The 113,615-nt window shown below is 59.2% G+C and carries 110 protein-coding genes, 4 pseudogenes and 1 riboswitch (2 of these 115 only partly in view); of the genes and pseudogenes, 42 read left to right on the top strand and 72 right to left on the bottom strand.

From position 1 onward, the window contains the following. On the bottom strand, positions 1 to 172 hold the 5' end (the start) of the coding sequence (locus tag FHT85_RS14130) for a cytochrome P450 (protein ID WP_112410896.1). Its footprint begins 1,061 nt before the window's first position; the window shows 172 of its 1,233 coding nt (coding positions 1-172); the start codon lies at positions 170 to 172; the stop codon falls past the left edge of the window. A gap of 123 nt (positions 173 to 295) precedes the next feature. Between FHT85_RS14130 and FHT85_RS14125 the strand changes: the two genes are divergently transcribed. Continuing rightward, positions 296 to 1,168 carry a helix-turn-helix domain-containing protein gene (locus tag FHT85_RS14125; protein ID WP_246779987.1) on the top strand — a complete coding sequence of 291 codons (873 nt, stop codon included), beginning with the start codon at positions 296 to 298 and terminating at the stop codon, positions 1,166 to 1,168. A 155-nt stretch (positions 1,169 to 1,323) separates the two neighbouring features. Continuing rightward, positions 1,324 to 2,250, top strand: a complete 927-nt coding sequence (locus tag FHT85_RS14120) for a cation diffusion facilitator family transporter (RefSeq protein WP_112410814.1) — start codon at positions 1,324 to 1,326, stop codon at positions 2,248 to 2,250. Positions 2,251 to 2,354: 104 nt separating this feature from the next. Here FHT85_RS14120 and FHT85_RS14115 read toward each other — a convergent pair whose 3' ends face one another. The 3 genes from FHT85_RS14115 to greA all read right to left on the bottom strand — a co-directional run bounded on the left by FHT85_RS14115 (position 2,355) and on the right by greA (position 5,038). Continuing rightward, a complete protein-coding gene (locus tag FHT85_RS14115) occupies positions 2,355 to 3,521 on the bottom strand; it encodes an acyltransferase (protein WP_312861343.1) in 1,167 nt (388 codons plus the stop codon). Between the two features lie 116 nt (positions 3,522 to 3,637). Further along, the gene (locus FHT85_RS14110) at positions 3,638 to 4,459 is read right to left on the bottom strand and encodes a class I SAM-dependent methyltransferase (protein WP_112410894.1); all 822 of its coding nucleotides are present in this window, start codon (positions 4,457 to 4,459) and stop codon (positions 3,638 to 3,640) included. Between the two features lie 96 nt (positions 4,460 to 4,555). After that, a complete protein-coding gene (gene greA, locus FHT85_RS14105) occupies positions 4,556 to 5,038 on the bottom strand; it encodes a transcription elongation factor GreA (RefSeq protein WP_112410812.1) in 483 nt (160 codons plus the stop codon). Positions 5,039 to 5,273: 235 nt separating this feature from the next. Here greA and FHT85_RS14100 point away from each other — a divergent pair, with 235 nt between their 5' ends. Continuing rightward, the gene (locus FHT85_RS14100; protein WP_112336959.1) at positions 5,274 to 5,900 is read left to right on the top strand and encodes a LysE family translocator; all 627 of its coding nucleotides are present in this window, start codon (positions 5,274 to 5,276) and stop codon (positions 5,898 to 5,900) included. A gap of 27 nt (positions 5,901 to 5,927) precedes the next feature. Here the strand turns inward: FHT85_RS14100 and FHT85_RS30545 are convergent. Continuing rightward, a pseudogene (locus FHT85_RS30545) lies at positions 5,928 to 6,175 on the bottom strand (GNAT family N-acetyltransferase); the annotation flags it as partial. 545 nt (positions 6,176 to 6,720) lie between these two features. Here FHT85_RS30545 and FHT85_RS14095 point away from each other — a divergent pair. From FHT85_RS14095 to FHT85_RS14085, 3 genes are all read left to right on the top strand, one after another. Beyond that, positions 6,721 to 7,527, top strand: coding sequence for a WecB/TagA/CpsF family glycosyltransferase (locus tag FHT85_RS14095; protein WP_112336960.1), 807 nt, complete (start codon positions 6,721 to 6,723; stop codon positions 7,525 to 7,527). Next, positions 7,524 to 8,777 (top strand): FAD-dependent oxidoreductase, encoded by a 1,254-nt coding sequence (locus FHT85_RS14090; RefSeq protein ID WP_112336961.1) that lies wholly within the window; start codon positions 7,524 to 7,526, stop codon positions 8,775 to 8,777. The genes FHT85_RS14095 and FHT85_RS14090 overlap by 4 nt, the downstream gene beginning before the upstream one ends. A 251-nt stretch (positions 8,778 to 9,028) precedes the next feature. Next, a complete protein-coding gene (locus FHT85_RS14085) occupies positions 9,029 to 9,775 on the top strand; it encodes a hypothetical protein (RefSeq protein WP_112410811.1) in 747 nt (248 codons plus the stop codon). 123 nt (positions 9,776 to 9,898) lie between these two features. Here the strand turns inward: FHT85_RS14085 and FHT85_RS14080 are convergent, their stop codons facing one another. The 3 genes from FHT85_RS14080 to FHT85_RS14070 are packed head-to-tail and all read right to left on the bottom strand — an operon-like array spanning position 9,899 to position 14,807. Then, complete coding sequence (locus tag FHT85_RS14080; protein WP_112410810.1) at positions 9,899 to 11,452, bottom strand: hypothetical protein; 1,554 nt, start codon at positions 11,450 to 11,452, stop codon at positions 9,899 to 9,901. A 59-nt stretch (positions 11,453 to 11,511) separates the two neighbouring features. Further along, a complete protein-coding gene (locus FHT85_RS14075; RefSeq protein WP_112410809.1) occupies positions 11,512 to 12,639 on the bottom strand; it encodes a glycoside hydrolase family 5 protein in 1,128 nt (375 codons plus the stop codon). 2 nt (positions 12,640 to 12,641) lie between these two features. Next, entirely contained in the window at positions 12,642 to 14,807 is a 2,166-nt protein-coding gene (locus tag FHT85_RS14070) for a GumC family protein (protein WP_112410808.1), read from the bottom strand. A 243-nt stretch (positions 14,808 to 15,050) separates the two neighbouring features. Between FHT85_RS14070 and FHT85_RS14065 the strand changes: the two genes are divergently transcribed. Further along, positions 15,051 to 16,463 carry a lipopolysaccharide biosynthesis protein gene (locus tag FHT85_RS14065; protein ID WP_246779986.1) on the top strand — a complete coding sequence of 471 codons (1,413 nt, stop codon included), beginning with the start codon at positions 15,051 to 15,053 and terminating at the stop codon, positions 16,461 to 16,463. Then, a complete protein-coding gene (locus FHT85_RS14060; protein ID WP_183774152.1) occupies positions 16,460 to 17,602 on the top strand; it encodes a glycosyltransferase family 4 protein in 1,143 nt (380 codons plus the stop codon). The genes FHT85_RS14065 and FHT85_RS14060 overlap by 4 nt, the downstream gene beginning before the upstream one ends. Here the strand turns inward: FHT85_RS14060 and FHT85_RS14055 are convergent. Together FHT85_RS14055 and FHT85_RS14050 are read right to left on the bottom strand one after the other, a co-directional pair. Further along, positions 17,555 to 19,021, bottom strand: a complete 1,467-nt coding sequence (locus FHT85_RS14055; RefSeq protein ID WP_112410805.1) for a hypothetical protein — start codon at positions 19,019 to 19,021, stop codon at positions 17,555 to 17,557. The genes FHT85_RS14060 and FHT85_RS14055 overlap by 48 nt on opposite strands. 183 nt (positions 19,022 to 19,204) lie before the next feature. After that, positions 19,205 to 20,224, bottom strand: coding sequence for a hypothetical protein (locus FHT85_RS14050; RefSeq protein WP_246779985.1), 1,020 nt, complete (start codon positions 20,222 to 20,224; stop codon positions 19,205 to 19,207). A gap of 369 nt (positions 20,225 to 20,593) precedes the next feature. Here FHT85_RS14050 and FHT85_RS30930 point away from each other — a divergent pair. Together FHT85_RS30930 and FHT85_RS14045 are read left to right on the top strand one after the other, a co-directional pair. After that, a pseudogene (locus FHT85_RS30930) lies at positions 20,594 to 20,815 on the top strand (transcriptional regulator); the annotation flags it as partial. A 225-nt stretch (positions 20,816 to 21,040) separates the two neighbouring features. Next, positions 21,041 to 22,324: a tetratricopeptide repeat protein gene (locus FHT85_RS14045; RefSeq protein ID WP_246779993.1), complete on the top strand. Its 1,284-nt coding sequence runs from the start codon at positions 21,041 to 21,043 to the stop codon at positions 22,322 to 22,324. Between the two features lie 82 nt (positions 22,325 to 22,406). Here the strand turns inward: FHT85_RS14045 and FHT85_RS14040 are convergent, their stop codons facing one another. From FHT85_RS14040 to FHT85_RS13975, 15 genes are all read right to left on the bottom strand, one after another. Next, positions 22,407 to 23,243 carry a bifunctional allantoicase/(S)-ureidoglycine aminohydrolase gene (locus tag FHT85_RS14040; RefSeq protein ID WP_112410802.1) on the bottom strand — a complete coding sequence of 279 codons (837 nt, stop codon included), beginning with the start codon at positions 23,241 to 23,243 and terminating at the stop codon, positions 22,407 to 22,409. 88 nt (positions 23,244 to 23,331) lie between these two features. Beyond that, positions 23,332 to 23,511 (bottom strand): ankyrin repeat domain-containing protein, encoded by a 180-nt coding sequence (locus FHT85_RS14035; protein ID WP_246779984.1) that lies wholly within the window; start codon positions 23,509 to 23,511, stop codon positions 23,332 to 23,334. Positions 23,512 to 23,722: 211 nt separating this feature from the next. Further along, positions 23,723 to 25,192 (bottom strand): sensor histidine kinase, encoded by a 1,470-nt coding sequence (locus FHT85_RS14030; protein ID WP_112410801.1) that lies wholly within the window; start codon positions 25,190 to 25,192, stop codon positions 23,723 to 23,725. Continuing rightward, positions 25,189 to 25,863, bottom strand: a complete 675-nt coding sequence (locus FHT85_RS14025; RefSeq protein WP_112336974.1) for a response regulator transcription factor — start codon at positions 25,861 to 25,863, stop codon at positions 25,189 to 25,191. The genes FHT85_RS14030 and FHT85_RS14025 overlap by 4 nt, the downstream gene beginning before the upstream one ends. A gap of 177 nt (positions 25,864 to 26,040) precedes the next feature. Continuing rightward, complete coding sequence (locus FHT85_RS14020) at positions 26,041 to 26,385, bottom strand: type II toxin-antitoxin system RelE/ParE family toxin (RefSeq protein WP_112336975.1); 345 nt, start codon at positions 26,383 to 26,385, stop codon at positions 26,041 to 26,043. Continuing rightward, a complete protein-coding gene (locus FHT85_RS14015) occupies positions 26,372 to 26,647 on the bottom strand; it encodes a type II toxin-antitoxin system ParD family antitoxin (protein WP_112336976.1) in 276 nt (91 codons plus the stop codon). Before FHT85_RS14015 ends, FHT85_RS14020 begins: the two co-directional genes overlap by 14 nt. A gap of 112 nt (positions 26,648 to 26,759) precedes the next feature. Beyond that, positions 26,760 to 27,482, bottom strand: coding sequence for a L,D-transpeptidase (locus tag FHT85_RS14010; RefSeq protein WP_409527331.1), 723 nt, complete (start codon positions 27,480 to 27,482; stop codon positions 26,760 to 26,762). 403 nt (positions 27,483 to 27,885) lie between these two features. Beyond that, positions 27,886 to 29,226: an SAM-dependent methyltransferase gene (locus FHT85_RS14005; protein ID WP_112336978.1), complete on the bottom strand. Its 1,341-nt coding sequence runs from the start codon at positions 29,224 to 29,226 to the stop codon at positions 27,886 to 27,888. Between the two features lie 254 nt (positions 29,227 to 29,480). Beyond that, a complete protein-coding gene (locus FHT85_RS14000) occupies positions 29,481 to 30,206 on the bottom strand; it encodes an SDR family oxidoreductase (protein ID WP_112336979.1) in 726 nt (241 codons plus the stop codon). 23 nt (positions 30,207 to 30,229) lie between these two features. Beyond that, a complete protein-coding gene (locus FHT85_RS13995) occupies positions 30,230 to 31,507 on the bottom strand; it encodes a D-tagatose-bisphosphate aldolase, class II, non-catalytic subunit (protein WP_112410799.1) in 1,278 nt (425 codons plus the stop codon). Then, entirely contained in the window at positions 31,507 to 32,484 is a 978-nt protein-coding gene (locus tag FHT85_RS13990; protein WP_112336981.1) for a sugar kinase, read from the bottom strand. Before FHT85_RS13990 ends, FHT85_RS13995 begins: the two co-directional genes overlap by 1 nt. A 315-nt stretch (positions 32,485 to 32,799) precedes the next feature. Next, the gene (locus FHT85_RS13985; protein WP_210290344.1) at positions 32,800 to 33,042 is read right to left on the bottom strand and encodes a hypothetical protein; all 243 of its coding nucleotides are present in this window, start codon (positions 33,040 to 33,042) and stop codon (positions 32,800 to 32,802) included. A gap of 74 nt (positions 33,043 to 33,116) precedes the next feature. Next, positions 33,117 to 33,689 carry a cysteine hydrolase gene (locus FHT85_RS13980; protein WP_112410798.1) on the bottom strand — a complete coding sequence of 191 codons (573 nt, stop codon included), beginning with the start codon at positions 33,687 to 33,689 and terminating at the stop codon, positions 33,117 to 33,119. 12 nt (positions 33,690 to 33,701) lie between these two features. Continuing rightward, positions 33,702 to 33,896, bottom strand: a complete 195-nt coding sequence (locus tag FHT85_RS30535; protein ID WP_246779992.1) for a hypothetical protein — start codon at positions 33,894 to 33,896, stop codon at positions 33,702 to 33,704. Between the two features lie 517 nt (positions 33,897 to 34,413). Next, positions 34,414 to 34,827: a hypothetical protein gene (locus FHT85_RS13975; RefSeq protein ID WP_246779998.1), complete on the bottom strand. Its 414-nt coding sequence runs from the start codon at positions 34,825 to 34,827 to the stop codon at positions 34,414 to 34,416. A 109-nt stretch (positions 34,828 to 34,936) separates the two neighbouring features. On the opposite strand from FHT85_RS13975, the gene FHT85_RS13970 reads away from it, so the two are divergent. Next, entirely contained in the window at positions 34,937 to 35,215 is a 279-nt protein-coding gene (locus FHT85_RS13970; protein WP_112336985.1) for a hypothetical protein, read from the top strand. 92 nt (positions 35,216 to 35,307) lie between these two features. Here the strand turns inward: FHT85_RS13970 and FHT85_RS13965 are convergent, their stop codons facing one another. Continuing rightward, positions 35,308 to 35,763 (bottom strand): hypothetical protein, encoded by a 456-nt coding sequence (locus FHT85_RS13965; RefSeq protein WP_112336986.1) that lies wholly within the window; start codon positions 35,761 to 35,763, stop codon positions 35,308 to 35,310. 219 nt (positions 35,764 to 35,982) lie between these two features. On the opposite strand from FHT85_RS13965, the pseudogene FHT85_RS13960 reads away from it, so the two are divergent. From FHT85_RS13960 to FHT85_RS13925, 8 genes and pseudogenes are all read left to right on the top strand, one after another. Continuing rightward, a pseudogene (locus FHT85_RS13960) lies at positions 35,983 to 36,120 on the top strand (bacterioferritin-associated ferredoxin); the annotation flags it as partial. 126 nt (positions 36,121 to 36,246) lie between these two features. Next, complete coding sequence (locus FHT85_RS13955; protein ID WP_112336987.1) at positions 36,247 to 37,266, top strand: helix-turn-helix domain-containing protein; 1,020 nt, start codon at positions 36,247 to 36,249, stop codon at positions 37,264 to 37,266. A 97-nt stretch (positions 37,267 to 37,363) separates the two neighbouring features. Beyond that, entirely contained in the window at positions 37,364 to 38,485 is a 1,122-nt protein-coding gene (locus FHT85_RS13950) for an efflux RND transporter periplasmic adaptor subunit (protein WP_246779982.1), read from the top strand. Next, positions 38,482 to 39,177 carry an ABC transporter ATP-binding protein gene (locus FHT85_RS13945; protein ID WP_112410797.1) on the top strand — a complete coding sequence of 232 codons (696 nt, stop codon included), beginning with the start codon at positions 38,482 to 38,484 and terminating at the stop codon, positions 39,175 to 39,177. The genes FHT85_RS13950 and FHT85_RS13945 overlap by 4 nt, the downstream gene beginning before the upstream one ends. Further along, positions 39,177 to 40,324, top strand: a pseudogene (locus FHT85_RS13940) (ABC transporter permease). Before FHT85_RS13945 ends, FHT85_RS13940 begins: the two are co-directional and overlap by 1 nt. 5 nt (positions 40,325 to 40,329) lie before the next feature. Then, positions 40,330 to 41,532: an ABC transporter permease gene (locus tag FHT85_RS13935; RefSeq protein WP_112410796.1), complete on the top strand. Its 1,203-nt coding sequence runs from the start codon at positions 40,330 to 40,332 to the stop codon at positions 41,530 to 41,532. Positions 41,533 to 41,683: 151 nt separating this feature from the next. Then, a complete protein-coding gene (locus FHT85_RS13930; protein WP_112337136.1) occupies positions 41,684 to 42,505 on the top strand; it encodes a sterol desaturase family protein in 822 nt (273 codons plus the stop codon). Positions 42,506 to 42,797: 292 nt separating this feature from the next. Beyond that, positions 42,798 to 43,106: a chemotaxis protein CheW gene (locus FHT85_RS13925; protein ID WP_312861342.1), complete on the top strand. Its 309-nt coding sequence runs from the start codon at positions 42,798 to 42,800 to the stop codon at positions 43,104 to 43,106. 75 nt (positions 43,107 to 43,181) lie between these two features. On the opposite strand, the gene FHT85_RS13920 is transcribed toward FHT85_RS13925, so the two are convergent. The 4 genes from FHT85_RS13920 to FHT85_RS13905 all read right to left on the bottom strand — a co-directional run bounded on the left by FHT85_RS13920 (position 43,182) and on the right by FHT85_RS13905 (position 44,939). Continuing rightward, a complete protein-coding gene (locus tag FHT85_RS13920) occupies positions 43,182 to 43,391 on the bottom strand; it encodes a hypothetical protein (RefSeq protein ID WP_112336992.1) in 210 nt (69 codons plus the stop codon). A 202-nt stretch (positions 43,392 to 43,593) separates the two neighbouring features. Continuing rightward, the gene (locus FHT85_RS13915; RefSeq protein ID WP_112336993.1) at positions 43,594 to 43,881 is read right to left on the bottom strand and encodes a cold-shock protein; all 288 of its coding nucleotides are present in this window, start codon (positions 43,879 to 43,881) and stop codon (positions 43,594 to 43,596) included. Positions 43,882 to 43,988: 107 nt separating this feature from the next. Continuing rightward, the gene (locus FHT85_RS13910; RefSeq protein ID WP_112336994.1) at positions 43,989 to 44,198 is read right to left on the bottom strand and encodes a cold-shock protein; all 210 of its coding nucleotides are present in this window, start codon (positions 44,196 to 44,198) and stop codon (positions 43,989 to 43,991) included. Positions 44,199 to 44,480: 282 nt separating this feature from the next. After that, complete coding sequence (locus tag FHT85_RS13905; protein ID WP_112410795.1) at positions 44,481 to 44,939, bottom strand: DUF3237 domain-containing protein; 459 nt, start codon at positions 44,937 to 44,939, stop codon at positions 44,481 to 44,483. A 117-nt stretch (positions 44,940 to 45,056) separates the two neighbouring features. Between FHT85_RS13905 and FHT85_RS13900 the strand changes: the two genes are divergently transcribed. Together FHT85_RS13900 and FHT85_RS13895 are read left to right on the top strand one after the other, a co-directional pair. Next, entirely contained in the window at positions 45,057 to 45,941 is an 885-nt protein-coding gene (locus tag FHT85_RS13900) for a LysR substrate-binding domain-containing protein (protein WP_112399805.1), read from the top strand. An 819-nt stretch (positions 45,942 to 46,760) separates the two neighbouring features. After that, on the top strand, positions 46,761 to 47,159 hold the full coding sequence (locus FHT85_RS13895; RefSeq protein ID WP_112336997.1) for a DUF1236 domain-containing protein: 399 nt from the start codon (positions 46,761 to 46,763) through the stop codon (positions 47,157 to 47,159). Positions 47,160 to 47,559: 400 nt separating this feature from the next. Here the strand turns inward: FHT85_RS13895 and FHT85_RS13890 are convergent, their stop codons facing one another. After that, positions 47,560 to 48,219, bottom strand: coding sequence for a hypothetical protein (locus tag FHT85_RS13890; protein ID WP_246779981.1), 660 nt, complete (start codon positions 48,217 to 48,219; stop codon positions 47,560 to 47,562). A gap of 281 nt (positions 48,220 to 48,500) precedes the next feature. On the opposite strand from FHT85_RS13890, the gene FHT85_RS13885 reads away from it, so the two are divergent. Both FHT85_RS13885 and FHT85_RS13880 read left to right on the top strand, forming a co-directional pair. Further along, positions 48,501 to 49,934 (top strand): sensor histidine kinase, encoded by a 1,434-nt coding sequence (locus tag FHT85_RS13885; RefSeq protein ID WP_112336999.1) that lies wholly within the window; start codon positions 48,501 to 48,503, stop codon positions 49,932 to 49,934. After that, complete coding sequence (locus tag FHT85_RS13880) at positions 49,931 to 50,575, top strand: response regulator (RefSeq protein WP_112337000.1); 645 nt, start codon at positions 49,931 to 49,933, stop codon at positions 50,573 to 50,575. The genes FHT85_RS13885 and FHT85_RS13880 overlap by 4 nt, the downstream gene beginning before the upstream one ends. Here FHT85_RS13880 and FHT85_RS13875 read toward each other — a convergent pair. From FHT85_RS13875 to FHT85_RS13865, 3 genes are all read right to left on the bottom strand, one after another. Next, on the bottom strand, positions 50,569 to 51,081 hold the full coding sequence (locus FHT85_RS13875) for a hypothetical protein (RefSeq protein ID WP_405048022.1): 513 nt from the start codon (positions 51,079 to 51,081) through the stop codon (positions 50,569 to 50,571). The two genes, FHT85_RS13880 and FHT85_RS13875, sit on opposite strands and share 7 nt — an antisense overlap. Positions 51,082 to 51,992: 911 nt before the next feature. After that, positions 51,993 to 52,139 (bottom strand): DUF1127 domain-containing protein, encoded by a 147-nt coding sequence (locus tag FHT85_RS13870; RefSeq protein ID WP_112337003.1) that lies wholly within the window; start codon positions 52,137 to 52,139, stop codon positions 51,993 to 51,995. 251 nt (positions 52,140 to 52,390) lie between these two features. Then, on the bottom strand, positions 52,391 to 52,861 hold the full coding sequence (locus FHT85_RS13865; protein ID WP_112337004.1) for an MEKHLA domain-containing protein: 471 nt from the start codon (positions 52,859 to 52,861) through the stop codon (positions 52,391 to 52,393). 324 nt (positions 52,862 to 53,185) lie between these two features. On the opposite strand from FHT85_RS13865, the gene paaG reads away from it, so the two are divergent. From paaG to FHT85_RS13845, 4 genes are all read left to right on the top strand, one after another. Continuing rightward, the gene (paaG, locus tag FHT85_RS13860; protein WP_112337005.1) at positions 53,186 to 53,974 is read left to right on the top strand and encodes a 2-(1,2-epoxy-1,2-dihydrophenyl)acetyl-CoA isomerase PaaG; all 789 of its coding nucleotides are present in this window, start codon (positions 53,186 to 53,188) and stop codon (positions 53,972 to 53,974) included. Continuing rightward, positions 53,971 to 54,414 (top strand): hydroxyphenylacetyl-CoA thioesterase PaaI, encoded by a 444-nt coding sequence (paaI, locus tag FHT85_RS13855; protein ID WP_112337006.1) that lies wholly within the window; start codon positions 53,971 to 53,973, stop codon positions 54,412 to 54,414. Before paaG ends, paaI begins: the two co-directional genes overlap by 4 nt. 43 nt (positions 54,415 to 54,457) lie before the next feature. Further along, on the top strand, positions 54,458 to 55,768 hold the full coding sequence (gene paaK, locus FHT85_RS13850; protein WP_112337007.1) for a phenylacetate--CoA ligase PaaK: 1,311 nt from the start codon (positions 54,458 to 54,460) through the stop codon (positions 55,766 to 55,768). 102 nt (positions 55,769 to 55,870) lie between these two features. Next, positions 55,871 to 56,467, top strand: coding sequence for a TetR/AcrR family transcriptional regulator (locus FHT85_RS13845; protein WP_112337008.1), 597 nt, complete (start codon positions 55,871 to 55,873; stop codon positions 56,465 to 56,467). A 20-nt stretch (positions 56,468 to 56,487) separates the two neighbouring features. Here the strand turns inward: FHT85_RS13845 and FHT85_RS13840 are convergent, their stop codons facing one another. The 11 genes from FHT85_RS13840 to FHT85_RS13790 form a co-directional block, all read right to left on the bottom strand. After that, positions 56,488 to 57,102: a transferase hexapeptide repeat family protein gene (locus FHT85_RS13840; protein WP_112337009.1), complete on the bottom strand. Its 615-nt coding sequence runs from the start codon at positions 57,100 to 57,102 to the stop codon at positions 56,488 to 56,490. Next, positions 57,103 to 57,621 carry an acyl-CoA thioesterase gene (locus tag FHT85_RS13835; protein ID WP_162709644.1) on the bottom strand — a complete coding sequence of 173 codons (519 nt, stop codon included), beginning with the start codon at positions 57,619 to 57,621 and terminating at the stop codon, positions 57,103 to 57,105. Between the two features lie 4 nt (positions 57,622 to 57,625). Then, a complete protein-coding gene (paaZ, locus tag FHT85_RS13830) occupies positions 57,626 to 59,683 on the bottom strand; it encodes a phenylacetic acid degradation bifunctional protein PaaZ (RefSeq protein ID WP_112410793.1) in 2,058 nt (685 codons plus the stop codon). Positions 59,684 to 59,749: 66 nt separating this feature from the next. Next, entirely contained in the window at positions 59,750 to 60,505 is a 756-nt protein-coding gene (locus FHT85_RS13825; protein ID WP_112337011.1) for a Phenylacetic acid catabolic protein, read from the bottom strand. Between the two features lie 26 nt (positions 60,506 to 60,531). Beyond that, on the bottom strand, positions 60,532 to 61,608 hold the full coding sequence (gene paaE, locus FHT85_RS13820) for a 1,2-phenylacetyl-CoA epoxidase subunit PaaE (protein ID WP_112337012.1): 1,077 nt from the start codon (positions 61,606 to 61,608) through the stop codon (positions 60,532 to 60,534). Positions 61,609 to 61,632: 24 nt separating this feature from the next. After that, a complete protein-coding gene (gene paaD, locus FHT85_RS13815; protein ID WP_112337013.1) occupies positions 61,633 to 62,157 on the bottom strand; it encodes a 1,2-phenylacetyl-CoA epoxidase subunit PaaD in 525 nt (174 codons plus the stop codon). Between the two features lie 9 nt (positions 62,158 to 62,166). Next, the gene (gene paaC, locus FHT85_RS13810) at positions 62,167 to 62,949 is read right to left on the bottom strand and encodes a 1,2-phenylacetyl-CoA epoxidase subunit PaaC (RefSeq protein ID WP_112337014.1); all 783 of its coding nucleotides are present in this window, start codon (positions 62,947 to 62,949) and stop codon (positions 62,167 to 62,169) included. Next, entirely contained in the window at positions 62,949 to 63,233 is a 285-nt protein-coding gene (gene paaB, locus FHT85_RS13805; protein WP_112337015.1) for a 1,2-phenylacetyl-CoA epoxidase subunit PaaB, read from the bottom strand. The genes paaC and paaB overlap by 1 nt, the downstream gene beginning before the upstream one ends. A 30-nt stretch (positions 63,234 to 63,263) precedes the next feature. Next, complete coding sequence (gene paaA / locus FHT85_RS13800; RefSeq protein ID WP_112337016.1) at positions 63,264 to 64,268, bottom strand: 1,2-phenylacetyl-CoA epoxidase subunit PaaA; 1,005 nt, start codon at positions 64,266 to 64,268, stop codon at positions 63,264 to 63,266. 298 nt (positions 64,269 to 64,566) lie between these two features. Next, a complete protein-coding gene (gene paaX / locus FHT85_RS13795; protein WP_112337017.1) occupies positions 64,567 to 65,457 on the bottom strand; it encodes a phenylacetic acid degradation operon negative regulatory protein PaaX in 891 nt (296 codons plus the stop codon). A gap of 84 nt (positions 65,458 to 65,541) precedes the next feature. Continuing rightward, positions 65,542 to 66,021, bottom strand: coding sequence for an Lrp/AsnC family transcriptional regulator (locus tag FHT85_RS13790; protein WP_112337018.1), 480 nt, complete (start codon positions 66,019 to 66,021; stop codon positions 65,542 to 65,544). A 118-nt stretch (positions 66,022 to 66,139) separates the two neighbouring features. Between FHT85_RS13790 and FHT85_RS13785 the strand changes: the two genes are divergently transcribed. Genes FHT85_RS13785 through FHT85_RS13775 form a run of 3 tightly spaced genes read left to right on the top strand, consistent with a single transcriptional unit; the run spans position 66,140 to position 70,644 of the window. Beyond that, positions 66,140 to 68,218 carry a transketolase C-terminal domain-containing protein gene (locus FHT85_RS13785; protein ID WP_112337019.1) on the top strand — a complete coding sequence of 693 codons (2,079 nt, stop codon included), beginning with the start codon at positions 66,140 to 66,142 and terminating at the stop codon, positions 68,216 to 68,218. A gap of 1 nt (position 68,219) precedes the next feature. Beyond that, positions 68,220 to 69,437, top strand: coding sequence for a dihydrolipoamide acetyltransferase family protein (locus FHT85_RS13780; RefSeq protein WP_112399808.1), 1,218 nt, complete (start codon positions 68,220 to 68,222; stop codon positions 69,435 to 69,437). Between the two features lie 16 nt (positions 69,438 to 69,453). Then, complete coding sequence (locus FHT85_RS13775; RefSeq protein ID WP_112337021.1) at positions 69,454 to 70,644, top strand: aromatic amino acid transaminase; 1,191 nt, start codon at positions 69,454 to 69,456, stop codon at positions 70,642 to 70,644. Between the two features lie 109 nt (positions 70,645 to 70,753). On the opposite strand, the gene FHT85_RS13770 is transcribed toward FHT85_RS13775, so the two are convergent. The 10 genes from FHT85_RS13770 to FHT85_RS13725 all read right to left on the bottom strand — a co-directional run bounded on the left by FHT85_RS13770 (position 70,754) and on the right by FHT85_RS13725 (position 84,005). Beyond that, positions 70,754 to 72,490, bottom strand: a complete 1,737-nt coding sequence (locus FHT85_RS13770) for a pilus assembly protein TadG-related protein (protein WP_112399809.1) — start codon at positions 72,488 to 72,490, stop codon at positions 70,754 to 70,756. Continuing rightward, entirely contained in the window at positions 72,490 to 72,912 is a 423-nt protein-coding gene (locus FHT85_RS13765) for a TadE/TadG family type IV pilus assembly protein (RefSeq protein ID WP_112337023.1), read from the bottom strand. The genes FHT85_RS13770 and FHT85_RS13765 overlap by 1 nt, the downstream gene beginning before the upstream one ends. A 321-nt stretch (positions 72,913 to 73,233) precedes the next feature. Continuing rightward, positions 73,234 to 73,443, bottom strand: coding sequence for a hypothetical protein (locus FHT85_RS13760; RefSeq protein WP_112337024.1), 210 nt, complete (start codon positions 73,441 to 73,443; stop codon positions 73,234 to 73,236). 73 nt (positions 73,444 to 73,516) lie between these two features. Continuing rightward, positions 73,517 to 74,317, bottom strand: coding sequence for an ABC transporter permease (locus FHT85_RS13755; protein ID WP_112337025.1), 801 nt, complete (start codon positions 74,315 to 74,317; stop codon positions 73,517 to 73,519). Continuing rightward, entirely contained in the window at positions 74,314 to 75,168 is an 855-nt protein-coding gene (locus FHT85_RS13750) for an ABC transporter permease (RefSeq protein ID WP_181476258.1), read from the bottom strand. Before FHT85_RS13750 ends, FHT85_RS13755 begins: the two co-directional genes overlap by 4 nt. A gap of 93 nt (positions 75,169 to 75,261) precedes the next feature. Continuing rightward, entirely contained in the window at positions 75,262 to 76,434 is a 1,173-nt protein-coding gene (locus FHT85_RS13745) for a PotD/PotF family extracellular solute-binding protein (protein WP_112337027.1), read from the bottom strand. 48 nt (positions 76,435 to 76,482) lie between these two features. Then, on the bottom strand, positions 76,483 to 77,580 hold the full coding sequence (locus FHT85_RS13740; protein WP_112337028.1) for an ABC transporter ATP-binding protein: 1,098 nt from the start codon (positions 77,578 to 77,580) through the stop codon (positions 76,483 to 76,485). A gap of 1 nt (position 77,581) precedes the next feature. Then, positions 77,582 to 79,645 (bottom strand): hydantoinase/oxoprolinase family protein, encoded by a 2,064-nt coding sequence (locus FHT85_RS13735; RefSeq protein WP_112410792.1) that lies wholly within the window; start codon positions 79,643 to 79,645, stop codon positions 77,582 to 77,584. Then, positions 79,642 to 81,336, bottom strand: a complete 1,695-nt coding sequence (locus FHT85_RS13730; RefSeq protein WP_112337030.1) for a hydantoinase B/oxoprolinase family protein — start codon at positions 81,334 to 81,336, stop codon at positions 79,642 to 79,644. Before FHT85_RS13730 ends, FHT85_RS13735 begins: the two co-directional genes overlap by 4 nt. 98 nt (positions 81,337 to 81,434) lie before the next feature. After that, positions 81,435 to 84,005, bottom strand: coding sequence for a LuxR C-terminal-related transcriptional regulator (locus FHT85_RS13725; RefSeq protein WP_246779980.1), 2,571 nt, complete (start codon positions 84,003 to 84,005; stop codon positions 81,435 to 81,437). A gap of 436 nt (positions 84,006 to 84,441) precedes the next feature. Here FHT85_RS13725 and FHT85_RS13720 point away from each other — a divergent pair, with 436 nt between their 5' ends. Continuing rightward, positions 84,442 to 85,776, top strand: a complete 1,335-nt coding sequence (locus tag FHT85_RS13720; RefSeq protein WP_181476252.1) for a DUF882 domain-containing protein — start codon at positions 84,442 to 84,444, stop codon at positions 85,774 to 85,776. A gap of 91 nt (positions 85,777 to 85,867) precedes the next feature. Here FHT85_RS13720 and FHT85_RS13715 read toward each other — a convergent pair whose 3' ends face one another. The 4 genes from FHT85_RS13715 to FHT85_RS13700 form a co-directional block, all read right to left on the bottom strand. Then, positions 85,868 to 86,632, bottom strand: a complete 765-nt coding sequence (locus FHT85_RS13715; protein ID WP_112337032.1) for an ABC transporter ATP-binding protein — start codon at positions 86,630 to 86,632, stop codon at positions 85,868 to 85,870. Further along, positions 86,629 to 87,666, bottom strand: a complete 1,038-nt coding sequence (locus FHT85_RS13710) for a FecCD family ABC transporter permease (protein WP_112337033.1) — start codon at positions 87,664 to 87,666, stop codon at positions 86,629 to 86,631. The genes FHT85_RS13715 and FHT85_RS13710 overlap by 4 nt, the downstream gene beginning before the upstream one ends. A 3-nt stretch (positions 87,667 to 87,669) precedes the next feature. Continuing rightward, positions 87,670 to 88,686, bottom strand: a complete 1,017-nt coding sequence (locus tag FHT85_RS13705; protein ID WP_183774148.1) for an ABC transporter substrate-binding protein — start codon at positions 88,684 to 88,686, stop codon at positions 87,670 to 87,672. Positions 88,687 to 88,850: 164 nt separating this feature from the next. Next, a riboswitch (cobalamin riboswitch) is annotated at positions 88,851 to 89,107 on the bottom strand. A gap of 81 nt (positions 89,108 to 89,188) precedes the next feature. After that, on the bottom strand, positions 89,189 to 90,334 hold the full coding sequence (locus FHT85_RS13700; protein ID WP_246779979.1) for a GGDEF domain-containing protein: 1,146 nt from the start codon (positions 90,332 to 90,334) through the stop codon (positions 89,189 to 89,191). Positions 90,335 to 90,498: 164 nt separating this feature from the next. Here FHT85_RS13700 and FHT85_RS13695 point away from each other — a divergent pair, with 164 nt between their 5' ends. From FHT85_RS13695 to copC, 5 genes are all read left to right on the top strand, one after another. Continuing rightward, entirely contained in the window at positions 90,499 to 90,903 is a 405-nt protein-coding gene (locus tag FHT85_RS13695) for a hypothetical protein (protein ID WP_112337035.1), read from the top strand. A 226-nt stretch (positions 90,904 to 91,129) separates the two neighbouring features. Further along, on the top strand, positions 91,130 to 92,500 hold the full coding sequence (locus FHT85_RS13690) for a PepSY-associated TM helix domain-containing protein (protein ID WP_112337036.1): 1,371 nt from the start codon (positions 91,130 to 91,132) through the stop codon (positions 92,498 to 92,500). 61 nt (positions 92,501 to 92,561) lie between these two features. Continuing rightward, positions 92,562 to 93,041: a copper chaperone PCu(A)C gene (locus FHT85_RS13685; protein ID WP_112337037.1), complete on the top strand. Its 480-nt coding sequence runs from the start codon at positions 92,562 to 92,564 to the stop codon at positions 93,039 to 93,041. Next, positions 93,031 to 93,627, top strand: a complete 597-nt coding sequence (locus tag FHT85_RS13680; RefSeq protein ID WP_112337038.1) for an SCO family protein — start codon at positions 93,031 to 93,033, stop codon at positions 93,625 to 93,627. The genes FHT85_RS13685 and FHT85_RS13680 overlap by 11 nt, the downstream gene beginning before the upstream one ends. 133 nt (positions 93,628 to 93,760) lie before the next feature. Further along, positions 93,761 to 94,129, top strand: a complete 369-nt coding sequence (gene copC / locus FHT85_RS13675) for a copper homeostasis periplasmic binding protein CopC (protein ID WP_112337039.1) — start codon at positions 93,761 to 93,763, stop codon at positions 94,127 to 94,129. Positions 94,130 to 94,171: 42 nt separating this feature from the next. On the opposite strand, the gene FHT85_RS13670 is transcribed toward copC, so the two are convergent. Then, complete coding sequence (locus tag FHT85_RS13670; RefSeq protein WP_112337040.1) at positions 94,172 to 95,476, bottom strand: sigma-54-dependent transcriptional regulator; 1,305 nt, start codon at positions 95,474 to 95,476, stop codon at positions 94,172 to 94,174. After that, the gene (locus tag FHT85_RS13665) at positions 95,473 to 97,263 is read right to left on the bottom strand and encodes an ATP-binding protein (protein ID WP_112410789.1); all 1,791 of its coding nucleotides are present in this window, start codon (positions 97,261 to 97,263) and stop codon (positions 95,473 to 95,475) included. The genes FHT85_RS13670 and FHT85_RS13665 overlap by 4 nt, the downstream gene beginning before the upstream one ends. Before the next feature lie 312 nt (positions 97,264 to 97,575). Here FHT85_RS13665 and FHT85_RS13660 point away from each other — a divergent pair, with 312 nt between their 5' ends. Continuing rightward, positions 97,576 to 98,898: an MFS transporter gene (locus FHT85_RS13660; protein WP_146746687.1), complete on the top strand. Its 1,323-nt coding sequence runs from the start codon at positions 97,576 to 97,578 to the stop codon at positions 98,896 to 98,898. Positions 98,899 to 99,018: 120 nt separating this feature from the next. Here FHT85_RS13660 and FHT85_RS13655 read toward each other — a convergent pair whose 3' ends face one another. From FHT85_RS13655 to FHT85_RS13645, 3 genes are all read right to left on the bottom strand, one after another. Beyond that, a complete protein-coding gene (locus tag FHT85_RS13655) occupies positions 99,019 to 99,300 on the bottom strand; it encodes a hypothetical protein (RefSeq protein WP_112337042.1) in 282 nt (93 codons plus the stop codon). A gap of 370 nt (positions 99,301 to 99,670) precedes the next feature. Then, a complete protein-coding gene (locus FHT85_RS13650) occupies positions 99,671 to 100,303 on the bottom strand; it encodes a PQQ-binding-like beta-propeller repeat protein (protein ID WP_112337043.1) in 633 nt (210 codons plus the stop codon). 47 nt (positions 100,304 to 100,350) lie between these two features. Next, positions 100,351 to 101,571 carry a helix-turn-helix domain-containing protein gene (locus FHT85_RS13645; RefSeq protein ID WP_112410788.1) on the bottom strand — a complete coding sequence of 407 codons (1,221 nt, stop codon included), beginning with the start codon at positions 101,569 to 101,571 and terminating at the stop codon, positions 100,351 to 100,353. A 119-nt stretch (positions 101,572 to 101,690) separates the two neighbouring features. Between FHT85_RS13645 and FHT85_RS13640 the strand changes: the two genes are divergently transcribed. Together FHT85_RS13640 and FHT85_RS13635 are read left to right on the top strand one after the other, a co-directional pair. Further along, positions 101,691 to 102,488: a DUF899 domain-containing protein gene (locus tag FHT85_RS13640; RefSeq protein ID WP_112337045.1), complete on the top strand. Its 798-nt coding sequence runs from the start codon at positions 101,691 to 101,693 to the stop codon at positions 102,486 to 102,488. Then, complete coding sequence (locus FHT85_RS13635) at positions 102,488 to 102,778, top strand: hypothetical protein (protein ID WP_112410787.1); 291 nt, start codon at positions 102,488 to 102,490, stop codon at positions 102,776 to 102,778. Before FHT85_RS13640 ends, FHT85_RS13635 begins: the two co-directional genes overlap by 1 nt. 97 nt (positions 102,779 to 102,875) lie before the next feature. Here FHT85_RS13635 and FHT85_RS13630 read toward each other — a convergent pair whose 3' ends face one another. Next, positions 102,876 to 104,117 carry an NAD(P)/FAD-dependent oxidoreductase gene (locus tag FHT85_RS13630; RefSeq protein ID WP_112337047.1) on the bottom strand — a complete coding sequence of 414 codons (1,242 nt, stop codon included), beginning with the start codon at positions 104,115 to 104,117 and terminating at the stop codon, positions 102,876 to 102,878. A 252-nt stretch (positions 104,118 to 104,369) separates the two neighbouring features. On the opposite strand from FHT85_RS13630, the gene FHT85_RS13625 reads away from it, so the two are divergent. Next, positions 104,370 to 105,407 carry an Ldh family oxidoreductase gene (locus FHT85_RS13625; RefSeq protein ID WP_112337141.1) on the top strand — a complete coding sequence of 346 codons (1,038 nt, stop codon included), beginning with the start codon at positions 104,370 to 104,372 and terminating at the stop codon, positions 105,405 to 105,407. Positions 105,408 to 105,494: 87 nt separating this feature from the next. Here the strand turns inward: FHT85_RS13625 and FHT85_RS13620 are convergent, their stop codons facing one another. The 3 genes from FHT85_RS13620 to FHT85_RS13610 all read right to left on the bottom strand — a co-directional run bounded on the left by FHT85_RS13620 (position 105,495) and on the right by FHT85_RS13610 (position 107,930). After that, positions 105,495 to 106,457, bottom strand: coding sequence for a dihydrodipicolinate synthase family protein (locus FHT85_RS13620; protein WP_112337048.1), 963 nt, complete (start codon positions 106,455 to 106,457; stop codon positions 105,495 to 105,497). A gap of 125 nt (positions 106,458 to 106,582) precedes the next feature. Next, positions 106,583 to 107,284 carry a GntR family transcriptional regulator gene (locus tag FHT85_RS13615; protein ID WP_112337049.1) on the bottom strand — a complete coding sequence of 234 codons (702 nt, stop codon included), beginning with the start codon at positions 107,282 to 107,284 and terminating at the stop codon, positions 106,583 to 106,585. 205 nt (positions 107,285 to 107,489) lie between these two features. After that, the gene (locus FHT85_RS13610) at positions 107,490 to 107,930 is read right to left on the bottom strand and encodes a DoxX family protein (RefSeq protein ID WP_183774145.1); all 441 of its coding nucleotides are present in this window, start codon (positions 107,928 to 107,930) and stop codon (positions 107,490 to 107,492) included. Positions 107,931 to 108,438: 508 nt separating this feature from the next. Between FHT85_RS13610 and FHT85_RS13605 the strand changes: the two genes are divergently transcribed. Further along, positions 108,439 to 108,915 carry a ProQ/FINO family protein gene (locus tag FHT85_RS13605; RefSeq protein WP_112337051.1) on the top strand — a complete coding sequence of 159 codons (477 nt, stop codon included), beginning with the start codon at positions 108,439 to 108,441 and terminating at the stop codon, positions 108,913 to 108,915. A gap of 453 nt (positions 108,916 to 109,368) precedes the next feature. Next, a complete protein-coding gene (locus FHT85_RS13600) occupies positions 109,369 to 110,202 on the top strand; it encodes an FkbM family methyltransferase (RefSeq protein ID WP_112410786.1) in 834 nt (277 codons plus the stop codon). Between the two features lie 57 nt (positions 110,203 to 110,259). Here FHT85_RS13600 and FHT85_RS13595 read toward each other — a convergent pair whose 3' ends face one another. From FHT85_RS13595 to FHT85_RS13580, 4 genes are all read right to left on the bottom strand, one after another. Continuing rightward, positions 110,260 to 110,640 carry a hypothetical protein gene (locus FHT85_RS13595; protein WP_112410785.1) on the bottom strand — a complete coding sequence of 127 codons (381 nt, stop codon included), beginning with the start codon at positions 110,638 to 110,640 and terminating at the stop codon, positions 110,260 to 110,262. Positions 110,641 to 110,911: 271 nt separating this feature from the next. Continuing rightward, positions 110,912 to 112,246 carry a polysaccharide biosynthesis/export family protein gene (locus tag FHT85_RS13590; protein ID WP_246779978.1) on the bottom strand — a complete coding sequence of 445 codons (1,335 nt, stop codon included), beginning with the start codon at positions 112,244 to 112,246 and terminating at the stop codon, positions 110,912 to 110,914. Between the two features lie 58 nt (positions 112,247 to 112,304). Further along, entirely contained in the window at positions 112,305 to 113,414 is a 1,110-nt protein-coding gene (locus FHT85_RS13585) for a glycosyltransferase (RefSeq protein ID WP_246779977.1), read from the bottom strand. Positions 113,415 to 113,466: 52 nt separating this feature from the next. Continuing rightward, positions 113,467 to 113,615, bottom strand: partial view of an IS630 family transposase gene (locus FHT85_RS13580; protein ID WP_112410784.1) — the final stretch only. It continues 985 nt past the right edge of the window; 149 of the gene's 1,134 nt are visible here — the last part of the coding sequence; its start codon lies off the right edge, out of view; its stop codon occupies positions 113,467 to 113,469.

Raw genomic sequence — 113,615 nt, 5'->3', positions numbered from 1 at the left:
GCGTCTTGTCGGCGGCAGCGGCAGCCACATCCTGATAGCGCGACAGCAGCCATATGTCGAACTGCTCATAGTAGACCGGACCCGGGCTGGCGCGCAGCACGCGGTAAGACGCATAGGGATCGTCCGTAAACGCCTGCGAGAGCGGATCGAATGCTGGAGTTGCCATCGGCATGATGAGGACCTCATCCAATCTGGTTCATCGGCCATAGAATACAGCGTCAAACGACGAAAGGACATGGATGCGAGCCGCAGCCATATGGATAAAACTCTCATTCCGAAATAGAATTAAGTCGCCATGACCCATGAAGCGATTTTACCAGAGACCCTCCCTCTCGACGACGTCTTCTTTCAGACTCCGGGCAAGTTGTCCCGGGTGTTTCCTTACACGCTTCTCGCCGCCGGGCGCCGGGTTTGCACACCTGCTGAAATGCCGATCGCCCATCGCTTCAACCATCACACCCTGGTCCTTACTCTCAGCGGAAAAGGCCTGCTGCAGGTCAATGGGGTTTCGAGCTTGCTGCATGAAGGGACGATCGCCTGGCTCGATTCCTCGATGCTTTATTCGCATCGCTGCGAGCCGCGCCATTCTCACTGGTCCTACCTATGGCTAGGTTTCGTCGGATATGGGCTCGATACCCTGTTCGACAGCCTTGATGTGATCGGCAATCCGATCTTCGACACGGCCAACACCCGCGATCCAAAGGCGCTGTTCGAAGGCATCCTGCAGGAAGTAGAGACGGGTAGCTTTCTTGCTGACAACAGATGCTTTGCCCTGCTGGCACAGTTGATTTCATTCCTTGTATCCGAGCGCGCCGAAAGCAGCGAACTCAGCGCCTCCGTACAACGATTGCAACGGGTTATGGAATTGGTCCGCGCCGACTTGACACGCCCCTGGGCGATAGAAGATCTCGCGACCGCCGCCAATCTAAGCCAAGCGCAATTGTTCCGCCGCTTTCGCCAGAGAATGGGAACGACGCCTCTGGATTGGCTGCGCCATGAGCGTGTGAATGCCGCAAAGCCGTTGCTGGTCGTAACGGACGAGCAGATCAGCCGGATAGCCGCCCGATGCGGCTACCCCGACCCCTTTCACTTTGCCCGCGACTTCAAGAAGCTGGTCGGCGTTACTCCCAGCGAGTTCAGACGGCAGGGCCGGAGCGCGAGGCCATGAGGCATGAGAGATCAAATACCGCTCGGTTTCTGAGCCAAGGGCTCCTCGACATAGCTAACCCGATTGGCGCGGCGCATATGACGGGCTAAGAGTTGCGACAGCTCACACCCGCGTCTTTCCGAAACGAACGCCGCGCCCTAACCAGGGATTGAAAAATGACGACCGAACAAAGCGTTCTGCGCATTTCCATTATCGTGACGTTCGTTCTCGCCGTCGCCGGTATTGTCTTCGGCCTTCTCTCCGGCTCCTACGCAATCGTCTTCGATGGCATCTACGCACTGACGGATGCGAGCATGACGATCGTTGCGCTGGTCGTTTCCAATCTGATCGTATCTTCGGCGACAAACACAACCGCCGCCGGCAAATTCGCCAAGCATTTCACCATGGGTTTCTGGCATCTCGAGCCCATGGTGCTCGGCCTCAATGGCGTGCTGCTGACGGGAGCAGCAGTCTATGCCTTGATCAACGCCGTCGGCAGCATCATGAGCGGCGGACGGCATCTTTCTTTCGATCAGGCCATCATCTATGCCGTCCTGACCATGATCATCGCCTTCCTGATGGCCGCCTATGCCACGCGAGCGAACAAGACCATCGGATCCAACTTCATTGCACTGGATGCCAAGGCCTGGGTGATGACCGGCAGCCTCAGCGCCGCATTGCTCCTCGCCTTCATCTTCGGCTTCTTCATCCAAGGAACGAAGCTGCAGTGGATGTCGCCCTATGTCGATCCGGTCGCCCTAGCTCTCGTCTGCCTCATCGTCATTCCCATGCCGGTCGGAACGATCAAGCAGGCATTTGCCGATATCCTGCTCGTGACGCCCGCGGATCTGCGGGACCATGTCGACCGCGTAGCGGCTGAAATCGTTCAATGCTACAATTTCCTGTCCTACCGCTCCTATGTCGCGCGCGTCGGCCGCGGCAGGCAGATCGAGCTTTACTTCATCGTGCCGCCGGATGGACCAGCGAAGAAGCTGGAGGAATGGGACCATATCCGTGACGAGATCGGCGAAGCGATCGGTGGCGAAGGCCCGGACCGCTGGCTGACGATTGCATTTACGACCGATCCGGAATGGGCCGATTAAGCGCCGCCGCACCCGCCAGTCTACCGATACTACAGAGCGAAGATCGACCAAGCCGCGATGCACAAAATGCCGAGGCAATTTGGCAAGAGCACCCGCTAAAAAGATCAGGCGCTCTCAGTATCACCTCGCGAAAGAGGAGCGGCCGCTGTCTGCTTGTTCCGTAGAGAGCGAAGCGCGAGGCCCTGAACGCGGCTCGTAAGCGGCCTCTCGACATATCTGAAAAGCGCCTTGGCAAACATGGCGGCGACAAGCGTCGCAAAAACGACGAACAGTCCGAGAGGAAGCCCTGCCCCGATCACTTTCTCCCATATCGCGCGCAGCGGCCGCAGGATGAAGGGATGGACAAGGTAGAGGCTATAGGAGGCGTCCCCGAGCGCGACACCCCAAAGGACGGGCCGCCTTTGAGGCAGGACGGGGCCGATCGCGGCCGCCAGAACGAACAGAGCCGCAGGCACACCGCTTCGCAGGAATTGCGGCAGGGCCGCATCGTTCCAAAGAGTCGAGATATGCACGAAGCCAAGGAGCCCGATGGCGGCCAGCCCAAGTGCCCAGCCGCCGCCGATCCTTACTCCACTGCGGAAAATCAGCGCGACATAGACGCCGAAGAGGAACTCCAGAATGATCGGGTTCGTCCAGAACGCTATCTGCACATGCTGGGGATCGATGAGCCTTCCGACAAGCGCCATTCCGACCATGAGAACCGACAGCCATAAGACGCCCAATCGTATCGGCAGCAGAAGTGCCGCGGCGAAAAAGACGTAAAACAGCATCTCGTAGTTCAGCGTCCAGCCGAGGGCGAGCACCGGCCTAATCTCATCGACGCCGCGCCCGGATGGAATGAAGAAATAGGATGCCAGGACATGGGATAGGGAACCGATAGGAACGGCAAGAAGCGAGGGGGCCGCAAGCGCGCCAAGCAACAAGACGCTCGTCAGCAGCCAATAAAGCGGGACCACACGTGCGCAGCGCCGCAGGAAGAAGCGGAGCGAAGCGCCGCTCTTGCCGAATTCCGACGCGGTCGTATGGGTCATGATGAAGCCGGAGAGGACGAAGAATATATCGACGCCGAAACCGAGATTCCATGCGGAGCCATCGACCACTGCACGTCCTGTTGCTGCCGCCAGCATGCCCGTCTCGTGCAAGCCATGGGCAACAACCACGGAAGAGGCGGCGAGCGCACGCAATACCTGGAGATTCACGAGCGTGTGGGTGGATTTGCTGGCAGCTTGGCCCGCATCCTCACTCTCAAGTATTTTTCTATAAAACCTCACCGGAAATCTCGGCAAATATCGTCTTGGATCCCGCATTTTCTATCCAAAACGATATAACAACTCGTCGCTGCCTGCATAATTGCGCAGCGCTGCTTTAAATTATAGTTATTCTTCAGTTAAGCTTCACCCGCGGTCGCCAATATGACATGCGCCTGAATTTTGGCCGCAACTTCGCCACTACCATGTCTTGCTTCGATCGCGGCGGCTGCATAGTCGGTCGCAGCCTGCAGCTTCCCCGCTTCCCTGGCCTCGATTTCGTTGCGAAGCAGGGTTCCCTGACAATAGGCGATGGCCGGAATGCGCGGTGAGGACGCGCGGCTCTGCTCTGCCCTCGTTTCGATCACGATTTCAGAGAAACCGGCATCCTCGAGATCGCTGCGGATCCGGTCCACATCGTGATAGCCATGCGGCGTGCGCGCCAGAAAACGTGGCGGATCGTTCGGGAAAATCCGTGCCAGCGCCTTCGTCACGTCGTCGGCGAAAACATTATCCTCGATGCGATCCCATACGTTGAACAGGAAATGTCCGCTTGATTTCAGAACGCGCTTTGCCTCGCGATACGCCGAGATGCGATCGGGGAAGAACATAGCGCCGAACTGGCAGACGACGAGATCGAAGGCCGCATTTTCGAACGGCAGCGCCATGGCATCCGCTTGCCGCCAAGTGATGCGCCCGTCCGGCTGATGTCGCGAAGCGGCATAATCTAGCATCGGCTGGTTGAGGTCGGTGACGACGTAGCTTGCATCGGAGGATAGTTTCGGCGCCAAGGCGCGGGTGACAACTCCGGTGCCTGCGGCAATTTCCAACACTGTGCGCGGCTTGAGAGATCCGGCGCGTTGTGCAATGTCTGCCGCATAAGGCTCGAAAATCAACGGCACCATATAGCGGTCGTAATTTTCCGGAATCGAGCCGGCGAATATCTTGTCTGCCTCCAACATCGCCATCACCCGCTGTGCACCTGATAGACCGCAATATTAGCACATCGCGACAGACGCGTCATTCAGGCTCTGAAGAGGCCCCAAATACCGGAGAGGCTATTCGATCGCGGTGATTTCCAGCTCGTCATTGCCAAGGCTCATGACGTCTCCCACCCTCTTCCCCATCAACAACCGTGCAACGGGCGACACATAGGAAATCGATCCTGCCTTAGGATCGGCTTCATCTTCGCCGACGATGCGGTACGTCTGCACGCGGCCATCTTCACGGCTGAAGGTTACCTTGCTTCCAAAGGCAACGATCTCGGTTGAGGTGGGCGTCGCAATGACTTCAGCGGTTCGCAGTCTTTCCGCGAAATAACGGGCATCGCGCAAGGGAATGGCCGTCTGCCGGCGGCGCTCGTTGATATCCTCGATGGCGCTTGCCGTTTCATAGGCTTTGCGTGCCTCCTGAAGCTGAAATTCCAGAGCCTTCAACCCCGCTTCCGTGACGAGGTTCGGATGTGGAGAAATGGGCCGGTCGGGCAGCACGGTTTCCGCCGCCGTCTCAGCGCTTTCTTCCTTCATGAACGCAGTGCTCAACTTCAAACTCCATTGCGAGCTACAACCAAATCAGCCTCGTACTATAGACCAGATGGCTATGCCGGAGGAATAGAACGACCGCTGGAAAGCCAGCGCGCCGAAAGAGGCCCGAACCCGACATGGCTGTTGCAAGGATCTCCAGATCGATTAATCTTCAAGCCAGCTAAGAATGGCGGATGCCAAGTTTCTATGTTGCCTAAGGGATTTGCCGCGGCACGCAATTTCAGAGAGATCGATGGTCAGCCTCGGTGTTTTGACGACTTATATGGTGGTGGTGCTGGGCCTGATGGTCATTCCCGGGCCTGCTACATTGCTCACGCTCGCCAGAGCGGTCAGCGGCGGCAAGCGCGTGGGATTGGCAACCGGCATCGGCATCGCTGCCGGCGATCTTTTCCATACGATGATGGCGACCTTCGGGTTGTCGGCCTTGCTCGCCACGTCCGCACTGGCCTTCGAGATCGTCAAATATGCCGGCGTCATCTATCTGATCTATCTGGGGTTCAAGGCTTTTGTCGAGAAAAGCGGCAGCATCGATCTGCCGACTGCGCAGGCCATTACCCCTATGCGTGCGTTTCGCCAGGGTTTCTTCACCGAGATCCTCAACCCGAAAACAGCGCTTTTCTTCCTGGCCTTCCTGCCGCAGTTCATTCATCCGGAAAGTGGGTCCGTCATCGGGCAATTCGCGCTGCTGGGAGCGATTTTCGTCATCCTCAGTATCGGCGTCACCTCGCTTCTGGCGGTCGGCGCCGGCTCGATCGGTGGCTGGCTGCGCCGCAACCGCACGATCGGTCGATGGCAGGGAAAGGTCATCGGCACGATCTATGTGGCTTTGGGTCTGAGGCTCGCGCTGCAGCAGCAGTAACCCGCCTTTGCGGCGACTACCGGAAAATCAAACCGGCTGCCGCTTGACGACTGACAAGTTCATCTCCGAGCGGATGCGAAAATCCATCGCCTCATAGAGAGATGGCCGGTACATTCATAGTATAAGCATGCAGATAGGCGGTCTCGCCGCAGGCCGCGATCTCACCAGCTGCGAAATGGAAGAGCAAGGCCCCGAAGGCCGCGCCGCTGAAAATCGGGATGGGTGCAGAGGCCGCTAAGCTCGGCAAATCCCGTCTGCCGCATGTTGGAAGATGCACCCTGCAATCTCAATGATTGCACTCACCGGACAGCTCCAGCAGCTGCGTCGCATCGCTGCCCAAAAATGCGCTAACGCCATGGTCGTATTCCGTTTGGATCCGGCACGCGGCGACAGCATCACTTTGACAGGAAGCTCTGCCGACCCGCTCCTTCGCAGCCGCGAAACGCTATCATCACTCCTATTACCCCGCGCGAACGGAATTACTTGCGAGCGATCAAGCCTCTGAAATTATTTCAGAAATATCCGTGCCTTCCTAGGCAATCCGGCCTGGAAAAGAATTTCAGTTTATACGAATATTATTTATTTAGAAATTTACATATTAACTGAATACTAATAAACGCCTTAACTTTCCAACCAATATTAGCTAACCATTACGCAATCGGAGGTAATGGATGTGCAAGATATTAGTACAGACTCTCAAAATTATTCAGAAAGAGCTTACTCAATCAACAATAGCGCCGAGAAATCAGACCTCGGCGAGGCAGAGGCCACCCGTGCACATCTTGTTTCCGAAAAGCAGATTTCAAATCAGGAGAGCCAAATGCAGCCGGCCGACGCGCCCGAACACGCAGCCGCCATTCCCGCTCAAGATTATCCGCTTGTGCTTCCAAGCGTGCTGATCGGCGGATTGCCCATCACCGTCGTCAATCGGCGCAATGCCGCCTCCTTCATGATCGATGTGGCGCGCCGCCGCCGCGACAGCCGGCCCTATTACTTTACATCAGCCAATGGCGAGGTCGTCGCGCGCGTTCATGCCGATGCCAATATCGCCAAACTCTTCAAGGAAGCCGATCAGATCCTGGCTGACGGCCAACCCCTCGTCATGGCCTCTCGCCTGCTCTGCCGAGTACAGCTCCCCGAGCGCGTGGCAACGACCGACCTGTTCCATGATGTTGCCGAACTGGCCGAAAAGAAGGGCGTGAGCTTCTATCTCCTGGGAGCGAGCGAGACCGCAAACCATCAGGCCGTTGCCGCCGTGCAAACCCGTTATCCCGGCCTGCGCATCGTGGGTCATTGCCACGGCTATCTTGCGGGGGAAGCTCTGGAGCAGAAACTTGATGAAATCAACGCACTTGCTCCCGACATATTATGGATCGGTCTTGGTGTTCCGCGCGAGCAGATATTCGTGCACGATTTTGCCGCACGGCTTGCCAATGTCGGCGTCATCAAGACCTCGGGCGGGCTCTTCGATCATCTGGCGGAGAAAACGAAGAGAGCGCCCATGTGGATCCAACGGGCCGGCTTCGAGTGGTGCTGGCGCATGCTGATGGAGCCCCGCCGCCTGTTCTGGCGCTACCTGACGACCAATCCTTACGCCATCTACGCGATCCTGAGGTATTCGAAATGATGAACAGGCGATATCCCGAACCGTCGGCCACCGAAACGGACACCGACATAGCCATCGTCGGTGGCGGGCTTTCCGGCACGCTTACCGCCTGCCTGCTCGGCCGAGCGGGATATCGGGTGACGCTCATTGACCGTCATCGCGTCTTTCCGCAGGAGTTCCGCGTTGAGAAAATCGGTCGTGGAGAGATCGAAAAACTCGAGCAGCTTCAATTGCTCGCGCCCTTGTTCAAGGTTGCTGCGCCCTTCGACGACATCGTCAATCTGCATAGGGGGCGCATATTGGATCGGACACACGGCCAGCATTATGGCTTTTTCTACAACAGGCTCGTTGGCGCGATGCGCGCGGCATTACCGGAGACGGTGAATTTCGTCGTCGGTCAAGTCACCGGCTTGCGGACGAGCGCCAAGCAGCAGCGGATTTCAATTCTCGGCAAGGATGAACTGACTGCTCGCCTATTGGTGCTCGCAACCGGTATGGGGGATATGCTCCACCGGGATCTTGGCATTTCGCACAAATCGATCGGCGAGAGGCGCCCTCTTGCATTCGGCTTCAACATTCGTCCGCTGCAATCCAATAGATTTCGCCATACAGCCCTGCGCTATCATGGAGACGGTGACGGCATCGATCGTCTCGATCTATTTCCGGTCGCCGATGCAACACGTGCCAATCTTTTCCTGTTTCGCGATCCACGAGATTCCTGGGTCAGGTCACTGCATGACGATCCAAAGCAGGCGCTCATCGCCGCCTTCCCATCGCTCGTCGATCATTTTGGCGACTTCGAGATTGCCAGCAGAATCGACAGCTGGCTCACCGAAATTACGCTGGCCGAGAATTGCCGACAGGACGGTGTCGTGCTCATCGGAGACGCCTATTTGACCTCCTGCCCGGCGACCGGCCTCGGCGTCAGCCGGCTTCTGACCGATGTTGAGCGCCTATGCCGCACATATGTCCCGCAATGGATGACAGAAACCGCTATCGATCATACCAGGATCGCCGCCTATTACGACGACCCGGAAAAGGCTGATATGGATATCGGTTCGGTGCAAATGGCCGATCGCCACTTCAATCTGACCGCGAAAACCGATGTCGGGTGGCGTCTGCGCCGCCAGTTCCATTTCACGCGGCGACGCATCCTATACGGCATCGAAAGCATAAGTCCTGCTCTCGCCGCAAAGCTTCATCAGCTCAAGACGATACGCACCAGATCTACGCTGCGATCCGCCGTGCTGGACTCTAAACCCGCGGCATAGCTGGGGCGACAAGCAAGAAACACTGTTTCGAGAAATATTCACTAATAGAAATAGTGTATGTCTCCAAAATGCGAAAAACGCGACGCTACATTGATAATATTACGGAGTTTATCATGGCAGTTTTAGGCGCATTTCCTCCCGGACTTACTTGCCGACCAATCGAGGAGAGCGATTGGGATGGTATCATCGATTGTCTCCGCAGAAATTTTCCGACGCGCGATCGAAGCTATTGGGAGCGCGCCGTCACACGGATGGAAAAACGGCCTTTCGTGCCCGATCTGCCGAAATACGGCTTCGTTCTGGACATGTCCGGACGCATCGTCGGTGTCCTGTTGGCGCTTTATTTCCGGCATGAAGGATTGGAAGGAGAAGAGCTCCGCTGCAATCTATCAAGCTGGTCTGTCGATCCGGAATACCGCGCTTTCGCCGGCAAGATGGTTATCGCGGCGCTCAGACGAAAGAATGTCACCTACATCAACGTTTCGCCGGCGCCGGGAACGATAAAGGTCAATGAAGCGCTCGGCTTTCGCCGCTATGCGGATGGGCAACTGGCGTTTCTGCCGATGCTGAGTGCTGTGAGGCAGCCTTATCGGGTGCTCGAAGCAAGTCCCGGCCTTGCCGAAATGTCGATGCTCTCGGAGGGCGATAGGGAGATTCTTCTCCAGCATGCGGCACTCGGATGCCTGTCGTTGATTTGTGTCGATGGCGACGAAGCCTTTCCCTTCGTTTTCAAGACACGCCGCATCTTCCATGGCATTGTCCCGAGTGCTCAGGTAATTTACAGCCGCACGCCAGAGGAGCTCAGCCGGTGTGCCGGCGCACTTGGTCGCCATCTCCTGCGAAAAGGCATATTTCTCTGCGTCGTCGACGCGAACGGGCCGGTGTCCGGTCTCGTCGGACGTTACTTTGCCGGAAGCGGAACGAAATATTTCAAAGGTCCGAAACCGCCCTCGCTTGGTGACCTGACATTCACGGAGCTCGTCATCTTCGGCTCCTGATTATTGATAAAGAGCCGAGGTCGGTTTTTTGCAGCTTCCGCAAAGGACTGTGCACAGTCCAATCTGGCTATTCGTTCCACCGAATGAACGGCGCCATGCAAGCAAGACAGAAGATCAACAGGCTCAAAGCGAGGGCGACGGCATATGCTCGCCCGGCTGGCTGGACATGCCTCGCGAAATACCGAGCAAGCGCCATCGCGTTCCAAAGGAAACACCGACAAGCAGAAGACAGAAGCCGAGCGCGAGCGGTGAGAAGAATGCCTCTTCCTGCAATACCGCATTGGATGCAATCGTGATGATCGCGACGAAGGCAAACAGGAAATCCGGCTCACCGGTGGCGAGCAGCTGCCTGCGGGCCGACAGCGCCAATGCGGCAAGAAAGCCGAAGAAGACGAAACTGCCCATGCCCATCTGGTAGAGCATGACGCCAACAGCGCTTTCAACCGGGACGGAGGCGACGCCCTCATCCTGCGCCCGGTCCCAATCGAGATTGAGGCTCGTACTCGAAAGATTGCCGCCGATCCCCAGGCCCTGCCCGAACGGATTGTGCAGGAATTCGCGAACGCCTGCGATCAGGCCGAGAACATGGTAGTCGCCATGGGTGGCGCCGAAGAGGATGGCGGCGACCGTCCAGACGACCGCAAGCGCGACGACGGCAAGCAGCGTCAGTTCCGCGCGCGATGGGCGATAGATCAGCCGGGCGCCGATCGCGACAAGCAGCATGAATGTCGCGCCTTTGGAGCCGATGACGAGCAATAGCGGCAAGGCCGCAATCGGCAGCAGCCAGCGCCCCTTGAAGAGGAGCCAGGCAGACATGATGCTCAAGCCGTAGGCATAGCTGATCGGGTGAAAATTCGGGCCGCCATTGCGGAAGATCGGCGGAAACAGGTCGCTGAACAGCTTGATGTTGAAAAAGGTCGTCATCATCGTGTCTTCGATACCGCGAAGCACGAAACCGGTCTCCCTCAGCTTCTTTTCCCATACACCGGCCTCGATCTGAGCCTTCAGACCACGGTGAATATAGAGATCGCCATGAAACAGGCTAAGGAAATCCATCCGGAAAATCTGTTCCAGATAACCGTAGATGATGGCAACGGCGCAGAGCCAAAAGATGCCCTTGCGCAGATCAACGGGATAGAGGCTGGCTGCGAGAATGGCGATGTGGAAACATGCAAGTGGGGTGATCGTATTGCGGAAATAGATGACGGCATCCTTCGGCCCGCCATGAACAGCGCCGAGCGCAAGATAAAAGCTCACTATACCGCAGAGCACGAAGCTGAATGTCAGCCACGGCCGCAATTCGGTCAGAGCTCTCACCCGATACTGGAAAGAAGCCATCACGAAGGCGCCGAATGCAGTCATGAGAATGACGAAATTGGCACCGCGCAACGCATCGAACGTATTGTGGTCGGGCACGAAAGGCGTGAACCAGGCGACCACGAGATTTTGATAGAGAAAAGAGCAGGCAACGACGATCGGGATGCAGCCGGGCTGAGCAATCGACAAAACCAGCGTCAACGCGAATGTCGCGACAACCCCGAACGGCGTCCAGACAGCGAAGGCAGAGACGGAAGCGACGACCGCGAGGATGGCGATGAAAAGATGGAAAAGGGCGTCCGAACGAAGTCCGCTCAGGCCTCCCGCCCCGAAGCCGGCGCGACCTCCGGTAACGCTCATCGCCAATCTCCATTTATCCGCATCAGTTGCCGTTCCACATGGCCATATTCCGCCGCTTTTCAGCCGCCATTGCTGTCATCCAGAAGTGCCGCGATCATGGCGTCATCGAAGCCCTCAATGCTGCCTCTGCTCCTGATGATGCCAAAACCTTGATCAAGCTCCCAATAGGCCCAGCCGATCTTGTTGCTCTCGGCCGCCTGCCGCACGGCCCGAACCCAGAACCGACGGCTTTCGGCATCGACGCAGAAGTTGAGGACGCCGAACTCGTTCATCATGACAGGGCAGTCATATGTCTCGGACCAGCGCCTCAACTTCATAAATTCGGCGGCGATCGCAGCCTCCGTCCAGGGTGTCGCCAATTGTTCCTCGATAAGGCTTGCCGCCTGCTCGTCCCCGGCCGCTCGCAGCTTTCCGATGCTCTGCTGTACCCGCGGCGTCTCGATGGTCGCAGGAAAGGGCAAATTCGAAATCTGCGCCAGTGGCGACGCATCCCAGGTCTCGCATTGATGAGTGAAGGCCGTGGGTGAATAGAAATGAATGGCAGCAATCTGATTATCGTCGGCAAGGGGCGGCGTCTCGCCTATTTCCCAGATGCCCTGAGAGGGTGATGGCCCCCAGATCAGCGTATGGTTAGGACATTTCGATCGCACGACCTCGGCAAGCAGTTGCCTTAGTTGAAGCCACGCGTCATTTCGCAGAGGCGGCTCGTTCAACAATTCTGCATAGACCATCTCATCCGAAAGGTTCGCAAGGACGCTGCCTAGCGCCATCCATGCCTCGGCCGCCCTTTGCGAACCGGCCTCGAAATCCTGACGGAGAGCCGTATGTAGACTTTCGGAAGGATGCATGTCGGCAAGGACCGAGAAGCCCAGCCGATTGAGATCGGCCACGCCAGCCTCGATGCGACGGAGGGTGGTCGTATCACCTGCCGACAAGAGATCGCCATTGATCGGCAAACGGATCGTTTGAAAGCCCAATTGACGAAGCTTTTCGAGCACAGGCTCGCTTGGCGCCACGCCATCGCCGCGATCGAACCATCCCGGCAGATTGATGCCGCATGAAGGCACGATGGGCTTGGCCGCCACACGGGCCGCGCCGGCAGCCGGAAGAGCAGCCAGAATGGAGCCGCCTGCCAGCTTGAGAGCGCTTCGGCGTGATAGCAACGTCGATCGCAAGCTGCGCCCCACGGTCACCCCCTCGCAGAGATTCGGCTGCCCTGCTCTCCGTCGTCAGCCGATCGGATCGCTCGCACCACCTCGCCACCTTGCGTCTCTGTCTGCTCCGGTGCAATTGTCAACGTGGCGCTGCGCCCGATCTGATCGGCATCGAGGCGCTGACGAAGCAAGCTGGTGATTTCCCCCGCTTCCTCGGCCGGGCTGAGCGCAAAAAGCATGAGATCCGCTTCGGCAAAAAGCGCGGGATCCCAGCTGCCAACGATGGAAGGTCCCATCAGAAGCACGAAATCGAAGGAGCCGGCAGTCGCCAAAATGTCGTCGAGGCCGAGGTCTCCCGGCGGCTTCCCATTCTCGGCAACTTGCCTGTTGTACACGACCGTTCGCAGACCGCTCGCGCCGCTCACGAAGACACCGTTGCCGTTACGCGCCGATGCTCCCGGACCCGGCTGATCGCCAAACTCGACCACAAGCACATTCTGTTCGGCCTGCTGGAGACCGATGCCGACGATTGCCCCCGCAAGTCTCGCCGCAACCGGCGTATGAAGCGATGAGACCAACAGCACGTAAGGCTTCGGATGCTCGGTCAGATGCAGAATGATGCGTCGCATGAGCTGCAACACATTCCGCGAAAAGGCTTCGTTTCCGGCCTGGAAAAAGCGTCTTCGCATCGCGCGGATGCTGAGATAGGCGCCGGAGCCGGCAAGACCAGGCAACCGATACTCTCCAAGATTAACTGGCGCCAGCACCGGCTCCGGTTTTACGGTCTCCTTTACGGCATGCCGAGGAGGCTCGACGCCGAGGAGGCTGCCTCTTATGGGGCTCGTCGGATCTTGCTCCGGCTGATGTTTGGGGCCGCGCACCAGGGCAAGACCACAGCCGATGATAAGGCCAAGCGCTGCACTGACCGGCAAGAGCAGCAGCGGCTTGGGCCAGGTCGGCTGCACCGGCGGAGCGGCAGCGCTGATTACCCGCGCCTCCTGTAGCTGCAGGCCCTGCATCTGCGATGTTTCCTCGGCGCGCTTCAGGAAATCGTCAAGGACAGTGCGCGCCGCCTTCGTCTTCGCCTCCAGCTGCCGCAACTGCACCTGCGCGGCATTTGAGCTTTCCAGCTTCTGGCGGAGATCATCGAGCTTTGCCTGAAGTGCTGTGACGTTTTGCGCGGCGAGATCGGACTTCGCCTTCAATTCCCGCGTGATCCGCTGCGCCTCGATGGTCATGAGACCCTGCATCCTGTCCAGTTCGGATCGCAGCCTTTTGATGATCGGATGGCGCGGCTGATACATGGCCTCGTAATTGGCGAGGTCGGCCGCCCGTTGATTATAGTTTTCGCGGAGTTTGACCGTCGCCTCGGAAGACAGGATTTCCGAAAGCTTGGCAAGACCCGCCGGTGAGGTGCCTGCGGCAACCGCCTGGGCATATTTATCCTTGGCCTGGTCCGCCTCGCTTCGCGCGCTGATCAACTGATCCGTAAGCTTGTCGATCTGGGACTGCAGCGTGCCTCCGGCGGAAGCATCCAGAATCTGATGCGAGACCTTGAAATCTCCGACCTCCTGCTCGGCATCGCTGACGTTCTTCTGGAGATTGCCGATCCGGCTCGCAAGCAGGGAGTTTACGTCGCTGTTTGCAGTTTCTCGCTCCCCCGACAGACCGGCCCTGTAGCGATTGACAATCGCATTGGCGATCCGGGCCGCTTTGTCGGAATAGCGGGATGCGAAACTGACATCGATGACATAGGTAAGCCCGGCACGCTCCACGGTGACGGCACGCTGAAAGCTCCTGAAGATCGAATCCTTCGTGGGATGCGAATCCAGACCGATACGCGACAGCAGACCGCCGCTTGCAAATTCGGGATCGTTTTCGATGTTTTCGCTCTCAAAGACCTTCATCAGCAGGTCGCGCGATTCAATCACGAATACCTGGCTCGCGATGGCCGCGCTGTCACTGCCGATGCCGGGCAGAACATTGTTGAGATTCGTCGCGCGCGGATCGCGTGGATCGATCATGACGGAAGCTGTCGCGGTATAGCTCGGCTTTGCCACCACAAGGTAAGCCAGCGCCAGCAGGAGCACGGCCAAAGTGCTTGCCAGCACGGTCAGCCAGCGTTGCCACAAGATGGTCCACACGGCACCGACATCGAACAGCGGCGGAAGCGAGCGCTCGTCAATGTTAAACGGCTTCATCCAGTTCCTCTCCGCGGGCCGCGGGTCTCCGGCTCATCACACATCACTAAATTCAGTATTAGTGAATAATGTTAATCATCCGTTGAATTTACACCAGAGCGTGTGATCAACTTCAGATATCGCAAGTAACCATGTTGCGACTTCGTTCTGGCGCAAGCATGAGTACTTACGATATTAGAGATACATTCTATTTCAGGTGCTATGGGCCATTCGGTCGACAGCAATCAACACGGGAACAGGTCGTTGAGTGAGAAAGCTGGCAGCAGCGATACTTTATCGGCCGAAACGCCGCCGCCAGCGAGCAACCTGCGCTTGTCGATCGGCGCTCTAGCCAGGAGCGGCGCCGTTGCCGGTGTGATCAAGCTTGCCAGCGCCGGCCTCTCGTTCCTGATGTTCGTCGCCGTCGCCATGACGACCGATGAGCGGCAGTTCGGCCTTTATAGCGCCGCTTATGCCGGAGCGAGCCTGGTCTCCTTCTTCGCCATAGTCGGCCAGCAAAGCGCCGTGCTCAGGTTCTGGCCGCAATATGCCGGCAACAACGACCTGAACTCCGCAAACGGCGTGATGGCCCGCTCCATCCTTGTCGCACTCATGGGGCTTGCAAGCTTCAGCCTGCTCATTCTCATCATCGGCTTCTTGCCATTCGCTGGCGCTCAGATGCCCGAATGGCTCCCGATCTGTGTGGCGACCATGGTGCTGGCTTTCGCGCTCGGCTGGTCGGAATTCGTCGCCTGTGCTCTTCGCGCCAAGAATGCGTTGATCTTCGCACTGCTGCCGCGCGATGTCATTTGGCGAGCAGTGGCAATCCCGGTTTTCGTGCTCGCACATTCCATGCAGCTGAAGATGAGCGCAGTTGCCGCGACCTATCTCACGGCCGGGTTGCTGCTCCTGATGATCGCACCACAGACATTTGTCCTCTTTCGCGATACGATCCGCGCCCAGCGGGGCCTGCTTACGGCAGAACAGAAGACCGAATTCAAGACGGTGACGCTCGGGCTATGGGGCGTTACCGCGCTACCGCCGGCGCTTAGCCAGGCAAGCACCTTGCTGGTCGCGGCCATTCTCGGCCCCGAGGCCGCCGGCGCAATTTTCGTCGCGGATCGAACGATGCGGCTGGTCGTATTGGCACTCAACGGCATCAACCAGGCGCTTGCGCCGCAGATCTCGGCTGCCTTCTACACCGGGGACAAGGCACATGTGCAGCGTATCACCAGTCTTGCCGCTCTGGGCGGCTTCATCATCGCCTTGTGCGTGCTGGTATCGTTCCTGATCTTCGGCGACCTGATCCTGTCGATCTTCAATCATGCCTATGCCACGCCGACGATGCAGGTAACGCTGATTATCTTCGGCATCGGCGCGACAATCGGCACCGCCTGCGGGCCGACCGAAATCCTGATGCAGCTGACGGGCCTTCAGCACGCGCTTTTCAAGCTGCTGGTTATCGTCAACACCTTCGGGCTCTGTGCGACAGCGGTGCTGACCTATTGGCTCGGCCCGATCGGTGCGGCGCTCGCCATCGCCGGCACGATCATGGTTTGGTGCGTGACCGCCGTGTTCATCGCACGCCGCACCATCGGCATCAACCCGTCAATCTTCGGCTTCCTCGCCGGCGAAGACGCACTTGCCGCCCGCTCTTTCCTGAAAGGCCGTTCATGAAAATCATTCAGGTCCAGACCCAGGCGGAAGCGGGCGGAGCACAGCGAATTTCGGATATGGTCGGTGAGGGATTGCGCGCGCGCGGCCATGAGGTTCGCACCGTCTTCATGTATCGGAAGACCGAGGTCTATGACCGCGATCCACACGCCGATTTCATCCTCACCAAGCCGCCGCGCAACTTGCCAGGCCAGATACGGGCTGCCATCGGACTTGCGGGTTACCTGCGCAACGCCCGACCGGATGCGGTCGTCACCTTCCAGCACTATGGCAATATTTTTGGCACCATCGGCGCGCGGCTCGCCAGCGTTGACTTGATCATCGCAAACCAGAGCGGTGCGCCGCAGACCAGAGGCGTCAGGGGGATTCTGACGCAGATAGACAAGCTGATGGGCACTTTCGGCGCCTATCACGCCAACGTCGTCAATTCGAGTTGGACGGAAGCGCAGTTCGACAGCTTTCCGCAAGCCTACCGGCGCCGGATGTCACGCATCGACCACGGCGTTCCTGCGCCCTCGGTCGCCGTCGACAAGGCGGCGGCGCGCGCGGCCTTCGGTCTTCCTCAAGAAGCCTGGCTCGCCGTCTCTTCGGGCCGCATGGCGCCATCGAAAAATCAGATCGCGCTCGTTGGCGCCCTCGTCCATCTGCCCGACATTCATATCGCCATCGCCGGCACCGGCCCCGAGCAGGATGCGATTGTCGCTTTTGCCGAAGCCAATGGCATCACCGACAGGCTGCATCTCGTTGGCGAAGTACCTCCCTCACGCATTTTCGAGTTCCTCGCGGCGGGAGACGCCTATGCTTTTTCCTCGTTGACGGAAACCTTTGGTCTTGCCGCAGTCGAAGCGGCCATTTCCGGGCTGCCGGTGGTTGCAAGCAAGCTCGATGTCCTGCGGGAGGTCCTGACCATAGGTGAGGGCGAAGCAGCCGCACTCTTCGTCGATGCCGATGCGAAGGGAATGGCCGAAGGACTTACCGAACTCATCGCCAGGCCCGAGCTAGCCGCCCGGCTGGCCGCCGCCGGACGGCAACTGAAGGAACAATATTCGCCAGCCCGCATGTGCGCCGGCTATGAGGCACTGCTTCTGTCGCGCTCACTTCCGCACGGCTGCAATCCCGTCGATCACCTCCAGTCGGCCTGAGCGATTGAGCGTATGGATTTTCGGATAGGGCCAGTCGCCACGCGCCGCAATCGGTCGGGGCGGCGACAGGCGAACCGTCTTCTCATCCAGTTCCAGCAACTGCGAGATGCCGAGCCCGCCGCCATAGCCGAGCGTTCCGTCCTGGACCGGTAGATAGATACTACTCCGCTTGCGGACGAAGGCGCCTCCCGGGCGGGCCATGCGACGATCGATGAAAACCGGGTTCAACACATGAGGCGTCCAGGGGCCGGCAAGCCGTGGTGCGTGAAAGACTACGAGCGTATCGGACGTACTGCCGTGACCATCGCGATTGGTCGCAAACAACCAGAGTTGCCCGCCATGTTCGAGCAGTGTCGCATCGGAAATCTCGCCTTCGATGAGCACGGCCTCGGGAGCCCAGCGATCCGGAAACTCTATCGAGCTATAGAGGATGAGTTTTCCGCCTGAACTTGCCTCAGGAAGCATCCAGATCGCGCCGCCGTGCTCGAAGACCTGCGGGTAAGACAGATGGTAAGGCTCTTCCAGCACGCATCGCGGCTCTCCAGGCTTCCCTGTGGCATCGAATGCCACGACCGAGATGACTGCCTTGCCGGTCGCATGCGGATAATCTTCCACGAACAGGAAGAAGCGATCCTGCCATTGAAACGGAAAGGGATCGGCATAGAAGCGATCTCCGGCATCCGGCAGCACGGACCAGCCATCGCCAAGCTCACAGCTGCTCGCAACACCCGGCCCATCTATAAAGCGATAACCGACACGCCAATGCGCGTGGCGAAAGCGCGCGCGTCGCATCGCTTCTCGGCCCAGGCGTGGCAAGGCGCCGGTCAGACAAGCGGATGCAAAGCCCAGCGCTCCACTGACGAGATTCTCAGATACTGTGGACACCGGTTCGTTCATAACGAGCCGGTTTTCGGCAAAGGCACGAACCGTGGAAACAGCAAGCGTGACGGCACGGGCGAGCACATCCTCCGCGCCAAGCGACACGGTTTCCCGCCGATCGATCATCGGCCAGGCTCGACCTACCACCGTTTTTCCGTCCAGGACGGCATCGATAACAGGCAAAGCGCCAGCGGCGAGCGACCTCGCGACCGACAGGTCCGACCGCGCCCCGTCGAACCGCAATGTGATGGTCGGAACGTCCGATGGCGCAGCGTGGCCGGTAAGATCCAGCCGAAGGACTGCAGACCTATCGCGACTGCGGGCGGGGATCTCCGACAGAGGAGCGGCAAGAGCCAGATCGCGCCGGCGGAAGATTTTTCGCTCGATAGCCAAGGCTGTATTTACAGCGGCCGGCCACGCATTCGACCCGGATTCATGTACGACAGCGATATCGTGCCCCTCGGCCTGCAGACGCGCGACCACGATTTCCTGCCATCGGCGCGGCGCAGACTTCGGAACGATGATATCGATCGATGGCATGGCGTTTCCAATCCGCAGCAGCCTCGGCGGGCCTCGGAGACCTGGAAACTATATTTATTCGGGAAAGCTTACTTTCAGGTTATTCTGAAGTTGTATTGCAGAACGGAGCTTTGCTGCTACCGTTCAGCCGCCTTTTGATCAGCCGAGTTCTTCATTTGCAAACTGATCATTGCACAAAGGATCTCAGCTATCGGAGGTAGCCGCCGATTTTATCGGGAACGACGCCAAAATAGAGCAAGCTTCTGTGAAGGCGTCATCCAGAATGCTTAGTTTGCGGGCGTGCGCACGTGCATATTCCTGGTAGAAGCCAGACGAGATCCAGATATGTGAACGCCCTCGCCGGTCGCTCCAGCCGACGGCACCGATCGATTCAGCTGCTGCAAGCTTGCCGCTGATATGGGCGCGCGAAAGGCCGAACGATGAGGCGAGAGAGGAAATCGAGCTGACATTCGTCAGGAGCCGTCCCTGTCCCACCACAGTTTCCGGATCTATTCCGGCGATGAGGCGATCCATCAGAAATCCCCCCGTATCGCCGCTGGCAAAGATGGCATGAAGCGGCCCAGGGCTGCGTACCTCCCGGCTTGTTAACAAGGCATGTGCCGCAAGCGGTTCGATGAGTATCAGCATGCGTTGCGGCTCCATAAGGAACCGAGCCGCCCTGCCTCCTCCGTCTATAAGGTCGAGCGCCTGGAAATGCAGGCTGTACCAACGGATCAGCATCGACAGTGTTGAGTGCGTAGGCCCGACCTCATCCGAAGGACCACCTCTGGAGCCTGCGACCGGACGAATGACATTGTATCGCAGCGCTTCGTCGAAAAATGCGTAGGCGGTATTGCGGCTGGCAATCCCGTACTGCCGGGCGAGACTTCCAAAACCGTTTCTGGTCAATCCCGCCCCGACCCTGCGAACGGCCAGAAAGTAGTCGCTCAATGCGGCGTGACATAAGAGCCGGCGTTGTTGAGTGGCAAAAAGCGCCGCAGTCCAAGGCAAGGATTCGTAAACAGCGGCGAAGCTACGTGCCAGTAAGAAAACGGCGGAAGAAAATTGCTCCATTTCGATCAGTTCACTCGGCTTGCCGGGAGACGGTGCCTCCATTGCCCGGGCAGGATGCGCTGGTCGATGAGGGGGGAAATCAAGCACTCTTCCCATAAACGGTTCTTTCCATTGTGTCGGCTGAGCGAGGTTCAGCACATCGGCGCTCAATCGGGGCCGCCGCGGATATCGGTGGAGAGAAACGGTTAACAATCGAGAGATTGCTTCGTTCCCTTCTTGTCCACATCTTGAGCCTCAGCTTATCAGCGGTTGATGAAATATATAAAAAAATATCGCCCGATGGTAGTTGGAACAAGATTGGATGTCCTGATGGGGCTCGGCGAGCTTCTGATATTTTCTGATATTTTTCTGAATTATCGACTTCACCAGGCACTTGATTGCTCGTGACCGAGATCATCACATGAATGCAAGCGAAAATCTGTTTCCGCCTCGGCGGGTATCGGCACGTTGACTGGGGAGTTAAGCCCTCTTTATACTCATGGTATTTTCGATACTTCAGATGAGGATCGGTGAGAGTAGGTGTTTTGTTTTGCTGGGTTCGTCCTCGATCCAGATCGCGCCGCGCTTCACGGACCTGACGGCTCGATCATCAAGCTGCGCCCAAAAGCTTTTGAATTGCTGAAATTCCTCGTCGCAAACAACAGGCGTGCCGTCGGCAAGCAGGAACTGATGGATACTGTCTGGCCCGGGATTCATGTCGGGGAAGACAGCCTTTTTCAATGTATTCGCGAAATACGCACGGCATTGGGTGATACGGAACGGCACATGATCAAGCTTGTGTCGGGCCGTGGTTATCTGTTTACCGCTGAGGTATCCCCAAGGCAGGAGGGCCCGGACCCGCGATTGGCGTTGAGCAATACGCCGGTTGCCGATGCTCCGGCAATTGATCCTGTCGCACCAGGCCATTGGCTAGGCCTGCCCAAAGCCTTGGTTCTCGGGGGGGCCGTACTTCTTTGCATGCTTGCCATGATTTTCGGTGTCGCTGTCTTTTCTTCGGGATTCGGCGGCATTTCAGGAAACGGCCGACCTGTGATCGAGGTGCTGCCGATCGTCGATACTGTTGGCGATGCCCAAAGCGCGGCTCTAGCACAAAGTGTTGCTGCGGAAATGATCAATGGCCTTGCCAGAATCGATGGTATCCGCCTCGTGCTCCCCAAGGAACGCGAGCCGATGACATCAGGCAAGCCCACCTTCAATCGCTCCGATGGGGCGGATTTCCTTCTACAGGGCGAACTGCAAAGAAGTCCGCAAGCATGGATCTTTCAAACGCGCTTTATCAATGCGAGCAGCCGGGAGGTCGTATCGGTCGCAGAAGTCAAGCTGGATGCCAGCGAGCCCGACCAACAGCGCCTCGCATCTCGGCTTGCTGCCGGGGCTGGCTATGACCTTGCCGTTCGCCTGAACAAATTCGGTCAAACCGACAGCGCCCCTCAGGCTGGCGCGGCCAGTGTCGCGATAAAGCAGGCCTCCACCTCGATCAATCAGACGACACATGAACGGTTTGCGACGGCTCGGTCGATACTGGAAAAATATCTCGCCGAACAACCGGATAATGTCGATCTGCAAATTGCCTTGGCGGCGCTGCACCTGCGCGGAATTCAGCTTGCCTGGTACAATCCCGCCGAAAGCAGGGCGGCGGAAAATGACGCGAGATCGCTGTTGGAACGTGCTTTGAAAGCCGGGCCAAACTTCCTTCCGGTACTTGGAACCTATTGCCGTTTTCTGACGGTAACGAACCAATTTGCAGAAAGCCTTGTGGCTTGTGCAAGGGCGTTGAGCCTCAATCCGTGGGATGGGACGGCGCTGTTTCACCTCGGTTTGACACAAGTTCAGCTGGGCCGGTTCGTGGATGCACTTGCAACATTCGAACAGGCCGATCGCTTCGATACGCCGGATGTCTCGCGCTGGACATGGTTGTTGGGAGCAGGTTTTGCAGATCTGCTTTTGGATCGCAATGAAGACGCCGTTGGATGGCTGCAGCGTTCCATTGCAATTACGCCGGGAACAGGACGCGCTCATATGCTTCTGGCAACCGCCTATCAACGACTGGGTCGGACCGATGATGCAAAACAGGCCCTGGCGACGGCGCTGCAATTGAGGCCTGGTTCGACGGCCGCCAATGTTGGCTTGCCGTCTCGTAACACCGGTTCGGCCTATCTCGAAGCGCGCGAGAAAATCAGCCATACGCTGATCGAGATCGGATTGCCGGCCGGCGACGATGCTCAAAAGCCGAACGGCAAAGGTCAGTGAAAGCATATCTCCGACGTTACAGCGCTCGTTCGCGAAACGCCCAGTACCAAGGGTACTCAGGCGCTCCGGGGAGGCGATCGGCTCAACGGCGCGAACCGAATGGACGCAGCGCCATATGACGATTGACATCCTTGTAGAGCAGATAGCGGAACGGGCCTGGACCTCCCGCGTAACACGCCTGCGGGCAGAAGGCGCGCAGCCACATGAAGTCGCCGGCCTCGACTTCGACCCAATCCTGGTTCAAGCGATAGACGGCCTTCCCTTCCAGCACATAGAGGCCATGTTCCATGACATGGGTTTCCGCGAAAGGAATGACGGCACCCGGCTGCAGGGTGACGATCGTCACGTGCATGTCGTGCCGCAGGTCAGACGGATCGACGAAGCGGGTCGTTGCCCAGCGGCCCTCCGTACCCGACATGGCTGATGGCGTAATGTCCTTCTCGTTCAAGATAAGCGGCTCAGGATGGGCCAGCCCCTCGACGGCCTCATAGGCCTTGCGAACCCAATGGAAGCGGGCATGGGCGCCGGAGCGATTGTGCAGCGACCATTTCAACCCCGGCGGCAGGAAGGCATAGCTGCCCGGCTGAAGAACATGCTTGCCGGATGGCAACGTCAACTCGATCTCGCCATCGACGACGAACAGCACGCCCTCAGCCTCGGCATCCTGCTCCGGACGGTCACTGCCGCCACCTGGCGCCACCTCCATGACATATTGCGAAAAGGTCTCGGCAAAACCCGAAAGCGGCCGGGCGATCACCCAGCAGCGCGTCTCGTTCCAGAAGGGCAGATAGCTGGTGACAATGTCCTGCATCACGCCCTTCGGAATGACCGCATAGGCCTCCGTGAATACGGCGCGCCCCGTCAGCAGATCGCTTTGCGGCGGATGGCCACCCAGAGAGGAGTAGTATTTTCTTTCCATTATCGAAGCCCTTCATTCTCATCGTTTCGGAAGGCTGAGGCATGTGCCTTCCGCCTTATTACATAGCATTGGAAGTTGGAATGCTGCGTTACGTTGCCCCTGCCGTCTCCAACAATTTCACGATCTCAGCGTAACCCCGACTGCGCGCATGCTGCAGCGGCGTTGCGCCCTTGGCATCCCGCGCCTCGATTGCGGCGCCGTTATCCAGCAATTGGTAAATGGCCGCGACGTCGCGTGTTGCGGCGGCCTTATGCAGTCGAAGGTCCATTGTATCGCCGAAGGCAAGAAAAGAGATGCAGAGAGCCGCCAGGAAAAGCAAAGCCGATAAGAGAAGTTTCAATATGCCTTATCCCGTTGGAGTCTCTCCCAAAACCCTATCAGGGAACTCGGTTTCGGAAAATCGAATATCCGAGCCCCGACTGCTTGTGAAAATGAAAACAGTTTCAGGATTTTGCGCGGCATAGCTGGCTCACGCCGTTTCAGCCCGGCACTTGCGGCTTCTGCCGCCAGCCCATGTCTGCGACTAGGACAGTGGGCGGGATAGAACCGATCTGCAGGCGCACGCAAAAACCGCTACCGGTGTCCGGGAACGAAACCCGTCCGCCGTGGAGCTCAGCCGCCTTCTTGACCAGGTTCAACCCCAGGCCAGCACCGGATGAACTGGTGTTGATGCGGCGAAACGGCTCGAAGACGAAGACACGATCGCGCTCCTCCGGCGGAATGCCTGGGCCTTCGTCGCAGACGTCGATCGTACCGCCAGCGCCGACACGAACGATGATCGAGCCCTTACCTCCGGCATGATCGATCGCATTTCGGATCAGGTTGACAACCGCCATTTCGATCGTCGAGGTCTGGATCACGAAGACCGCCTCCTTCGAGCTTGGCTCGAAATCGAAATCATAGCCCGCATCCATGGCAATCGGCGCAAGGTCGGCAGCGATGTTTTCGACCAGCACATTCAGGTCCTTCTTCTCCGCCCGCAGTTCAACCACCCCGATTGCCTGCATTTCCAGGAGTTGATGGGCGACGCGAGAGAGACGGTCGATATCATCGCGTACCTGCTGGCTGACTTCGGCCTCGGGGAGAAGGTCCGCTCGCGTCCGCGCGATCGCAATCGGCGTCCGCAGCTCATGCGCGGCATCGGCAAGAAAGCGATTGTGCCTGTTATACCCCTCGTCCAGCTTCGAGAGGGCATGGTTGAAGGCATCCACGAGGGGGATAATCTCGGTCGGCACCTTGGATCGATCGAGACGGGCCGAGCGTGTGTCGAAATCGATCGCTTGCGCCTGCGTTGCCGTTTCCACAAGCCCGCTCAGCGACCGGCCGACGGCACGTGGCGTGACGAGCAGCGTCGCCACGCCGGTCACCGCCAGTATCGGAAAGACACCGATGAAGATGACGAATGCCAGAGCCGGCAAGACGTTGAGCCAATGGATTTCACCATTAGGACCTTTGGCAACGTCGACCCGCATATTGATCCACACGTTCAAGCCGTCATTGTCAAAGCCGCGTTCGGTGGCCGCGACGATCTGCAGCTTGCCAACCGAGGTCTCCCTGTTCTCGACCGTGGCATGGGCTCCATTGCCAGCCTCCACCCTTGCCCGATCTATCGTCCACGGGAAGTTCTCGTTGAGAGCGGTCGCCGGTATCTCTCCATATTGAAAGAGTATTCCCTTGTGATCCCGGATCATGAACCAGAGTTCAGGATAGCGCCGCTTCAGCTCTGCTACCTCCTGCGTTTCCGCCACCTGCAATTGGTCGTCATCGTCTCTTGTTACCTGCTGAGCGACGACCCGGACGGCCTCTTCATTGGCATCTTCCAGCTCGGGATTGATGATCCATATCCAGCCGACGAGAAGGACGAAGAAGAGAACGAGAAGAAAGGCCTGCAAGGCGATCAGGCGCCTTATAAGCCCCCAGCGCAACGATCGGCTGCGTTCCGCGTTCATGCCTTCGCCCGGATCAGATAGCCGATGTTGCGCACGGCTCTTATTTCAACCGTGGCCTCGGCCAGAAGCAGTTTCTTTCGAATGCGTGAAATATGCGCATCCAGGGCGTTCGAGCCGATCTCGTCTTCAAAGGCGTACACGGCCTCGACAAGGCTCGGCCGCGTGACGATGCGGTTTGGGCGGCGCATCAGTGTCTCCAGCACCAGATATTCACGGCGCGGAAATTCGACCAGCGAGCCGCCGACGAAAATGTCATTGGTTGCCGGATCGACGCTCAGATTACCGAAATTCAGATAACGATCGGATACCGTCGGGCCCCTCCTCTGGAGTGCTCTCAGCCGGGCAAGCAACTCCTCGATCGCGAAAGGCTTGGCAAGATAGTCGTCGGCACCGCTATCGAGCCCGTCGACGCGATGGTCGACGCTGCCGAGCGCAGTCAGCACCAGGATCGGCACGGGATGCTTGCGTTGGCGCAATGCCGCCACGAGGTCCAGCCCCTCGCCGTCAGGCAGCCGGCGGTCGAGCACAAGGACATCATAGCTCCCGACACGCGCCATGACGTCGGCATCCGCAATGGTGCGGACGTGATCGGCGAGCACGTCGCGGCGCCGCAGCGCTTCGAGCAGCGCGCGTGCCATTTCTGGCTCATCTTCAAGAAGCAGAATTCGCAATGACCCTCCCCCAAAGGACGGCCATCGCCATCCCTCGCCCCACTGACAGCCAAAGATTGCGGCTACATTACATGCAGATTGCACAAGTGGCACCAGGAGGATGCCAATGGGTCGCCACCAATAAGACGATGGGTTGGCTCGAAGCCGGAAACCCCATTCGAACAGACAATTGGATCCTTATCGCTGCAGCATGCGCGCCAGCATCCGCCTGATATAATCCTGACCGCCAAAGAAAATCGTTGCAACGATGATCCTTTTGCGTTCCTCGATCGGCAGAAACCAGACGGCCGCCTTATCACGCCGCAGGAAGCGGATGCCAGGATAGATATCCGGCCGCAATGTTCCGATATATGGGGTTTCGACCAACCGATTGATTTCCAGACGGAGTTCGCGAATACGGTTAGCCCCGCGCTCCAGAGCTTCTTCAGCTGAGTCTCCAAGATCGAGATAGGATGCAAACAGATGATCGAAGGTCAGTTCGAAATCGAGATCGGCATCCTTGGAATATTCAAGGCTCCACACGAAGAGCTCGCTGTTTGCGCTCGATCATGCTCTCGATCCGCTCTTCCATCTCCTGAGCAGGGATCTTCGGTCCATCAACGCGACGCTGGATGAGCCTGCGCAGCCCTTCCGTCTCGGCCGCTTCGGCTTCCGTTTTCTGTCGCAGCAGTTCGAGACCTTGCTGGAGAACGGAGCTCAGGCTGGAATAGCGGCCGGTCTCGACAAGCGAACGGGCGAACGCATCCTGCTGATCGGTCAACGATATCGACGACTTGACGCTCACGAGACAATCTCCTTTAGACGCTAAAGTGCTACTCAGTCGCACACATGTCAAGATTTCGTGCGGCGCTACACCGCCCCGAAACATCGCCCCCCCGCGAGGAAGCCGATTTCGCTCAGGCGGAAATCGCCTTGCTTTGAAGTGGCGACTGGTGAACGACAATTCGCGCGTGATAGGGGATGCGCTCATAGAGGTCGATGACATCCTGATTGATCAGGCGAACACAGCCTGACGAGGCTGCCTTGCCGATCGAGCGCCATTCCGGCGAGCCATGCAGACGGTAGAGCGTATCCTTGCCATTTTGGAAGATATAGAGCGCACGGGCACCCAACGGGTTCTTGATGCCCGGGTCCATGCCGCCATTGGCGACGGAATATTTCGCGAGTTCCGGTTTGCGGGCAATCATGTCGCCCGGCGGCTTCCAGCGCGGCCAATGCTGCCGCCAATGAATGATACCTTCGCCCTGCCACGCGAAGCCATCGCGGCCGATGCCAACACCATAGCGCATGGCCGTGCCGCCGCGCTCAACGACATAGAGAAATCTCGATGCCGTATCGACGACGACCGTGCTGGGCGCCTCACCGGTCGGATCGGGAACGCGCTGACGATAAAACTTCGGGTCCAGCTTTCGATAGGGAACGGCCGGAATGACATGGCCGCCATCAACCACGGACGCATAGCGCGCTTCGAGCTCGGGATCCGGTGTAATAATGCTCTGAGGTTCCGACGTCACAGGAACGACCGGCGGCGTGCGAACCGGGGCTGGAATCGGAGTCGGAACAGGGGCTGTGGTGGCACAGCCCGCAAGCGCCGCAGTCGCAGAGATCGACCCCAGCATGAAAGCCCGCCGGGAAAGAGTTTTTTCAGTCTTGGTTGATCGCATTCCTATCCTAACAAGCCCCGCACATTAATATCGCTTCTTCGATTGATGAGGCCGAAGAGGCGACATGTCTCATCATTAAGTGATGATGACCTCATAGCCACTCGGGACCGATGATGACAAGTTTACCAATACCATGACCATACAAACTCAATCGGCGAGTGTGTGCCAGAAGCCACAGGCCTTGCGCTTCCGCGGGCATGTCGAGCGCCCGCAGAGGCATCGACACTTAAACTTTATGATTGCATACGCAGAACACGATCGCCTCCAAGATGCGACATGTACCGCATAGTTACGGAAGAAAAGGCCGGGCAAGATATCGTGCCCAGCCAAGTCCCTCATAACTGCCTGCAAGCAGGCTTTAGAGGTTCCGCGAGGACTCCCCGCCGGATTGATTTTGCTGACGGGATTTGCGCTCGTCGTGCAAGGTCAGATCCCGTTTTGCCCGCGCGCTCGCGGCCTCGATCGGTCCCATCTTTCCCTGCTCGGCAATGGCCGCCCGGGCCCGCTCGATATCGACCATGTAGTCTCGGGCCAGCGGCAGGGCGGAAACATTCTTCGTCAGCTGCAATTGCCAGTTCATGTGCCCCATGCGACGGAAGGCAAGTTCGGACCCGACGAGATAGAACTCGAACATGCGACAGAACCGCTCGTCATAAAGTTTTGCCAGGGCGCTCCTGTTCTTCATGAAGCGGTCACGCCACTGCTCGAGCGTCTTGGCATAATGGAGCCGCAGGATTTCGATGTCGGTCGTCCAGAGACCGGATTTCTCGACCACGGACAGGACTTCGGATACCGCCGGCGAATAGCCGCCGGGGAAGATATATTTCGCGATCCACGGGTTGGTGCTGCCGGGACCATCGGCCCGACCGATTGCATGGATCAGCGCGACGCCGTCTTCCTTGAGCACGGAGCGGATCTTGTCGAAGAAGGTCTTGTAATGGTTGATGCCCACGTGCTCGAACATGCCGACCGAGACGACGCGGTCGACCGGGCGTGTCCAGGAGCGATAATCCAGCAGTTCGAACGTGACCAAATGCTCGAGCCCGGCGTCCTTCGCGCGGGCTTTTGCGGCCAGCAATTGCTCCTCCGAAAGGGTCAGGCCCGTGACGCGCGCGCCGAATTCCCGCGCAAGATAGAGCGCCATGCCGCCCCATCCGCAGCCGATGTCCAGAACCTCCAGGCCCGGACGATCGAGCATGAGTTTCGACGCGATATGCCGCTTCTTCTTGAGCTGCGCTTCCTCGAGCGTCTCGTCACCAATGGGGAAATAGGCACAGGAATATTGCCTGTCTTCGTCCAGCATCAAAGAATAGAGCCGAGCATCGAGATCGTAGTGATGCGCCACATTGCGCTTGGAACGATCCGCAAAATTCAATTGGTCGAGATTTCGCCGCAGCCAACGGATCTTTTCCATCAGTTTCTCGAAAGGATGGGTCCCCCCTTCCATCAAGTTGAGGGCAAGCAGGTCCACCATTTCATAGAGATCGCCGGATCCCGGCTCGATTTCGCCGTCCATGTAGGCCTCACCCAGCGCCAGGGCAGGATTGAGGAGCAGACGCCGCTTGGCGCGGGTGGTATTGATTTTCATCGCTGCACGCGGTTCCGCTCCCGTACCGAACCTGCGCGTGGAACCGTCCGGAAAAGTGACCGTAAGCGTTCCGATTTTGATCAAACGGGAAAGAGCTGCTTCTAGAAACATGACAACTACCTGTTTATCGTTTCCTCGACGGTGAATTCTTGGCCTGAGGTCGCGAAGAATCCCTATCGGTGTCGAAAGCGTACTACTTAATCTGGTAAAATATCCAGATCATTTGCGACATCAAGGTTGAGTGAATTCAATCACGATTACAAAGGTGCCGCCATCCGCGGGATCAAGGCTCAAGCACACATGTTGGGCGGGCTACATGAATATGAGACACCCGCCCTGCCGGGCAGCTTGCAGCTCCACGCTCCTCAGATGTCGAAGGCACTCGGCAGAACCACGACGTCGCGAATCGTCACGTTGCGCGGGCGCGTCAGCATGAACATGATGGCGTCGGCGACCTCCTTGGGCTCGATCAGGGCGCCGGCTTCCTTGGCCTTGCGCAGGTTTTCCTCCGGCCAGTCGGCAAGCAGGGCGCTGATGACCGGGCCTGGAGAAACGGAGCCGACGCGAACACCGCTCTTCAGAAGCTGGCGCCGCATGGCCTGAACGAAGCTGGTCATTGCCCATTTCGAGGGCGAATAGACAGGTTCCCACGGGATCGCCGAATGCCCAGCGACCGAACTCGTGACGATGATATCGCCCGTCCCGCGCCCGATCATATGCGGCGCGACGGTGCGGACATTCTTGATGACGACATTGACGTTCAGGTTGAGCATCCTGTCTATGGCGTCGAGATTGGCCTCCACCAGATCGCCGCCAATATAGGTGCCGGCATTGGCATGAAAAATGTCGAGATGCTCGACCTTGGCAAGGATGCCCTCCAGTAGCGCGGCGCACTGTTCCGAATCAAGCAGATCGACAACAAGCGGAATGGCAAGATCGCCCAGGCGCTCGCACACCGATGCCAATGCTTTCTCATCTCTATCGACGAGGACAACCTTCGCTCCCGCCGCAATCATGGCCTCGGTCGAGGCGAGCCCGATCCCCGATGCCGCGCCGGTTACCGCGGCGATCTTCCCTTTCAATTCCTCCATGATCTCCTCCTTCGATCAGCTAGCTATCGTTTGATGGCTCCGCAGGCTGCGTGATAATCCGCGAGGCTGCGGGTGACACGCCATATCAAAACCTGCTCCGGCTCCAATGGCACATCCGCGAAGTGCCGTGCAGCCGGCATGTGCTGCCAGAACAACGGAAGCGGCACGGTCTTACCACGCAACGCGTCGCATAATCTCTCGACTGCGGATTGCGCGTCGGATGACGACCAGTAATAGCGGATGCGATCGGACAGCGAATAATGCCGCAGCCAGCGCTTCTCCGCCTCCGTTCCGTGATAATGCTGGCTCCAGTTTTTCGGCTGCGCGAGCATCAGCGTTTCCATGGCCGCGTAGAGCGGCCGTTCGCCATAGTCGGGCACGAGATCGGAAGCAATGAGATCCAATCCGTAAAGGGCTTCGCGCAATACGAATGTCAGCTCGGGACCAACCTTCAGAATGGGGAAGCCGTCCTCGACGAGAGCGGTCAAGGGTGTTGTACCTTGATAGTCGGTCGAATGGGCCTCGAAGACGAACTGCGGTTGGTCGGCCAGGACCGACTTCAGTTCGGCGATCTTGCTGCGATCGTAAAAGATGACATTGTGATTGCCGAACTCGACGCCAGGCTGGACGACCAATCCGATTGCGCGCGTAAACGCCTCCCTCAATCCCGCCTGCTCGAACACGCGGCGATGAATGTCTATCGTCTTGCGGGCGGCGGCGGCCGCAGTCGGTTCAATTGTAGTCAGGGCGTGATCTGCGCCGCCTGGTGGCGGAACCTCGGTGCCGATCACATAGACCGGCATAGCCCCGCCGCTTCTCCTAGCCGAAGCCTCCGCCACAGCTGCAAGGCGTGCGGCGCGACAGGCTGTCGTCTCGTCGTCGAGCGCGATCGGTTCGTCCTTGCAGCCCATCGAGGCATCCAGATGTATCTTTCGGAAGCCGGCCTCGACATAGGCGGCTACCATCTTTTCCGCCTCGGCCATGGCTTCTTCGGCGGGGCGATCCCGCCAGGGATTTGGTCCCAGATGGTCGCCGCCCAAAACTACCAGCTCCGACGGGCAATCCTCTTCCTCGGCGATATGTTGCACCAGTGCTGCGAAATCGGCCGGTGTCATGCCGGTATAACCGCCCAGATGATTGACCTGATTGCAGGTTGCCTCGATCAACACTGTGCTTGAATGCAGCCGGCCATGCCGGAGCGCAGCCCTGAGTACGAGCGGATGGGCCGAGCACACGGAAGTGATTCCCGTCGGGCGGCCTTCGGCCCTCAGCCTCGCCAGTTCGCCGAGATGGATCTGCATCAGGAACGCCTTTCAGTGGCTGCGATGAACGCGTCGAGCTGTTCTTTGGTACCGGCACCCTCCATCGGGCCGATGACGGTGACATTGCGCGCGCCGGCAGCGGCGGCATAGGTCAAGGCGTCTTCCACGGGCATGCCCAGACGGCGGCAGGTAAGATAGGCTCCGCCGAAGCAATCGCCGGCGCCGGTCGGATCGACCTCCGTGACGACAAAGGCCGGTGCATCGATGCGCTCGCCGTCGCAGCCATAATAGGTCGCGCCATTCGCTCCCCGCTTCAGCACGATCTCCTTGACGCCGATCTCGAACAGACGGCGGATCGCATTGGCTTCGCCCTCGACGCCGGCCGCACGTCCCAGTTCCTCTCCGGAGGGCAACAATAGATCGGCCGCGGCAACAAGCCTAGAAAACCGGCGTTCGGTATCGTCGTCGAGTTTCAATTCCTTGCGGATGTTGGGATCGACGGACAGCGTGCCGCCGCGAGCCTTGACGATGTCGACGGCCTTGTCGATTACCTCGCGCGCACTCGGAACCGACAATGCCGAGCCCATGACATGCAGATGCCCGGCACGACCGATGAGATTGCTGACATCATCGCTCCAGCCGAAGCGCGCGGCTGCCGAGGTTGCGATATTGTAGACGAAGTCGCGAGACCCGTCCTTGCGGTAGCGGACGAAGGCGCTGCCCGTCGGATAATCGGGATCGACCGAAATAGCCGAGATATCGACCCCGTCGCCCTTGAGCCTTTCGAGATTCACGCGGCCGAAATCATCAGTACCGACGGCGCCGATCATCGCCGCGCGGCCCCCGAGCCGCCCGCACTGAGAAACGAAGATTGCCGGAGCACCGCTGGCGAAAGGACCGATGAGCGGCTGTGCCTCCCTGAAACCATCACCGACCGTCGTGGCAACGATTTCCACGAGGATTTCCCCGACACAAACCGTCGGACCAAGCTGATCGGGAGCCAGTGCTGAACTCATTGCAATCCTGCTTTCGCCACCTGTTGCTCTCAAACCGCCACAGCGAGTCGTCCGGCGCTATCCTCACTGCAAGGCTCATCGTTTTCCAGAAAAAGAAGTGCTGAAGCAACATATATGTTGCCTTGTGCAGCCTGACGAGGATCCTCCTTCCTCCAGAGCCAGCTTTAGAACTTGCTATAATTCAAGCACGATTCCCCGCACTTTCGCACGCGCCGGGAACAGCCCGCTTCGTTGCCTATAGCCAGGCTCATGTCACGGCAAAACACCGGCATCAGCCGCCTTCGGCGGCTGGCTTGCGGTCGGAGAGAAGAACGATCAGTGAATGGCAGCCGAAGTAGGCGCATTGATCTTTGTCGACCAGATACCGACATAGGTTCCGATCAACCTCACGGCCAGGTCATCTGCCGTGTGATAACCGTCATGAAAGAATTCGAGAGCCGCTGCGACGAGAGTGCTCGAAGCCTCGTCATCTGGCGCCACCTCATAGAAGCTATACCATTGCAATACAGCTTCAGCGAGTATTCGGCATTCACTTCCTTTGGGAGCGCGATGAGGCATGGCAATCTCCTCCGAGTCTTATGGAGCGGGATGTAGCGGACCATCCTATCAAATCAAGAAGCGGGGAGCTTCCGTCATCGGGCGGACAGAAATTCCTCGACCGTCATGATCTCGGATTGAACGGAAAACCGGCGCTCCAGCAGCGTGAGCGCTGCATCATGCGCATCGTCATAGCCACTGCAGACGGCGTCTCTTAAAACGATGATTCCATATCCAAGCTCGATTGCACCCAGGGCCGCGGCCAACACGCAGACATCCGTCTCACCACCGCTGATCACCAGGGTATCGATGCCTTCCTGAGCCAGATTTCGGTGAAGGCGGCCATCGGTCCAGGGCGAATAAGTGAGCTTGTCGAAGATGCGGGCCGGCGGAACGAAACGCTGCAGCGGATCGATAAGCAGCATCAACTCGTGGGGAAGCCGACTGGCGGTCATCATCTCCCATTTCTCGTAGTAATCTTGCCATTTCCCCGGCATGGCGTCCGCCCGGGCCGGTGGAATGAAGCGGGTAAAGAGCGTACGTTCGGGAAATCGCCCGGCGACTTCGACTACTTGATCCAGGGTGCGCGCCATCCAGGGCACATGCCATGGCGTCTGTTCGAAGAACATGCGTTGCATATCGATGCAAAGATGCAGCCAGGTCCTCATCGGGATACCGTTTTATCGATCCGCGGCGAACGTGCTTCGGCCGCGATACTTGCCCTCGTTCATGTCTCGCGGATCATAATTGAGATCCCAATCCTTCTCTGGCTCGGTCTTTCCGGGCGGCTTTTTGTTCATGGTTGCATCGTCCGATCCCGTAACGACACTCGGCTTGGCGCTTGCCACACCGTTATTGCGGCTGCTTTTCACCAGCCACCGGGTTTAGCCCTCTGCATCCTGAGCAGGATCGCCCCTGCTCCTTTCACCGGGATTGTTCGATTTAGGCACAGCGCTGTTCCCATTTTCTCCCATATCGGATCCTCCGCCGAACAGCCGATATGCGGCAATGTTCCCAAAACACCGGAATTTGTCGATCACATCAGGAAATGATGTGGATCGCGCGACCGCTCACGCAGGCGGGAACCTTGGGGCGCCGCCGATGTTGGGACGCGGACACGTAGATCGCAGAGGAAGAACGACAATGCCAGCGTCTGACAACGGCAAATACAATGCATTGACCGTGTACGTTATCCTGATCGTAGTGGTGGCGTGTGCGCTGGTAGTCGGCGGCATAGCCTTTTATGACGGCGAACCTCAAAGGCCAGGCCAGACGTCCCCGCATGCTCTCGATCAAACTCAATGAAAGCCGAGTCTTCGTTCAAGGCAACTCCGCGTCTGGAACCCGAGGCCGTCCACTGGCAACGTCGTCTATTGATCGGTTGGTATGTCGTCAACGCGTGACTCCAAAAACAAATCCGATGGCCGCGGCCGCCAAGAGCGAAGCGATCGGCCTTTCGCGAATTCGCCGCTCGACTGCAAAGGCTGCAAATTTGTTGCTCGATTGTTCTTGAGGGCCGGACCGGTCCTCCTCGAGGCCGGTGCCGCCAGCGACGGCGGTATGCGTTAGGGAAGCAGGATCCGAGGCCGGAAACGTATCCTCAAGCGCTTTGTCCAGTTCGTTTGCCGGCCTGCTTCTTTGCTGCTTCTGCTCCTTTCGCAAGGATTGAACCGCTGGTGACTGATTTTGCTCGGGCATTTTTCGCTCCGTTAACAACAGATCAAATCGGAATATGCTCAGTAAACACAGGCCGCCGGTTAAAAGGCTCCCACCTGACGCAACGGCGATTCGGAAGATTTGTTCCAACAGCTCGATCGCGCCACCGGAGCTTCCTATATACGGCGAATGGCAAGTCCGTTTGCCGAGATCCGATGTAGCGCGACAACACACCGTTCCTCATGGCGGGAGTAAGGGCATGCGCCGTTACCATCATCTTGTCGAAGGCATTCTCCAGCCGGAGGAGATCGATCGGCTGCAACGGATTTTCGACGTCGTGATCGCTCAACCATGGTTCGATTTGAATGATTTCAACCGCGAGGCCTTTGCCCTGGAGCTTATCACGCTTTATCGCAGTGGCGTGGTCGATTTCACCAATCTTCATCAGCTCGGCGCTTTAACGGCAATTGCTTCTTTCAGCCGGGACATGCCGGAGGAAGAACGCCAAGCTCTTAATCTTCTATACCGCGCAAGCTGATTGGAAGGTGGCTCGAAGCTGACGGAAGACACGCCGGGCTCAGCGCACTGCCCTTTTCGCAACGCTCCACCTTCCGGCTTCAGCGCGGATAATCAGCGGTCGACTTGCGTGGGAAGGATTGTGTCGACGGACACCTCGCCCTGCAGCACGCCCCGTTTCAAATCGGTTCGGCCGCGAGCGATCTCGATCACGGTGTAAAGCTTGTCATCGCGAAACGCACTCGCATTACTGGTGGTCACATCTTCGGCGGGGGCGGCATCGACCTCCATAAAGTCGAGCTCCCTGCCCGTTGCCACGATGCGTGCGTCGCCCGAACTTCTGGCCGCCACGATGATCGTGCCCTGATTGGGAGCATTGTCCCAACGTGGATCGTCCGGGGCAGCGATGGGTTCCAGGCGATAGATATTCAGTGCCTCCGCACCGTCGGCTGCTGAGGAGAGCGCCGCCGCATCCCGCAACTGAGCCTTGCTCTCGACGGATCGTCCGAAGGTGGTTCGGCTGGTTGCATTGTTGACATCTTCAGTTCCAGTTCGCGAAACATTCGACATGGTGTTCTCCCTTTTCTTTCCCGCGTCTGTTTTCTAACTGCCTCGCGATAGAGTTGGTTCCTGAATCTCCAGGTTTATGGCCATGATGAAGGAGGCCGCGAGAGATCGATGAGGGAGTAAAGATCCGCGCCAAGCCACGGCGCTTGCAGACCTCGCCTGTGCGCCGGAGATAGCTGCGAGAGCGCAAATGAATTGGGCGAGTGCTCAAACTTTAGCTTCATATTCGGCGCCATTCGCAATGGATGTCACAGCGTCGAGGCTGTCGGTGTGACAACGAATGCCGGAACGAATTGCGGCTCCTGCCGCGCGGAAATCAGAGGGATCATCGATGGATGTCTTGCCGCCGCAGCGGAGTGACATGCCACGACAACCGGTCTCCCTCCCCAGAAATTTGACGACCTGAAACATGATTGAGGTCGCGGTGCGGCCCGTCTTTCGGCATGATCGGCTGGAGATATAGACAGGTCCTGCTCCGAACGATCAATGATTTTCATTCCGCTTCCATTCGTCGTCGCCATTTTGCTCGTCATTCTCTTCGGCGTCGTCCGGAGCCGCGACGATAGCCCCTCACCCAATCTTCCTTTCCAGGCGCTCATTCTTCTGAGCGCCTTTCAGTCCGTACTGTCCGGATTGCGCTGGGGTTACGCCGTTTTGCCTGTCATGTACGCCATGCCGGTCGCAGCTGCGATGGTGCCGCCGCTTGCTTATCTCGGGATCTCCAGGCTGGCGCGCAAAAGCCCTCTATCGCCAATTCAGCAGATCTGCCTGCATGGTCTTCCGGCGGGGCTTATTGTCGTACTGGTCGCGATATGGCGGGACGCGATCGATATCGGGATTATCCTTATCGATATCGGCTATGCCGCAGCAATCCTGCTTCTCATGCGCTCGGGCACGGACGCCCTTCGTCTTGCACCTTTCGAAAATGCCGGCCCGACCTACCGGGCCATCCTCTTTGCCGCAGGCGCGCTTCTGCTATCAGCGGCGGTGGATATATTCATCTGGCTGGATTTTGTCTGGGCCGACGGCACATCTGCACTGAAGGTCATTAGCTTCGGAAATCTCATCGGACTGGCTATCCTGGCCATGGCTGCTGCAGCCGCCAGCCGCAGCCATGCGCCCGCCGAGAAGACGGAAAACGTCCGTCCGCCCGAATTCCTTGAAGACGCACAGACGCTTGGGGCGGTGCAGGCCTTGATGAAAGACAGGCACGCCTATCGCGATGTCGATCTCAATCTCGATCGGCTGGCGCGCAAGCTTGCGATTCCCGCCCGGCAAATTTCCGCAGCCATCAACCGGGCGACCGGCAAGAATGTCTCGCAATATGTCAACGAGCACCGGATCGCCGAGGCCTGCTTGTTGCTGGCAGAAACCGAAAAGCCGGTGACGGAAATCATGTTCGATGTCGGTTTCCAGACCAAATCGAACTTCAATCGCGAGTTCCGGCGCGTTACCGATACGACGCCGCTCGAATGGCGCGACCGGTCGCGCAGCCCTTCCAGCTGATTTCGGCCACATGCAAGGCTGACTGAATCGCGATCGAGCACGGCCCGGATCATGTTCGAGGTCTCCGTTTCCCCGTCGGATGGCCATGCTCTTCCTCATGAGCACCGTCACCGATCACGACCAGAGACTTGCCGCCACGCTGACCTCCCTCTCCCTGGAGCGGCGGCACATAACGCAGGATCCGCCCCACGCCCCAAGGCGGCGGACCATTCCTCTCCTGAGTCTGGTATTGGTTGCGGCCACCAGCCTGATCATCGTCATCTATCGTCCCAGCATATTCCATCCGTCGGGAACGCCTCTCTCTTCCATACCGGCCTTGCGGAGCGAGCCACGCGCGACGGAAACCTCCCGCGTTGAAGAAACAAATGACCGGGACCACAAGCAGTACGCTTTGAATACAAGGACCAGCGCAGTCGGCGAAATAACCGGTGCCGGGATTGTCGTTGCTCCGCGCAGCACGACTGTTTTCTCCAAATATGAGGCCAGAATTACCGATGTCGCCGTCGAGCTCGGCGACCGGGTCGAAGCCGGGCAGGTTCTTATCACACTCGATGATGCGGTCGCCCACATCGCGCTGGAAAAGGCTGAAGCCGCGCGCGCCGCTGCCGATCTGACGGTCAAGGCGCGTGACATCGATCTCGTGCAGGCGCGTGCATCGCTGGACCGCCTCGAGAGCCTTGCCAGCCGCGATGCGGCCTCGCGGCAGCAACTGGAAGAATCGAGAACGGCCTTTGCCCGTGCATCCAACGCCGTGGCGCAAGCCCGGCAGGATTTAGCCACGGCCGAACTCGGTGTTCGATCCGCCGAAGAGCCCCTGACGGAACTGATGGTCCGCGCGCCCTTTGCCGGCACGGTGACACGGCTCAACGCCCATGTCGGCGACACCGTGCTTGCCCGTGCCGACAGCGTGCGCGAAAACCAGAGCCTGCTTGCCATCACCGATACCGCCAGCATGACGCTCGACGCCGACGTGGCGGAAACCAATATCGCGTCCCTCAGACCGGGCCTGCGGGGCGAAGCCGTGCTCGACGGATTTCCCGATCGAGCCTTTGCAGTCGAGGTGCTGCGGCTCGCGCCCATTGCCTCGGTCGAAAAGGGCACGATCACGGTTCGCCTTTCCCTCATCGATCCGCCGGAAGGCATTCGGCCGAACATGGCCGCCCGCATCCGTATCCCCCTTGCAGACACGATCGCCAAGAATGGAGACAGCAAGTCATGACCCCTGCCGCCTATATCGAGCTTAAAGAGGTGCGAAAGGCCTATCGTATCGGCAGGGAAGATATCTCCATCTTCTCGAGTCTCGACCTTGCCATTCCGCAGGGCGATTTCATCGCGATCATAGGACCATCGGGATCAGGGAAATCGACGCTGCTCAACATGCTGGCCGGCATCGACCGGCCGGATGCCGGAAGTGTAAGCATCGGCGACCATCGGCTCGACTGGATGGGCGAACGAGCACTGTCGTCCTGGCGAGCGCACAATATCGGCATCGTCTTCCAGTTCTACAATTTTCTGCCGATGCTGACCGCGGCAGAGAATGTCGAGCTGCCGCTCCTCCTGAAGCCCCTGAGCGCAAAGGAGCGGCGTGACCGGGTCGGCAAGGTCCTCGATCTCGTCGGGCTTGCCGGCAGGGAAAAGCAATATCCCTCTTCCATGTCGGGTGGGCAGCAGCAGCGCGTCGGCATTGCGCGCGCCATTGTTTCCGATCCCGGCCTGCTGCTCTGCGACGAGCCGACCGGCGATCTCGATCGGGCCTCCGCCGACGATGTGCTGCAGATGCTCAACTTCCTCAATCGTGAGCTGGGAAAGACCATTATCATGGTGACCCACGACCCGCGAGCCGCAGGCTCGGCCAGACGGACGCTGCATCTCGACAAGGGACAATTCATCGAAGCGGAAAAGGCAGCCTGATGACCTTCCTCGACCTCGCCCGAAAGAATGCCTGGCGAAAGCCGCTGCGCACTACTCTGCTCATTGTCTGCATCGCCGTCGCCTTTCTCATCCACGGGCTAACCGCCAGCCTCCTTGCCGGCTCGCAGGGCGTGTCGGCCGCGAGCGACGATATTCTCGGCGTCATGAGTGCCAGCGGGCGTGGGCAGCCATTGCCGATGGCCCACCGCGCCCGCATTGCGGCCGATCCCGATGTCGCAGCGGTCGGTTACATGACGCGCCTGCGCGGCTTCGTCGATGTCGAAAAGAATGTCGTGCCAATCAGCGCCGTCGATCCGGCGTTGCTGATGGAAACCAACGGTACGGTCGGGAACTCGGCCTTACGCCCGATCTGCTCGAGGCGATCGGTCAAGGCCGCGACCGGGTCCTGGTCGGACGGGCGCTCGCCGAAGCCGAAGGCTGGTCTGTTGGTCAAAACATCACCGTCACCGCCTTTCAGGTGGCGAAGCAGGACGGCGGCCGCGACTGGCGCTTTACGATCGCGGGGATCTTCGAGGGCGAAAGCGCCAGCACCGACACCTACTTCACCATCGCCCGTTACGATTACGTCAATGCCGCCCGCACAAAAGACCAGGACACCGTGGATGCTTTCATCATCAAGCCGCGCGACGGCATTTCACCGGGCGTTCTGGCTGCCCATATCGACGCGCTCTTCGCCAACTCCGCGGCGCCCACGCGCACTCAGTCCGAAAAGCAGTTTCTCGAAGCCTTCCTGCGCCAGTATGCCGATATCGGCCTCATCGTCGATCTGGTCACAGGGGCTGCCTTCATCACGCTGCTGATGATCGTCATCAACACCATGGTCTTCGCCGTGCGCGAGCGCTCATTCGAAATCGCCGTCCTGAAAACACTGGGCATCTCACGCATGACGATCCTCACCCTCGTCCTCGGTGAAACACTGTTCATGTTCATCATCGGCGGAGCCATCGGGCTGGCCTTGGCCAGAGCCGGAGCGATATTTGCCGGCCCATCGCTCGGTCTTGTCTTCTCTCCGGTCGTGCTGCTGCATGCAACGGCGATCGTGCTTGTCCTTGGACTTGCAACCGGCCTCGTGCCGGCCGTCAACGCCATGCGAACCCCCATCATGAAAGCCTTCCGAGCGAGGTGACCGATATGTCCATCCAAATCAGACAGATCATCGTTGCGACAAGAACCGCGCTCGGCAGCATGAAGCGGCGCCTGGCGATTTCGCTCTCCATGGCATTGTCGGTATCGCTCGTCGTCATCGTGCTTATAGGCTTCCTAGCAATGGCGAGCGGCTTCGAGAAGGCCTTGAGCGGCGCAGGCTCGCGGCTGGTCGCCGTCGTGCTCGGCGGCGGCACGAACCAGGAGACCGGCTCCGATATATCAGCCGATGCGATCCGCAACCTCAAGGCCAGTGGCGACGATATCGGCGTTCTTCGGGATTCGGCCGGAAATCTTGTTGCATCCCGCGAACTCGTGATCCCCGTCGATGTCACCAGCAAAGGAGATAGAAGCTCGAGGACCCTTGCCCTGCGTGGCATGGATGGCAGCGGTCTTCCGATCCGGAATGGTATCTCCCTTTCGCAGGGGAGGTTGTTCGCGCCCGGCGCCAGAGAGATTGTCGTCGGAGCAGGCATCGCCCGCGATTATCCCGGCTTCGGCCTCGGCGCAAAGGTGCGGCTCGGCACCGTGGACTGGACCGTGGTCGGACACTTCACTGCCAATGGCAGCGCATTCGAATCGGAAATCTGGGGCGATATCGATGCGGTGCGTGCAACCTTCGACCGGCAGGGCGAGGTGCAAAGCCTGCGATTGCGGCTTGCCGATCCATCCTCCCTTGCCAAGTTGAACGCCAAGCTAGCGACGATTACGGAGACGCCGCTGACGGCAGTTTCCGAGGCTGGACTTTATGCATCACAGGCTGGGCGCATGGCCGATCTCATACGCCTGTTCGGCTGGCCCATCGCCTTGCTGATGGCGATCGGCGCAACCGCCGGGGCACTCAATACGATGATGAGCTCCATCTCCGACAGAACGGTCGAGATCGCGACCATGCGGGCACTCGGCTTCAGCCGCCTATCCGCCTTTCTCGCAACCTGGTTGGAGGCCGCCCTCTTGGCTGCGGCCGGTGCAGCCGTCGGCGTCTTGGCATCGTGGCTTGTCTTCGAAGGGTGGCGCGCCAGCACCATAGGGGCCAATGATGCCAGCATGGCCTTTCAGCTTACCGTCACCCCGCAAGTCATGCTGACCGGCGGTATGCTTGGTCTTTCAATCGGACTCCTTGGTGGCGCGCTTCCGGCACTGGCCGCCAGCCGGCTGCCGCTGATCGCTGCCTTGAGAGCCCGTGGGTAGGCTAATTGCCCTGGAGCGTGGGTTTGCAGACCATCAACCTCGCTGCGGCCATCATGCCCTTAACCAGTTTTTAATCATCAAGTTGAAGCGACACCTATCCTCGGCTAAGGAGGAGCATCGCCCCTATCGTTCCATGGATAGCAAATTGACAATGGAAAATTTGCTTCGTTTGCTTGAATTCATGGAGGAGTATACTGATCGCGTTCTTCCGGTCGCGTTGCTGTTGCTCGCCGCCGAGGTCATCTTTCCGAAGTCTCGCTATAGCTATGTATCGAAACTTCGCGGCATGATCTTCTGCGTGACAAACATCCTCATAACCAAGGCAAGCCTGACCCTCTTCTACTGGTTTTGGGCTGGCATCGGCGTAAAGCCGTTGTTTGCGATCGACCTGACATTCCTCTCGAGGTTTTCGAACGCATGGCCGCTGCATCTGTTGGGTGCCATAGCTGCTTCCTTTCTCGTTCTGCAGGTCAGCGAGTTCTTCTACTATTGGTTCCACCGGCTCCAGCATAGCAACAGGTTCTTCTGGCGTTTCCACGCCGAGCATCATTCGCTAGAGGAAATGAGTGCCTTCAACAGCAACCATCATTTCAGCGAGGAGATCTTCAGGATCCCGTTCCTGATCATTCCCGTCTCGCTGCTTTTCGATTTCAAGCAGGACTATGTTCCCTGGATCTGGGTGTTCTTCGTTCGCTGGCAAGGTTATTTCGAGCATAGTTCGACGCGTCTGAACCTGGGTTGGGTCCGCTACATCTTTCCCGACAACCGGTTTCACCGCATTCATCATTCGATCGAACGACGGCATTTCAACCGGAATTTCGGCAGTGGTTCCGCCATCTGGGACATTCTGTTCGGGACGGCCTACTATCCGAAAGCCCAGGAATGGCCTGATGTCGGCCTACCCAATATCCGCGAGCCGCAGAACTTGACCGAGTTTCTCGTTCGGCCCTTTCGACGTGGCAGACACAGCTAAAACGCGATCGTTTGGCCTCAACCTCATTCGGATTTGGGCCTTATGGCCAGTCTGAAAGTGGGGCATCGTTAGAATTTTAAGCAAACCCAAAAGCAGTCATCAAGACAATCACTCTACCTTGGGTTTGTCCGGCCGAATCGCGTTCGGCGGCACCATGACAGTGCCAAGGCATCCTCCCCAGCCGGGTTTCGCCTCAGACGTTTGCACTTTTGAACGGGGAGTCCCTGAAGGGACAAAGTGCTCAATGCCTCTACCAGTATTTCTTCGCCGCCGCGCAGCAATGGCGGTACGCGTGCACGACACCTTATGCACGTTCATTGACGGAACGATCGTCGCCCGGGCAGATAATTGGCGCCCGCTTCGCGATGGCGACGATGCACGCCGCGCCCTCGGTCATACCTCATATCGCGGCGAATTGGTGCCGGTTTACGATTTGGCCGCCCAAATGGGCAATAGGCCCTCACGGAGCTGCGAACTCGCCATCGTCAAGATGACTGGAGGCTACGTGGCATTCCTGATCGACGAATTCATCGGCAACACCTCGGCAGCGAGCGAAGCCATTAACCTTTCGCAGCTCGAGATTTTCGGCCAAACCGCGTAGCTGTATAGTAACGTTTTACCGCGCCAAAGAACGCAGCTTTTTTCGCTGTGCTATGTTTTGGCGGTCGTGCTTTTGTTATTTCGTCTTATGCCCGCGTTTCGCCGATGGCTTGATCGGCTCTGCTTCGGGCCGCGCCAACCGAAGCGCGCGGAGCTTCTCGGTCTTTTTCTCGCGATCGGCATTTTCGGCGGCGGTGATCTGCCTCGCCGCCGTATCCGTCGTCGATGCCTTGTCTTGAAGAGTTTGCCTACTCTGTTTGAAAAACTTCTCTTTTGTGGCGGCCATGATGTCTCCTGACGAATGATAAGAGGATACGGTCAGCCCGACCGCGCAACCTTCTTTTTGGACGCGGGAAGAAGCCCTTCGCGCTGTGCATGTTTGCGGGCAAGTTTACGACTGCAGCGGATCGCATCGGCTTTTTCTCGAACCCGGAGCGCCTGATCGACGTTGTTGTCCCTGACGTCTACTTGCAAGGTAGCTCCTTCAATTACCGCTTTCTCAGGGTGATCATCGTCGAATTGATCCAGCTGGAAGACCTTGATTCAGCTGCGAAGCCAATATTCCGGGCTTTTGATGTGGACGCTTCAACGTCGATATCCGGCTGGACTACGCGGCGTTCAAAATTCTCGCCTTCGAACTGGACGCGATATTGCATGGCGCCATCGGCTTCAGGCAGGCGCGACACGATTCTTCCTGTTCCAGAAGGACCGAAACTTCCAAAAGTGCCACGCTTTAAAACGATCGTGTCACCAATCTGGTAGCGCGGATTCTGCATACCGTTCTCCCATGGCCAAAATAAAAGGCCGGGCGTTACCCCGACCTCTCAGCATCATTCATGCGCACTGCCAGTACATCCGTGGTCAGCGCGCGTGAATGACAAATTTACGCCGCCTGAAGATTATCGGCTGAGCTCTTGCCGGACCTGCTGTCCTGCACGATGTCATAGCGAATTTTCTGTCCATCAGTTAGCGAACGCATTCCGGCTCGCTCGACGGCCGAAGCATGCACGAAAACGTCCGTGCTGCCATTATCGGGTTGAATGAAGCCGAAGCCCTTGGTGGAGTTAAACCACTTAACTGTACCAGTGTTCATAACGATTTCCTTTCATAGCAATCGTTGTTGCTCCCGCGATACCTTGCGGGGTTAGATCGATTTTTTGAGAGGGAATCCGAGGAAGAGCATAGGCCCTTGAGCGACGTCACAAGCAATGGTCGATAAGTCCAAACTAGGCTCTATTTCAGATTTTGCAATGAAAACTTTAGAAATATTACCCCAGCGGCATTTCGGACTGCAAGTCAAACGAACGACCGCAAGATTGCTCGGTGGGACAGAGAACCGAGTGGAATCAAGCCAATCCCGTCCATTTCTTTGTTATCAGAGGATTTCGAACAGGTCGTATTTTACGCCACCCGGAAAGCGGCTACCCTTTCCAACACAAACGATCGCATTGATCCAATCGTGTGCAGGCGAAGCGGTTTCGAAATAGGGAGTTGTCCGAAGATAATATTCCGAAGGGTCGACAGCTTCGCCGCGTCCCAAGCGCTCGGAAACTTCGACCGATGCGTGGCGAACGCCACGATAGGTCATCAGAATGTAGGCGCCATCCTCAACCTCGAGCAGAACCCGCACATCCTGCTGGAATGTTCCGTCCTGCCGAGTGACCAGCAGGTCCGATCCGATCAGTGGTGAGACCTTGCCCTTGAGACGCTCTCCTTCAAAACGGCCGCCAGAGACCGGAAAGATACGGCGAACGCCCGCGGGACATGGTCCCATATCGATCGTTGGATGAAGTTCGAGATACAGCGTAAACAGAGGACGCGATTGCAGCTCCATGAGAGGCTCTCCATGTATGGAGAGCGTGATCGCCTCCACTTCTGGGGCGCATTAAACTGCTATAATATCGGTACGCAAAACGGGCATTCCTTACTATTATCATAAGTGAAACTACATATGCACCCTTCACTCGACGCCCTGAAAGTCCTTGAGATCTGCGTCGCTTCCGGAAGCTTCGCCCGTGCAGCCGAGCGTTTGTTTCTCACCCCTACGGCAGTGAGCCTGCGCATTCGCACCCTTGAGGAGGAACTAGGTGAGCCCCTTTTCATTCGGCGAGGACCGCGTGTAGTGCCTACTCCGAAGGCCATGCTGCTTGCGAAGGGTGTGCGGCGCGGCTTGGACGAAATCGACGCCGCATTGGCGGCTTTCGGAGCGGCATCTCCTCCCTTGCGGGTGACCGCGCCTCCCACCCTCGCAAGCCGCTGGCTTGCGCCGCGCCTTTCCGGCTATCAGCGCTGCGAGATCGAACTCGATGTTTCGACCGAAATTCGTGATCCGTCAGATTTCGACGTTGCCATCCGCACTGGTGCCGGCGACTGGCCGGGTCTGCGGGCCTTTCGACTATTTCCCGTACAACTAACGCCGCTTCTGGCTCCATCGCTTGCCGCAGCGCTGGAACCTCTCACACCGGAGATGCTTGCAACTCTGCCACTGTTGCCGCATCCAGACTGGGAAAGATGGTTTGTGAGCGCAATTGGTCGCGTCCCGCCGGGGTTGAGGTTCACTCGCGTGGAATATCCGAACCATGAGCTAAATGTGAATGCCGCCTGCGCGGGTGAAGGCGTTGCGCTCGTGCCGCCCGGCTTCTTCGAGCCCATCGTCAAATCAGGCGTGCTGATAGCGCCCTTCGACGAGACGCTTGACGGTCCCGACTGGCACTTCGCACTCATCCGTGATGATGACGGGAGATCAGGGCCTAAAGAATTCTGCGACTGGCTTTACGAGCAGAGTCGCATAATATCGGCGGCACTTGATACACCCGACGCCTGGGCGGATGCTTGAACGCAATCAAAAACTTCCGACCGGTCTGGTTCGGAGTGCGACTAAGTTCGGGCATACCTGTCGCTATACCACTGCATCATCCGGTATTGTCGGAAATATTTTCTCCATAATCCGATTAATTTGGCAGCCCTAACAATCGCCAGGGTCTCCGTTACCAGATATTGTCGATCAAGCTACTAGACAATCTGATTTCGACGGACATAGATTTACTGGATGAACACACAGCGGAAAAATAACGGCGATCACAGGATTGATCTCCACCGGAACGTTGACGGCTTTCCCATGGGTGTGGAACTGATAAATGCAATATGATCCGAATATATCCCGATCGCGCTGGCCGCTCCCATTTCGTCGGCAATCATGGGAGACTTTGATCGGTCTGATATCCGTCATTCTCCTGGTCGGGATCATATGTGCCAACCTGCCTAGCACTTGGACCGCAGAGCGAAACACATCGGTGGCCTCTTCGAACCAGGCTCGACATTGACAGATTGAGATCGCTCCACTGCTCACGCGAAGCGATCGAAACCTTTATCGGATCGACCTGCCGCATCGCGTAGTGGCTTCCGGCAATTGCGAAGGTGAGAGCTGTATTGGCTCAATCCCTGCCTTGCGTCACCGCACCCAGCCCTGAATGCGACGAATCCTCCATATTCCCTATAGAAGCCACGAGCGTAGGGCTTTGGTCTGATGTTCACTGCGACCCATGTCCCAAATCCACATGACTGAAGCCCAAGGAAAGGAACAGACTGCGGCGAAGCTCTGTTTTACCAACAGCTCCGTCGACGACGGGCGAATAGAAGGTGAAAGGAGATTCTGATGAAAACGAAGGTACTTAGTGTTGCGGCACTCGCGCTTGGCCTGACCGCCGGATGTGCTTTTGCCCAATCTTCGACCGTCACCGGCGCCGCAGGTGGCGCGGTTACCGGAGCCGTGGTTGGCGGCCCGGTTGGAGCCGCCGTAGGCGGTGTCGCCGGCGCCGTTGTCGGCACGGCCATCGATCCGCCGCCGCAGAAGGTGGTCACCTACGTACGCGAACAGCCCCTGCCCGAAGAGGAAACGGTTGTCCGCGAGCGTGTAGTCGTTGGCCGACCCTTGCCGGAAACGATCGTCGTGCGAACGGTTCCGCAAAATCCGAAATATGCCTATGCGATCGTCAACCACGAACGCGTGATTGTCGAGCCTTCCTCGCGCAAGGTTATCAAGATTCTGAACTAACGATCGTGGAGAGCGGGAAGCCGCTCTCCACCCTCACTCTGCCTGGCTTGGCCACATCCTGCTGATCGCAAGGAGAGAGTGGCCGGCCTCCGATTTTACCCGAAATCCCGAACTTCCTGGCACTGGCTTCCGCACGCGGTCATCCCGCGGCCTACCCCTGTCGCGCACCATATTCTGTACCTGATCATACAGATCGTGCGGCAAATTGCCTATCGCCGGATCGGGCAGCGTCTGGGGCGGAAGACCCGACCCGGCGATAGAGCCGGTGGGCGGACCGGCTAGCGAATGGCGCCCGCTGGCGCCAAACTCGTAAATCGAAGTTCGTGAGAGGTGGTGGCGGACGACCGCCACCACGCGCCCGTCGATTGCCACGCTTATCAAAGCACTATAAGGCGGCGCCTCAATCGTCGGTTAGCTGCGTGCTCTCAGATGGCGTTGCGGTTTCGGATTTCCTTTCCAGCGCATCACGAACTTCCGCGATTTTTCCTATATTTGTTCCAACGCCGAGGATGCTCTTTGCTTCTGTGAGCGTCTGGTTCGTCACCGGCTTGTTAGACAACTGCGCCAGCGCCGAACGCAAGGCGCTGTCGCTGAGGGCCGGGTCCGTCGGCACTGCCGTCGTTCCATACTGGATTTCGAATTCCGCATATGCCTTCACATAAGCGGAAAGCGCCGCCATCTTCGGATCTTTCGAGTTCAAGTAGGCGTGATAGTCCCGCTTGAGCGAGCTAAGGCTACCTGCACCGGGCTTTGAGACATGGCTCTTCGAACTTGCACTATGGGCTTTGGAGTCTTTATCCGCATGATGCCCCAGCACCGACGATGAAGTGCCCTGTGCAGCCGCCGCATTCGTCGAAGGGCTGCTTGTATCGTCGCCCCCGGACTTTTCATGGCCGGAGTTTCCGTCACCATGGCCGCCGCCGTTACCATCGCCATGACCGCCGCCGTTTCCGCCCTTGGCGAATGCCGTCTGTACGAAACCGACAGTAGCTCCTCCGATGGGCGCAAGGGCAAGCACCAGGCCGAGGCTTGTCGCACCAATGATGGAATGGATTTTCATGTGCACTTCCTTCGTAACATGCCCGTCGCCTATGGCAGCGGCCATATCCAGCAAATCATGCGCACTAGAATATTGCCGAAATCCCAGCTTTCTATCCCGCTCCGACCTATGCCTTGAGGGTTAGGACCATAGTCTGATTGATCCAACCCTTTGGTCGCTTAAATTGCAGGCGCCAGACGGCAGTACCCCGCTCGGGACTACGCGGCCGGTGTCGACGACCCAACAGTTGACACTCCATTCTGCTGGGATAGCTATAGAGGGTTGGGAGATCAGTGCCGATTATGCCAGTGCCGCGAGCGAATCATAAATACAAACTCTCTCCAGCAAGTCTTATCGAACGCTGGAACTCCCAATCCCTGGCCAGGCAGTTCCTGCTCGCCGGTGGCTTCGTCGCTCTTTGTGCTATGCTCGTTGTCGGGTCCATCGTTGCCAATCTGATCGAGAATGCAGTGACGCGTAATTCCGCGGCGACGACAGCCCTCTATGTCGACAGCGTCATCGCCCCGCTCCTGCCCGATATGCAAACCACTCAGGCTCTTGACGATACGGTGACGCGCGCCCTTGATGAGACCCTGGGCCAAGGTGCGCTTGGCACACGGCTGTTTTCCTTCCGGCTTTGGCGCGACGACGGGACAATCCTCTATTCCAATAACAAGGATCTTTCCGGCAAGCGATTTCCGCTCTCGGATAGTCTCAAGACCGCCTTTTCGGGCCAAATGGTCGCCAAATTCAACCGGATCGACGACGTGGAGAGCGTGGCTGAACGCAATAGCGGCAAGCCCCTTCTGGAAATCTACAATCCGGTGCTTCAACCTTGGTCGGGCAAGGTCGTGGCCGTCTCCGAATTCTACGAGGTCGCCAACGATTTCGAAGGGAGCCTTACGCAGGCCCGCCTGCTGAGCTGGCTTGTCGTTGCCGTGTTCACGCTGACATTCTTTGCTCTTCTATCGATCATCGTCCTGCGCGGCAGCCGCACTATCGACAGTCAGCGCATGGCACTCAACGGCCGCATCGGCGAATTGTCGGCGCTTCTTCAACAGAACGAGGCGTTGCGCGCGCGCGTCCAACGCGCGACCCAGCGCGCCGCCGCGCTGAACGAGAGCTATTTGCGCCGTATCGGTGCCGACCTGCATGACGGTCCCGCCCAATTGGTCGCTTATGCCTCCTTGCGACTGGACAGCCAGACACTCATCAGCCCCACCGTCTCGCCAGAGGAGCGCGAAGCGTCGCTGGAGACAATCAAATCCAGCCTTGATGACGCCATGGCCGAAATCCGGAGCGTCTGTAGCGGCCTGATGCTGCCGCACATCGAGACGGACAATTTGACCGATCTCTTAAAACGGGCAATCCGTGCCCACGAACAGCGCACCGGCGTCACCGTCGCGCTTCTCGTCGGGGCAGCGCCGACAGATCTTTCGACCTCCGCAAAAATATGCGTCTATCGCTTTGTGCAGGAAGCCTTGAACAATGGCTATCGTCACGCCGGCGGAATCGGGCAAAGGGTCGTGCAATCCTTCAAAGACGACCAGGTCGTAATCGAGGTTGCCGATGAGGGACCGGGATTTGATCCGAAAGAGGTCGGCCCGCAGAAGCTTGGTCTTGCCGGCCTCAGAGATCGGGTCGAAAGCCTCGGCGGCATGTTCCAGCTTTTGTCGTCGGACCGGGGCACCATCGTCCGCATGTCCCTGAACATCGAGGAAATGGAGCAGACATGACAGCAGCAATCACTTTGGCAGTCGTAGACGACCACCCCCTCTTCAGGGAAGGCGTTATCCGCAGCCTGACAGAAATGGATGGGTTTAGCATCGTCGGCGAAGGCAGCAGCAAGGAGGACGCGCTGCGCATAGCGATGCAGCAGCGCCCGGACATCCTGTTGCTCGACATTTCCATGCCGGGAGGAGGACTGGATGCCCTTTCTCTTATCCTCGGCCAGATACCCGATCAGAAGATCGTTATGCTGACAGTCTCCGAGGCAAGCGACGATGTGATGACAGCGCTCAAGAGCGGCGCGAAGGGCTATGTTCTGAAAGGCGTCGGATCACGGACGCTCGCCGATATCCTTCGCGGTATCGCTGCCGGTGACAGCTATGTCGCACCGACGCTATCGGCGCGTCTGATTTCCGAAAACGGAACCGGTTCCCGGGCCAATCCTTTCAGCGCATTGACGGATCGCGAGCGGGAAGTATTGGAACTGGCTTCTGCTGGATTGAGCAATAAACATATTGGGCTGAAGCTCGATCTGCATGAAAAGACCATCAAGCATCACATGACCCAAATCTTCGCCAAACTGGAGGTGAGCAATAGAACGGAAGCTGCGATGGCATTCCGGGATGAACTCGAAAAGCGGCGTCAGTGAAGCAGTGATTTGAGCCGCTGCTCGTCGGCAGTTGTCGCATTGCGATTGACGATGGTGCGGCCCTTTGAATCCTTCATCACATAACGTCCGCTCTGTATATTTTCGCTCATGCCATCCTTGTGTTGAACGCTAATCGAGCCGCCGCCATCATCGGTGGACTGGTCGGAATCGACCTGGCTTTGGGTAGCGCTCTTGGTTGCGGACGATCGGCCATTAGCATTGCCGTTTCCGTTGTTGCCATTCCCGTTTCCATTGTTACCGCTGCCGTTTCCACCTCCATTGCCGCTGTTGCCACCGCCGTTCCCATTGCCTCCCCCGTTACCGTTGCCTCCCCCATTGCCGTTTCCGCCGCCGTTGCCGCCACCATTACCACCTTTGGCCTCGGCCATTTGCTGGGCGAATATCGCGGAAGCACCGTGAATTTTCACAGTGTAGGGAAGTGCCGTGTTGACCAAGGTCAGCATCAGGCATGGTAAAGCAGCAATAAGCTTTCGACGTAATAACACCTAAAGCCTCCTGAGGCTCCAACGACGAGCGCCCAACGTTCCATGGGCTCGAAGCGCCTCGGCTATCGCCGATTGGCAAGGGTCCGATCCATATCAAATCGCCGCTACATCGCGAAGGGTCAAGTCCTATCCCACGGATAAGTACAGCATTTGGACTTCAGCAATCCACGTCATGACCTTTCGCCGTGGCAGCGTCAGACCAAGGTCGGAGAAAGCGCCGGACCGAAGCCCAATTGCATGATCGCGTTATTGAAACCGACTTCAGCTTGTCAATATGACTGCGGGCACGCCAAAGCCTCGCCGGCATAAGATAAGCCGGTCGAGAGCCAACAGCGTCTCTGTAAGAGCGGCACGCCACACGACGTCGTCCGTGCAATCATCCGACAAGAGGGGGTAATGCGATGACCCAACACTGGAGGATCTATCTGGCTCGGGCCATACCGCCGGGGGCAATATTGGATTTCTCGGCAGCCGAATTCGCGCTCCAGGTTGCGATCAATTTGCGGTATTGCCTGAATCTCGTCCGGCCGACGTCCGAATGCATCGAATTGGCCGAACTCGTGTTGCTGCGGGCCAGAAATTACGGTGAGGCCAGAATGGGCCATAGCCCACAGTCGTTCGCAGAGGCAGAGGAAGCACTTGCCAATGCAACGAGACTGCTCGAGATTGAACTTGAATATTGCGCGAAACGGGGCACGAGGGACAGCTGCGATCAAGCAGCCTAAATCTTCGTCATGTTATCCGGCAGAATAACAACAGGAAAATTGTGCCGATCGTGAGGTTGGAGGCGACCAATGACGCTACGCGCGGCATCTATCGGCTATGACTTTGTCGCAGAAAGCTAGCGACGGCACTGGCCAATAGCTCCTGCGGCGGCGCATACCTCAAGGGTATGCGCGGGAAAGTAAGGTTTAGTTGCCGCGAGCTCCCTTGACGGCGAACGGAATATGCGAGCGGGAAATGCCGAGATCACGAAGAACATGATCGTCCAGGGCGGAAAGCTCGCGCATTGCTCTGCGCTGTTCGCTAAAGCGCTTAATCTTCTCTAATACTTTCATTTTTGCCATCTCCTTTGTTTTCGCGCAAGAGATAGGCATTTACCCGCCTAAATAAAATGCACATGCCTGCAGGATAGCCATGCTGCTTTTGCAAGGCTCATCACAACGGCAGCGGCCAACGTGCCCGTACGCCACGAATTAAGGGACCTGCCTCACATTCGGCAACAATTGATGGCACGCTGCTACGACATCGCCGCCTGTCGCCGATATGCGGCCTTATGCCCTGATGCCTGTACGACCTTGTCGCGGGCTTATGCGTCTTTCCATTTGGAAAATGTCGCAGCCTGCCCACGCAAATTGCCTTCGCGATCCACGAGCTGCCAGACGATACCCTCCTCAATCCAGAACCGCCGTCCGGATTTTGCGATCCTCAGGCCGCGATAGTCGGAGATGAAACCGTTGCGCGTCACCGCATCCAGCAGTTGCTGACGCTCCGCACGGTTGGGAAGCTCCGCTGAAAGTCGCGAGGGAACCGTCACGAACTCATCCCAGGGATATTCGAAGCAATTCTGAGCAGCCTTGTTGGCGTAGACGAAACGCGGATCGGCATCCGTGTTGTGGGCAAGGACCACGAAAGGTGCCTCATTATAGAGCCAAGGAGGCCCTGCTTGCGGATTGACGAGTGGACGGCCGACAATGCGTTGAAAACTGCCGGTCAGAAGTTCGAAAAAGGCTTCGTCAACCGATAAATCGACGACATTGCTTTCAGGCCTGTCAGTCATCTGTTTTCTTCCCGCAATCATGGCATCGACCGAAGCGATACCTATCAAATCGCGATAAATATCAAAAGCAGGGCAAGCGGGAAGACACGAGCATCCGTTATCAACCTTTCCGCGAAACTATAGTTTCCGAGGAGGTAACTGATGGAAGTGCGTGCCACCAACCACGTTGCAGCCGCTCGCCGGCTGCATCGTCCATTGCACGACGCAAAGCCACTCCGTCGCAATCTGCCGGCCAGTATCTTATCATTGCTTTTATAATTGATTGACCGGTCGGTTTATGCAAGAGTTGCACGGTCGTCATGGGTAGGGCGACGGGGAGGAAACATGTCTGAATCCGGCACCGTTCTGTCGGCGTTTGCCGACGGCGTCTTGACGCTTACGCTCAATCGACCCGACAAACTCAATTCCTTCAACGAAGACATGCATCTTGCGCTGCGCGCCGGCTTCGAGCGCGCGCATCGGGATGTAGATGTCCGCGCAATTCTGTTGACGGGCGCCGGCCGCGGCTTCTCGGCCGGCCAGGACCTTGGCGATCGCGACCCGCGCAAGGGCACCCCCGATCTCGGCCATACGATCGAGACTTTCTACAATCCCCTGCTCCGCCTCATCCGCAGCTTGGAAAAGCCGGTGATATGCGCTGTTAATGGTGTGGCAGCCGGCGCCGGCGCCAATATCGCCTTTGCCTGCGACATCACGCTTGCCGCCCGTTCGGCCCGCTTCATCCAGGCTTTCGCGAAGATCGGCCTCGTGCCGGATTCCGGCGGCACCTGGAACCTGCCTCGGCTTATCGGCGAAGCCCGCGCCAAGGCACTGGCGCTGACGGCCGAACCGCTCGATGCGGAAACAGCCGCCAGCTGGGGCCTGATCTGGCGCGCGGTGGACGACGATAAGCTGATGGATGAGGCGACGGCGCTTGCCACCAGGCTCGCTGCCGGCCCGACGAAAGGCCTCGGCCTGACGAAGCGCGCCATTCAGGCGGCGGCGACGAATTCGCTCGACCAGCAGCTCGATCTTGAGCGCGACCTGCAGCGCGAAGCCGGCCGCAGCGCCGACTATGCCGAGGGCGTCACTGCCTTCCTGGAAAAACGCAAGCCGGAGTTCAAGGGCAAATGAGCGCCGCGGAGAGCCTTTCGCCGCAGGCGCTCGCGGAAGCCTGCGCGAGAGCCATGTGGGACGAAGACAACGCCACGCGCCATCTCGGCATGGAGCTTGTGTCCGTCGCGCCCGGCAAAGCGACCATCGCTATGACCGTTGCGGCGACCATGACCAACGGTCACGGCACCTGTCATGGCGGCTACATCTTCACGCTCGCCGACTCCGCCTTCGCGTTCGCCTGCAATAGCTACAACCAGCGCACCGTCGCCCAGCACTGTTCGGTGACCTTTATTGTGCCGGCTTTCAATGGTGACCGGCTGACGGCGACGGCGCGGGAGGTGTCGCGCCGAGGACGAGGCGGCATCTACGATGTCGCGATTACCAATCAGCATGGCGAGCAGATTGCGGAATTCCGTGGCCACTCGCGAACCGTCAAGGGCGCACTTTTACCGGAATAGAATTCGCGCGCCGGAAGTACCGGCTTTTCTGGAGGAGACATTGATGGAAAACCTTTCGCCGCGTGCGGGTGAGCTTGAAGCAATCGAAATCGCCTCCCGCGAGGAGATTTCCGTGCTGCAGTTCGAGCGCATGAAATGGACGCTCACCCATGCCTATGAGAACTCACCCTTCTATCACAAGAGTTTCGACGAATTGGGCGTGCATCCCTCCGATCTCAAGACTTTGTCTGATATCGCCAAATTTCCTTTCACGACCAAGAAAGATCTTCGCGACACCTATCCTTTCGGCATGTTCGCCGTGCCGCGCGAAAGGCTTGCCCGTATCCACGCCTCCTCCGGTACGACGGGCAAGCCGACCGTCGTCGGCTATACCGCCAGGGACGTCGAAACCTGGGCAAGCCTCGTTGCCCGCTCGATCCGCGCCTCCGGCGGCCGGGCGGGTGATCTGGTGCATATCGCCTACGGCTATGGCCTGTTCACCGGCGGCCTCGGCGCGCATTACGGCGCGGAGAAACTTGGTTGCACCGTCGTACCGGTCTCCGGCGGCATGACAGAACGGCAGGTGGCGCTGATACAGGATTTCAAGCCGCGCATCATCATGGTGACGCCTTCCTATATGCTCTCGATCCTCGACGAATTCCGTCGCCAGGGCCTCGACCCAAGAGAAAGTTCGCTCGCCGTCGGCATCTTCGGCGCCGAACCATGGACCAATGCCATGCGCGAGGAAATCGAGCACGCCTTCGATATGCACGCCGTCGACATTTACGGCCTCTCGGAGGTCATGGGTCCGGGCGTCGCCAGCGAATGCGTCGAGAGCAAGGATGGGCTGCACATATGGGAAGATCATTTCTATCCGGAGATCATCGATCCGGTCACCGGCGCGGCATTGCCAGATGGCGAGATCGGCGAGCTGGTCCTCACGACGTTGACCAAGGAAGGCCTGCCGATCATCCGTTACCGCACGCGCGACCTGACACGGCTGCTGCCCGGCACCGCCCGCACCATGCGCCGCATTGAAAAGATAACGGGCCGCTCCGATGACATGATGATCCTGCGTGGTGTTAACGTCTTTCCGACGCAGATCGAGGAGCAGATCCTGAAATGCCGCGGGCTCGCGCCGCACTTCCAGATCGAACTGACACGCTCCGGCCGCATGGACGACATGACCGTTCATGTGGAGTGCACGCTGGAGGCGGCGGACGAAACGGCGCGAAATGTTTCGGCAAAGGAACTTGCCCACCACATCAAGAACATCGTCGGTGTCACCACGAAGGTCATGGTGCACTCTCCAGGCGGCGTTGCGCGATCGGAAGGCAAGGCCAAACGCATCGTGGACAACCGTCCGAAAGAATGATCGGCATCTGGTGGGATAGCCTGGCAAGCATTTGATTGTATATGGGAAGGATCGGCCACCAGGCACGATCAGATCAATCGGGAATTAGCAAAGCAGGATCATATGGCACGCACGCGCGCAGTTGATTTCGAGGAAAAGCAGCGTGGCATCCTGGCGAGTGCCGCGGCTGTTTTCGCCGAGGTGGGCATGGAAAAGGCGTCCATGTCGATGATCGCCTCACATGGCAACGTCTCGAAAGCCCTGCTCTATCACTACTATCCCGGCAAGGACGCGCTGATCTTCGACATCGTGCAAACGCATCTGATGGAACTGGAAAGCGCGATCGAAACGGCAGATCGCAACGATGTTACGCCGCAAGAGCGGCTGCGGCTGCTGGTGAAGGCCGTGCTTAAGAACTATGAGGGCGCCGACAACGAACATAAGGTGCAGCTCAACGGCACGCATGCCCTGTCGCAGGAGCAGCTGGCAGAATTGAGGACGATCGAGCGGCGCATCGTCCGGCGTTTCTCCACCGTCATCGAGGATCTCAACCCGGATCTCAACAAGAACAGGCCGTTGCTGATGCCGGTCACCATGTCGCTCTTCGGTATGATGAACTGGGTCTATATGTGGTTCAGGCCCAACGGGCCAATCACACGCGACGAATATGCCGACATTGCCACCACCCTCATCCTCGAAGGGGTCAAGGCCGTCCGTTGAGACGCCGCTGACGCGGTCGTTCAATCGCCGAGCTTCATCCGTTCGAGGACAAGCGGATCATATTCCGGCGCGCGGATGCGGCGGCGCTCCGGCTCCGGTGCCATCAGCGGTTCGACGGCCACCAGCTTCTCCTTCGCCTCCAGCGCCAACCGTTGATAGATGGCGGTGCCCTGGCGCTTCCAGGCGATCTCTTCCGGCGTCAACTCACGAACCACGCGAGCCGGCGCTCCAACGGCAAGACTGTTTGCCGGGATTTCGGCTCCGGCCTTGACGAAGGCCAGCGCCGCGACGATCGCATTCTCGCCGATGACGGCTTCGTCCATGACGACGGCATTCATGCCGACCATGGCATTGGCGCCGATGCGGCAACCATGCAGCACAGCGCCATGGCCGATGTGCCCCGCCTCGCCGATCATCACTTCCAGATTCGGGAAACTGTGGACGACGCAAGTCTCCTGCACATTCGAGCCACGCTCCAGCACGACACGCCCGAAATCGCCGCGCAACACGGCGCCCGGCCCGACATAGCAGGCGGGGCCAATGATAACGTCTCCGATGACAGTCGCGGCCGGATGCACGAAGGCAGAGGGATCGATGACCGGGATCACGCCGTCATAGGAATAGATCTGCGCCATTCAGTCGACTCCCAAACCTTCCACATCGCGACCGGTTTCGGCCACCGCTTCCATCCGTTGCGCGAACTCACGACGCAAGGTGCGGCGAAGCTGGGCGGCCTTGTGCCGTCGGATATCAACCGGCGTGACTGGCACCAGTTCCGGCACGCGGACCGGGCGGCCGACTTCGTCGACGGCGACCATGGTGAAATAACAGGAGTTCGTGTGGCGGCGCTGGCCGGAGCGAATATTCTCCGCCTCCACGCGGATGCCGACTTCCATGGAGGTACGGCCCGTATCATTGATCGAAGCGCGGAAGGTGACGAGCTCGCCGACATTGATCGGCTCCTTGAACAGCACCTGATCGACCGACAGCGTTACCGCATATTGCTTGGAATAGCGCGACGCACAGGAGAAGGCGACGCGGTCGAGCAGGTTCAGAAGTGCGCCGCCATGCACCTTGCCGCTGAAATTCGCCATGTCAGGCGTCATCAGCACGGTCATTTCCAGGCGATGCGGGTCTTGCTCGGTCGTCGTCATGCGCTCACTCTCTCCTTTTCGCCACCATCGTCAGAACGTCATATTGCGCGACGACGGCGTCCAGCTGGTTGGTTACCTTGCAATCCCAGCGCACCTCGCCATGCTCGGCATTGATGCGGGGATTGATCTCTTTGCAGGTCAACTGCACCTTGAGCGTATCACCCGGATTGACCGGTGTCAGGAAGCGCAGATTGTCGACCCCATAATTTGCGAGAACCGGGCCTGGAGCCGGATCGACGAAGAGGCCGGCCGCGAAAGAGACGATGAGATAGCCATGCGCCACGCGTCCCTCGAAGAACGGATTGGCCTTCGCCGCCTCCTCATCCATATGGGCATAGAATGTGTCGCCGGTAAAATGGGCGAAGTACTCGATATCGTCGAGTGTCACCGTGCGCGTGGCGGTGACGAGCTGATCTCCGATCTTGAGCTCAGCGAGCGACTTGCGGAACGGGTGCTCGCTGTCGCGGCGGGTATCCGCGCCATCCATCCATCGTCCCGTGACGGCGGTCAACATGGTCGGTGCACCTTGAATCGCGGTACGCTGCATATAATGCTTCACGCCGCGCATGCCGCCCAGTTCTTCCCCGCCGCCGGCACGACCCGGACCGCCGTGAACGAGGCCCGGCAGCGGTGAACCATGACCGGTGGAGCTCTTGGCACTCAAGCGGTTGCCGATCATCACGCGACCATGGAATGGTGCGAGGCCGAGAACAACCTCCTCAGCGAAATGCGGATCGTTGGTGAAGACGGAGGCAACGAGACTGCCCTTGCCGCGCCGCGTCAGATCGACGGCCTCTTCCGCCGTGTCATAGGGCATGACGGTGCTGACGGGGCCGAAGGCCTCGACATCGTGAATGGCACGCGCGGAGCCCGGCTTGTCGCAATAGAGCAGGACCGGATTGAGGAAGGCGCCGGCGCTCGCATCGCCGGACATGACATGCGGATTATCGGGATCGCCGCCGACGATCTCGGCATCGGCAGCAAGATCCCGGATGCGCACCCGCACCTCCTCGCGCTGAGCGAGGCTTGCAAGCGGCCCCATGCGAACCGTCTCATCGGCCGGATTGCCGATTGCCGTCTTGCCGAGGCGGTCGTTCAAGGCCGCAATAAGCGCTTCACTATAGGAACGGGGCGCGATGACACGGCGGATGGCCGTGCACTTCTGCCCGGCCTTGACCGTCATCTCACGGGCGACCTCCTTGACGAAGAGATCGAACTCCTCCGTGCTGGGCGCGGCATCGAGCCCGAGGACGGCCGCGTTGAGGCTGTCAGCCTCCATGGTGAAGCGCACGGAGTTTTCGATAATCGCCCTGTGCGTCTTGAGGCGCTGGCCAGTCGCGGCAGAGCCGGTAAAGGTCATCACATCCTGGCCTTCGACATGATCGAGGAGATCGCCGACCGAGCCGCAAACGAGCTGCAGTGCACCTTCCGGCAGCAGGCCTGTTTCGATGATGCGGCGAACCATCAGCTCTGTAAGATAGGCCGTCTGGCTCGCCGGCTTCACGATGGCGGGGACGCCGGCAAGCAACGTCGGCGCAACCTTTTCCAGCATGCCCCAGCAGGGGAAGTTGAAAGCATTGATGTGAACGGCGACACCCTGCAGCGGGCTCAATATATGCTGGGCGGAAAAGCTCTTGTCCTTGGAGAGCTGCTCCACGTCGCCATCGAGCAACACACGCGTATTCGGCAGCTCGCGCCGCCCCTTGGAAGCGTAGGACAGCAAGGTTCCGATGCCGCCTTCGATATCGACCCAGCTATCGGCGCGCGTGGCGCCGGTTGCCGTCGAGAGCGCGTAGAATTCTTCCTTCCTCTCAAGCAGCGCCTGCCCGAGCGCCTTCAGCATTGCGGCGCGCTCATGGAAGGACATGCGCCGCAACACCGGTCCCCCCTTGTCGCGGCCATAGGCCAGGATCTGCTTAAAATCGATACCCGAGGAATCGATGAACGCGACGGGCACGCCGGTCGATGCATCGAGCAGCGGCACGCCTTCTCTGGCGCCGGCGACCCAGGTGCCCCCGACATAGCTTTCAAGTCGGCGCGGCTGGTTTGCCATGATGTTCATCGGAATTTCCTTCCTTCGTCTTTCCGGTGATCCGAGCGGAAAACCGCCAGGCATCTCCCGAACTGATCAATTCAAACCGAGCGCAGAGAGCTGCGCATCAACCTCGGTCTGCCATTCGGCCAGCAAAGTTTCGTTGGGCGTATGTCGCAGGCCGAAGCGTGAGAATGTTTCGAAGCGGGCTGAACCGGCATGGCCAAAGCTCGCTGCAACGCGAGGATACCAATAAGCGGCCGAAGCCCGTGCCTTCGCCCGGCCCTCGTCATCGGTGACGATGCGGACAAGCCCGGCGGCGCCGAGTTCGGCATGCCGTCTTTCGCGCGGCAGGATGGCACGGAAGGTTTCGGCCAGCGGCTGATAGGAAACGCGCGCCAGCTCCTTCAACTGCACGACGCTGGCAGCACCCATCAGAACGTTCATGACAACCGCATCCACCCAGCCTTCAAGGGGATAATGGAAGACGGCAAGCCGCATATCACCACCCTGCCTGACAGCGCCGATATCAGCGTCGCGGGAAAGCCGTGCCGCCCAGGGATGGTGGATGGCATAACGCCCGCCATCGACGCCGAAGGTCTCCATGACCTGCAGGACCTGGCCGGCATGGTCGGTTTTTTCCAGTACGATGCGTGCTGCGGAAATGCGCTCCTGAATCCCGGGCGCGTCGTTGATGATATCGGCAAAGCCGGCGGAACCCGCCAGTTCGCTATCGACGAAGCTCGCCATCAGACGCAAGAGTTCGCCGCGATAGCGCGGAGGCGCGTTGTCGGGCGAGGACAGCATGCCGCCCTCCTGCAGATATTGCTCGATAGGCATCGTCTCGGACATCTTGTTCCTCCCTTCGATGCGCGCGCCTACTGGTCGTAGCTGACGACGATGCGGTCGGTGAGCGGGTAACACTGACAGGTCAGCACATAGCCCTGGCGCACCTCGTAATCCTCGAGCGCGTGGTTGACCTCCATCTCGACCTCGCCTTCGAGAACCTTGGCCCGGCAGGTGGAGCAAACGCCGGCCTTGCAGGCATAGGGAACATCCATCGCGTTTTCGAGCGCTGCATCGAGCAGGCACTGGCCGTGCTTCGGGAACTTGAAGATGCGCGTCGCGCCATCGAGCGTGACCGTCGCCTCGCAGCTGGTCTCATGATCGGCGGCGGCACTACTCTCCACCTTGCGCCGCGCGCGGCCCGGCTGCGCGGAGGCGAAGAGCTCGAACTTGATCTGGTCGTCGCGCATGCCGTGTTCACGCAAAGCCGCAGCGATCGCCAGCATCATCGGCTCGGGACCGCAGATAAAGGCTGTCGCAACCGACTTGATGTCGATCCAGCTCTTGAAGAGCGCCTTGCACTTCTCCGCATCGATCCGTCCCGTAAAAAGATCGATCTCCTGCGCTTCGCTCTCCAGAATGTGCAGCACCGAGAGGCGGCCGAGATAGAGGTTCTTCAGATCCTCCAGCTCTTCGCGGAACATGATCGAGCTGATCTGCCTGTTGGCATAGACCAGCGTAAAGACCGAGCGCGGCTCGCGAACCAGCAAGGTCTTAATGATCGAAAGAACCGGCGTGATGCCGCTGCCACCGGCAAAGCCGAGATAATGCTTGGCGGTATCCGGCTCGATTGCGGTGAAGAAGGCTCCCATGGGAGGCATGGCTTCCAGCATGTCGCCGGCTTTCAGGTTTTCGTTGATCCAGGTCGAGAAGCAGCCGCCATCTACGCGCTTGACGCCGACCTTCAACACGCCTTCGTCCTTCCCCGCGCAGATCGAATAGGAGCGGCGCAATTCCTCGTCGTCGAACTTGCGGCGAAACGTCAGATACTGGCCCTGCGTGAAATCAAAGACGGCCCGATCCTCCTCGGCTGGCGCAAGCGTGACGACAACAGCATCGCGCGTCTCGCGGCGCACATCGGTGACAGTCAGCGGATGGAAACGTGCCATGGATGCGGATCTCGTCCTTTGGGGTCAAATACATTTGAAGTAATCGAAGGGTTCCAGACACTCGGTGCAGCGATAGCTCGCCTTGCACGGCGTCGAGCCGAACTGGCTGATCTTTTCCGTGTTCGTCGATCCGCAGCGCGGACAGGCAATCGTGAGATTGGAGCGGCCCGCAAGCCGATCGATGCGCTTCATCAGCACGCCATCGGCAGCGGTGCCATCGATCGGTGGGGCGATGCCATAGGCACGCAGCTTCTCGCGTCCCCCGGCGCTGATCCAATCCGTTGTCCAGGCGGGCGACAGCTGCCGCTCGAGGCGTACCCGATCGAGGCCCTTTTCGGCCAATGCCCGCTCGATATCGAGATTGATTACCGTGGTGGCGGGACAGCCCGAATAGGTCGGCGTCACTGTGACAACAAGCGTATCCTCCTGCCAGCCGACGTCGCGGATGATGCCAAGATCGGTCAGCGAAATCACCGGTATCTCCGGGTCCGGCACCTCCGACAGCCAGTGCCAGACCTCTTCGACCGAAGGATGCAGCGCGGTCGCCATCTCCACCTCCTACCAGGTCGCGCCCGGATAGGCGCGCTGCAGGAACTGCATCTCGGCCAGGAGATAGCCGAGATGCTCGGTGTGAACGCCGCGCCGGTCGCCCTTGTGCATATAGCCGTCTGTGGGGCGTTTCAGCGTCGCTTCCGCCAGCGCATCGGAGATAATCTCGTCCCAGCCGGCTTTGAGGCTCTGCGGCTCAGGGGTCACGCCGGCTTGCGTCAATGTCGCATCAACGGCATCGCCGACAAACATTTCGCCGGTGAAAGGCCAGAGTTCGTCCAGGGCTTCCTGCATGCGGCGGTGACTTTCGGCCGTGCCGTCGCCAAGGCGAATGATCAGATCTCGGCTGCGATCGAGGTGATAGGAGACTTCCTTGAAAGCCTTTTCAGCGATCTCAGCAATGCGCGGATCGGCCGAACCTTTCAAAGCTCTCAGCAACAGATAGTGCCAGGCGTCAAAGAGGAATTGCCGCATCAGCGTCTTGCCGAAATCGCCGTTCGGACGCTCGACAAGCAGGATGTTGCGGAACTCGAAACCATCGCGCAGATAGGCGAGATCATCAGCCGAGCGGCCCTTGCCTTCCACCTCGCCCGCCAGAGCGAGCCAGAGCTGCGTCTGGCCGATGAGATCGAGCGCCGTATTGGCAAGCGCGATATCCTCCTCCAGGGCAGGCCCGCGGCCGCACCATTCGGAAACGCGGTGGCCGAGGATCAGCGTGTTATCGCCGATGCGCAGGAGGAATTCGACAAGAGCGGCCTGATCGACCGCCGGCTCAAGGGTAGCGATCGCCATCACATGTGCCCCACTTCATCGGGAATATCGAAGAAGGTCGGGTGACGATAGACCTTCGAATTGGAGGGATCGAACAGCGGTCCCTTCTCCGAAGGGGCGCTTGCAGTGATCTCGGACGAGCGCACCACCCAGATGCTGATGCCCTCGTTGCGGCGCGTATAGACATCGCGTGCATTGTTGATCGCCATCTCGGCATCGGGCGCATGCAGGCTGCCGAGATGGCGATGGTTGAGGCCATGCTGACCACGTATGAAGACTTCCCAAAGCGGCCATTCACTGGACATGTTTCTCACTCCCTGACTATACCGCGCGCCTTATTCGGCGGCGACCTTTGCCGCGCCGTGACGCTCCGCAGCCTTCTCGGCATGCGCCGTCAGGCCGTCGCGAAACCACGCGCCATCGTCCCAGGCCTGTTTGCGGGCATTCAGCCGCTCCGCATTGCAGGGACCATTGCCGGCGATGACGTTGAAGAATTCCTCCCAGTCCGGCTCGCCGAAATCATAGCCGCCCTTTGTCTCGTTCCATTTAAGATCCGGATCGGGAACGGTCAGGCCAAGATATTCGGCCTGCGGCACTGTCTGGTCGACGAATTTCTGCCGCAGTTCGTCATTGGAATTCTGCTTGATCTTCCAGGCCATCGACTGGGCCGAATGCACGGAGGCATCGTCCGAAGGGCCGAACATCATCAGCGACGGCCACCACCAGCGGTTCAGCGCATCCTGCACCATGGCCTTCTGCGCCAGCGTGCCCTTCACCATTTTCATCAGGATGTCGAAGCCCTGGCGCTGATGGAAGCTTTCTTCCTTGCAGATGCGCACCATCGCCCGCGCATAGGGGCCGTAGGAACAGCGCTGCAGGGGTACCTGGTTCATGATGGCAGCGCCATCCACCAGCCAGCCGATCGCGCCGATATCGGCCCAGGTCAGCGTCGGATAGTTGAAGATGGAGGAATATTTGGCCTTGCCGGAATGCAGCTGCTCATACATCTCGTCGCGGCTGATGCCGAGCGTCTCGGCGGCGCAATAGAGATAAAGGCCGTGGCCGGCTTCGTCCTGCACCTTGGCAAGCAGGATCGCCTTGCGTTCCAGCGTCGGCGCGCGGGTGATCCAGTTGCCCTCCGGCAGCTGACCGACGATTTCGGAATGAGCGTGCTGGCTGATCTGGCGGATCAACGTCTTGCGGTAGCCTTCCGGCATCCATTCCTTCGGCTCGATCTTCTGGCCAGCATCGACGCGCTCCTGAAAGGCGCGCTCCTGCGGGTCCATCTCGTCGAGGGAACGGATGCGGGCGCCATCGGTTTTCACCATCTGTGCATACATTGATCTTTCCTCCGTCTTCGCGCCTCCCGCGCGATCGAGAATGATCGCAAGCCTGCAGTCGCCTTGAAGACTTCAGCCAAGCTGAAGCTTCAAGGCACCGCCAGTATAAGCCTGTTTCTCGTTCTCCTCCACGAAACAGCGATCCGGGGCAAACGCATTAACCGACCGATCGGTCATTTATTAGCATGCGATATGTCACAATACAAATGAATTTTTAGAGTTTTCTGTGACATTCAATGCCGTGAAAGCACGTGGCAAGCCGAACTTCTCTTACTATGTACCTGAGCGGATTGATCCTTCAGCGTGCCTTGAGGTGATCGAGCCGAGCCTGGCTTGCCGGCGTCATCTCTGGAAGCTTGCCCGATTCATTCACGAAACGGCGAGCGACATAGCCGTCAGCTTTTTTTGACAGACGCAAATAAAGCTCGGCAAACAGGCGCCCCGCCTCCTCGCCCGGCCAATTATCCGGCAGGGCGGACTTGGGAAGATGCGGCTCGCGCAACATGATCAGGCGATACTGATGCACAAGCAGCAGCCGGGCAATCAGGCAATCGAACGGCGATAGCGCGGCACAATTTCCGACGCGTTCGAAAAATGAACCGAACCGGGCAATGAATTCGCCATAGGCCTCCGCGAAGCGCGGCAGGTTCCAAGCCTCTTCGGCAAATTCCCGCAACGCGCCGTTTTCGGTCGCCAACTGCGCATCGAAGACAACGACGCGGCCCGGCAGGGGCGGTGCGGGATGCGTTCCCACCGCGAGACGCGGGTTCAGCCTGGCAAATCCCTCCCGCTCAAGGCCCTGCATGATCTCTTCCGGCGCAGGTCCGTTGATCAGGACAAATTGCCAACGGACTGCGGGTTGCGGTCCGTAGAACAGGCTAGCGGCCTCGACAAATTCGGCTTGAGCGGCCTCGGTCAGCCGATAGAAGCTGCGGCGCCCTTCGCGCTCGCCCGCAAGCCGACCAGCTGCCACTAGTCGCGACACCGCAGTCCGCACCAGCGTCTCGGTAATCCCGACGCTCTTGCACGTTTCGATGAGATTGCCGATCCAGACGACGCCCCCACGCGGCTCGATGACATCGCCGTAGATCGTCACGATGAAACTCGCCGCTTTTATCGGCAAGTTGATAAGGAGCGCCGCAACCGCTTCGCTCAGTTCATGGCCGAGTTTGACGTTATCAGCCGACACTCCAACCCTGCTCCACATCTGAAATTGTTAGGGTTTATTAGCGTGAGACACTCGCACTATTCAAGGCGAGTACGGACAGAGGCTTTATCGCGATATGTTCGTTGGCAACGCCGTTGTGTATTTGACGCATTTCAGCGAGAAGTGCGACGATGAGCTCAGCACCGCTTCATGGGTCAGGATACCCCGCATCAGAAGCCCCTCATATTCCCTGACATCGGCGACGACGGCACGGATCAGGTAATCCCACTCCCCCGACATGGAGTAACATTCCAGCACCTCGCGATAGCTGGCGATGAACTGTTCGAAATCGCGGCGGGTCGCAGGATCATGGGTCTTCATCTTGACCTGGCAGAAGACGTTCAGCCCCTTACCAATCTTGTCGGGATCGACAAGGCGAACCGTCCGGCCCAGCACGCCGGCGCTCTCCAGCGCCTTGATCCTTCGCCAGCAGGACGCGGGCGATGCCCCGACCTTTTCTGACAGCGCCGCCTGGCTGATATCGCCCTCCTCCTGCAGCACGCGCAGAATCGCTCTGTCGACGTGATCAAGATCGAAATTTTCCATTCAGAAACCCGCCATGGATGAAACATCTCTTTCAAAAGCTACGGCAAAACCTGCCAAATTGAAAGGAACAGAGCTAACCCTTGAATTAAAATAGTTGGGCCATCTGCAGGAGGATCACATGGCCCAGCTAGCCTTCAAAAGCCACGAGCGGAACTCGCCCGACGATCGCATCGACTGGCGCAAGGTTGCCTATCTCGTTCACCTCTCCCGGGCTCTCGACGAGATGGAGGAGAAACGCCTCGTTCCGGAAAAGAAGGTTCTCTATCAGTTTTCCGCACGCGGCCACGACATGGCGCAGATCCTCCTTGGAATGCAGCTGACGGGCCTGCACGATGCGACCTGTGGTTATTATCGCTCACGACCGCTGTTACTCTCGCTTGGCGTCGATCCGGCCGATGCGCTCGGCTCGGCCATGGGCCGCGCTGGCGGCTATTCCGACGGGCGCGACATTGGTGTCGTCTTCAACTATCCGAACCATGCCGGCGCCTCGGCCTTGCCCATGTGCGGTGGCGTCGGAGCGCAATACACGCCGACGGCCGGCTGGGCGCAGGCGATGAAATATTATGCCACCACATTGGGCCGCGAGGAGTATGCGCGGGATATCGGTGTTGTGCTTGGCGGCGATGGCTCCGTTGCCTCGAATGGCTTCTGGGCTGCATTGACCGCTGCCACGACGCAGGCGCTGCCGATGCTGTTCTATATCGAGGACAATGGATTTGGCATCTCGGTGCCTTCGACGGCGCAGACGCCGGGAGGGAATATCGCAGCCAATCTCGCGAGCTGGAAAAATCTCGCAATCTTCGACGGCGACGGATGCAACCCGGCCGAAGCCGCTCGTCTGGTGCAAGATGCCGTCTCGTTTGTTCGCGACGAACGCAAGCCGGCTCTTCTCAGGCTCACGGTTCCGCGCCTCGAGGGCCATAGTTTTCAGGACACGCAGACCTACAAGAGCGAGGAAACCGTGAAGCGCGAATGGGAACGCGATCCCCTGCCGCGCCTGAAGGATTTCCTCGTTCCCGCAGTGATGACGATGCGGGAATGGGATGCTTGCGAAAGCGAAGCGCGCGATATAGCCGAAAACGCCCGCGCGCAAGCTGAAAACAGGCCGGTCGCCGCCCCCTCCTCCGTAACCCGCCATGTATTCTTCGACGGCGATATGCAGACGATGGGCGGGCAGCATCCATCCGGATATGAGCCTCCAGCGACAACGGATGTACCGGAAACCTCCGGCCCACGCATCAACATGGTCACGGCCATTCGCAGAACACTCGAACACGAGATGACGATCAACGAGCGCGTTGTCATGTTCGGCGAGGATATCGGCCCCAAGGGCGGGGTTCATGCCGTCACCCTCGGCATGCAGGAAAAATTCGGCAGCGAGCGGGTTTTCGATACTTCGCTATCCGAAGAGGGCATCATCGGCCGTGCTGTCGGTATGGCGCTCGCCGGGCTCGTCCCCATTCCGGAAATCCAGTTTCGGAAATATGCCGAACCGGCGACCGAACAGCTGAACGATTGCGGCACCATCCGCTGGCGTACCAACAATCGCTTCGCAGCCCCCATCGTGGTCCGCATGCCCGGCGGCTTCTTCAAATGTGGCGATCCCTGGCACAGCCAAACCAACGAAGTGGCCTTCGTCCATCAGCCAGGCTGGAAGGTTGCCGTTCCATCGAATGCAGAGGATGCCGTCGGCCTGCTGCGCACCTCGATCCGCGGCAACGACCCGGTCATCTTCTTCGAGCATCGGGCGATGCTCGATCACGCTTGGGCGCGTCGCCCCTACCCCGGCGACGATTTCGCGCTGCCCTTCGGCAAGGCGAAGCTGACGCGGACCGGCAGCGCCATCACCATCGTCACCTGGGGCGCAATGGTGCAGCGCTGTGAGGAGGCAGCCGAGGGCATCTCCGCCGATATCCTCGATCTCCGCACACTGATGCCCTGGGATCAGGAGGCCGTGCTTGCGTCGGTCGCCAAGACGCACCGTTGCCTCATCGTCCACGAAGATCTCGAAGCCGCAGGCTTCGGCGCGGAAATTGCCGCCATCATTGCAGACAAGGCCTTCACGGATCTCGATGCGCCCGTCTCACGCCTGACCATGCCGGATATCCCCAGCCCCCATAACCCGGTGCTTCTCGACTGGGCCGTCCCGTCTAGCGAGCGGATCGCCAAACGCATTGCCGAAATCCTGGAGTTTTAGAATGACTGGTATCATCGAGATCAGGGCTCCGATCGAGCAAGAGGGCACGAAAGCGATTGTGCGAAACTGGCTGAAGCGGATCGGCGACCACGTGAAAGAAGGCGATGCGCTTGTCGAACTGGAAACCGACAAGGTCACCCAGGAGATAGCGGCGCAATGCGACGGTATCCTGAGCGAAATTGCGATGGAGGATGGCGATGACGCCACGCCGGGGGCGATCCTCGGGCGCATGAGCATCGAAAACGCGAGCGGTGCTGCAGCGCAAGCGGCCGAGGTTCCGTTGCAGATACAGCCGGCCTCACCTGCCACGGCCTCCGCCGCCGCTTATTATTCACCCGCCGTTCGCAAGGCCGCCGAGGAATACGGGATCGACCCGGCCAGTCTGAAAGGCAGCGGCAGGGATGGGCGAGTCACACGCGCCGATATGGATCATGCGCTGGAAGCCGCCAAGCCGCATCCATCCGCGCCGGTGTCACAGCGGGTCGAGGCTGGGCAGACCCCGCCGGCAGTCGCGGCTGACGGCAAATCTCGGATCGTTCCCCATTCGGCCATGCGGCTTTCGATCGCAAGGCACATGGCTCAATCATTGGCGACGGCGCCGCAGGTCACCGCTATCTTCGAGGCGGATTTCACGGCGATCATGCGCCATCGCGAAAACAACAAGGCCCGACTGAAGGCCAAAGGCGTGAACCTATCCTATACTGCCTATTTCGTGGCGGCATCCGTTGCGGCCATGAAACTCGTCGCCGAAGTCAACAGCCAATGGCATGATGACAATCTCGAGATCTTCGAAGATATCAATATCGGGATCGGCATCGCATTGGGCGACAAGGGCCTGGTCGCGCCGATCATTCGGCAGGCGCAGAATCTCCAACTTGAGGCGATCGCCGCAAGGCTCCAGGATCTGACGGACCGGGCGCGATCCAATGCGCTCAAGGCCGACGATATGAAAGGCGGGACCTTTACGATCTCCAATCATGGCGTTTCCGGCTCCCTGGTCGCATCTCCCATCATCATCAATCAGCCGCAATCCGCCATCCTCGGCATCGGCAAGCTGGAGAAGCGTGTCATCGTTCGGGAGGTCGATGGGGCCGATACGATCCAGATCCGCCCGATGGCCTATGTGTCCCTGACGATCGACCATCGCTCCCTGGACGGCCACCAAACGAACGCGTGGTTGTCGGAGTTCGTGCGGGTTCTGCAGGATTGGCCGCAATAGGGAAAGGGATGGGTCAATGAATAAGACAGCGTTTTTCGACAGCCTTACGGAACAGAAGCCCGATCCCCTGCTTGAACTGATTGCCAAGTTCGCGGCCGACCCGAGGCCCGGAAAGATCGACCTCGGCGTTGGCGTCTATCGCGATGAAACCGGCCGAACGCCGGTCATGAAAGCTGTCAAGGCAGCCGAACATCATCTCTGGGAAACGCAGCAATCCAAATCCTATATCGGTCCGGAAGGCGATCCTGTTTTCCTTAGAGCATTAGCGTCCGAAGTCTTCGGCGAGCGCCGTGGTGGCAAGCCGGTCGCGGGAATTCAGACACCGGGCGGCACCGGCGCTCTGCGCCTGGCTGCGGAACTGCTTGCTCTCGACAAGCGACGGAAAATCTGGATCGGCACGCCCACTTGGGTCAATCACCAGGCAATCTTTGCCAGCGTCGGCCTTGAGATCGCAACCTATCGCTTCTTCGACATTGAAAAGCAGGCCGTCCTCGTTGACGAGATGCTGACAACCCTGCGGAACGCTGCTCCCGGCGATGCCGTGCTGCTGCAAACGAGCTGCCATAATCCGACAGGCGCCGCGTTATCGCGGCAAAACTGGCGAGATATTGCCGACATCATCGCTGCCAATGGATTGATCCCGCTCTTCGACAATGCCTATCAAGGTCTTGGACGTGGACGCGTTGAAGATGCGGCCGGCATGATTGATGTCATCGAAACAGTCGCTGAGGCCATGGTTGCCGTCTCCTGCTCCAAATCCTTCTCGCTCTATAGGGAGCGCACCGGCGCGGCCTATCTCTTCGGGGATCGGCAGGCATCCTTGAGCAAAGCTATAGGCAATCTCGCAAGCTATGCCCGCACGAGCTATTCCATGCCGCCCGCGCACGGAGCAGCCATCGTCGCCGCAACCCTTGAGGACCCTTCACTGCAGCGGACCTGGGTCGATGAACTCAGCGAAATGCGCACGCGCATCGTCGAGATCCGCCAGGCTGCTGCCGAGGCTTTTGGCCAATTCCGCGCGGAGCTCACCAATATCGGTTCGCAGGAAGGCATGTTCTCCCTGCTGCCGATCTGTCCGGAAAATGTTCGGCAGCTTCGCTCCGAGCATGGCATCTACATGCCGGATTCCGGTCGGATCAACGTGGCTGGGATGCGGGTCAGGGATATTGCATCCGTAGCGGAGCGCATCGGTCCCTATCTGACTTGAAGGCTGCGACAATGAGCAGCCGCCATGGGCTTTGACGGACAGCAGGAAGCCGACCTGCATGCCGGCCTCGCAAGAAGCAAGCCGCTCCATAATGCGGTTCAAGACACTATTACTGCACCAGCACGGGCTGCGTACATCTCGCGTCAGTGACGCTTACATCAGCCTGGCCGATACCGATGCCGAGGAGACCGAGCGTGCCGTATAGAACCTGATCAAGCGGCGCGGTCACGACCGACAGCGTGTCAGCAATGGCCGAGAGCACGTCCTTCGGCGTTCCGAGCGTCAGGAAGAGCAATTGGATGGTGATGGTGGCGTTTTTCAGGAGCGAGGAGACTGTGGATGTCAGGACGCTGTTGGTAGAAACCGTCTTGATCGTGCTGGCCGAAATCTCCGGAGGCTGAAAGGTCAGTCGCGTCGGGCTCATGTTGGCGATATCGCCCTGCGCGCTCGCGATCACTTTCAGAAGAAGGGAATCGATGATCGCAGCCGGCGTGACCCGCGGTTCTGAGCCGAAATTTACGAAGGCAGATGTGTTGACGTCGCCCAGATCCACCTCGGCAACACCGGGTACGGCATCTATTCCGACGACGGCATTTGGCATGGAACCGCCGACACAGGTGATCGAAGCAAGCTTGGCTTCAGCAGGGGCAAGCTCGATATAAAGGGGAACCCTGAGCTTCAGCCCGGCGATCACCGAAAGGCCGGTGACGGCGACTTCAAGCGCCGCACGGACCTGCGGCGTTCGAACGATCGTGCCCGGTGCACCCACGGCCAGAGCTGGCGTCTGCTGGGACATTTCGCCGATCGCTAGTGTCAATTTTGCCGTGGCGACTCCGGGCAATGCCGCTCCGAGATCAAGCGCAATCTGCCTTTGCTGGTTGGCCGCCATTGCCGTGGTGGAAATGAGATCCAGCACGTTGATATTGGCAGTCATATTGGGGGATGTGCCCACAATATTGCGCCCCAGCGGACCGAGATTAACGATATCCTGCAGCTTTACGGTCAATTTCGTGGTACCGAGCGTTTTGCCCAGATTGTTGATGAGGGTGACGACTCCGGCCGAAAGATTCGTCGATTTGCCGAGAGCGCCGAGAATCTTGTCATATGTGACGTCGGTTGCCAGAAGCTCGTTATAGCTTACGCCAGTAAGCTTGAGATCCGTTGCCAACAGATTGAGAAAGCTCAATAGATTGACATTCGCACTGATGAGCGACTGATAGTCGACGACCTTCAGGGAGATCTGGGTTCCAAGCAAGGTGCCAAGCAACTGGTTGAGAATACCGCCATTGAGGCTCGCAAGCCGCGATCCCACCGAAAAGGCGGCCAGACGCTCGCTGGACGCGGTGCCCGTCGCGCTCAAGGTCGGCGGTGTAGCAAAGGCGGAAGCGAAAGGCATCACCGCCTTCTGAGTCAGTGTCACCTTTACGGAATCATATGGCGCGGCTCCCGTCGACGAGAAGCGGTTTGCCAGCGGGACCGATGTGTCCGCCGTATAGGTGCCGAGCACGAAATTGGCCACGGTCTCATATTGGCCGGAGTTGGCCATGGCCGCACTGACCAGCCCGTTGCTCGTCATATAGTTGCTGCCCGAGGCGACGGCCGCCGTGGTGCCGTTGCTTTGCAGATTGTTCAAAAGTGCAGTTTGCGCATTTGTAATATTGGAAGCAGCCGATATCGCGCCAATGTCGCTCAACTGCTGCAGGCGTCGCTGCTGCAGCGTCATCATGCCATAGTCGACGCCGAGACCAAGGCAATAAAGGATCAAAGGCGAGACGAGCGCGGTCGTGATCGCGACGTTTCCTCGCTTGTCTTTAAGCGACGCGAACCGGCCGAGAAGCTGTTTCATTACAGACCTCCCAGGCGAATCGTCGAATAGCGGCGGATGGTGGGATCCGGCATTGCGAAGGTATAGAGGTTCCAGATCGGAAGATCCGACGCGTCATAGCTGGCGCTGACCGTAAACTGGTTGGCATTGGTCGGATCTGTGGCGACGGTCACCGTCAACTTGGTCTTGTCGATGAAAGCATCGTTGATGGTCGAGTTGGTGACGAAGCTCTGAACCAGCTGGCTTCGCTCGTTTGCCGATAGCCCGGCGATTGCCGTGCGGGCGGCGTCGGCGGTCAATTGCTGCAGCGAATGAGCGGCAGTGAGATAGATGGCAAAGGCAATCAGCGTCAGAAGCAGAAGGAAAAAAAGCGGTGCGATGAGTGCGAATTCGACCGCTGCGGCTCCCTCTTTCTCCCCGTTGAAATGAGAAACACGATACATGGTCCTGTCTCCTTTGATGACCATCGTCTTGCGATGACGGTCGAGGAGAGCTTAGGCTTCGGACGTTAATTTTATATTTCTAAATAAGATATCTTCTAATATTATTACATCTTAAAGAATATTGAATATTCGACCTAATTACCGTGCATGGGCAAATGTTCGCGACGACAAACGTCAAGTATTGCCCGTCCGCCAAATCGAATTTCCACGGCGCCCCACGATGGGGGTGAAGCGCAATGCTCCCTTCCCAACGTTGCTTCTTGCCCGCACCGCACGTTCGACGGCGCCGGCCTCTTCGATGCCCGGATCAACAGCAGACATCTACTTTTTCTTCGGCACCAGGTCCCAGCCGCCCTGGATGTTTCTCACGAAACGGCAGTTTCCCTTGTAATAAGTGACGGCGCCCGTCCGATCCACCTTGATGGAGGTCGGCGGCGATTGTGCCCCCGCCTTCAGCCGCTCGACCATATCGAGCGCCTCCTGCCTCTTTCCCGCGCGGATCAGTGCCATCAGCTTTGACTCGTGTTTCATCCTCTGTACTCCCATTGGTGGAGGTCTAAGGGCGGGCGGAATTTGCGATTGGTCAGTCCTATTTGCATATTGATCACCCCATTCGGCGTTGCATAAGCAGCGAACGCAGTGCCACAGCCACCACGCAAACGCTGGAAACAAGAAAGATTGCGCCCGACATCGCATAGATCGTCGGAGAAGCGCCGGAATTCATCTTGCCGAAGAGCACGACCGGCAACGTGTTCTGACGGCCGGCCAGATAGAACGCGCGCGTGAACTCGTTGAGCGACAGCAGGAACGAAAAGATGAAGGCACTGACGAGGCCGGGCCGGATCAACGGCAGAATAATATCCCAGAATTGCCGGAAGCGACCGGCGCCGAGATCATCAGCCGCCATCAAATAGGACCTCCTGACCGCGGCAAAGCTCGTCAGGATGACGATGAAGGCGAAAGGCATCGCCCATAGCAGATGGCCGGCAATGACAGTCAAAGCCGATGCCTTCACGCCGGCGCGGCTGATCACGGTCGAAAGCGCCAGCCCCTGGATGACGCCTGGGACGAACATCGGCAGCAGCACAGTCAAAAACCACAGGCTGCGCCCGCGATGAAGCTCACGATGCGCCAGCACCGCGCCGAGCGACAGCAGCGTCGCAATGACGGCCGTCGCAAGCGCGATAACGATCGACTGGCCGAGCGCGGCGACGAGCGCGCTTTCCGAGCCGAGTGCGAGGTACCATTTCAGGGTGATGTCGGAGAAATGCGGCAGTCCCGGCTGCAGCGCCGGGTTGAACGAGACACCGAGCAGGTAAAGCGGCGGCGCATAGATCACGATGAGACCGAAGATGGTCAGCGTCCAGATGACAATGCGCGGGGCCATTCCTTCCCTGACGATCATTGGCCACGCTCCTCGAATAGCGAGGAGAGGCCGAACAGGGCATCCCCGATCAGCACCAGTCCAAAGACGATGACGAGCATCAGCGTCGAAATCGCAAAGGCGAGCGGAAAATTGGCGACGCGCATGACGTCGTTGATCATCACCGAGACGATCGATGCACCGGCACCGCCGAGCATCTGCACCTCCGTCGAGGAGCCGGCAACCATGACGAAGACGAAGAGGAAGCCGGCGAAGACGCCGGAATAGGTCAGCGGCAGCAGCACGGTGCGGACCATCGTCCAGAACCCGGCACCGAGATCGCGCGATGCCGCCAGCGCGATCGGATCGACACGGCGCATCGAGAGCAGGATGGGGAAGGTTGCGAACGGCAGGTAGGAGGCGACCAGTCCGACGATGACCGCGAAATCGCTGAACAGCAGCCAGTCGATCGGCGCATCGGTAATGCCGGCCTGCTGTAGAAGCGTGTTTATGACCCCTGTGCGGCCGAGCAGCAGCCGCCAGGAGAAGGAGCGAATGAGATAGGACGTGAAAAACGGGATCGTAAGCAAGGCCGCAAGTACGACAGACAGGGTGCGACCAGCCAGGAAATACATCGCATAGGCGGTGGGATAGGCTATGACGAGGCAGATAGCTGACGTCAGCAACGCCTTGCCAAGGGTGGACAGGAACACGCTCCAGCGCCCGGCTTCCAGAATGGCGCCATAGGCGGCCAGACTGAATTCCGGCTTAATCCAATAGGTGGCGGAATCCCAGGCGCAGAAGCTCCACACGATGACGAGAATGAGCGGCGCAAGGCCGAGCACGAGGATCGCCGCAAGCGGAGCAGCCAGCAACAGAACTGGTGTCTTCATCATCTAACCCTCCTTCTCTCGTCGTTGATCCAATCGGCTTGGGGGCCGGCCTGTCCTTCGACAGATGCGCCAGCCCCTGTCCATCTTGTTAACTCAGGCGTTGCGCAGCTTCTGCCACCACTCTTCGTAAAGTTGGAAATTGTCCGGCCGGCAATTCTGCCAGTAGACCTTTCCGGAGAACTTAGCCTTCACATGGTCGGCAAGCTTGGAGACGTCATCGGCCTTGTATTCATCCGGATGGGCCTTGGCGTAGGCGAGGTTGTTGTCGGTCGGCACGAGGTAGCCACGCGCCTTCCCGAGTTCGCAGCCATAGAGACCGGCAAGCAAGCCATCGACAAACTTGTGGGCAACGTCGGCCTTGCCGCGTTCCGTGGCACCCTTGAGCAGCACCGTATTGTTGCCCCAGCCTTCATAGCCTTCGACGGGAGCTGCATACTCCACCTGAAGTCCGCGCTTACGGCCTTCATAGACGATCGGCTCCCAGCCGGTCATGGCGTCGACTTCCTCGTTCGCCACCAGTTGCACGCCCTGTTCCCAGCCGTTCCAGAAGGTACGGAACTGGCCATCCTTCTTGTGCTTGATCAGGAACTCCATGACGAGGCCAAGCTCGGATTCCGTCAGGTTGCCCGGCTCCTTGATCGGCTTGTTTTCGGCTTCCTTGAGGTAGATGGCCGTAAAGATGGCGCTGTTGATCCAGGCATCTTCCATCGCGACCCGGCCCTTGAGCTTCGGATCGAAAATGACGCCGTAGCTATCGACCTTGCCGAGCTTGTCGGGGCGATAGATGATGGAGTCGGCATTGACGACCGTGGGAATGCCGTACTGTTTGCCCTCATAGGTCAGGGTCGGAATATCCTTGGCCCATTGCCAGATGCCCGCGAAATTCGGGATCTTGGAGACGTCCCAAGGGGTAATCAGGCCCTGCTTGGCAAGTTCCCGTTCGGCCCCACCCTGAAAGCCGCCGACATCAAAGAGATCGTTGGCATTGCCGGCGGCAAGACGTGCAACCACCGGACCGACATCATTGCCATTGTCGGTAAACTCAGGCGAAACGCCGCTCTGCCGGGTAAATTCCTGCCACTTGTCGCCAATATCGAGCGTGGCGGTAGCCCAGAATGCTACCGTTGCATCATCGGCCATGGCCTGCGTGGCAGCCAATCCACCAAAGGATAGCGCAGCCGCGCCTGCACCCATTAGTTTGAGCATGTCACGGCGCTGCATGTTGCTCCTCAAGGCGGAGGAGGCGAAATCATTGCTTTTATTCATCGTGTCATTCCCTTCCCTCATTTTTTGCTTAGTTCAGCTATTCGGGTTCTACTCATCGCCTTCAGCCAAGGCCGTTCTTCCGGAATGATCGATCAGGAGCGCAGCACCCGGCTTCAAACAAACGCGCACGCTTTCCCCCGGCGAGGGTGGAATCGCGTCCGCGCTGGTCGTTAACAGCACACGCTGGCCGTCGGCGAAAGCGAGCGTAACGTCATGGCTGAGTCCGCGATAGATGCTTTCGACAACCTTAAGTTCAATTATTTCGGCCACGTCCTCGCCAGCGGGGATAAGTTCAACCCGGTCCGGGCGGATTGCGACGAGCGCGTCGGCTGGAGGCCCCGCTCCGGAGAAGCTGGCACTGATGTGCTGTCCGGCAATCGTAACGAGAGCCGTGCTGCCTGAAATCGAGATGCTCTCGGGCTTGAGGAGCGTATCGATGCCGACGAAACGGGCAACGAAGGCATTGGCCGGCGCCTCGAAGAAGCGCGACGGCACGTCGGTCTGCTCGATCCGCCCCTTGTGCATGACCGCCATGCGATCCGAAAGACTGAGTGCCTCGTCCTGATTGTGGGTGACGAGAATGAAGGTCGCACCGGTACGCTTGTGAAGCCGTCCGAACTCGTCGCGCATTTGCTGGCGCAGCCGTTCGTCCAGCCCGGTCAGAGGTTCGTCAAGCAGCAAGATACCCGGTTCCATGACGAGAGCGCGCGCCAGCGCCACGCGCTGGCGCTGGCCACCTGAGAGAAGATTGACGTCGCGATCTGCAAAACCCGAAAGTTCGATCAGGTCCAACGCGCCATCGACCTTCGTTTTCAAGGCAGCACCGGACAATCCGCGCAACTTCAGGCCGTAGCCGACGTTCTGAGCGACATTCATATGCGGGAAGAGCCCGAGCGACTGGAAAACGGTATTGACCGGCCGGCGATTGGCAGGAACATCAGCCATGTCCTTTCCGTCGAAAAGCACACGTCCCGATGTCGGCCTGTCGAAGCCGCCGATCAGCTTCAGCAAAGAGCTTTTGCCGCAACCGGACGAGCCGAGCAATGTAAAGAACTCCCCGGCTCTGATGTCGAGCGTCACGTCGTCGACGGCACGCGTCGGCCCGTAATTTCTGACGATATGGTCGAGACCGATCGCTATCGCCATACTAGATGCTTCCCCCGTCGCGTTCCCGGATGAGCAGCAAGCCCTCCTCGCTCACTTCCAGTTCCTGCCCGGCCACCACCAGCGACGTAGCGGTCGCTTCCTCGATGATGAGTGGGCCGGCAACTCTCTCGGAAGACGGCAGTCGTGTGCGCTCGTAGACGGGGCAGGACACCCAACCGGTCGTGCCGCCGAAATAGACTTCGCGGTGCCCCTTGAAGGCTGCATCCAGCGATCGGCCGACACGATCGAGTTTCGGGATGGCGATGACCGGGCCGTGGAGCACCGCTTCGAGATGGATCATCATGATCTCGACCGGCGAACCGGGCAGACAGAAGGTGTATGCACGCTCATGCGCGGCATGAAAGCGTTCCGCAAAGCTTTCGGCATCATCCTCCATTTCGAAGAGAGCGAAGACGCCGTGCTCCTGCCCGCGATAACGGGCTTCGACGCGGCAGACATACCGTACCTCCGCCGCATCACCTTTGGAGAAATATTTGACCGCCTCACGCTTCAATTCGTCGAACCGGCGCTTGAGATTGCTGACGGCTTCCGGACCAAGGGGAGCGAACCACGTGCTGCGGAAATCGGCGCGCGGTTCGGCCGCCAGCATTCCCCAGGCCGAAAAGATGCCGGGATGCGGCGGCACGACAGTCATCTTCACGCCAAGATCGCGCCCGAGACGCGCAGCAAGCGCAGGTCCCGCGCCCCCGGAAATGACGAAAGCGGCATCGCGCGGATCATGCCCACGCTGGACCGTCACCAGCTTCAGCGCATTGATCATCGACGCATGCGCGATTTCGACGATTGCGAGCGCCGCATCCTCGACCGATAACCCCATCGGCTTGGCAACCATCGCAATCGCGGCCGCAGCCTTGGACTTGTCGAGCTGCATCTGGCCGCCGGCGAAGCTTGCCGGATCGAAAATGCCGAGCGTCAACAGGGCATCGGAAAGCGTAGGCTTCTCGCCGCCCCGGCCATAGCAGGCCGGCCCCGGTGTCGATCCAGCGCTTTGCGGACCCACGCAGAGCGCGCCACGCTCGTCGATGCGCGCGATCGAGCCGCCGCCGGCGCCGATTTCGACGATATCGACCACCGGCACCTGAACCGGATAACCGGGCGCAATACGAGTATGTTCGAGCTTATATTCGCTGTCGAGCGTCGGGCGGCTGTCATGGATCAGCGAGCATTTTGCCGTCGTGCCACCGACATCGAGCGACAAGACTTCGGATTCGCCAAGCACTGTGCCGATGCGCGCAGCCCCCGCCACACCGCCGGCCGGGCCGGATTCCACCAGCGTCAGCGGGCTCGTCTGCGCCTGATCGAAGGTGGAGATGCCGCCGTTCGACTGCATGGCATAATAGGGGCAGGTGAGATCGCGCTCAGTCAACGCGCTTTCAAGCCGCGCAAAATAACGCTTGATGATCGGCTGCACATAGGCGTTGAGCACGGCCGTATTGGAACGCTCATATTCCCGCCATTGGCGGGAAACCTCGTGGCTGGCGCAAACCGTGACATCCGGCAGCGCCTCGGCGATCGCCTTGGCGCAGGCGATCTCATGTTCGGGATTGGCGTAGCTGTGGAGGAAGATGACGGCGACCGCCTCGACCTTGCGAGCGCGGCATCCACGGACGATCGGCTCGATATCCCCAAGCTCGATGGGCGTCAGCACCCGCCCCTTGGCATCCAGGCGTTCGCGCACCTCGAAGCGCAGACTGCGCGGTACGAAGGCTTCCGGGCTCTTGAACTGCAGATTGTAGAGATCGGGACGATTGCCGCGGCCGATTTCCAGCACGTCACGAAACCCCGCAGTCGTCACCAGCGCCGTCTTGACGCCCTTGCGTTCCGTGATCGCATTGATGACGGTCGTTCCGCCATGGGCGAAAAAGATCACATCGCGCGCCGAAAGCCCGTCCTTCTTCTCGGCAAGTGCAATCGCCTCAAGGACGCCTTCGGACTGATCGTGAACGGTCGTCAGGCTCTTGGCGGTGAAGATTTCGCCCGTGCGTTCATCATAACCGACGAGGTCGGTGAAGGTACCGCCTACATCCGTCGCCAGTCTGATCATGACGCCATGCCCTCTTCATATCCATACAGGTTGCGCGCTACATCCCGAGTGATGTAGCCATCTTCGACATCGCGGCGGACCTGCTCCGGCTCGCGAGCGTGCGGATCGCCCCAACCACCACCGCCGCCGGTGATGATCCGCACGAGATCGCCGCGCTTCAGCTCGATATGCGGCTCCCGGCCGAAATTGCGGACTTTCCCGCCGTTCTCCTCCACCTGCAGAAGATTGATGCTGCCGGACTTGCCGCCTTCTATTCCCCAGGGAGGCGTTTCGGTTCGCCCAAAGCTGCAATAGGCGGAAGCGCCGTCTCCGAGGATTTCATAATCGCGAATGACGCCGAAACCGCCGCGACGGCGCCCGGCCCCTGATCCACCTTCGACGTTGAGCCCATAGCGACGCACCAGCAAGGGAAAGCGCGCTTCGATGACCTCGACGGAGTAATTGTAGGTATCGCCGTCGGTGAGCGCGATCAGCGCATTAGCGCCGTCGCCGTCCCTGCTGGCTCCCCAACCGCCATGCTGCGGCTCGATATGGATGAATGGCTGCCCCGCCTCGTCCTTGCCGGAGACATAGACGACACAGAGGCTCGTATAGGAACCGGCGGAGAACCGCTCTGGCATCAGCTTGGCAAGAGCCTTCCAGACGAGTTCTGAAGCATGCACCGAGCCCTCGTAATACCAGCCCGTCGGAGAAGGCTTCTCGGCGGTGAAAACCGAACCTGTCGGCGCGATAACGGAGAGCGGCCGGAACCAGCCCTCATTGGACGGCGCCTGCGGCGCGACCAGCGCCTTGAAAATGGTACGCACCGCCGATTGCAGCGCACCGGCCGCGCAATTGATCGGGCCTGCGACCGCGGGCGGGCAACCGGTGAAATCCGCCGTCAAGCGATCGCCGGAAATCGTGACGGCAACCTTGACCGAAATGGGATCGGTGGTGACGCCGTCGCCGTCGATGATATCTTCCGCCTCATAGGTTCCGTCCGGCAATGCCGCAATGGCGGCGCGCGCCTGCTTCTCGCTCACCGACAGAAGGTGATCGAACGCGGCTTCGACGACATCGGTGCCATATTTGCGCGCAAGCTCGGCCATGCGTCTGGCGGCAACGCGGACAGTCGCAACCTGCGCCGTGAGATCGCCGATCGCGACTTCGGGCAGACGGACATTCTCGCGGATGATGCGCAGCACCTCGCCCGAAAAGCGGTCGCTGCGCACGACTTTCACGCCCGGCAGCCTCAATCCCTCTTGAAAGACGGAGGTGGCATTGGGCGCCAGCGAGCCCGGAACCGAACCGCCGACATCGAGATAATGCGCAACGTTGATAGCATAGGCCAGAATCCGACCATCGAAGAAGATCGGCTTGACGATGGCAAAATCGCAGGCATGCGTGCCGCCGGAATAGGGATCGTTGGTGAGCAGAATGTCGCCGTCTTCCAAATCGTCGCCGTAAAGTGCGATCAGCGATTTGACCTGCGTGCCGAACGTGCCGGTAAAGAGGGTGATGCCGTTCATCTGCGCCACCAGCTCACCGTCACGGGTGAGGAGACCACAGGCAAAATCAAGCACCTCGTAGATCACAGGGCTCATCGAGGTTCTGGCCATGACCACGCCCATCTCGTCGACGGTGGCTGCCAGCTTGCCTTCAATAATCTCCTGTGTCACCGGATCGACGACGATCACGAATCTACCTCTCATCACTATATTCGCACGAGTGCAGATTAGGTGTTTTTTCGTCTATCGATAGCCTCTCCGATGGGTGGGCGGAGATGCCAAAACCCACCCGAACGGGTAGGTTATCGATCAAGCACACCTTTTTGACGTGCCGCCGTCACGGCCGCGGTCCGAGTCGAGACGTTGAGCTTCGCAAAAATATTGCGCAGGTGAAACTTGATCGTATTGTCGGACAAGGCGAGCATCCGGCCGATTTCCTTGTTGGAAAGCCCCGAGCTCAGCAATTCCAGCACCGTGCGCTCCCGGCCTGTGAAAACAGAACCATCTTCACTGTCGACGGCCGGCTCTTCCGATACGTCCGCATCCGTAAGTAGCGATTGAAGCCGCTGGCGGGTAATCGCTGCGACGGTCGGATGTTTGACAAGCGCACGAAGCTCTGAAAGCGCTACCGGGTGGCCAAAACGAAGCAGGTTGCGATAATCGGCAAGCGGCGTCGTCAATACGAGATCGGATAGGCGGGCGGCGGCAGGTTCGCTTTGACCCTCCGCCAGAAGAATTTCGATTTCGATGAGGGCAAGCTCGATTGCACGCGGAACATGCGGGCGCTGCGTCTGGCGTATCATGAATTGATCGAAGATCTCGCGCGCCTTGACCTTGTCGCCAAGGGCTAGATGGGTGCGGGTCCAGAAGATAGCCGGCGTGGCTCCGCGCAAATGAATGGCCAACGCGTTGGCGCGATCCGAAGCGACTGCCTGTATGCCAAAACCATTGGCCTCGGCATGGCGGATTGCATGATCGAGATCGCCGGAGGCCATGAGCAGCATGGCGCGCTCCCCATCGATCAGCCGCGTGAGCCGATCGAAACTACGGCGTCTCGCAGTGGCGCGGATGCGGTCCATGGCTGCATGCGCGGCGAGCAGATCCCCACGCATGCGCAAGACCCGCTGTTCGGCCATGAAGCCGGCAGCCAGAAGATCGAACCAGGTATCGTGAAGCTCGAGATGCGGCAGCGCCCATTCAAGCATTTCCGCCGCGGTGTCCGCCTCACCGCGCATCGACAGAACCTCGGCTTTCAATACTTGGCCGACAGCATCGAGATCGCTGCCTGGACCAATATTGGTCTGGGCTTCGCAGATCAGTTCCTCGTAGGCCGACAGAGCGCTCGCACAATCGCCGGATAGAAAGAAAGCCTGGCCGATATGGGTATAAAGGTGCATGGCGCCGAAATCGGCGCCGCCGTCGCGAAAGGCGCGAATGGCCAGATGCCCGTAATGCAGAGCCCGGTCAAGCTCGCTGCGGATCAGAAAATTGTAGGAGAGCATGTTGAGCGCAAGCGCCCGATGAATGAGCTCCATTCCATCCGGCTGCCGCAGATCGTCCTCAAGAGCGGAAAGGTCGGCCGCACTCGCCCAATGGTCGGTATAAAGCGCCAGGAGGATGCGCACCACGCGCACATCCTTTGCCAGGATCGGATCGCCGGCGGCCACCCGATCGGCGATGGCGAGATAATGATTGGCCGCCGCAAGCTGCGCCGCCTTGGCGTTGAAGATCGAAAGGCCGAGGGTCGCAAGTGGAAAACGGGCCAGATCGATTTCCGAGGCATGTCCGCTCAAGGCCTGAAACAATGTTGCGCCGCCGCGGGTGGTGGCATAGACGCGCCGCCATCCGCCGGCGGTTTCGACAATGCGCGCCGCAAGATTGGCATCGCCTGCGGAAAGCGCATGATGAACCGCACGGTCTATGTCGCCCCGTGCCTCGAACCAGTGTGCCGCACGATTAAGAGCGCGATTGGCATCGACACCTCTGCGACTGGCGGTTTTCTTGAGGAACTCGTTGAAGACGGGGTGAAACCGCATCCAGTTGCCGGGGCCGGCAAGCAAGGTCACCGGAAGCGCGTATTCGGCCAGGCTTTCGCAGAGGTCGGCACGCTCTCTGCTGTCCAGCACCGCTTCGAGCAGAGAATGATTGAAAGCAGGAAGGGCGGCCGTGTCGATGAGAAACTGGCGTATATCCTCGGGTAGATGCTCGAACACCTGCTCCGATAGATAAGAGCCCATATCCGTATCGCCGCCATCGAAAGAGGCAAGGATGCTGTCGCTTTCATCCGATTCCGATACGAGCAGGCTCACCATCTGCAGTGCGACCGCCCAGCCTTCGGTCCGGCGATTGAAGGAACCGATCTGCTCCTCCGTCAGATGAGTGCCCTTCCCGGCAAAAAGCTCTCCTGCTTCGGCATCGCTGAAGCCAAGCTCGGCAACGCCGAACTGCTTGAACTCACCACGCAGCCGCAAGGCCGAGAGCGGAAAGCGTGGTGGGCTGCGGCTGACCAGCACCAGCTTGACATGTTCGAGCGAGAGGTCGGCGAGGATCTTCGCCATCAGCGCCTCGGTCGCATCCGTCTGCGCGAAATGATAATCGTCGAGAAAGACGACGAGCGGTCCTTCGATCTTGCGCAGGCGGGTCGCCAGCACCGAAAGCAATGCTGCAGCCGGAAGGTTGCCGGCGTCGGCACCATCTTCATGAAGCAGCGTCTGCAAGGCATCGATCAATGCAAGCAGAAAGGCTTCCTGATTGGTGTGTTCGGAATCGAGCGACACCCAGCAGAGCTTGACCCCATCCGCCTTCAGCAGCTCGTACCATTGGACGGCAAGCGAGGTCTTGCCGTAGCCGGCAGGTGCGACAATGGTCGTCAAACGGCGCAGCCCAGCGCGCCGGAGCTGCCGCAATAGGTCGCTACGTTTGATTGTTTGCTGCCCGCTCGACGGGGGAGCAAATCGATTCTGTCCACTCATGGGGCGGGATGATGATGTCTTGGCAGACAGTTTGCAACCCACGCGAAAACGTTTGCAAAGCCGGTTTTACCTATCTTTTGGAAGAAACCGCCTTACAGGCAAGGGTTGACCGCTGACAAGATTGCAACGGCAAAGCTGAAGCTTTCAGAAATAAGGCATGCCAAGGGAGAAAGCGACCTCAACCGCTCACGAATATGCTCGGACCAACGAAATTTTTCCGCTTCCGCCTTTAAACGGTCCGTTAGGGATTTGTTGACCATAATTGGAGGGTATAGCGATGCCGCAGGCGCGGCGCCTCTGATTTCTGTTTCTCTTAGCAAGGGCGAAAGTCGTATCCGTGCATCACGTGATCTTTTCCATTCCGGCGGCATTTTTCGCCACGACTTTCTCGTTCATCGCTTTCCGGGTGGCGCTGATCGCGATGCTGATGCTCGGCGCCTTTGCCGGTTCGGCGGCGGCCGAGGACAGGGCACTCAAGCTCTTCTTCACGCATACGGGGGAAAGGTCGACCATCGTCTTCAAGCGTAACGGCAAATATGACCCGCGCGGCCTTGCTCAAATCAACCGCTTCTTGCGCGACTGGCGAAAGAACGAGCCGACCAGGATCGATCCGGAATTGCTCGATCTCGTCTGGGAGGTTTACCGCCGCAGTGGCGCCAAGGAGGCCATTCACGTGGTTTCGGCCTACCGCTCTCCGTCGACCAACAGTATGCTGCGCAACCGCTCGCGCAGCTCCGGCGTTGCCAAGCACAGCCAGCACACGCTCGGCAAAGCAATGGATTTTTTCATTCCCGGCGTGAAGCTCGCGAGCTTGCGCGCAATCGCCATGCAGATGCAGATCGGCGGCGTGGGCTTCTATCCCAATTCCGGTTCGCCCTTCGTGCATCTGGATGTTGGCGGAGTGCGCGCATGGCCGAGAATGTCGCGCCAGGAGCTTGCGCGGCTTTTCCCCAATGGACAGACGCTTCACGTGCCGGCAGATGGCAGGCCACTGCCGGGTTACGACGTAGCGGTCGCACAATCCAAAAAGCGCCCTTCCCAGATGGCGAGCAAAATCACGGCCGTTGATGACGATAGCGACGATGCCGGATCATTCACAGCGTCTCGCAACGTCGAACCCGACCGCAGCCTTTTGACTAGCATGCTGCCAACCCCCAGAAGCCGGGCCGTGGATGGGCTGGAAGCTCAGCTTGGCACGCGGGTGGCCGAGGAAAGCAAGACCCAACCCTTTGCCGACCTCGCGGCCTATGCCGTTCCGCTGCCGGCGTGGCGGCCTACCAGCAGCATCGTCGTCATCCCCACGACCGCGCCGGAAAGACCAGCTCCCGCTGCCGTGCTCGCCAGCCTGGTCGTGGGACGCAGCAACGCTGGAAAGCTCGTCGTGTCTGACAATGTGGAGAATACGGCCGAGAGCGCCATGGCAAAGATGCAGCCGATCGCTGCCCTTCCCTCGGCGGCTGCGCAAGATGTCTCAGCCGGTGTAGGAGACATGTCGACAGGGGCGATCGTCGCCTGGGCTTTGCGTCCGCCAGGCATGGCCGTCGACATGACGCTGCCAGGCCTCGTCAGCGCGCCCATTCCGATGCACGACGACATGGCGGAGGCCCAAGCCGGAGCCATCAGCTATGATGGCGACGATTTCGACGTCGAGCGGTTCGGCTTCGAAGGCTGAGGCGAACTCGCACCATCTAGTAATACGATGCGCCCCGGAATTGCTCAGACCGGGGCAATCCATTTTATTTCGCGATCGCGACAGATGCCACTCAACCCGCCATGTATTGAATGTTGCAGCGGCCGTGCACTGAAGATTTCTGCACATGCGCGCGCACGCCGAAAACGCGCTCGATTAACTCCTGCGTCAGCACCTCTTCAGGCGGGCCTGCCGCAACGACCTCGCCATTTTGCAAAACAGCAAGGCTGTCGCAAAACATGGCCGCGAGATTGAGATCGTGCAGCGCCACGATGGAGGTGACATCGAGCTTGGAGACCAGGCCGAGAATATCGAGCTGATGTTGGATATCGAGATGGTTCGTCGGCTCGTCAAGCAGAAGTTCGCTTGGAGTCTGGGCAAGCGCCCTCGCAATATGGACGCGCTGTCGTTCACCGCCCGATAAAGTTTGCCACGGCTGACCGGCGCGGCCTTGCATACCGACACGGGCAAGCGCATCGGAAACCGCCGCATCGTCGTGAGCGCTCCAGGCCGATAGGGGACCGCGATGCGGCGTACGGCCGAGACGGACGACGTTCATCACTGTGACCTGCGTATCGGTCGTCGCCTGCTGCTCGACCAGCGCGATGCGGCGGGCAATATCGCTCCGCGAGATCGAGGCAATATCGCTACCGCCGAGCCGGATGACCCCGCTTTTGACCTTCCGCAGCCGGCAGATCAGCCTGAGCAGGCTGGATTTTCCCGAGCCGTTCGGCCCAAGGAGCCCGAGCACCTTGCCTTTTTCCACCGTCAGGCTGACGCCGTTGACGATGAGGCTATTGCCGGCTGCAAAGGTTACCATGTCCACAGCAATGCTCATGCCGTCCTCCGGGTGTGATAGAGAATGAGGGCGAAGGCCGGAGCCCCGAACAAGGCCGTGACGACGCCGATCGGCAGAATCTGCTGGGGAATGATGACCCGCGAGATGATATCGGCGGCGACCATGAAGATGGCGCCGGCCAGAGCCGCTGCCGGCAAAAGCCGGTCATGGCTCGGCCCGACAACGAAGCGGGCCGCATGCGGAATGACGAGCCCGACGAAGCCGATGGAGCCGACGATGCTGACGACCGCTGCCGTCATGAAAGCCGTCACGCCGAGCAGAACGACTTGGGCGCGCTTGACCGCAATGCCAAGCGATGCGGCAGCATCCGTGCCGAAGATGAAGGCATCGAGCACGCGGACATGTGCCATGCAGACGGCGAAGCCGATGATGGCGACCGGCCCGGAAAGATAAACGTCCGGCCAGCGCACGCCGCTCATGGAGCCGAGCAGCCAGAACATGACGCCCCTCGCCTGCTCCGCATTGGCCGAGGTGGTGACGATATAGGAGGTGAGCGCGTTGAAAAGCTGCGAACCGGCGACGCCGCATAGAATGATGCGCTCGCTCGTGCCGCCGACCCCGGCGGCAAGCAGGCCGACGAAAAGAAAGGCTGCAACCGCGCCGAGGAAAGCGCCGCCGGAAAGGCCGAGAATGCCATAGCCAAGACCGAGGATCATGATGCAGACCGCCCCGGTGGAGGCGCCGGCGGAAATCCCGAGCACAAAGGGTTCGGCGAGCGGATTGCGCAGCAACGCCTGCAAGACCACCCCGCTCAAGGCAAGCGACGCACCGGTGCTTGCAGCAACGAGCGCGCGGCTCAGGCGATAGTCCCAGACGATCCCCTGATGGATCCGGCTGAGTTCGAAGCTCGTTCCGAACAACCGGTTCGAAACGGCCTTTACTGTGGTCGACAGCGGGATCGAAATCTCGCCGATCGATACGGCGAGGCTGATCATGAAGGTCAGAAGAATGACGGCAGCCATGGCGAGCGCCAAGAGCGCCCACCATGTCCTGCGTTTTGCGGCGAGACCCATATCTTACAGCGCCAGGCCGAAGGACTTGATGCCCTTGGCCAATACTTCAATGCCGTCGATGGTGCGGATGGTCGGGTTCATCGACTGCGCATCCATCATGACAAAATGCTTGTTCTTAACGGCGTCGAGCTGGCTGGTGACTGGATCTTTTTCGAGGAAATCGACTTTGACCTTCGGATCGTCGGCCGCATAGCGGCGGCGGTCCATGGTGGCTATGACGATCACGGCCGGGTTGGCCTGCGAAATGGTTTCCCACCCGACCATCGGCCATTCTTCTTCCGTCGTCACCACGTTTCTGGCGCCGAGCGTCTTCAGGATATAGGCCGGCGCGCTGTTCTTGCCGGCGATATAGGCATCGCCATTGACCTCCTTGCTGGAGAACCAGAACACGATCGGAAGATCCTTGGCCTTGGCAGCGGCAATCGAAGCGACTGCATCCGCCTCGCGCTTTTTCAGATCCGCGATCAGGGCATCGCCACGATCCCTAACGTCGAAGATCTGCGAGAGCTCGACGATTTCCTGATAGACCAGATCCATCGTGAAAAGCTCCTTGCGCACACCATCGCCGCCATCGGTATTGACCTTGGCGACACAATCGGTCGGAGCAACATAGGTGTTGATCCCGAGTTCCGAAAATTGCTGGCGTGTGCCGACGGAACCCTGCGCGCCGACATGCCATTCGAATTCGGCAGCGACGAGATCCGGGGCCTTGCCAACGACGGATTCGAAGCTCGGATCGTTATCGGCAAGCCGCGGGATCTTGCTGTTGACCTCGGCATATTGCGGCAGAACCGGGCCGACCCAGACCGCCGTTCCGGCAATCTTGTCGGCAAGGCCGAGCGAAAAGAGGATTTCAGTCATGCCCTGGCCGATCGAAACGATCTTGGCCGGAGCCTTTTCAAAAGTGACCTTCTGACCGCAATTATCGATGGTGAGAGGATATTGGGTGGCGGCAAAACCGGAGCCGGCAAAACCGGTCAGCCCAAGTGCAAATGCAATGGTCGTCAAAAAATGGCGCATGAAAGGTCTCGATAGGATTAAGGAAACGGGGCGGCGTCAGCGCGATCGCGCTGAGAAAGACGGCCGCCGGCTGCGGAGATCCCAATCAAGGCCGATAGGTGTCGGATAATGTCGAAGGCGCAGGTCAATCATTCTCTGTCCTTTCCGAGCATCCCCGCCCGGCTGATTGGATCGTGATCGACGGCAGGTCTCCTGGCTTGCGGATATCTGACGATCATCGGCCTTCCCGCAAGCATGCTTGCAGTGGCGTGGCTCAAAGCCTCAGGAAGGAACCAGCAGGCTGGTCATTCCCGGATGATCGGCAATCCGCTTACAGTTGCGGGGGCAGCCACGGTCTAGGTCCCGCTTGGGTCATCCTCACCGTGTTCCCTATTAATCCCCGCGGAGTCTTCCTTGGGGAACCGTCACGTCCAGTTATTCCGGACTGCCCCGTTCCGTCAAGGACGCTTGGATAGAAATGAGACAGAGCACGCCATGCCCATGAGAAGGAAAGGCGGCGAGCCTATACGGCCTCCGCCAGTTCCACGCGATTTCTCCCGCCCGCCTTCGCGCGATAAAGCGCCTTGTCGGCGGCCTCAAGCACATGTTTGAAATCCGTCGTCGGTTCGAGGGAGCAGGCGATGCCGATGCTGACCGTGACATGGACGGCCTCCTGCTCGAACATCAGGGTTGTGTCCTCGATGTCCTTGCGAATTTTCTCCGCGACGGCAGCCGCAGCCCGCGTATCGGTGTTGGGCAGCAGCACGACGATCTCCTCACCGCCATAACGAGCGGCAATGTCGGTCTTGCGCACGGTTTGCCTGATGACGTCGGCCAATCGCGCCAGAACGGTGTCACCGAAGGAATGGCCCCAGCTGTCGTTGATCTTCTTGAAGTGATCGATATCGAGCATGATGATCGAGAAGGGGATACGCCGCATGCCCGCTTCCTTGCTGCATCGATCGCCTTCGCGCTGCAGCACCCGGCGGTTGGGAAGCCTTGTCAGCGGATCGAGGCTCGCTTCATTCTCCAGCGCGCGCTGGATGCCAATGCGATATTGCTCCCGCTGCAAGAGATCCGACAACAGCATGACACCGAGGATATTGACGATCGTTACCGGAAGTGTTGCCGAGATAAGAAGGGCGCGCGCAACCGCCCACGGAAAAAGGAAAACAACCACAATGGATGAACAGGTCGCCAGACCGAACAGAGCCGATCGCCGCCATCCCGTGCCGGTCCATTGCCGCGGCAGCAGAGTGAGTACATAGCCGGCGATTGCAACGATCACGATGCCGGCCACGCCGACCACCGCGCCCATGCCGCCCACCATGTACCGAAACAGCGCCATCATCGCCGCAGCGACAATGGTTCCCAAAAGGCCGCCATAGATTGGCGTAAGGACAAGGAGGATCGACCGGCCATCCTGGATCACACCTGGCATCCATTGGATGGGATCGCCCATGGACAGGATGCCGACCAGCCCGAACAACAGCCCGACGGCCACGGATTTCAAAGCGCCGCGCTCGACGATACGGATGACCCAGGAATAGGCATAGACAATAATCGCCACCTGGCCGAGGACACGTATTAGCGAGATCAGATGTGTTTCGACTTCCATGGCGATTCCCAGTCTTCGCAACGCGCCGCGATAGATGAGCTGCGGCGGCATGGTCGAAGTCCTTACGAGATACCATGCGATCTCTAAAAATAGTTTATATGCTTCTCATCGATCGGCACTGCGGCGGCATCGCGGCACGAATTGACGCATTGCGCTTGTGATAGGCCTGCCCTATGACTGAAACCTTATCCGCGAATGCGGTGGTGGGGACAAGCATGCGGAAGACGATTTCGCGAACATTTCAGTGGAGCGCGCGCATTCTTTGCGCCGTTGCGCTGTTGCTCGTCGGCTTCGCCCATCAACCGATCGTCGCAACCGCGGACGAAATATCCCCGATCGAGCTTGCCCAGTACCGGCTTCCGGATGGCTCCCTGCCCGTCCTTTGCATCACCTACAAGGATGCCGACGGCAAGGTGCATGGGAAAGCCTACGCACCCGGATGCGAGGCATGCCGGATTGCGTCCGCCGCGATGCTGCCGGGGCCTCCTACCGACATTTGTGGGCGCCTTGCCTCTCCGCGTGGAGAGACGGTCGTCGCACGATCGGAGGCGTTCCACCGCCAGCTTTATCCGCCGAATACAGGCCCGAGAGCACCACCCCTCCCCGACATCGTTGGCTGAACCGGCATTGCGGCTTTCGTCGCGATGCCCGCCGTCAACGCTGCCGCTTGCGCGACCATCACGTCGCGACATCTGAGGATTGGTGTTCACAGCTGCATCTTGCCGAACGAAGCAGGCCGATTGGTCGGCTGCTCAGGGAAAGCAGGCCGCGCCAAACGGCGAACCGTCTCGCCGCCCCCTCCTCAGATCGCCCCTTGCGGCAGCCCGCCGATCTTCGGAGGATTTCATGTCTACCTTTACCGCTGCAGAGCCTGCGGCCGCAGCAACCCACAATATCTCGCTCTATCGCGCGATCTGGCGCTGGCATTTTTTCGCCGGCCTGCTCGTCATCCCTTTCATGCTCAATCTGGCGATCACCGGTTCGTTGTATCTATTCAAGGACCAGATTGCCGATACCTTCTACTCGCATCGCTATCTCGTCACCGAGGCCGGCACCATGCTGCGGCCGCAGCAGATCGCCGACGCGGCGCTTTCGGCCTTTCCGGGCGCGCGCGCAACCTCCTATCACGAAGCGTCGGCGCCGAACCGCTCGGCCTGGATAACGCTGTCCAAGGATGGCCAATCGACCATCGTCTACGTCAATCCTTACGATGGCAGCATTCTAGGATCAGTGGGGTCGAAACAGGAGTTCGGCTGGGTCGTCAAGCGCATCCATAGCCTAGAATATTTCGGCAAATGGACCAATCGCCTCATCGAGATCGTCGCGGGCTTTGCTCTCGTCCTCGTGGTGACGGGCATCTATCTGTGGTGGCCGCGCCAGCAGACGGGCGGCGTGCTCAGCGTTCGCGGCACCCCATCACGCCGCGTCTTCTGGCGCGACCTGCATGCCGTGACGGGAGCGCTTGCCGGCATCCTGATCTTCTTTCTCGCCTTCAGCGGCATGCCGTGGTCCGGCTACTGGGGCGCCAACGTCAATGCCTGGCTGACCGCTCACAATTTCGGAACACCGGCGGCAGTCTGGGACGACGTTCCGAAATCGACAAAGGTCACACAGGATATCGTCAGCCGCGCCGGCTGGGTCGTCGAAAACGCGCCCGTTCCGCTCTCCGATATCGCGGCGCAATCGGCCGAGCCGATCGGTCTCGATAAGGCCGTCGACGTCATGCATGGGCTGGGCATGGTCGCCGGCTCGGATCTTGCGATCCCATCAGATGGGACCGGCGTCTATACGGCAAGCCATTATTTCGGCGACCTTGGCAAAGAACGCACCGTCCATATCGACCAATATTCCGGCAAGCCGCTCGTCGATATTTCCTACGATCAGTATCCGGCACTCGGCAAGGCGATCGAATGGGGCATCAATGTCCATCAGGGGCAGGAGTGGGGCCTTTTCAACCAGCTTCTGATGCTGGCCGCGTGTCTCGCCATCATCCTTTGCTGCGTGACGGCAGCGACCATGTGGTGGAAGCGCCGGCCATCGGGCCGTCTTGGCGTACCGCCGATGCCGCCGCAGAAGTCCGTCTATGTCGGCCTCTGGTTCATTGCCATCGTCTTCGGCATGGCTTTCCCGCTGACCGGCGCCGCCATCGTCGCGATGCTTCTCCTCGACCAGCTCCTGGTTCGCTTCGTGCCGCCTCTCCGGCGCTTCTTCTCCTGACGCGGTGAGGCGGAGCCAGAGGCTTCGTCCGCCTGCTCTTCTCCGGATCAAGGATTCGATCATGCAGAAACCCATCTTTGCCCTCGCTGCTTTCGGGCTGGCATTCCTGTCTTCCTCTCTCGCTTCCGCCGACGATGTCAAAATCGGCAACCTCACCATTTCCGCACCCTATGTTCGCGCCATGGTGCCGGGAGCTCCCGTCGGTGGCGGTTATATGACCATCACGAATACGGGAGGCACCGACGACCGGCTGGTGGCTGCGAGCTCACCGCGCGCCGCAACGGTCCAGATTCACGAGATGAAGATGGACAATGACGTGATGATCATGCGTGAGCTTGCCGGCGGCCTAGCAATACCGGCCGGCAAGACCATCGAGCTCAAACCCGGCGGCTACCACCTCATGTTCATGAAGGTCGCCACGCCCTTCCTTCAGGGCCAGACGGTGAGGACATCGCTCAAATTCGAAAAAGCCGGTACGGCCGAAATCGATTTCCCCGTCGGATCGATCGCGGCAAACAAGGAGGCATCCCATGTCAAATAGACGACGCTTTGCGGCAACGGCCGTCGCCCTGACGCTTATCGTCGGCGCTGGTGCCATCGGCTACGCAACCTTCCTCATGACGCCCAAGGTCCGGGCGGCCGGCAGCTTCGGTGCAGCCTTCACGCTGACGGACGATCGCGGTGAACCCATCACCGAAAAGGCCCTGTCGGGTCATCCCTCGCTTGTCTATTTCGGCTATACGCATTGCCCCGACGTCTGCCCGACGACGCTCTACGATATGGCGGGCTGGTTCAAGACGCTCGGACCTCAAGCCGACGGGTTGAAGGCCTATTTCTTCACCGTCGATCCGGAGCGCGATACGCCGGAGATCATGCATAGCTACACCGGCAATTTCACCGACCGGATTATCGGCATCACGGGCGATCCCGGTGAAATGCAGAAGGCGATCAAAGGCTGGCGCATCTATGCCAAAAAGGTGCCCAGCCCGGACGGCGGATACACCATGGACCACACGGCGTCCGTACTGCTCGTCGATGCCGACGGCAATCTCAGGGGTACGATCGCCTACCAGGAAAATACCGATGTCGCCCTGCAGAAGATCCGAAATCTGCTGCAGCAGGATTAATTCCGAGGTGCGTAATCGGCTCCGGGAATGGGAATTCCGTCGGCCCTTGCGGCAACGGATATCGGTGATCGACCGATCGCCATCACACGATCCGCGGGCTTTCCCCGGATCACCAACATGATAAGGAAATCAAATGCCCCCTATCAAGAAACTGCTTCTCGCTGCAACTGCAATCAGTATCGCCCTTGCCGGCCAGGCTATGGCCCATGCCCATCTGAAATCCGCCGTTCCGGCGGCCGACGGCTTGGTCAAGAGCGCCCCGTCGGAGCTCGACCTGACCTTCTCGGAAGGTCTCAATGTGAAATTCAGCGGCATTAAGATAACTGGGCCTGACAAGGCTACCATCAAGACCGGTGAGGCCATGCTGATGAATAGCGGCACCACGCTCATGGTGCCGGTAGCCGACAAGCTTGCGCCCGGGAAGTACATGGTCGAATGGCACGTGCTCTCTACGGATGGCCACAAGACCAACGGGAGCTACAGTTTCACCATAGCGCCTTGAGCGGCCCGGAAACTGCCGGCAACCATCGGTGCGCAAGCTAACTTATTTGCGATAAGCGGACGGATTGATGCCGTGGCGCTGCAGGCGTGCATAGAGACTGCGGCGCGGCAGTCTGAGCGCCTGCGCGACTTCGGCAATATCCCCTTCGAAGCGTTCCAGCGTGGCCCGTAGAATGTTTGCCTCGAAGTGATCCATCTGCTCGGAGAGGCCAAGCTCCAGCGCAGGCTGACTGCGAACGGAGGAGAGGCCTAGCGCCGCTTGGGTCGCATAGTTACGCAGCTCCCGGACATTGCCCGGCCAATCGTGCGTCAGAAACCGTGCCTCCATCGCGGCATCGATGGGCGGGCGCGGCACGCCGTGCAGGCGGGCGGCCTCGTCGAGGAAGGCGCTGAACAACAGGCCGATATCGGCCCGGCGCTCCCGCAGCGGCGGAATGCGGATTCTTACGGTTTCCAGCCGATAGAGCAGATCGGCGCGAAAAAGGCCATCGGCGACTGCAGCATGCAGATCGCTTTTGGTGGCAGCGACAATGCGGAGATCGACAGGGGTCGGCTCGCCGCTTGCCGAAGGCAGCTCGCGTTCCTCGGCAACACGCAGAAGCCGTCCCTGCAGCATGGGCGACATGCTGTCGATCTCGTCGAGAAACAGCGTGCCGCGATCTGCCTCGGCAATGCGTCCGCGCCGAACGCGGTTTCCGAACAGAGCCTCGTCGGCGATCGCGTCCGGCAAGGCGGCACAATCGACCGCGACGAAACTGCGGGCACGCCGCCTGCTCCAGCGGTGAATGAGCCGGGCCACGAGCTCCTTGCCGGTCCCCGTTTCGCCCTCGATCAGAACATCCACATCGGCGTTTGCGACCTGGCGGATCGTTTCGCGCAACCGTGCCATGACCGTCGTCTGGCCGAGAAGCGGCGATGCATCCTCCGCCTCGGCAGCCGCCTGCCGCAAACGCCGGTTTTCCAGCACCAGGCGGCGCGTTTCCAGCGCCCGGCGCACCGATGCGATCAGATGATCGGTAGCAAAGGGCTTGGCAATGAAATCATAGGCGCCCTGTTTCAGCGCCCCGACAGCCATGGCGATATCACCGTGGCCAGTCATCAGGATAACGGGCAAGTCCGGATCGCGCGCCAGCACGGCCTCCAGCAGATCGTGCCCATCGATGCGCGGCAGACGGATATCGCTGACGATCACGCCGGGCAATGCGGTTGCAAGACTTGTCAGCGCCGATTGCCCGTCACCATGCGTCTCCACGTCGAAGCCCGCTATAGCAAAGGAATCCGTAAGTGCGGCATTGAAGGGGCCATCATCCTCGACCAGAAGAACTTTCTGCGACGCTTCCAGGGTCATGCTCGCCTCACCGTCATTACGAAAGCCGCGCCACCGAGCGGCGAAGGGCCGATGGTCAATGATCCGCCGAGATCATTCATAATATCCTGGGCAATCCCGAGCCCGAGACCAAGTCCATCGGGCTTGCCGGTAACGAACGGCCGGAATATTTCCTTGGCCAGTGCCGGATCGATACCGGGACCATTATCGGCGACAGTCAGTTTCACCATATCCTTTCCGGCAGCGTCGACGAGCAGAGCAACATGCGGATCCTCAATGCCGGCAACCGCATCGATAGCGTTCTGCAGCAGATTGACGATGACTTGCTCCAGCCGCACCCGCTCGGCAAGCACATGCGGCTGGCCCTGCCCCGGCAGCTCCAGCCGCACGCCGGCTTTGCGAAACCGATTCCCCACCAGCAGCAAGGCGCCCGCGATGATGGCATCGAGCGGTTCCGCTCCGGCTGCGCGCCGCCCCCTGCGTGAAAAACGCCGCATCTCCTGCGTGATCGTGCCGATGCGCGCCGTCACTTCGACCGCGGCATCCAGATTGGCGCCGACGCGATCGAGGCGATTGGCCGCGAGATGGTGGCGCGCATTCTCGGCGAGAGTGCGGATGGTCGCGACAGGTTGGTTGATCTCATGCATCAACCCCGCCGTGATCGAACCGACGGAAGCAAGCCGGTTCGCCTGGGCAAGTTCCTCACGGGCATCGCGATATCGATCCTCGGCGCGCGCACGTTCAGCCATCTCGTCGTGCAGCTCGACCGTGCGTGCGGCGACGGCCTCCTCAAGTGCTCGCCGATCGTCCGCTGCCCTGGCCGCTCGAGTCATCCGCCACCAGATCGCGGCGACGATGACTGCCAAACCGACGATGACGGGCAAAGCCAGCAGCCAGGCCTGCGCCTGCGCCTCCTGTAGCGCCGCGCGGGTGTCGAGAAGATGCAGGAGACGCAGATGCGTCCCGGCCACCGGCTGCTCCGCAGCGATCATGATCCGGCCTCGCGGACCGTGTATGCGACCGGCATCCTCGACATAGTAATTCCCCTGTGCAAGGGCGGCGTCGCGATATTGGCCGCTTGCGGCGATGCTAGCCCGGACTTCAGGCGACAGAGGTGCAAGCGTCGTCAGCACCTGTGACGGGTCGGATGCGGCAAGGATGATCTGATGTTCGTCGACGACAAACGTTTTTCCGCGATCGTTCGCCCAGATCCGCGACACCGCGTCGAACTCGAATTTGACCACGACGACTCCCGCCGGAGCGGCGGCATCGCCGACCCTGCGGGCCAGAAACAGACCTGGCCGGCCACTGATCGCTCCGGCGCCATAATATTCCGCCGTGCCGTCTTTCAGCGCCTCGGAAAAATAGGGACGGAAGCTGAAGTTCTTGCCGACAAAACTGTCTTCGGTCCCCGCATTCGACGCGGAAATGACAAGCCCCTTCTGATCGACGAGATAGATGATATAGGCGCCAGTTTCCCGCGCCAGAAAGCCAAGCTTGTCGTCAAGTCGGCGGGCGGCATCCGTTGTGGGGCTCGCGAGCGCCTCACCAAGATCGCGATATTCGCCGAGCACGATTGGAAGAAGCCGGAAGCGCGCCAACTCACTGTCGAGCAGGCGGATATGCTGTACCGCAAGGTCGCGCGCCTCCGCATCCAGCCGCCTGAGAGCGTCCTGACGGGAAAGTGAAAGCGCCGCATACCAAATGCCCGCAGCAGCGGCTAAACCGGCCACCACCAGCAGCACAATTCGCTTCAGACCTGTTCCGTTCATTTGTGCAGAATATTGCACAAACTGCGAAATAGCCATGCAGAATCTTGCGCGAAGTTTTCCAAGAGCGGCGATCTCATTCTGAGAAAAATGAAATATATCAATAGAATATCCTGAGTGGCCCTCAAACCTCGTGCGCCGCGCTTTCCTCACATATCAATAGCGCCACTGGGAGAGTGGACCTTCAATACGCACAACAGTCGGCTGTTGGCCAGATAGTGGCATTGCGGATACCGCCTTGATAGCGGCCGCCAGCAACCGAATGCGCGAGGCCTTCCCTGGCGAACCCGTCGTGTGCAGCGCCATCGCTGCGTAACGACGATCCGAAGCAAGAACGGGAGGAGAGGAACAATGCTGAATACACTGGATCCCATCACGACGACGGCAGCGACGGAAGCAGCCGCGCGGCGTCAACGTCTGAAATCGATCATCGGCGGCTCCACCGGCAATCTGGTCGAATGGTTCGACTGGTATGTCTATGCGGCCTTCGCGCTCTATTTCGCACCGCATTTCTTCCCCGCCGGCGACCAGACGGCGCAGCTGTTGAATTCGGCGGCGGTCTTTGCCGTCGGCTTCGTCATGCGGCCGATCGGCGCCTGGATCATGGGGCTCTATGCCGACCGCAAGGGCCGCAAAGCCGGCCTCGCCCTTTCGGTGACGCTGATGTGCGCGGGGTCGCTGATTATCGCGCTAACGCCGGGATATGAAACCATCGGCGTTGTGGCACCGGCACTTCTGGTCCTCGCTCGCCTGATGCAGGGCCTCTCCGTCGGTGGCGAGTACGGCGCCTCGGCAACCTATCTTTCTGAAATGGCCGGCCGCCAGCGCCGCGGCTTCTTCTCATCCTTTCAGTACGTGACGCTGATCTCGGGCCAACTTCTTGCCATCGCGCTCCTGATCCTGTTGCAGGCCGTGATGACGACGGAAGCGTTGAACGCCTGGGGATGGCGCATTCCCTTCTTCATGGGAGCAGCGCTTGCAGTCGTGGTTTTCTGGCTGCGACGCGGCCTAGCCGAAACCGAAAGCTTCAAGAATGTGCGCGCGAGCGATACGCAGAAATCCGGCTTCTGGATGCTCATCACCCGCCACCCCAAGGAAACCGCGCTCGTCATGCTGCTGACGGCCGGCGGCACGCTCGCCTTCTACGCCTACTCGATCTACATGCAGAAATTCCTGGTCAATACTTCCGGGTTCAGCCGGGAAACGTCGAGCGAGATCAACGCAATCACGTTGTTCATCTTCATGCTGCTGCAACCGATCGCAGGCGGGCTTTCCGACAGGATCGGCCGCAAGCCGCTGATGATCGGCTTCGGCCTTTGCGGCGTGCTGTTTACCTATCCGATCTTCTCGGCACTCGAAACCACGAAAGATCCTCTCATCGCCGGCGTGCTGGTCATGGGCGCATTGGTCATTGTCACCGGCTACACATCGATCAATGCGGTCGTGAAGGCGGAGTTGTTTCCTGCCCATATCCGAGCTCTCGGCGTCGCGTTGCCCTATGCCCTCGCCAATACGCTCTTCGGCGGCACAGCCGAATTTGTGGCGCTGAAATTCAAGAGCAGTGGCTGGGAACAGGGTTTCTACTGGTACGTGACGGCGATGATCGGCATTTCGCTCATCGTCTATCTCTTCATGCGGGATACGGCCCGAGACAGCGCCATCCAGGAAGATTGAGAAGCAGGCGCGGCGAAAAGATTTCTGCCGACACAAGCACAACCAGACAGGAAGGGCGGGACATCCGTGATGTTCCGCCTAAGCTTTTAGCAGTCCACGGACTTTCGACTGTCGCAACCGTCAGTGCACCAGTCCACGGCCTTTCTTGCGTCCGTTCAGCAGGTGAATGAAAGTAATCCCCTGCTCCAGCAGCAGTTCGGCCGCTTTCAGATCATTCGGGCCGAGATCGGACGAACAGCCGCGAAGATTGCGAGCCAGAAACAGGGAATTGGTGACGGCAAGCGTATCGCCGTCCTCCTCGGCCTCTTCGGCAGTGGCTTGCAGTACATCCGCAACGGCTGCCATAAGATCGGCCCGCTCCTGCAGGTTCATTTCACCAAGACTTTTCGCGATCTCATTCATGGCTTCTCCTTGGCGCACACGATTGCCCACGGCATCGGTCGGTATCGGCGCGGCTCACAACGTGGAAATGATTGGAATGCGATTGGTAAGTGAGAAATATGGCGATGAGCGCACGAAGCAGCAAGGCATGGCTTCCATGTTGGAAACGCATGGCATTGCTGTTGGTTCACCATACATGAGATAGGATATCGGCGCTCGCAGGACTCGGCCTGAAGCCCTGTCTATGCTCAATGAGTTTTAAAGCTGCGCTATCCAGTCGTGGTCCGGATGCAATCGTTTGAGCCGGAGGCGTAAGTCTGCTCTTCCTAAAACGACATGTCCGGGGCCGATCGTCCGGCCCCGGACACAAGATATCTCCACTGCAAACCGCTCAACGCGGACGGCGGATCGCCCGCAGTTTGCCGCTGCCACCGCCACCGGCGTAGAAGCGGTCCCTGCCATCGGATTCCAGGCCGGAAACGCCGGTACCCTCGGGCATTTCCAGCCGCTCCAAAACCTCGCCGGTCACCGGATCAACACGGCGGACGTCGCTTTCGTCTCCCTCCCAGGTGCCGTGCCATAACTCGCCATCCACCCATGTCACGCCCGTAACGATGCGGTTGGATTCGATGGTGCGCCGGATGGCGCCCGTTTCGGGATCGATCTCATAGATCTTGCGGCCTCGATGCTGCCCGACCCACAGGCTACCCTCGCTCCAGGCAAGGCCTGAATCGCCGCCATGGCCGGGCGCCGGTATCGTGGAGAGTATCTTGCCGGTTTTCGGGTCGACCTTATGAATCTGGTCTTCGGCGATCTGGTAGAGGTAGCGGCCGTCGAAGGCGGTGCCCGCGTGCGAGGCAACGTCGATCGTGCGCACTTGCTCGCCGCTTTCGGGGTTCAGCGCGTGCAGCTTCTCGCCGGAGGCGAACCAGACGTGCTGGCCGTCGAAGGTGACGCCGTTTACGCGCGGCGCGTTGTCGAAGGGGCCGTATTCGCGAATGATTTCCGCTTGGGACTTTTTCATGCTTCCTCCTCCCGTCGGGATCGGTTGAGTGTCGATAATTAAGAAGCCTAGTCGCTCGGCAGCGGTCCGGGGAGTAACAATGTTGTCGGGAAGCCGACGACGGGCGGCATCATCCAGCGACAGGCCCGTCCGCTGCCGACGCTTTGCACCATCCCTGCCGCCGCAAGCGCGTCGAGCGCACGCTGCACGGTACGCGTACTTGTCGACAGGGCAATCGACAGCGCCGAACTCGACCAAGCCTCGCCATCCGAGAGCAGGGCAAGCACGGAGGCATGCTCGACCTCGACCGGCGGTGCCAGCACGACGACATCACCTGGCAGCCGAGGCGTCAGCACGAAACCTTCCGCCGTCGCGCTGATCTCTGCGAGCGGCTCCAAGGCGGCGCGAAGCCTGCCGACCTCAACACGCAGCCGTGCCCTGTGGGATTCATCGGCATGGCGGGCACCAAATGCGCGGGAAAGCAAAAGCGCCCGCGGCGCGTCGGCAGGAGCCGCTTCAGCAAGCACGCGCGCAAGGGCAAAAAGCACGGGCCGGCTCGCAAGCGATATGATGTCTCCGGCGCGGCGCACGACGTTGCGACAGGCGTCTACGACCAAGGCAGCGGACGCCAGAAGCGCCTCGACCTCATCCAGCGACAAGGGTCTTTCGCCTTCTTTAGCCACCAGGCGTGCGGCCGGCTCGTCGAGTATGCGCGCCGCATCCTGCACCTCGACGATGAGTGCTGAGATTCCTGCCCTCTGTGCCGCTTCCGCCGCGCGTATCAGGGCGGCACGTGCCGGCTCGATACGCAGGCGGCGGATGGCAATGCCGGCAACCGCCAGTTCGTGGCTTGCCCTTGCGGCGGGAGGCAACGGCGATGGGTCGAGCTTCGCCAGCAAGCGCTCCGCCGCGTCCAGATGACCGATGAGCAGCAGGCGGCGTATCTGCAAATTGCGGGCATGAGCGGCGTTGATGCGGTCGCCATGTTTTTCGAGAGCGGCCCGCGCCGTCTCCAGCGCCTTTTCCGGCCAGCCAAGGTCGCGTGAGACAAGGGCGATCTCCGCCTCGGCAACCACGCAACGGGCGCGGGCGATGGCCTCGCGCGGACCGAAGGCGCGCGCGGCACTCTTCAGCAGTACCTTGGCGCGGGCGAGATCGCCGAGCTGGGCCATGGCGATGCCGCGAAGCGCCAGCGCCGGAGCATCGTCGCGCAGTGCGACGCGCTTCAACGCCCCCAGCACATCTCCGGCAGCAAGCGCCTGGGCGGCCGCGACGATCAGCGAGTCCATCGAAATCCCGTCACACTTGTAACTCCCACCCCTTCGCACTCCAGCCGTAAGGTATCGCACATCGGCAGGCAAGACGCAGCGCCGACAGGACAGATGTCGCTGACAAGAGGAGATCAATCATGACGATGCATGCGACTGGAACACGCAAAGATTGGCTTGCGGCACGACTTTCCCTGCTGGAGCAGGAAAAGGAGCTGACGCGGCGCAGCGACGAGATCGCCGCCCGCCGCCAGGAATTGCCCTGGGTGAAGGTGGAAAAGGACTATCGTCTCGAGACCGAGCACGGTGTCGTCCCGCTCTCGGGCCTCTTCAAGGGGCGCTCGCAGCTTCTCGTTTATCATTTCATGTTCGGGCCGGATTATACGGCCGGTTGCCCGTCCTGCTCGTCGATCGCGGACGGCTTCAATGGCATCGCCGTGCATCTTGAAAATCACGACGTCGCCTTCTCGGCCATTTCCCGGGCACCGCTCGAAAAGCTGCAGGAGTTCAAGCGGCGCATGGGCTGGACCTTCGACTGGGCCTCTTCGGCAAACAGTGATTTCAACCATGATTTCAATGTCTGGTTCACGCCGGATGAACAGAGCAGCGGCAAAATCGAATATAATTATCGCCGCGAGCCGCCAATGCTCGATGCTCAGGCAGGCAAGACGATACAGCAATGGGAGCTGCGCGGCAGCGAAGGCCCGGTTGAATTGATGGCGTCAATGACGGGGACGGATATCGCGACTTACACGCGTGACCGGCCCGGCGTCAGCGCCTTCGCCATGCAGGACGGAGACGTCTATCATACCTACTCATCCTATGCCCGCGGGCTTGACGGTCTCTGGGGCATGTATCAGTGGCTCGACCGCGCGCCCCTGGGCCGCAACGAGACCGGCGTGTGGTGGAAACATCACGATCGCTACGGAGCAAACTGATGTTCCGCCTATCCGAAAGCAATGAAGGGGCCGGCGTGCATCTCGCCACCCCCAACCTGCCCCTTACCGCCAGCCGATGGCTGGCACTGGCGGCAGCGCCGAGCTTCGCCCTCATGACCGGGCTGTCTGCCTACGGTGCGGCCGGCGATATGATCTGCTCGGCGCAAGGCGGTTCGATGCTCGGCGGGATGGTCCCGATGTATCTGCTTATGAGCCTGTTTCATTGCGGCCCCTGGCTGAGGCTGCTTGCAAGGGAGGCGGGCGCACATGCCGGGGCCAAGCCTCGGTAGCATCGACCGGTTTGCTGCAAAGCCCTCGGCGGCCGGCAAATGAAGGATCGCTTCGCCGTCCGCCATAATAGGTCAATACGATGATATTGCGGTACTATCAGAAGCGTTGCGGCGAAAAGGGTGCCAGATCGATGGCTGATCTCTGTCCTGTGAGGAGATCGGCGACCAGACGCGCCGTGCCCACCGACTGTGTCAGTCCGAGATGACCATGGCCGAAGGCATAGATCACATCCGGCGTAACCCTGGCCTGGCCGATAGCCGGGAGGCTGTCCGGCAGCGATGGCCGGAAGCCCATCCACTGCACGCCGCCCTCCGGTTTGAGACCGGTCAAGAAAGAGCGGGCCTTCTGAAGCAGGGCCTCGGAGCGGCGAAAATTCGCGGGCAACTCCAATCCGCCCAGCTCCACCGTACCGCCGACGCGGATGCCGGTGGAAAGCTTGCTGACGACGAAGCCATGGCCGCCAAACGTTATCTGGGTGCGCAGGTCGAAGGCTTCGGATGGAAGCGTCGTGTTATAGCCGCGCTCTGTCTCAAGCGGGATGCGCTCACCCAGCGTTTTGGCGATCCGATGCGAGAAGGCACCAGCAGCCAGGACGACCTTGCCGCTCTGGCGCAGTTTTCCATCTGCCGCCGCCACCTCGACACCCGCGGGGATCGCACGGAGCGCGGAGATATCAGCCGCCTCGATGACACCGCCGTGGCTGCGAAAATGCTCAGCCAGCGCCAGCGTATAAAGCTTCGGGTCGGCAATGGAATACCAGCCGGGCGTGAAGGTGCCGAGTGTGAAGCGTGACGCCAGCCCCGGCTGAATCGCTGCCATCTCGTCGGCTTTCAGGTGCTGGAATTCAATGCCGTGATTGCGGCGCGCATCCCAACCGGGCAGCGAAGCACGGAATTCCGCCTCGCTTTCATAGACCTGGAGATTGCCCTCCTTGCGCAGCATCGAGAGCGTGTCGGTGGCAGCCAGAAAAGGCTCCAGTTCCGCCTTGGACAGATCCATGAGGCTTGTCTGGGCCGCGATGGAATGGGCGACGCGTGACGGCTGGCAGGCGCGCCAGAACCGGAACATCCAGGGCGTGATCTGCAGCGCATAGGCGGGAGGAACGGAGAGCGGTCCAAGCGGATCGAGGAGCCACTTTGGCGCCTTCTTCAGGATACCCGGGGAGGCAAGCGGCAGGATATCGGTGAAGGCGAAAGCGCCGGCATTCCCCGCCGATGCGCCTGCGGCCGGTCCTTCGCGATCGAGGACCACAACCTGCAAGCCGCGCTTCTGAGCCGCGATCGCAGTGGAAAGACCAATCACGCCGGCCCCGATGACGATAACATCCGGTCTGCTCATCTCTGTATTTCCGCAATCTGCGTCGCTCCGCGGGCAAACGCTGTTCCAGGTCTCAGGCTGATCATGGGCATCCCTCCTCCCGGTATGGGATCAAGCGCGGATATCGATAGGTTAAGCAATTATCGTCAAGCGTTATGGCAAACCGAAATGCGCGACGAAACAGCGAATCCACCTGTCGATTTCTTGTATTCTTTTTGTATTTATAATTTCCATGTTTATGATGCAAGCAAGCATAATAAGGGAGAACCGAAATTGACCGATGTGACCACCCTGACATCCGCTGCACTGCAAAGCCGCGTCGAATTGATCCTTTCCAAAGCCGGCTTCAATGCACCACAGGGAGCTGCGATCGCACGGACGATCGTCGCGGGCGAACGGGACGCCTGTAAATCGCATGGCATCTATCGCATCGAAGGCGTGCTGCGCACGGTCAAGGCGGGCAAGGTTCGCCCGGATGCAGTGCCCGAATTGGAGCACCGGGCCGACTCGGCCATCGTTCGCGTCGATGCCAGGAGCGGCTTTTCCAATGCCGCCTTCGAGCTCGGCGTACCTGTACTCGCCGAACAGGCTCGCCGTTTCGGTATTGCTGCGCTTGCCATCAACGACTGCACGCATTTCGCAGCACTCTGGCCGGAGGTGGAAGCGCTGACGGAGCGCGGCCTTGCCGCCTTTGCCATGTGCCCGAGCTATTCCACCGTCGCGCCCGCCGGCGGTACTGCGCCGCTGCTTGGAACCAACCCGTTCGCCTTCGGCTGGCCGCGCCTCGACAATCCGCCTTACGTCTTCGACTTCGCGACTTCGGTTGCGGCGCGTGGCGAGATCGAATTGCATCGGCGCGCCGGCAAGCCTTTGCCTGAGGGTTGGGCGATAGATACCGATGGTCAGCCGACGACCGATCCGGAAGCGGCGCTCGCCGGCGCCATGCTGCCGTTTGGCGGTCACAAGGGTTCGGCGATCGGCACCATGATCGAACTTCTGGCTGGCATCATGATCGGCGATTTCACCAGCCGCGAGGCACTCGATTATCTCGGCTCGACCGCGTTTGCGCCACGTCACGGCGAACTCATCGTCGCCTTCTCGCCAGAAGCCTTCGCGGCGGGCCGACCAGGAAATCCGCTCGCCCGTGCCGAAATGCTGTTCGAAGCGATCGTCGGCCAAGGCGCGCGCCTACCCTCGCAGCGTCGTTTCGCCGCTCGCGCTCGTGCGGAAAAGGATGGTATCCCGCTGACATCAGAGGAATTGCGCCAGCTCGATCGGCTAGAGGAGCTTGGCCTCGATGCTGTGATCTGAGCGACGTTGAAATGCATGTGAAGGCCAAAGTAAGAAAGAGGCCCCTCGGGGCCTCTCGCATATCGAGCCTAAGCTGACCGTAACAGCTTAGGCCTTATACTTTTCCACGGCGCCGGGAAGACTGCTCCACTCGGCGTACCAGCTGTTGAACAGCTTGAACTGCGTCTCGACATAGCCGCGCTGGCTCTCGTTCAAGACATCGCTTTCATTGAAATGAAGCTCGTATTCCTTGTCGCCCTTCAGCACCATCATGTACTTGAAAAAGAGAACCAGATCCGGTCCTTCGTCGAAAGAAGACAGGACGGCAAGCGCCTGCTCCAGCTCGAGCGCGCGCTGGCGTGCGTCGACGTCACCCTTGGCGGCGGCCTGGGCAAGGTTGCAGAGATGGATGACTTCCTTGGGCAGCACGTTGCCGATGCCGGTGATTGCGCCGGTCGCGCCGCAATTGACGAAGCCGTGGAAGACCGCCGTATCGACGCCGATCATGAGCGATACGTCATCGTCGCGGCTGGTAATGTTCTCGGCGGCATAGCGCATATCGGCCGGGCCGCCGAATTCCTTGAAGCCCACGAGGTTCGGATGCTCGGCACGTAGCGCAAAGAACAGATCGGCACGCGTGGCAAAGCCATAATAGGGGCTGTTATAGATCACAGCCGGGAGATCGGGGGCCGCCGAGAGAATCGCCTTGAAATGTGCCTTCTGGGCGGCGATCACCGAGCCGCGCGACAGCACGCGAGGGATCACCATCAGGCCCTTGGCGCCGACCTTCTGAGCGTGCGCAGCATGGGCAACGGCTGAAGCGGTATTCACGGCACCGGTGCCGACGACGACAGGTACGCCTGCCTGGGCCAGCCGTTCTACCCCTTCCATGCGCTGCGCATCGGTCAGCAGCGGCCAATCGCCCATGGAGCCGCAATAGACAACAGCCGACATGCCCTCGGCAATGAGCTGCTTACCCTTGCGCACGAGCGCATCGAAATCGGGGCTGCGATCGGCCTTGCACGGGGTCATCAAGGCAGGGATTACGCCGGAGAAAATGCTTGCGGTCATCTGTCTATCCTCTTGTGGCTTCGGCTCGAGTGGATCGGCACCCAGCCGCATTCGCCGCCACGCCTCACCGTCTGTGCAGCATTCATACAGCCTTGTATTTAATTTGTCGACAAGAAATATGCAGACTAAAGACTGACGTCGAGACGCTCCTCGCGCATCAGCAGTTTCTGGATCTGGCTGACGATCTGTTCGGCATGTTCGCGCGCCAGACGCTCGGCAAGTTCGGTATTCCGCGCCTCGATCGCGGCTATGATTTCATCGTGCTCCTCGACGAAACGGCGCGGCAGCTGATCATTGTAAGATTGATAATAGAGGCGCAGGAGGCGCCGACCCTCGTTCAGCAAACGCAAGAAGAGGCTGGTGAAATAGGGATTGCGGCCGGCCTCTGCGATCGCAAGATGCAGCGCGGCATTGGTCGAGATCATGGCAAGCGCATCCTGCGCTTCGACGGCATTGGCGAATTCAATCTGGAGAGCCCTCACGGCTTCCAGATCCTCCGGACGGTGATATTTCGCCGCGAGCTGCGTCGTGACCCGATACATCAGCACCAGCGCATCGAAATAGCTGTGCATGTTGAGGAAGTCGATCTGCGACACCATGGTCGAGCGATTGGGCAGCGTATCGATCAGCCCCTCGCCCGCCAGCCGCACCAAGGCTTCACGGATCGGCGTGCGCGACATGCCGAAACGTTCGGAAAGCTGCACCTCGTCGATGGGGCTGCCCGGCGGCAGCTCCAGATCCAGAATCTCGTCGCGCAAGATATCGTAGACAACCTTCACGCCGGAGCCGCGCTTGCGCTCGTTTCGGAGGCTTGTTTCATGATCCATGGCTGACTGACCTCTTCTTTCAGCGAGAGAAGTAAAGGGGCCTGCCAGGTAAATCAACGGCGCTTGCGAGCCTTCACAAAAATCGAGCCTCGGCTTCATACGTATTCAGTGCCACCGCAAGCTGCGGTCTTCACGGACCACCTCTTCCGGCGCCGACGCATCACGATCTATGGTCAAAAGGGCAAATAGTCCTGCAGCCTTCAAATTATGATGAAGCCGCGTCATATTTGGCCGGCCAGAGTGCCCACTTTATTGTAAGAACGCTCCCTGGTCCGTGAACGGCTGCAAAGAGCAGCCCTGCCAGGAAAACGAAATGGTCCACGAAGAAGCCGAATTCGGCTTGGTTGCCGGCCCAGCGTGCCGGACCGTGGAACGAGAATCCGAGGAAGATGACATAAACGGCTGCTACGAGTGCCGCCGGGGTAAACAAGGCACCGGTCAAGAAGGCAATGACGAGCAGCACTTCAAGGATCGCAGCACACCACGCAAGGAATAATGGAAACGGGAAACCGGCGGCGGCGATATAGCCGGCGGTCGCGCCCATATCCATGAATTTGAACGAGACAGCCATCAAGAAGACGGCAGCGAAGATCAGGCGAGCGGCGAGAATGGCGGCAATCTGCCAAACTGATTGAGCATTTTCCACGATATTCCTCCAGATTGAAGCTGTTGATGCTCCAAGGACGACCGACAGAAGGCGATTCCGACAAGCGGAAGAAAATTATTTTGATGGTGCAACCGCCGGCGGACAACGAAACTGATCGAAGCCGTTTTCGTCAGCTTAGCGCCCCACATTCCGCCGCAAGCCAGGATTGAACCTTGCAGAGAGAGCCTGCAAAGATTGACCCTTTTCGCTGCCTATGCGGCAAGAGTCACCCCAGGCTCAGACCCTGCGACATTTTCGCAAGACCGCTTGTTACGAATTCGAGATTGAGAGAGGATGCGCCGCGTACGCGCTACCTATCGCGGCGCCGCAAAACTAGCCAGCCAACTATGAAAATCTCGTTAACCAAACTTGCTGCAGAACAACGCACCTCATATATGGACGTCGGCTTGGCGTGAGGGCGAACAAACGGCGGCGGATTTCGTTGCCGTCCCGTCAAAATCATTTCACAATCAAACCGTAATGGAAGTGCACGCAGAGGAACGATTTGATGGAAGAACCCTGGACGACCAATCGCGAGCCGATCGTGGCGACGGAGCTCGACATCAAGAAGGCGGCTGCGATCAACACGCTCCTGCTTCACCCCATCGGCATTCTGCCCGTCAAAGCCGGTGATCCAATTCGTCCCTTTGCGCTGGGTCTCTGGAATGAATTCCGTCCGCTTTTGAAGCCTGATGTGCCAGTCATGTCGCTTCGTCGCGCCACCAGCGCGTTTCTGCATTCCAAGCGATACTATCATGCCTGTGCTCAATTGGACTCCATGCGGCACGATCTCGCCGGCAATCCCGTCGAGCCGCTTTCGGCAGAGGACAGGCTTGCCGCGCAGCAGCGCCTGATCGCGCTGCGTCAAACACACGCCAAGGCGGCAGCTCAGCGCGAAGAGCCGCCTCCGCCGCCGGTAGTGAACAAAGCAGAACTCATTAGAGCTTCCCTGCTGGGTAGACGATCCGACCGCGCCGCTCGCTGACGCACCTGAGGCGCGCCTCCTATATTTTCTCATTTTATTGCCGAGAGACCGCAACGGAAGCGCCGTTCGTTCTTCCGTGGGGGTAGTGCGCTGTATTCGCCGTACAGCCAGCCGCCTTTCGAGATAACATTTGCCAAATCTCGCCTGCTCGACAGAGTAGATGATTCCCCTGGCTATTCGCGCCCCTTTGGGTTTGAAGAGCGGTCACATCGTGCCATGGGACAAGCTCGATGTGACGGATCCCGGCCATATGAAGCTGAAATGCACCGTCGCGGAGCTCGACGCGAGGCCTCGATGAGCATGCGCATTGCCTCCTGATGATGTCTATGCATGATCTCCTTCCGCTTCAGATTGCCTGGCAAACGATACAACCGGACCCCAGACTAGGAATATCGATTGGTTAAGAGCGAATAATGCGCTAACTTAGCGTTGCAGAATATTTGGATTGCCAAGATGTTTGACGCCAAGAAATTCATGTTGTCCGGATTATCATCTGCTGTTGGCAGGTTTCATAAGAATAAAACTCTGCAAAAAGCTATTTTCAACGCCATTCGCCTGAACAGAGCGGAAGTAGCCGACATCATACTGGACGACAATGCCAGGTTCCTCAGCTATTGCCTGGCCAGGCGAAGCTGGTCGCACGCGCAGATCATGCAGGATCTCTGGGTCTGTTTCGAGCTGGCAGAGAAAAGAAACGGATTTTTCGTGGAATTCGGCTCGACCAATGGCTTGAAGAATAGCAACAGCTGGCTCCTTGAAAAGAAGTTCGGCTGGAATGGGATCCTCGCCGAGCCGAACCCGATCTGGCATTCCGATCTGGCGGCCAACAGATCCGCCTCCATCGAGCATCGATGCGTATCATCGAGTTCCGGCGCAACAGTCAAGTTCATCGTTACGGATGAAACTGACCCGGAATTGAGCTCCATTGCAGATTTTTCTCAGGGAGATCATTTTTCCGGCGTTCGCAGTCAGGGGAGACAGATCGAGGTAGAGACCATATCGCTGGACGACCTGCTTGATACCTACAACGCGCCAACCGTCATCGACTACTTTTCGATAGATACGGAAGGCAGTGAGCTGGACATACTTTCTGCCTATAGTTTCAGCCGTGAATTTCAGCTCATTTCCGTGGAGAATAATCCCAAGACCGAAACGGCGATCCAGACGCTCCTTGAGGGCAAGGGATACAGGCGCGTATTTCCGCAGTTCTCGCAATGGGACGGCTGGTATGTTTCGCGGAAACTCAGAAGCGGAGAAACGCCCCAAATTATGGCGCCTGAATCCTGAGCGACGCACAGCCTCCCTTGCGAAACAAAGGCACAGACCATCAGCGCGGCTTTTCTTTCAGTCCGGCATCCCGGGGCGAGCTTTGTCGACACCTCCGCGCTCAGCTTTCGCAGAAAGCCTTGCATCCGAATGGGCTTGAAAGAGATTGTTGGTGAAGAGGTCCGACCCATTCCTCGAGTTCGACCTGCCGATATCTCGTCCGAGCACTTTTACATAGATGACGTAAAGTAACATGCGCGGAAAAATATACCCAGCCTCGAGCACGGCAGCCAGAATAAAAGACCATGCTAAAATGTCGAGTGCAGAGCTACCAGAGCCGATATTGGAAAGTGCGTAGCCGACCATCACAATGAGGACGATGATCGTAAAAAGCAGAATTGGTACTCTTAGGGCACATAAAGCCCCGACTACGAAAGAGACAATGAGACCCCAAGCCATCAAACGTCTAGCTCCGAGTAGTTCATCTACGATCAAAAATAATACCTATTCATAGTATCCGTGATCTGCGCCTCTGGGACAAGTCGAATATTTCCGGCTTATGCGGTTATACGCCCAATTTTCAGAGAAAGACTGACGACGAGAGCGAAATTACTACTCTGAGATGATTATTGGCTGCGATCGATACCCGCAGAATGCGAAAACCGCTCTAAAAGCATCCTCTGCTTGCAGGCCTTTTGGATTTGCCCGAATCTACGGAACCGTCTTGTCATCACGGGGACAATGCCGGGCCTAACCCATTGTCTGTCGTTTGAGTCAGCGCCTGCGGCTTTTCATCTTCGACGCGAATGACATCGCCGGGCGCGACCGGGTCATTGTCGCTCGCAGGCATGCTATGTAAGCTGCCGTCGACGATACGATCTATCGTGGTCTTGAGCGTGCGTCGCGGATCCTCGCTTGCCAGACTTGCCGCGGCCGCGGGGGCACGCGCTTGAATATTGTCGAGCAGAGCTTGGGTCGTTGCTGACTTCTCTCTGTTGGCTGCGAGGCGATCGCGCACATCTGCCGCCTCGGTCAATGCTTGCGTACGATAGCGATTGCTGACATCGGCAATATCGCCATCCGCCTTCGCGATATCCTGCCGTGCCTTGAGATTGGCAAGTGCCACGTCAAGATTCTGGCTTTCGAGCTGGGCCAGGTTCTGATTGGCGTTAAGCTCGCGCGATGACACGGTCAACCCCTGGGAGATCAGCTTGTTGACCGTTCCGACATCCTTGTTGGCGAGTTCTATTTGCTTTGCAAGCGAAGCGGCCTTCGAGGTGAGAGCTTCGATCTGATTGCTGGCGAGAAGCTTTGCCTGGTTCAGCGCATCGGTCTCGGTGCGCAAGGAGCGCTGTCGCGTATCGAACAAATCCTGCTCTTCGTCCATCATGCGGGCGATAAGCGGATCGTCTGCACGCTGCATCAACTCCGGCGGAAAGCTGATCGAGGGCTTGTTGTCGATGACGGCGTCCAGACGCGCCTGCCGCGCCAGAAGGCTGAGCCGCTCGACATCCAAAGAGCGCAGATCACCTCGGGCGACCACGGCGTCTCGCTGCAGACCGACAAGCGTCGGGTCAGTGACACCGAATGTCCCTCCGGCCATGCTGAGGGCCTGAATGACCGTAAGGCCAGGACTGTAATCATAACGCCCGGGCTTGGCCACCAGACCGGTCAGGAAGAATGGCCGGTATTGCGCCACCTCCACCGAGGCGTTGGGACGCTTTTGCATGCCGACCTGCGTCTTCAACCGCTCGCCGATGCTCTCGGCGACCTGCTCGGAAGTCATGCCGGCTGCCGGTACGGTCCCGATGATAGGCAGCGACAGGTTACCCGACGCCGATATGACAAATTCGCCGGTCAGCGGCTCCCATTCGACAGCGGAGCCGGCCATCGGGCGCCATTCATATACGCGTATGCGCAACTTGTCCTGCGGGCCGAGAATATAGTCATCCGCATGAGCGCTCGACATCCCCAGCACGAAAGCCACGCCGACCGCAGCCAGAATAGGCAACCGATACACAAAACGCCGATTAATTTCGCCGGTCACCGACTTATTCAGCTCCATGGCTTCCACTCCTATTCGAGGGTGAAGGCGCCTCATTGGTGCCGCCCTCCGGCAATACTTAGCCATGAACGACCTTAGGCTGCCCGCCGGTCGATCTGTTGACGAAGGACGCAAATCTTCTCATGAAGATTTCCGTTCTGAATTCCGCGGCACGCGCGACGGCGTCACCCGGACGAAGATCCATACGCTCGAGATGCTCGACTGCCTCGATCAATGCATCGACAGTCTGGGTGTCGAAAAAGATCCCCGTCTTTCCGGCAACGACGGTTTCGGTTGCCCCTCCGCGATTGAACGCAATAACCGGCCGACCGCTCGCCATTGCTTCGACCGGCACGATCCCAAAATCCTCTTCACCCGGGAAAACCAACGCCCTGCAGCGCGCATATTGCTCTTGCAGAACCCGAAACGGCTGCGGCCCCATTATCGTTACCGTGGGCCCCGCCATTTTCTGCAATCGTTCCAGCATTTCGCCGCCGCCGATGACGACAAGCTTCGCCTTCATTCGGTTGAATGCCTCTACGGCAAGGTCGGGTCGCTTATAGCTGACGAGTTCGCCGACCATTAGATAATGATCGCCGACTTCCGACCGGGGCACAGGGTGAAATGCAGAGGTATCGACCGGCGGGTGGATGATTTCGGCATCTCGCCGGTAGTAGCTCTTGATACGTCGCGCAACGGTGAGCGAATTTGCAGCAAAATCATCGACGCGATTGGCGGTCGCCACGTCCCATGTTCTTAGATAATGCGCGAGCGGCGGCATCATCAGGCGGGTCATGAGGCCGGAACTATCATAATAGCTATTATACATGTTCCAGATATACCTCATCGGTGAATGGCAATAACACACATGCAGAGCCGTCGAATTGGGTATTATTCCCTTGGCCGGCCCGGATTCGCTGCTGATAACAAGATCATATTCATTCAGATTCACCTGCTCGAGCGCCATGGGCATCAACGGGAGATATCTCTTGTACATTCGCTTCGCATAGGGAAGCCGATCTATGAAAGTCGTATAGACACGATGCTTCTTAATGACGTCGGAGATGGCCGAGGGATCATAGACATGCGTAAAGATATCGGCACCGGGGTACATCCGGCAGAGGGCCTCCAGAACCTTTTCCCCCCCACGCATTCCAACCAACCAGTAATGTATGATTGCGACACGCATGAAGTACCCCATGAACCGAACAGTTAAACTATATTCAATGTATAGTCTGGAGTTATACTGATTTATTCAGCCGCTCCGATATATTCAGGCTTCGCGCTTTGACATCCGTTGCACTTTTCTGCCGGAACGTGTGCCGGGAAGGCTGAGCCGTATCGGAATTCAGCCATTTATACGGGCTTATGCTTTCACTATGACGCTCGA

This window comes from Rhizobium sp. BK312, assembly GCF_014193605.1.
Lineage (GTDB): Bacteria > Pseudomonadota > Alphaproteobacteria > Rhizobiales > Rhizobiaceae > Rhizobium.
This window is presented reverse-complemented; position numbering and strand designations above follow the sequence as displayed.

Excerpts from the sequence above, each read along its gene's own strand:
- FHT85_RS14125 (WP_246779987.1), top strand. The coding sequence starts at position 296 with ATGACCCATGAAGCGATTTTACCAGAGACCCTCCCTCTCGACGACGTC.
- FHT85_RS14120 (WP_112410814.1), top strand. The coding sequence starts at position 1,324 with ATGACGACCGAACAAAGCGTTCTGCGCATTTCCATTATCGTGACGTTC.
- FHT85_RS14110 (WP_112410894.1), bottom strand. The coding sequence starts at position 4,459 with ATGTTGGAGGCAGACAAGATATTCGCCGGCTCGATTCCGGAAAATTAC.
- FHT85_RS14100 (WP_112336959.1), top strand. The coding sequence starts at position 5,274 with ATGGTCAGCCTCGGTGTTTTGACGACTTATATGGTGGTGGTGCTGGGC.
- FHT85_RS14095 (WP_112336960.1), top strand. The coding sequence starts at position 6,721 with ATGCAGCCGGCCGACGCGCCCGAACACGCAGCCGCCATTCCCGCTCAA.
- FHT85_RS14090 (WP_112336961.1), top strand. The coding sequence starts at position 7,524 with ATGATGAACAGGCGATATCCCGAACCGTCGGCCACCGAAACGGACACC.
- FHT85_RS14085 (WP_112410811.1), top strand. The coding sequence starts at position 9,029 with ATGGAAAAACGGCCTTTCGTGCCCGATCTGCCGAAATACGGCTTCGTT.
- FHT85_RS14080 (WP_112410810.1), bottom strand. The coding sequence starts at position 11,452 with ATGAGCGTTACCGGAGGTCGCGCCGGCTTCGGGGCGGGAGGCCTGAGC.
- FHT85_RS14070 (WP_112410808.1), bottom strand. The coding sequence starts at position 14,807 with ATGAAGCCGTTTAACATTGACGAGCGCTCGCTTCCGCCGCTGTTCGAT.
- FHT85_RS14060 (WP_183774152.1), top strand. The coding sequence starts at position 16,460 with ATGAAAATCATTCAGGTCCAGACCCAGGCGGAAGCGGGCGGAGCACAG.
- FHT85_RS14055 (WP_112410805.1), bottom strand. The coding sequence starts at position 19,021 with ATGCCATCGATCGATATCATCGTTCCGAAGTCTGCGCCGCGCCGATGG.
- FHT85_RS14045 (WP_246779993.1), top strand. The coding sequence starts at position 21,041 with ATGATTTTCGGTGTCGCTGTCTTTTCTTCGGGATTCGGCGGCATTTCA.
- FHT85_RS14040 (WP_112410802.1), bottom strand. The coding sequence starts at position 23,243 with ATGGAAAGAAAATACTACTCCTCTCTGGGTGGCCATCCGCCGCAAAGC.
- FHT85_RS14035 (WP_246779984.1), bottom strand. The coding sequence starts at position 23,511 with ATGGACCTTCGACTGCATAAGGCCGCCGCAACACGCGACGTCGCGGCC.
- FHT85_RS14030 (WP_112410801.1), bottom strand. The coding sequence starts at position 25,192 with ATGAACGCGGAACGCAGCCGATCGTTGCGCTGGGGGCTTATAAGGCGC.
- FHT85_RS14010 (WP_409527331.1), bottom strand. The coding sequence starts at position 27,482 with ATGCTGGGGTCGATCTCTGCGACTGCGGCGCTTGCGGGCTGTGCCACC.
- FHT85_RS14005 (WP_112336978.1), bottom strand. The coding sequence starts at position 29,226 with ATGTTTCTAGAAGCAGCTCTTTCCCGTTTGATCAAAATCGGAACGCTT.
- FHT85_RS14000 (WP_112336979.1), bottom strand. The coding sequence starts at position 30,206 with ATGGAGGAATTGAAAGGGAAGATCGCCGCGGTAACCGGCGCGGCATCG.
- FHT85_RS13995 (WP_112410799.1), bottom strand. The coding sequence starts at position 31,507 with ATGCAGATCCATCTCGGCGAACTGGCGAGGCTGAGGGCCGAAGGCCGC.
- FHT85_RS13990 (WP_112336981.1), bottom strand. The coding sequence starts at position 32,484 with ATGAGTTCAGCACTGGCTCCCGATCAGCTTGGTCCGACGGTTTGTGTC.
- FHT85_RS13985 (WP_210290344.1), bottom strand. The coding sequence starts at position 33,042 with ATGCCTCATCGCGCTCCCAAAGGAAGTGAATGCCGAATACTCGCTGAA.
- FHT85_RS13980 (WP_112410798.1), bottom strand. The coding sequence starts at position 33,689 with ATGAGGACCTGGCTGCATCTTTGCATCGATATGCAACGCATGTTCTTC.
- FHT85_RS13970 (WP_112336985.1), top strand. The coding sequence starts at position 34,937 with ATGCGCCGTTACCATCATCTTGTCGAAGGCATTCTCCAGCCGGAGGAG.
- FHT85_RS13965 (WP_112336986.1), bottom strand. The coding sequence starts at position 35,763 with ATGTCGAATGTTTCGCGAACTGGAACTGAAGATGTCAACAATGCAACC.
- FHT85_RS13955 (WP_112336987.1), top strand. The coding sequence starts at position 36,247 with ATGATTTTCATTCCGCTTCCATTCGTCGTCGCCATTTTGCTCGTCATT.
- FHT85_RS13950 (WP_246779982.1), top strand. The coding sequence starts at position 37,364 with ATGAGCACCGTCACCGATCACGACCAGAGACTTGCCGCCACGCTGACC.
- FHT85_RS13945 (WP_112410797.1), top strand. The coding sequence starts at position 38,482 with ATGACCCCTGCCGCCTATATCGAGCTTAAAGAGGTGCGAAAGGCCTAT.
- FHT85_RS13935 (WP_112410796.1), top strand. The coding sequence starts at position 40,330 with ATGTCCATCCAAATCAGACAGATCATCGTTGCGACAAGAACCGCGCTC.
- FHT85_RS13930 (WP_112337136.1), top strand. The coding sequence starts at position 41,684 with ATGGAAAATTTGCTTCGTTTGCTTGAATTCATGGAGGAGTATACTGAT.
- FHT85_RS13920 (WP_112336992.1), bottom strand. The coding sequence starts at position 43,391 with ATGGCCGCCACAAAAGAGAAGTTTTTCAAACAGAGTAGGCAAACTCTT.
- FHT85_RS13915 (WP_112336993.1), bottom strand. The coding sequence starts at position 43,881 with ATGCAGAATCCGCGCTACCAGATTGGTGACACGATCGTTTTAAAGCGT.
- FHT85_RS13910 (WP_112336994.1), bottom strand. The coding sequence starts at position 44,198 with ATGAACACTGGTACAGTTAAGTGGTTTAACTCCACCAAGGGCTTCGGC.
- FHT85_RS13905 (WP_112410795.1), bottom strand. The coding sequence starts at position 44,939 with ATGGAGCTGCAATCGCGTCCTCTGTTTACGCTGTATCTCGAACTTCAT.
- FHT85_RS13900 (WP_112399805.1), top strand. The coding sequence starts at position 45,057 with ATGCACCCTTCACTCGACGCCCTGAAAGTCCTTGAGATCTGCGTCGCT.
- FHT85_RS13895 (WP_112336997.1), top strand. The coding sequence starts at position 46,761 with ATGAAAACGAAGGTACTTAGTGTTGCGGCACTCGCGCTTGGCCTGACC.
- FHT85_RS13890 (WP_246779981.1), bottom strand. The coding sequence starts at position 48,219 with ATGAAAATCCATTCCATCATTGGTGCGACAAGCCTCGGCCTGGTGCTT.
- FHT85_RS13885 (WP_112336999.1), top strand. The coding sequence starts at position 48,501 with ATGCCAGTGCCGCGAGCGAATCATAAATACAAACTCTCTCCAGCAAGT.
- FHT85_RS13880 (WP_112337000.1), top strand. The coding sequence starts at position 49,931 with ATGACAGCAGCAATCACTTTGGCAGTCGTAGACGACCACCCCCTCTTC.
- FHT85_RS13870 (WP_112337003.1), bottom strand. The coding sequence starts at position 52,139 with ATGAAAGTATTAGAGAAGATTAAGCGCTTTAGCGAACAGCGCAGAGCA.
- FHT85_RS13865 (WP_112337004.1), bottom strand. The coding sequence starts at position 52,861 with ATGACTGACAGGCCTGAAAGCAATGTCGTCGATTTATCGGTTGACGAA.
- paaG (WP_112337005.1), top strand. The coding sequence starts at position 53,186 with ATGTCTGAATCCGGCACCGTTCTGTCGGCGTTTGCCGACGGCGTCTTG.
- paaI (WP_112337006.1), top strand. The coding sequence starts at position 53,971 with ATGAGCGCCGCGGAGAGCCTTTCGCCGCAGGCGCTCGCGGAAGCCTGC.
- paaK (WP_112337007.1), top strand. The coding sequence starts at position 54,458 with ATGGAAAACCTTTCGCCGCGTGCGGGTGAGCTTGAAGCAATCGAAATC.
- FHT85_RS13845 (WP_112337008.1), top strand. The coding sequence starts at position 55,871 with ATGGCACGCACGCGCGCAGTTGATTTCGAGGAAAAGCAGCGTGGCATC.
- FHT85_RS13840 (WP_112337009.1), bottom strand. The coding sequence starts at position 57,102 with ATGGCGCAGATCTATTCCTATGACGGCGTGATCCCGGTCATCGATCCC.
- FHT85_RS13835 (WP_162709644.1), bottom strand. The coding sequence starts at position 57,621 with ATGACGACGACCGAGCAAGACCCGCATCGCCTGGAAATGACCGTGCTG.
- paaZ (WP_112410793.1), bottom strand. The coding sequence starts at position 59,683 with ATGAACATCATGGCAAACCAGCCGCGCCGACTTGAAAGCTATGTCGGG.
- FHT85_RS13825 (WP_112337011.1), bottom strand. The coding sequence starts at position 60,505 with ATGTCCGAGACGATGCCTATCGAGCAATATCTGCAGGAGGGCGGCATG.
- paaE (WP_112337012.1), bottom strand. The coding sequence starts at position 61,608 with ATGGCACGTTTCCATCCGCTGACTGTCACCGATGTGCGCCGCGAGACG.
- paaD (WP_112337013.1), bottom strand. The coding sequence starts at position 62,157 with ATGGCGACCGCGCTGCATCCTTCGGTCGAAGAGGTCTGGCACTGGCTG.
- paaC (WP_112337014.1), bottom strand. The coding sequence starts at position 62,949 with ATGGCGATCGCTACCCTTGAGCCGGCGGTCGATCAGGCCGCTCTTGTC.
- paaB (WP_112337015.1), bottom strand. The coding sequence starts at position 63,233 with ATGTCCAGTGAATGGCCGCTTTGGGAAGTCTTCATACGTGGTCAGCAT.
- paaA (WP_112337016.1), bottom strand. The coding sequence starts at position 64,268 with ATGTATGCACAGATGGTGAAAACCGATGGCGCCCGCATCCGTTCCCTC.
- FHT85_RS13790 (WP_112337018.1), bottom strand. The coding sequence starts at position 66,021 with ATGGAAAATTTCGATCTTGATCACGTCGACAGAGCGATTCTGCGCGTG.
- FHT85_RS13785 (WP_112337019.1), top strand. The coding sequence starts at position 66,140 with ATGGCCCAGCTAGCCTTCAAAAGCCACGAGCGGAACTCGCCCGACGAT.
- FHT85_RS13780 (WP_112399808.1), top strand. The coding sequence starts at position 68,220 with ATGACTGGTATCATCGAGATCAGGGCTCCGATCGAGCAAGAGGGCACG.
- FHT85_RS13775 (WP_112337021.1), top strand. The coding sequence starts at position 69,454 with ATGAATAAGACAGCGTTTTTCGACAGCCTTACGGAACAGAAGCCCGAT.
- FHT85_RS13770 (WP_112399809.1), bottom strand. The coding sequence starts at position 72,490 with ATGAAACAGCTTCTCGGCCGGTTCGCGTCGCTTAAAGACAAGCGAGGA.
- FHT85_RS13765 (WP_112337023.1), bottom strand. The coding sequence starts at position 72,912 with ATGTATCGTGTTTCTCATTTCAACGGGGAGAAAGAGGGAGCCGCAGCG.
- FHT85_RS13760 (WP_112337024.1), bottom strand. The coding sequence starts at position 73,443 with ATGAAACACGAGTCAAAGCTGATGGCACTGATCCGCGCGGGAAAGAGG.
- FHT85_RS13755 (WP_112337025.1), bottom strand. The coding sequence starts at position 74,317 with ATGATCGTCAGGGAAGGAATGGCCCCGCGCATTGTCATCTGGACGCTG.
- FHT85_RS13750 (WP_181476258.1), bottom strand. The coding sequence starts at position 75,168 with ATGAAGACACCAGTTCTGTTGCTGGCTGCTCCGCTTGCGGCGATCCTC.
- FHT85_RS13745 (WP_112337027.1), bottom strand. The coding sequence starts at position 76,434 with ATGAATAAAAGCAATGATTTCGCCTCCTCCGCCTTGAGGAGCAACATG.
- FHT85_RS13740 (WP_112337028.1), bottom strand. The coding sequence starts at position 77,580 with ATGGCGATAGCGATCGGTCTCGACCATATCGTCAGAAATTACGGGCCG.
- FHT85_RS13735 (WP_112410792.1), bottom strand. The coding sequence starts at position 79,645 with ATGATCAGACTGGCGACGGATGTAGGCGGTACCTTCACCGACCTCGTC.
- FHT85_RS13730 (WP_112337030.1), bottom strand. The coding sequence starts at position 81,336 with ATGAGAGGTAGATTCGTGATCGTCGTCGATCCGGTGACACAGGAGATT.
- FHT85_RS13715 (WP_112337032.1), bottom strand. The coding sequence starts at position 86,632 with ATGAGCATTGCTGTGGACATGGTAACCTTTGCAGCCGGCAATAGCCTC.
- FHT85_RS13710 (WP_112337033.1), bottom strand. The coding sequence starts at position 87,666 with ATGGGTCTCGCCGCAAAACGCAGGACATGGTGGGCGCTCTTGGCGCTC.
- FHT85_RS13705 (WP_183774148.1), bottom strand. The coding sequence starts at position 88,686 with ATGCGCCATTTTTTGACGACCATTGCATTTGCACTTGGGCTGACCGGT.
- FHT85_RS13700 (WP_246779979.1), bottom strand. The coding sequence starts at position 90,334 with ATGCCGCCGCAGCTCATCTATCGCGGCGCGTTGCGAAGACTGGGAATC.
- FHT85_RS13695 (WP_112337035.1), top strand. The coding sequence starts at position 90,499 with ATGCGGAAGACGATTTCGCGAACATTTCAGTGGAGCGCGCGCATTCTT.
- FHT85_RS13690 (WP_112337036.1), top strand. The coding sequence starts at position 91,130 with ATGTCTACCTTTACCGCTGCAGAGCCTGCGGCCGCAGCAACCCACAAT.
- FHT85_RS13685 (WP_112337037.1), top strand. The coding sequence starts at position 92,562 with ATGCAGAAACCCATCTTTGCCCTCGCTGCTTTCGGGCTGGCATTCCTG.
- FHT85_RS13680 (WP_112337038.1), top strand. The coding sequence starts at position 93,031 with ATGTCAAATAGACGACGCTTTGCGGCAACGGCCGTCGCCCTGACGCTT.
- copC (WP_112337039.1), top strand. The coding sequence starts at position 93,761 with ATGCCCCCTATCAAGAAACTGCTTCTCGCTGCAACTGCAATCAGTATC.
- FHT85_RS13670 (WP_112337040.1), bottom strand. The coding sequence starts at position 95,476 with ATGACCCTGGAAGCGTCGCAGAAAGTTCTTCTGGTCGAGGATGATGGC.
- FHT85_RS13665 (WP_112410789.1), bottom strand. The coding sequence starts at position 97,263 with ATGGCTATTTCGCAGTTTGTGCAATATTCTGCACAAATGAACGGAACA.
- FHT85_RS13660 (WP_146746687.1), top strand. The coding sequence starts at position 97,576 with ATGCTGAATACACTGGATCCCATCACGACGACGGCAGCGACGGAAGCA.
- FHT85_RS13655 (WP_112337042.1), bottom strand. The coding sequence starts at position 99,300 with ATGAATGAGATCGCGAAAAGTCTTGGTGAAATGAACCTGCAGGAGCGG.
- FHT85_RS13650 (WP_112337043.1), bottom strand. The coding sequence starts at position 100,303 with ATGAAAAAGTCCCAAGCGGAAATCATTCGCGAATACGGCCCCTTCGAC.
- FHT85_RS13645 (WP_112410788.1), bottom strand. The coding sequence starts at position 101,571 with ATGGACTCGCTGATCGTCGCGGCCGCCCAGGCGCTTGCTGCCGGAGAT.
- FHT85_RS13640 (WP_112337045.1), top strand. The coding sequence starts at position 101,691 with ATGACGATGCATGCGACTGGAACACGCAAAGATTGGCTTGCGGCACGA.
- FHT85_RS13635 (WP_112410787.1), top strand. The coding sequence starts at position 102,488 with ATGTTCCGCCTATCCGAAAGCAATGAAGGGGCCGGCGTGCATCTCGCC.
- FHT85_RS13630 (WP_112337047.1), bottom strand. The coding sequence starts at position 104,117 with ATGAGCAGACCGGATGTTATCGTCATCGGGGCCGGCGTGATTGGTCTT.
- FHT85_RS13620 (WP_112337048.1), bottom strand. The coding sequence starts at position 106,457 with ATGACCGCAAGCATTTTCTCCGGCGTAATCCCTGCCTTGATGACCCCG.
- FHT85_RS13615 (WP_112337049.1), bottom strand. The coding sequence starts at position 107,284 with ATGGATCATGAAACAAGCCTCCGAAACGAGCGCAAGCGCGGCTCCGGC.
- FHT85_RS13605 (WP_112337051.1), top strand. The coding sequence starts at position 108,439 with ATGGAAGAACCCTGGACGACCAATCGCGAGCCGATCGTGGCGACGGAG.
- FHT85_RS13600 (WP_112410786.1), top strand. The coding sequence starts at position 109,369 with ATGTTTGACGCCAAGAAATTCATGTTGTCCGGATTATCATCTGCTGTT.
- FHT85_RS13595 (WP_112410785.1), bottom strand. The coding sequence starts at position 110,640 with ATGGCTTGGGGTCTCATTGTCTCTTTCGTAGTCGGGGCTTTATGTGCC.
- FHT85_RS13590 (WP_246779978.1), bottom strand. The coding sequence starts at position 112,246 with ATGGAGCTGAATAAGTCGGTGACCGGCGAAATTAATCGGCGTTTTGTG.
- FHT85_RS13585 (WP_246779977.1), bottom strand. The coding sequence starts at position 113,414 with ATGCGTGTCGCAATCATACATTACTGGTTGGTTGGAATGCGTGGGGGG.